The 115,343-nt window shown below is 73.5% G+C and carries 81 protein-coding genes, 3 tRNA genes and 2 pseudogenes (2 of these 86 cut by a window edge); 48 read left to right on the top strand and 38 right to left on the bottom strand.

The genetic code is table 11. From position 1 onward, the window contains the following. The 6 genes from ACZ6IM_RS27710 to ACZ6IM_RS27685 form a co-directional block, all read left to right on the top strand. Nucleotides 1-21,014, top strand: the 3' portion of a protein-coding gene (locus ACZ6IM_RS27710) for an SDR family NAD(P)-dependent oxidoreductase (protein ID WP_469559975.1). It extends 49 nt beyond the left edge of the window; the window shows 21,014 of its 21,063 coding nt (coding positions 50-21,063); its start codon lies off the left edge, out of view; its stop codon occupies nt 21,012-21,014. Then, nucleotides 21,011-22,246, top strand: coding sequence for a hydroxymethylglutaryl-CoA synthase family protein (locus ACZ6IM_RS27705; RefSeq protein WP_052841989.1), 1,236 nt, complete (start codon nt 21,011-21,013; stop codon nt 22,244-22,246). Before ACZ6IM_RS27710 ends, ACZ6IM_RS27705 begins: the two co-directional genes overlap by 4 nt. Nucleotides 22,247-22,265: 19 nt before the next feature. Then, on the top strand, nt 22,266-22,541 hold the full coding sequence (locus ACZ6IM_RS27700) for a phosphopantetheine-binding protein (RefSeq protein ID WP_469559972.1): 276 nt from the start codon (nt 22,266-22,268) through the stop codon (nt 22,539-22,541). Next, nucleotides 22,538-23,839, top strand: coding sequence for a beta-ketoacyl synthase N-terminal-like domain-containing protein (locus ACZ6IM_RS27695; RefSeq protein WP_469559970.1), 1,302 nt, complete (start codon nt 22,538-22,540; stop codon nt 23,837-23,839). The genes ACZ6IM_RS27700 and ACZ6IM_RS27695 overlap by 4 nt, the downstream gene beginning before the upstream one ends. Nucleotides 23,840-23,957: 118 nt before the next feature. Then, on the top strand, nt 23,958-25,199 hold the full coding sequence (locus ACZ6IM_RS27690; protein WP_469559967.1) for a cytochrome P450: 1,242 nt from the start codon (nt 23,958-23,960) through the stop codon (nt 25,197-25,199). Nucleotides 25,200-25,268: 69 nt separating this feature from the next. After that, nucleotides 25,269-26,570: a MalY/PatB family protein gene (locus tag ACZ6IM_RS27685; protein WP_052841986.1), complete on the top strand. Its 1,302-nt coding sequence runs from the start codon at nt 25,269-25,271 to the stop codon at nt 26,568-26,570. On the opposite strand, the gene ACZ6IM_RS27680 is transcribed toward ACZ6IM_RS27685, so the two are convergent. Further along, nucleotides 26,534-27,223 (bottom strand): Crp/Fnr family transcriptional regulator, encoded by a 690-nt coding sequence (locus ACZ6IM_RS27680; protein ID WP_469559964.1) that lies wholly within the window; start codon nt 27,221-27,223, stop codon nt 26,534-26,536. The two genes, ACZ6IM_RS27685 and ACZ6IM_RS27680, sit on opposite strands and share 37 nt — an antisense overlap. Nucleotides 27,224-27,458: 235 nt before the next feature. Here ACZ6IM_RS27680 and ACZ6IM_RS27675 point away from each other — a divergent pair. The 20 genes and pseudogenes from ACZ6IM_RS27675 to mnhG all read left to right on the top strand — a co-directional run. Then, nucleotides 27,459-28,601, top strand: a pseudogene (locus ACZ6IM_RS27675) (ISAzo13 family transposase); the annotation flags it as partial. A 631-nt stretch (nt 28,602-29,232) separates the two neighbouring features. Beyond that, the gene (locus ACZ6IM_RS27670; protein WP_469559961.1) at nt 29,233-31,035 is read left to right on the top strand and encodes a sensor histidine kinase; all 1,803 of its coding nucleotides are present in this window, start codon (nt 29,233-29,235) and stop codon (nt 31,033-31,035) included. 95 nt (nt 31,036-31,130) lie between these two features. After that, a complete protein-coding gene (locus tag ACZ6IM_RS27665; protein ID WP_030189437.1) occupies nt 31,131-31,565 on the top strand; it encodes a roadblock/LC7 domain-containing protein in 435 nt (144 codons plus the stop codon). 2 nt (nt 31,566-31,567) lie between these two features. Further along, entirely contained in the window at nt 31,568-31,942 is a 375-nt protein-coding gene (locus tag ACZ6IM_RS27660) for a DUF742 domain-containing protein (protein WP_469559958.1), read from the top strand. Continuing rightward, nucleotides 31,920-32,549: a GTP-binding protein gene (locus tag ACZ6IM_RS27655; protein WP_052841982.1), complete on the top strand. Its 630-nt coding sequence runs from the start codon at nt 31,920-31,922 to the stop codon at nt 32,547-32,549. Before ACZ6IM_RS27660 ends, ACZ6IM_RS27655 begins: the two co-directional genes overlap by 23 nt. Next, nucleotides 32,546-33,121 (top strand): GAF domain-containing protein, encoded by a 576-nt coding sequence (locus ACZ6IM_RS27650; RefSeq protein ID WP_052841981.1) that lies wholly within the window; start codon nt 32,546-32,548, stop codon nt 33,119-33,121. The genes ACZ6IM_RS27655 and ACZ6IM_RS27650 overlap by 4 nt, the downstream gene beginning before the upstream one ends. A 188-nt stretch (nt 33,122-33,309) precedes the next feature. After that, nucleotides 33,310-34,338, top strand: a complete 1,029-nt coding sequence (gene tdh, locus ACZ6IM_RS27645) for an L-threonine 3-dehydrogenase (protein WP_052841980.1) — start codon at nt 33,310-33,312, stop codon at nt 34,336-34,338. Nucleotides 34,339-34,366: 28 nt separating this feature from the next. Further along, nucleotides 34,367-35,560, top strand: a complete 1,194-nt coding sequence (locus ACZ6IM_RS27640; RefSeq protein WP_052841979.1) for a glycine C-acetyltransferase — start codon at nt 34,367-34,369, stop codon at nt 35,558-35,560. A 30-nt stretch (nt 35,561-35,590) separates the two neighbouring features. Further along, entirely contained in the window at nt 35,591-36,493 is a 903-nt protein-coding gene (locus ACZ6IM_RS27635) for a LysR family transcriptional regulator (protein ID WP_052841978.1), read from the top strand. A gap of 46 nt (nt 36,494-36,539) precedes the next feature. Further along, nucleotides 36,540-37,118: a helix-turn-helix domain-containing protein gene (locus ACZ6IM_RS27630; protein WP_052841977.1), complete on the top strand. Its 579-nt coding sequence runs from the start codon at nt 36,540-36,542 to the stop codon at nt 37,116-37,118. Further along, entirely contained in the window at nt 37,115-37,660 is a 546-nt protein-coding gene (locus ACZ6IM_RS27625; RefSeq protein ID WP_469559951.1) for a GNAT family N-acetyltransferase, read from the top strand. Before ACZ6IM_RS27630 ends, ACZ6IM_RS27625 begins: the two co-directional genes overlap by 4 nt. 30 nt (nt 37,661-37,690) lie before the next feature. Further along, a complete protein-coding gene (locus ACZ6IM_RS27620; protein WP_469559948.1) occupies nt 37,691-38,050 on the top strand; it encodes an MmcQ/YjbR family DNA-binding protein in 360 nt (119 codons plus the stop codon). Between the two features lie 130 nt (nt 38,051-38,180). Further along, the gene (locus ACZ6IM_RS27615) at nt 38,181-39,494 is read left to right on the top strand and encodes an MFS transporter (RefSeq protein WP_052841975.1); all 1,314 of its coding nucleotides are present in this window, start codon (nt 38,181-38,183) and stop codon (nt 39,492-39,494) included. Nucleotides 39,495-39,599: 105 nt separating this feature from the next. Continuing rightward, nucleotides 39,600-39,673 (top strand) — tRNA-Pro (locus tag ACZ6IM_RS27610). A gap of 116 nt (nt 39,674-39,789) precedes the next feature. Then, on the top strand, nt 39,790-42,693 hold the full coding sequence (locus tag ACZ6IM_RS27605) for a Na+/H+ antiporter subunit A (RefSeq protein ID WP_052841974.1): 2,904 nt from the start codon (nt 39,790-39,792) through the stop codon (nt 42,691-42,693). Beyond that, complete coding sequence (locus ACZ6IM_RS27600) at nt 42,690-43,454, top strand: Na(+)/H(+) antiporter subunit C (protein ID WP_052841973.1); 765 nt, start codon at nt 42,690-42,692, stop codon at nt 43,452-43,454. Before ACZ6IM_RS27605 ends, ACZ6IM_RS27600 begins: the two co-directional genes overlap by 4 nt. Beyond that, the gene (locus ACZ6IM_RS27595; protein ID WP_469559942.1) at nt 43,451-45,088 is read left to right on the top strand and encodes a Na+/H+ antiporter subunit D; all 1,638 of its coding nucleotides are present in this window, start codon (nt 43,451-43,453) and stop codon (nt 45,086-45,088) included. Before ACZ6IM_RS27600 ends, ACZ6IM_RS27595 begins: the two co-directional genes overlap by 4 nt. After that, a complete protein-coding gene (locus ACZ6IM_RS27590) occupies nt 45,085-45,684 on the top strand; it encodes a Na+/H+ antiporter subunit E (protein ID WP_052841971.1) in 600 nt (199 codons plus the stop codon). The genes ACZ6IM_RS27595 and ACZ6IM_RS27590 overlap by 4 nt, the downstream gene beginning before the upstream one ends. After that, entirely contained in the window at nt 45,681-45,998 is a 318-nt protein-coding gene (locus ACZ6IM_RS27585) for an MrpF/PhaF family protein (protein ID WP_052841970.1), read from the top strand. Before ACZ6IM_RS27590 ends, ACZ6IM_RS27585 begins: the two co-directional genes overlap by 4 nt. Then, the gene (gene mnhG / locus ACZ6IM_RS27580) at nt 45,995-46,360 is read left to right on the top strand and encodes a monovalent cation/H(+) antiporter subunit G (RefSeq protein ID WP_052841969.1); all 366 of its coding nucleotides are present in this window, start codon (nt 45,995-45,997) and stop codon (nt 46,358-46,360) included. Before ACZ6IM_RS27585 ends, mnhG begins: the two co-directional genes overlap by 4 nt. 19 nt (nt 46,361-46,379) lie before the next feature. Here the strand turns inward: mnhG and ACZ6IM_RS27575 are convergent, their stop codons facing one another. The 8 genes from ACZ6IM_RS27575 to ACZ6IM_RS27540 all read right to left on the bottom strand — a co-directional run bounded on the left by ACZ6IM_RS27575 (nt 46,380) and on the right by ACZ6IM_RS27540 (nt 52,802). Further along, complete coding sequence (locus tag ACZ6IM_RS27575) at nt 46,380-46,907, bottom strand: NUDIX hydrolase family protein (protein WP_030189470.1); 528 nt, start codon at nt 46,905-46,907, stop codon at nt 46,380-46,382. Nucleotides 46,908-46,987: 80 nt separating this feature from the next. Beyond that, nucleotides 46,988-48,136: an amidohydrolase family protein gene (locus ACZ6IM_RS27570; RefSeq protein WP_469559937.1), complete on the bottom strand. Its 1,149-nt coding sequence runs from the start codon at nt 48,134-48,136 to the stop codon at nt 46,988-46,990. A 1-nt stretch (nt 48,137) separates the two neighbouring features. Beyond that, a complete protein-coding gene (locus tag ACZ6IM_RS27565) occupies nt 48,138-49,538 on the bottom strand; it encodes a type I glutamate--ammonia ligase (protein ID WP_469559934.1) in 1,401 nt (466 codons plus the stop codon). A gap of 112 nt (nt 49,539-49,650) precedes the next feature. After that, nucleotides 49,651-50,520, bottom strand: a complete 870-nt coding sequence (locus ACZ6IM_RS27560) for a hypothetical protein (RefSeq protein WP_469559931.1) — start codon at nt 50,518-50,520, stop codon at nt 49,651-49,653. A gap of 148 nt (nt 50,521-50,668) precedes the next feature. Next, on the bottom strand, nt 50,669-51,328 hold the full coding sequence (locus tag ACZ6IM_RS27555; RefSeq protein WP_469559928.1) for an HhH-GDP family DNA glycosylase: 660 nt from the start codon (nt 51,326-51,328) through the stop codon (nt 50,669-50,671). After that, nucleotides 51,325-51,657: a DUF3140 domain-containing protein gene (locus tag ACZ6IM_RS27550; RefSeq protein WP_052841964.1), complete on the bottom strand. Its 333-nt coding sequence runs from the start codon at nt 51,655-51,657 to the stop codon at nt 51,325-51,327. The genes ACZ6IM_RS27555 and ACZ6IM_RS27550 overlap by 4 nt, the downstream gene beginning before the upstream one ends. Further along, nucleotides 51,603-51,923: a WhiB family transcriptional regulator gene (locus ACZ6IM_RS27545; protein ID WP_469559925.1), complete on the bottom strand. Its 321-nt coding sequence runs from the start codon at nt 51,921-51,923 to the stop codon at nt 51,603-51,605. The genes ACZ6IM_RS27550 and ACZ6IM_RS27545 overlap by 55 nt, the downstream gene beginning before the upstream one ends. 69 nt (nt 51,924-51,992) lie before the next feature. Beyond that, nucleotides 51,993-52,802, bottom strand: coding sequence for an alpha/beta hydrolase (locus ACZ6IM_RS27540; RefSeq protein ID WP_469559922.1), 810 nt, complete (start codon nt 52,800-52,802; stop codon nt 51,993-51,995). Between the two features lie 175 nt (nt 52,803-52,977). Here ACZ6IM_RS27540 and ACZ6IM_RS27535 point away from each other — a divergent pair, with 175 nt between their 5' ends. The 3 genes from ACZ6IM_RS27535 (at nt 52,978) to ACZ6IM_RS27525 (ending at nt 56,631) form a co-directional block, all read left to right on the top strand. Beyond that, the gene (locus ACZ6IM_RS27535) at nt 52,978-54,165 is read left to right on the top strand and encodes a thiolase family protein (RefSeq protein WP_052841962.1); all 1,188 of its coding nucleotides are present in this window, start codon (nt 52,978-52,980) and stop codon (nt 54,163-54,165) included. Between the two features lie 69 nt (nt 54,166-54,234). After that, entirely contained in the window at nt 54,235-55,794 is a 1,560-nt protein-coding gene (locus ACZ6IM_RS27530) for a long-chain-fatty-acid--CoA ligase (protein ID WP_469559919.1), read from the top strand. Between the two features lie 63 nt (nt 55,795-55,857). Beyond that, nucleotides 55,858-56,631 carry a sulfite exporter TauE/SafE family protein gene (locus ACZ6IM_RS27525; protein ID WP_052841960.1) on the top strand — a complete coding sequence of 258 codons (774 nt, stop codon included), beginning with the start codon at nt 55,858-55,860 and terminating at the stop codon, nt 56,629-56,631. On the opposite strand, the gene ACZ6IM_RS27520 is transcribed toward ACZ6IM_RS27525, so the two are convergent. The 3 genes from ACZ6IM_RS27520 to ACZ6IM_RS27510 form a co-directional block, all read right to left on the bottom strand. Further along, nucleotides 56,558-58,678 (bottom strand): MDR family MFS transporter, encoded by a 2,121-nt coding sequence (locus tag ACZ6IM_RS27520; RefSeq protein WP_469559916.1) that lies wholly within the window; start codon nt 58,676-58,678, stop codon nt 56,558-56,560. The genes ACZ6IM_RS27525 and ACZ6IM_RS27520 overlap by 74 nt on opposite strands. An 87-nt stretch (nt 58,679-58,765) precedes the next feature. Then, complete coding sequence (gene cobF / locus ACZ6IM_RS27515; RefSeq protein ID WP_469559913.1) at nt 58,766-59,539, bottom strand: precorrin-6A synthase (deacetylating); 774 nt, start codon at nt 59,537-59,539, stop codon at nt 58,766-58,768. Nucleotides 59,540-59,596: 57 nt separating this feature from the next. Further along, nucleotides 59,597-60,136 carry a DUF309 domain-containing protein gene (locus ACZ6IM_RS27510; protein ID WP_469559910.1) on the bottom strand — a complete coding sequence of 180 codons (540 nt, stop codon included), beginning with the start codon at nt 60,134-60,136 and terminating at the stop codon, nt 59,597-59,599. A gap of 100 nt (nt 60,137-60,236) precedes the next feature. On the opposite strand from ACZ6IM_RS27510, the gene ACZ6IM_RS27505 reads away from it, so the two are divergent. Further along, a tRNA-Pro gene (locus tag ACZ6IM_RS27505) sits at nt 60,237-60,310 on the top strand. Between the two features lie 753 nt (nt 60,311-61,063). Then, nucleotides 61,064-61,285 (top strand): annotated as a pseudogene (locus ACZ6IM_RS27500) (aldo/keto reductase); the annotation flags it as partial. 6 nt (nt 61,286-61,291) lie between these two features. Here ACZ6IM_RS27500 and ACZ6IM_RS27495 read toward each other — a convergent pair. Genes ACZ6IM_RS27495 through iolC form a run of 5 tightly spaced genes read right to left on the bottom strand, consistent with a single transcriptional unit; the run spans nt 61,292 to nt 66,792 of the window. Then, nucleotides 61,292-62,077, bottom strand: coding sequence for a GntR family transcriptional regulator (locus ACZ6IM_RS27495; RefSeq protein ID WP_052841955.1), 786 nt, complete (start codon nt 62,075-62,077; stop codon nt 61,292-61,294). 49 nt (nt 62,078-62,126) lie between these two features. Next, nucleotides 62,127-64,001 carry a 3D-(3,5/4)-trihydroxycyclohexane-1,2-dione acylhydrolase (decyclizing) gene (iolD, locus tag ACZ6IM_RS27490; protein WP_469559907.1) on the bottom strand — a complete coding sequence of 625 codons (1,875 nt, stop codon included), beginning with the start codon at nt 63,999-64,001 and terminating at the stop codon, nt 62,127-62,129. Continuing rightward, nucleotides 63,998-64,894 carry a 5-deoxy-glucuronate isomerase gene (iolB, locus tag ACZ6IM_RS27485; protein WP_052841953.1) on the bottom strand — a complete coding sequence of 299 codons (897 nt, stop codon included), beginning with the start codon at nt 64,892-64,894 and terminating at the stop codon, nt 63,998-64,000. The genes iolD and iolB overlap by 4 nt, the downstream gene beginning before the upstream one ends. Before the next feature lie 25 nt (nt 64,895-64,919). After that, the gene (locus ACZ6IM_RS27480) at nt 64,920-65,816 is read right to left on the bottom strand and encodes a Cgl0159 family (beta/alpha)8-fold protein (protein ID WP_052841952.1); all 897 of its coding nucleotides are present in this window, start codon (nt 65,814-65,816) and stop codon (nt 64,920-64,922) included. 13 nt (nt 65,817-65,829) lie between these two features. Beyond that, nucleotides 65,830-66,792 carry a 5-dehydro-2-deoxygluconokinase gene (iolC, locus tag ACZ6IM_RS27475; protein ID WP_469559903.1) on the bottom strand — a complete coding sequence of 321 codons (963 nt, stop codon included), beginning with the start codon at nt 66,790-66,792 and terminating at the stop codon, nt 65,830-65,832. 252 nt (nt 66,793-67,044) lie between these two features. Here iolC and ACZ6IM_RS27470 point away from each other — a divergent pair, with 252 nt between their 5' ends. The 5 genes from ACZ6IM_RS27470 (at nt 67,045) to ACZ6IM_RS27450 (ending at nt 71,573) form a co-directional block, all read left to right on the top strand. Then, entirely contained in the window at nt 67,045-68,067 is a 1,023-nt protein-coding gene (locus ACZ6IM_RS27470; RefSeq protein WP_052841950.1) for a sugar ABC transporter substrate-binding protein, read from the top strand. After that, a complete protein-coding gene (locus tag ACZ6IM_RS27465) occupies nt 68,067-69,143 on the top strand; it encodes an ABC transporter permease (protein WP_052841949.1) in 1,077 nt (358 codons plus the stop codon). Before ACZ6IM_RS27470 ends, ACZ6IM_RS27465 begins: the two co-directional genes overlap by 1 nt. A gap of 6 nt (nt 69,144-69,149) precedes the next feature. After that, on the top strand, nt 69,150-70,139 hold the full coding sequence (locus tag ACZ6IM_RS27460; RefSeq protein ID WP_052841948.1) for an ATP-binding cassette domain-containing protein: 990 nt from the start codon (nt 69,150-69,152) through the stop codon (nt 70,137-70,139). Between the two features lie 2 nt (nt 70,140-70,141). After that, nucleotides 70,142-71,044 carry a sugar phosphate isomerase/epimerase family protein gene (locus ACZ6IM_RS27455; RefSeq protein ID WP_052841947.1) on the top strand — a complete coding sequence of 301 codons (903 nt, stop codon included), beginning with the start codon at nt 70,142-70,144 and terminating at the stop codon, nt 71,042-71,044. Nucleotides 71,045-71,159: 115 nt separating this feature from the next. Continuing rightward, on the top strand, nt 71,160-71,573 hold the full coding sequence (locus ACZ6IM_RS27450) for a VOC family protein (protein WP_052841946.1): 414 nt from the start codon (nt 71,160-71,162) through the stop codon (nt 71,571-71,573). A 33-nt stretch (nt 71,574-71,606) separates the two neighbouring features. Here the strand turns inward: ACZ6IM_RS27450 and ACZ6IM_RS27445 are convergent, their stop codons facing one another. Together ACZ6IM_RS27445 and ACZ6IM_RS27440 are read right to left on the bottom strand one after the other, a co-directional pair. Next, entirely contained in the window at nt 71,607-72,611 is a 1,005-nt protein-coding gene (locus ACZ6IM_RS27445; protein WP_052841945.1) for a Gfo/Idh/MocA family protein, read from the bottom strand. A 71-nt stretch (nt 72,612-72,682) separates the two neighbouring features. Then, the gene (locus ACZ6IM_RS27440) at nt 72,683-73,846 is read right to left on the bottom strand and encodes a phytanoyl-CoA dioxygenase family protein (RefSeq protein ID WP_052841944.1); all 1,164 of its coding nucleotides are present in this window, start codon (nt 73,844-73,846) and stop codon (nt 72,683-72,685) included. Nucleotides 73,847-73,976: 130 nt separating this feature from the next. Between ACZ6IM_RS27440 and ACZ6IM_RS27435 the strand changes: the two genes are divergently transcribed. Further along, nucleotides 73,977-75,023: a LacI family DNA-binding transcriptional regulator gene (locus ACZ6IM_RS27435; protein ID WP_052841943.1), complete on the top strand. Its 1,047-nt coding sequence runs from the start codon at nt 73,977-73,979 to the stop codon at nt 75,021-75,023. 19 nt (nt 75,024-75,042) lie between these two features. Here ACZ6IM_RS27435 and ACZ6IM_RS27430 read toward each other — a convergent pair whose 3' ends face one another. The 3 genes from ACZ6IM_RS27430 to ACZ6IM_RS27420 form a co-directional block, all read right to left on the bottom strand. Then, on the bottom strand, nt 75,043-76,206 hold the full coding sequence (locus tag ACZ6IM_RS27430) for a Gfo/Idh/MocA family protein (RefSeq protein ID WP_052841942.1): 1,164 nt from the start codon (nt 76,204-76,206) through the stop codon (nt 75,043-75,045). A gap of 102 nt (nt 76,207-76,308) precedes the next feature. Further along, on the bottom strand, nt 76,309-76,662 hold the full coding sequence (locus tag ACZ6IM_RS27425) for a cupin domain-containing protein (RefSeq protein WP_052841941.1): 354 nt from the start codon (nt 76,660-76,662) through the stop codon (nt 76,309-76,311). A 236-nt stretch (nt 76,663-76,898) separates the two neighbouring features. Further along, nucleotides 76,899-77,885: a bile acid:sodium symporter family protein gene (locus ACZ6IM_RS27420; RefSeq protein ID WP_052841940.1), complete on the bottom strand. Its 987-nt coding sequence runs from the start codon at nt 77,883-77,885 to the stop codon at nt 76,899-76,901. Nucleotides 77,886-78,077: 192 nt separating this feature from the next. On the opposite strand from ACZ6IM_RS27420, the gene ACZ6IM_RS27415 reads away from it, so the two are divergent. Together ACZ6IM_RS27415 and ACZ6IM_RS27410 are read left to right on the top strand one after the other, a co-directional pair. Beyond that, nucleotides 78,078-78,151 (top strand) — tRNA-Pro (locus ACZ6IM_RS27415). A 200-nt stretch (nt 78,152-78,351) separates the two neighbouring features. After that, nucleotides 78,352-79,026: a glutathione S-transferase C-terminal domain-containing protein gene (locus ACZ6IM_RS27410; protein WP_052841939.1), complete on the top strand. Its 675-nt coding sequence runs from the start codon at nt 78,352-78,354 to the stop codon at nt 79,024-79,026. 157 nt (nt 79,027-79,183) lie between these two features. Here ACZ6IM_RS27410 and absR1 read toward each other — a convergent pair whose 3' ends face one another. Further along, nucleotides 79,184-80,263 carry a beta-glucuronidase AbsR1 gene (absR1, locus tag ACZ6IM_RS27405; protein ID WP_052842018.1) on the bottom strand — a complete coding sequence of 360 codons (1,080 nt, stop codon included), beginning with the start codon at nt 80,261-80,263 and terminating at the stop codon, nt 79,184-79,186. A 78-nt stretch (nt 80,264-80,341) separates the two neighbouring features. On the opposite strand from absR1, the gene ACZ6IM_RS27400 reads away from it, so the two are divergent. Then, nucleotides 80,342-82,153, top strand: coding sequence for a LuxR family transcriptional regulator AbsR2 (locus tag ACZ6IM_RS27400; protein ID WP_052841938.1), 1,812 nt, complete (start codon nt 80,342-80,344; stop codon nt 82,151-82,153). An 18-nt stretch (nt 82,154-82,171) separates the two neighbouring features. Here ACZ6IM_RS27400 and ACZ6IM_RS27395 read toward each other — a convergent pair whose 3' ends face one another. Next, on the bottom strand, nt 82,172-85,150 hold the full coding sequence (locus ACZ6IM_RS27395; protein ID WP_469560039.1) for a CHAT domain-containing protein: 2,979 nt from the start codon (nt 85,148-85,150) through the stop codon (nt 82,172-82,174). A gap of 205 nt (nt 85,151-85,355) precedes the next feature. Here ACZ6IM_RS27395 and ACZ6IM_RS27390 point away from each other — a divergent pair, with 205 nt between their 5' ends. The 3 genes from ACZ6IM_RS27390 (at nt 85,356) to ACZ6IM_RS27380 (ending at nt 87,924) form a co-directional block, all read left to right on the top strand. After that, the gene (locus ACZ6IM_RS27390) at nt 85,356-86,789 is read left to right on the top strand and encodes a S8/S53 family peptidase (protein WP_469559891.1); all 1,434 of its coding nucleotides are present in this window, start codon (nt 85,356-85,358) and stop codon (nt 86,787-86,789) included. Between the two features lie 71 nt (nt 86,790-86,860). Continuing rightward, nucleotides 86,861-87,436, top strand: a complete 576-nt coding sequence (locus tag ACZ6IM_RS27385) for a sigma-70 family RNA polymerase sigma factor (protein ID WP_052841935.1) — start codon at nt 86,861-86,863, stop codon at nt 87,434-87,436. Next, nucleotides 87,433-87,924, top strand: coding sequence for a hypothetical protein (locus ACZ6IM_RS27380; RefSeq protein ID WP_469559888.1), 492 nt, complete (start codon nt 87,433-87,435; stop codon nt 87,922-87,924). Before ACZ6IM_RS27385 ends, ACZ6IM_RS27380 begins: the two co-directional genes overlap by 4 nt. A 25-nt stretch (nt 87,925-87,949) precedes the next feature. Here the strand turns inward: ACZ6IM_RS27380 and ACZ6IM_RS27375 are convergent, their stop codons facing one another. Continuing rightward, nucleotides 87,950-89,173 carry a cytochrome P450 gene (locus ACZ6IM_RS27375; RefSeq protein ID WP_469559884.1) on the bottom strand — a complete coding sequence of 408 codons (1,224 nt, stop codon included), beginning with the start codon at nt 89,171-89,173 and terminating at the stop codon, nt 87,950-87,952. A gap of 83 nt (nt 89,174-89,256) precedes the next feature. Next, the gene (locus ACZ6IM_RS27370) at nt 89,257-90,054 is read right to left on the bottom strand and encodes an N-formylglutamate amidohydrolase (RefSeq protein WP_469559881.1); all 798 of its coding nucleotides are present in this window, start codon (nt 90,052-90,054) and stop codon (nt 89,257-89,259) included. 81 nt (nt 90,055-90,135) lie between these two features. On the opposite strand from ACZ6IM_RS27370, the gene ACZ6IM_RS27365 reads away from it, so the two are divergent. Then, nucleotides 90,136-90,477: a DUF5713 family protein gene (locus ACZ6IM_RS27365; RefSeq protein WP_052841931.1), complete on the top strand. Its 342-nt coding sequence runs from the start codon at nt 90,136-90,138 to the stop codon at nt 90,475-90,477. 69 nt (nt 90,478-90,546) lie between these two features. Here ACZ6IM_RS27365 and ACZ6IM_RS27360 read toward each other — a convergent pair whose 3' ends face one another. From ACZ6IM_RS27360 to ACZ6IM_RS27345, 4 genes are all read right to left on the bottom strand, one after another. After that, nucleotides 90,547-92,766 (bottom strand): NADP-dependent isocitrate dehydrogenase, encoded by a 2,220-nt coding sequence (locus ACZ6IM_RS27360; protein ID WP_052841930.1) that lies wholly within the window; start codon nt 92,764-92,766, stop codon nt 90,547-90,549. A gap of 102 nt (nt 92,767-92,868) precedes the next feature. Continuing rightward, nucleotides 92,869-93,948, bottom strand: a complete 1,080-nt coding sequence (locus tag ACZ6IM_RS27355; RefSeq protein WP_469559878.1) for a mechanosensitive ion channel family protein — start codon at nt 93,946-93,948, stop codon at nt 92,869-92,871. Nucleotides 93,949-94,085: 137 nt separating this feature from the next. Then, nucleotides 94,086-95,597, bottom strand: coding sequence for an amino acid permease (locus ACZ6IM_RS27350; protein WP_052841928.1), 1,512 nt, complete (start codon nt 95,595-95,597; stop codon nt 94,086-94,088). Nucleotides 95,598-95,627: 30 nt separating this feature from the next. Further along, the gene (locus ACZ6IM_RS27345; RefSeq protein ID WP_052841927.1) at nt 95,628-96,638 is read right to left on the bottom strand and encodes a hypothetical protein; all 1,011 of its coding nucleotides are present in this window, start codon (nt 96,636-96,638) and stop codon (nt 95,628-95,630) included. Between the two features lie 273 nt (nt 96,639-96,911). Between ACZ6IM_RS27345 and ACZ6IM_RS27340 the strand changes: the two genes are divergently transcribed. From ACZ6IM_RS27340 to ACZ6IM_RS27330, 3 genes are all read left to right on the top strand, one after another. Beyond that, a complete protein-coding gene (locus ACZ6IM_RS27340) occupies nt 96,912-98,351 on the top strand; it encodes an FGGY family carbohydrate kinase (protein ID WP_469560036.1) in 1,440 nt (479 codons plus the stop codon). A 445-nt stretch (nt 98,352-98,796) separates the two neighbouring features. Beyond that, the gene (locus tag ACZ6IM_RS27335; RefSeq protein ID WP_052841926.1) at nt 98,797-100,200 is read left to right on the top strand and encodes an NAD(P)/FAD-dependent oxidoreductase; all 1,404 of its coding nucleotides are present in this window, start codon (nt 98,797-98,799) and stop codon (nt 100,198-100,200) included. Then, nucleotides 100,197-101,534 carry an NAD(P)/FAD-dependent oxidoreductase gene (locus ACZ6IM_RS27330; RefSeq protein WP_469559873.1) on the top strand — a complete coding sequence of 446 codons (1,338 nt, stop codon included), beginning with the start codon at nt 100,197-100,199 and terminating at the stop codon, nt 101,532-101,534. The genes ACZ6IM_RS27335 and ACZ6IM_RS27330 overlap by 4 nt, the downstream gene beginning before the upstream one ends. Nucleotides 101,535-101,559: 25 nt before the next feature. On the opposite strand, the gene ACZ6IM_RS27325 is transcribed toward ACZ6IM_RS27330, so the two are convergent. Further along, nucleotides 101,560-102,459: a lysylphosphatidylglycerol synthase transmembrane domain-containing protein gene (locus tag ACZ6IM_RS27325; protein ID WP_469560033.1), complete on the bottom strand. Its 900-nt coding sequence runs from the start codon at nt 102,457-102,459 to the stop codon at nt 101,560-101,562. 195 nt (nt 102,460-102,654) lie between these two features. Between ACZ6IM_RS27325 and ACZ6IM_RS27320 the strand changes: the two genes are divergently transcribed. Beyond that, nucleotides 102,655-104,529: an ABC transporter ATP-binding protein gene (locus tag ACZ6IM_RS27320; protein WP_052841924.1), complete on the top strand. Its 1,875-nt coding sequence runs from the start codon at nt 102,655-102,657 to the stop codon at nt 104,527-104,529. 17 nt (nt 104,530-104,546) lie between these two features. Here ACZ6IM_RS27320 and ACZ6IM_RS27315 read toward each other — a convergent pair whose 3' ends face one another. From ACZ6IM_RS27315 to ACZ6IM_RS27285, 7 genes are all read right to left on the bottom strand, one after another. Continuing rightward, nucleotides 104,547-106,328: an ATP-binding SpoIIE family protein phosphatase gene (locus ACZ6IM_RS27315; RefSeq protein WP_052841923.1), complete on the bottom strand. Its 1,782-nt coding sequence runs from the start codon at nt 106,326-106,328 to the stop codon at nt 104,547-104,549. Nucleotides 106,329-106,443: 115 nt separating this feature from the next. Beyond that, complete coding sequence (locus ACZ6IM_RS27310; RefSeq protein ID WP_052841922.1) at nt 106,444-108,048, bottom strand: glycoside hydrolase family 13 protein; 1,605 nt, start codon at nt 108,046-108,048, stop codon at nt 106,444-106,446. Between the two features lie 162 nt (nt 108,049-108,210). Next, nucleotides 108,211-109,086, bottom strand: a complete 876-nt coding sequence (locus ACZ6IM_RS27305; RefSeq protein WP_469559869.1) for a carbohydrate ABC transporter permease — start codon at nt 109,084-109,086, stop codon at nt 108,211-108,213. An 18-nt stretch (nt 109,087-109,104) separates the two neighbouring features. Further along, a complete protein-coding gene (locus ACZ6IM_RS27300; protein WP_052841920.1) occupies nt 109,105-110,064 on the bottom strand; it encodes a carbohydrate ABC transporter permease in 960 nt (319 codons plus the stop codon). 67 nt (nt 110,065-110,131) lie between these two features. Continuing rightward, complete coding sequence (locus ACZ6IM_RS27295; RefSeq protein WP_469559865.1) at nt 110,132-111,547, bottom strand: extracellular solute-binding protein; 1,416 nt, start codon at nt 111,545-111,547, stop codon at nt 110,132-110,134. A 151-nt stretch (nt 111,548-111,698) separates the two neighbouring features. Next, nucleotides 111,699-112,712, bottom strand: coding sequence for a LacI family DNA-binding transcriptional regulator (locus ACZ6IM_RS27290; protein WP_469559862.1), 1,014 nt, complete (start codon nt 112,710-112,712; stop codon nt 111,699-111,701). 106 nt (nt 112,713-112,818) lie between these two features. Then, on the bottom strand, nt 112,819-115,343 hold the 3' portion of the coding sequence (locus ACZ6IM_RS27285) for a discoidin domain-containing protein (RefSeq protein ID WP_469559860.1). Its footprint extends 1,768 nt past the window's final position; 2,525 of the gene's 4,293 nt are visible here — the last part of the coding sequence; its start codon lies off the right edge, out of view; it ends in the stop codon at nt 112,819-112,821.

The following is a 115,343-nucleotide window of genomic DNA, read 5'->3' as shown; positions in this document are numbered from 1 at the left end:
TCATGCAGAACCACCGCATCCACCAGGTGTCGGTGATGCCGGGCGCGACCTTCCTCGACATCGTGTACCGGATCCTGCGCGCCCAGGACCTGGACACCGAGCGGGCGACACTGCGGGACGTGCTCTTCGCCGAGCCCATGGCCACCGCCGTGGGACGCGACCTCGCCGTACGCGTCACGATCGGCGCCCCGGACGCCACCGGCGCCCGCCCCGTGAAGGCGGCCGGCGCGGCCGTGGCACCCGGCACGGACCCGGCGACGGCGGAGTCCGACGGCATGACCTGGCGCCCGCACTTCTCGGCCCGCCTGGAGTTCACCGACGAACCCCCGCCCCCGCCGATCGACCCGCGCGCCCTGCTCACCCGCGCCCGGCACAGCCGGGACATGGCCGAGCTGTACCGGCAGGCACGGGCCGAGGACATCGAGCACGGGCCGCCCATGAAGGGCTTCGGTGAACTCCACCTCCTCGACACGGGCGGTCTGCTGGCCCGCCTCGAACTGGACCCCGCCTCCCGGGACCAGGAGAACGCCTTCCATCTCCACCCGGCGAAGCTCGACGCCGCCACCCTGGTCACCTTCGGCCACCGCCCGCCGCCCGGCCCCGACCCCTTCATCCCGGTCCACATCGCGAGGTTCCGCGCCCCGCGCGCGGTGACCGGACCCTGCTGGGTCCACGTGCCGACGGCCGAGACCGTCGCCCCGTCCGGCGACGTGATGCACAACGACTGCCTGGTCTACGACGAACAGGGCCGCTTCGTCGCCGAGTTCACCAAGCTGAGCTGCAAGCGGGTGCGGCACGCCGGACTCATCACCCGCCTGCTGGACATCCCGTCGGCACCGCTGGAGCAGCGGCCCAGGCCCGCCGCCACCGCGGCCGGCGGCGATCCGGAGCAGCGGCTCGCCGCGCACCTGCGCGCCCTGATCGGCGGCCTGCTGGGCCGGGCCCCGGACGCCGTGGACCCCCACCGGGGCTTCTACGAACTCGGCCTGGACTCGGTGACGCTGCTCACCCTGAGCACCGAACTGGAGAAGGCCGTCGACGGGCGCCTCTACCCGACGTTGCTCTTCGAGCACCCGGACGTCGCCTCCGTCGCCCGGCACCTGGCCCAGCGGCACACCGTCACGCTGCCGGCCGAGGACCGGGCCGCCGCGGCACCCGGCGCGGCGGCGGACACCGCCCCCGTGCAGCCGCCGGGTCCGCCCGCGACACCCCCGGCGTCCGCTCCGCGCCTCGGCCTCCACCGGCCCGGCTGGGTCCCGAAGACCGCCACCCCCGCCCCGCAGCCCTCCGGCGACCTGCTCGTCGTGACCGCCGACCCCGCGTTGCCCTCCGCCTTGCGCGACCGCGCCGCCTCCGGCCGGCGCATGGTGCACGTGCTGCCCGCCACCGCCTACGAGCGCACCGGGACCGACACCTGGCGCCTGCCCACCGGCAGCCGCGCCGACTTCGGCCGGCTGCTGGACGAACTGGCCGCCGAGGGCGCCGTCCCCTCCGTCCTGGCCGTCTGCCCCGCACCCGCGCCAGGCCCCGCCGCCGACACCACCGACGCCTACGACGTCGTCTGGGCGCTCGCCGGCGCGCTCGCCGCCCGCCCCGCCGACACCCCCCGCGAACTCCGCTTCCTGTACAGCGCCGACCACGAGGACGCGGCCCCGCAGCATGGCGCGATCGGTGCCCTGGCCCGGGGCATCACCGCGGAGAACCCGGCCCTGCGCTGCCGCAGCACCTGTGTCGTCGGCGCGCCGGATGCGGGGGAACTCGCGGACGTCCTGCTGACGGAGGCGGCCGACGACGGCGAGGACAGCGAGAGCATGCACCGGCACGGCGAGCGCCACGTGCGCCGCCTCACCCCGCACACGCTCGACGGACCGGACGCGCCCGCCCTGCCCCGGGGAGCCGTCTGCCTGGTCACCGGCGGAGCGGGCGGGGTCGGCTCGCTCCTGGCCGAACACCTGGCCGGCACGCACGGTGCCCGTCTGGTGCTGTGCGCGACCCGGCCGCCCGACGCCACGATCACCGCCCTGCTCGACCGCTGCGCCGCACGGGGCGGCGAGGCGCACTACCTGCGGGCGGACGTCTCCCGCCCCGAGGACGCCGAGGCCGTCGCCGCCCGGTGCCGCGAGCTGTACGGCCGTATCGACGCGGTCCTGCACTGCGCCGGCCGCACCGACGACGCCCTGCACTTCCGCCGGGACCCGGCCGAGACGCACGCCGTGCTCGCCCCGAAACTGGCCGGCACCCTCCACCTCGACCGGGCCACCGCCGACAGCGACCCGGCCCTGTTCGTCCTGTTCTCCTCGCTGTCCGCGGTCGTGCCCAACACCGGCCAGTGCGCCTACGGCTACGCCAACGCCTTCCTCGACGCCTTCGCCGGCCACCGGGCGGCCGACCCCGCGCGTACCGGACGCACCCTGTCCCTCGCCTGGCCCTACTGGGCCGAGGGCGGCATGCGCGCCGACGCCGCCGCACTCGCGCGCTCCGCCGAGTCCGGGATGCTGCCGCTGCCCACCGGGGCCGCGCTCGGCCTGCTGGACCGCTGCCTGGCCGGGCCGGACACCCCGGCCCGGCTGGTCGCCGTACACACCGACGGGAACGCGGCCGGACCGCTCACGACCGGGCTGTTCGCCCCCGCGCCGGACCGGGCGGACACGGTGCCGTCGGCCCCCGTGGCCGCGCACGCGCCCGCGAACGCCTCGGCCCGCGGGCGCGGCGCCCGCCCGGTACCCGCGCCCGTGGCGATCATCGGAGTCGCCGGGCGCTATCCCCAGGCCGCCGACCTGGACGCCTTCTGGGCCAACCTGGCGGCCGGCCGGGACTGCGTCACCGAAGTACCGCCCGACCGCTGGGACCACGACGCCCTCTTCGACCCCGAGCCCGGCCGGCCCGGACGCACCTACGGCCGTTGGGGCGGCTTCCTGGCCGGTATGGACCGCTTCGACCCGCTGTTCTTCGGCATCTCCCGGCGCGAGGCCGAGCGCATGGACCCGCAGGAACGGCTGTTCCTGACCATCGCCTGGCAGACACTGGAGGACGCGGGCCACCCGCCGGAATCCCTCACCGCCGAGCAGGTCGGCGTCTTCGCCGGCGTCATGTGGAACCACTTCCAGTTCGTGCCGGACCCCGACGACGAGGCCGCCCCGGTGGCCCTGCACTCCTCCGTCGCCAACCGCGTCTCCTACACCTTCGACTTCCGGGGCCCCAGCATCGCCGTCGACACCGCCTGCTCCTCGTCGCTGACGGCGCTGCAACTCGCGGTGGAGAGCCTGCGCCGCGGCGAGAGCACCTGCGCCCTCGCCGGGGGTGTCAACCTCATGCCGCATCCGCAGAAGTACCTGCAACTCGCCCGCGGACGCTGGCTGTCCCGGGACGGCAGGTGCCGCGCCTTCGGCGAGGGCGGTACCGGCTACGTACCCGGGGAAGGGGTCGGAGCGGTCCTGCTCAAGCCGCTGGACCGGGCGCTGGCCGACGGCGACCACGTCCACGGCGTCATCCGCTCGGCCCGCGTCAACCACAGCGGCCGCACCAGCGGGTTCACCGTGCCCAGTCCGACCGCGCAGGCCGCGCTCGTCGCCGACGCGGTCCGTGAGTCCGGCGCCGACGTGCGCGACCTCGGCTACGTCGAGGCCCACGGCACCGGCACCTCGCTCGGCGACCCCATCGAACTGGACGGCCTGCGCACCGCCCTGGCCACCTTCTCGGCCGGGCCAAAGCACGTGGCCATCGGGTCGGTGAAGACCAACATCGGCCATCTGGAGAGCGCGGCCGGCATCGCCGGACTCACCAAGGTGCTGCTCCAGTTCCGGCACGGCCGCCTGGCGCCCTCGCTGCACGCCGACACGCTCAACCCGCACCTCGACTTCGGTGACGGCCGGCTGGCGGTGCAGCGCGCCGCCGCGCCCTGGCCGCGCCCGTCCGGCGGCCGGAGGCTCGCCGGAATCAGCGCCTTCGGCGCCGGCGGCTCCAACGCCCACGTCGTACTGGAGGAGCCCCCGCCGGTCCCGGCCCGGCCCGCGCCACGAGGCCCCCGGCTGTTCGTGCTGTCCGCCAAGGACGAGGAGGCCCTCAGGGAGCGGGCGGCCGCCCTGCTCACCCTCCTCACGCCGGACGCGGAAGGGCACCGGGACGCCGTCGCCGGGGAGCCGGCTCCGATCCGGTCCCTGGTCGCCCGGCGCCTCGCGGTGCCCGAGGCGTCCCTGGGCGGTGGCGAGACCTTCGAGGACCTCGGCCTCGACCCCGCGGGCCGACTGGCCCTGGCCCACGACCTGGCCGCGCACACGGAGACCGAACAGGGCGTCCCGGCGGAGGAGTTCGCGGCGGCGGTGCACCCCGGCACCACCCTGGACGAGGCCGCCGAGACCTGGGCCGGACTGACCCTGGCGGCCCGCACGGGCGAGCACGGCCTGCCGAGGCTCGACGACCTCGCCCACACGCTCCGGGTGGGCCGCACCGCGATGCCGGTCCGGTTCGCGGTCGTCGCCGACGGGCTGCCGGAGCTGCGCGCGGCCCTGGAGGGTCTGGTCAAGGGCGCCGAACCGGGACCCCGCACCTACCGGGGGACCGCGTCGGCCGATGCCCGTACACCCGCGCGCGCGTCGGCGACCACCGCCGGCACCCTGGAGGACCGGGCCCGCCGCTGGGTCGCGGGCGAGACCGACGACGCCTACGACGCCGACGGGCCCGAGGCGGGTGCGCCTTGCCGCCGGGTGCCCCTGCCCGGCTACCCGTTCCGGGAGGAGAGCTGCTGGCCGGGCGGATGGACAGGGCGGCCGGCCACGGACCGGGAGGTGACGCCCGCGCGGGGCCCCGTCACGGCGCCCGTCCCGGCCCCGGCGGAGCGCACCCCGGACGGCTCCCCGGCCACCGTCCCGGACCCCTCCCCGGCCACCGTCACCGACGACTCCCCGGCCCTTACCGCTTCCTCTCGCGACGACGGTGCCGAACTCGTCGTCCTGGACGGAGGGATCGGCCTGATCAGGATGAACTCGCCCATGTTCACCGAGCGGTTGCTCGGCGACCTGCGCGCCGCCTTCGAGGCGGTCGCCGTGCGCCCGGACGTCAAAGCGGTCGTCATCACGGGCTCCGACGGCGTGTTCAGCATGGGCGGCACCGCCGAGGCCCTGGAGACACTCGCCGACGGCGAGGGACGCTTCACCGACCAGGCCTTCGTGTACGAGGGGTTGCTGCGCTGCGACCGCCCCGTGGTCGCCGCGATCGACGGGCACGCCTCCGGCGGCGGCCTGGCCTTCGGGCTGTACGCCGACGTGGTGCTGTTGGCCGAAGAGAGCGTCTACAGCGCCAACTTCGTCGCGTACGGCTTCACCCCCGGCATGGGGGCCACCTACGTCCTGGAACGCCGGTTCGGCTCGGCCCTCGCGGACGAGATGATGCTCACGGGCAGGCCCCTGACCGGCGCCGAACTGCACCGCCACGGTGCCATGGTGACGGTCCTGCCGCGCGGTGAGGTGCTGTCGGCGGCCCTGGACCGTGCCCGCGCGCTCGCCGCGCGGCCGGAGGGAGCCGTACGCCGTCTCAAGCGGGAACTGGCCGGCCGGGTGCTGGCCCGGCTGGACGAGGTGGTCGGACGCGAGGTCCGGATGCACGAGGAGGTGCTCGGCACCGGCGCCCGCGACCGCGTCAGGGACCACTTCGCCCGCGTGGAGGCCTTCGGCGGGCCGGGGAACACCACGGCGAGGACTCCCGGCCCCGCGCTCCGGCCCGAGCCCTCCGTGGCCCCGGCGGAGGAGGCCGCACCGGAGCCCGCACCGGAGACCGCCGCCGGGCCCTCCGACGCCGAGGTGCGTGCGGACGTCGTCGCGTCCCTGGTGCAGGTCCTCTACCTGCGGCCGGAGGAGATCGACGACGAGCGTACCTTCGCCGAGATGGGGCTGGACTCGATCGGCGCCGTCGAGGTCGTCCGCCACCTCAACGAACGGCACGGCGCCGGTCTGGAGGCCGTCGCGGTCTACGACCACCCGACCGTGCCGGCCATGACCGCGGCTCTCCTGAGCGCCCGCCACCGGACGGCGGCCCTCCACCGCGCGGCCGTCGAACACCGCGCGGCCGTCGAACCGGCGGCGCGGGCCGAGGACGACAGCCGCGGCACCGGCGCCGGCACCGACGCCGGAGGCACCGCCCCCGGCCCCGCCCCCGCGCCGGAACCCACCCCGCCGGCCACCCCGGCGCCCCGGCCGGTGCCCCCGGCCCCCGGCACCGCCGTACCGGCCACGTCCACCACCCCCGCCGGCACGGTGACCCTGCGCCCGGTGCCCCGCCGTTCCCCGGCCGGGGCCAAGGCCGTACCCGGCGAGGAGGAGCGGAGCCCCGACCCCGAACCCGAACCGGCCGCTCCACCGGACGGACCGGACGTCGCCGCCGCCGACATCGCGGTGATCGGCATGTCCGGCCGTTTCCCCGGCGCCGACGACCTCGGCACCTTCTGGAAGAACCTGGAGGCCGGGCGCAGCGAGATCGCCGAAGTGCCCCCGGAACGCTGGTGCGTGGACCGCTGGTACGACCCGGACCGGTCCGTCACCGACCGCACCGACAGCAAGTGGGCGGCGCTGGTGGACGGAGCGGACGAGTTCGACCCCGCGTTCTTCCGGCTCTCGCCGCTGGAGGCGGAGGCCATGGACCCGCAGCAGCGCCTCTTCCTCCAGGAGGCATGGAGGGCGCTGGAGGACGCCGGGCACGGCGCCGGCGGGACCGACCGGCCGACCGAACGCGGCACCCGGGACTGCGGGGTGTTCGTCGGCTGCGGCGCGGGGGACTACGCGGACCTCCTCGCGGCGGCCGGACAGGCCGACACCGGGCACGCCTTCCTCGGCTCCTCGCCGTCCGTGCTCGCTTCCCGCATCTCCTACTTCCTCGACCTGACCGGCCCCACCCTCGCCGTCGACACCGCGTGCTCCTCCTCCCTCACCGCCGTCCACCTGGCATGCGAGAGCCTGCGTCGCGGCGAGTGCCGTACCGCCCTCGCGGGCGGCGTCGCCCTGATGTTCACCCCGCGTCTGCACATCCGCTGCAGCAACGCCGGAATGCTGTCCCCCTCCGGCACCAGCGCACCCTTCGACGCGCGGGCCGACGGCATCGTGCTCGGCGAGGGCGTCGGCGTGGTCGTACTGAAGCCGCTGGCACGGGCGATGGCCGACGGCGACCACATCCACGGCGTCATCAAGGCCACCGGCGTGAACGGCGACGGCCGGACCAACGGCATGACCGCGCCCAGCGCCGCCGCCCAGACCGAACTCCTGCGCCGCGTCCACCGCGCGGCCGGTGTCACCGCCGCGGACATCGGATACGTCGAGGCCCACGGCACCGGCACCCCGCTCGGCGACCCGATCGAGGTGAAGGCACTTCAGGACGCGTTCCGCACCGACGGCTCCGACGGCACCGACGGCACCGACGGCACCGACCGTGCCGCTCCCGCCGGGCCGACCGTGCTCGGCTCGGTGAAGGCCAACATCGGGCACACCACCATGGCCGCCGGCATCGCTGGCCTGCTGAAGGTGCTGCTGGCGCTGCGGCACCGGCGGATCCCCCCGACCCCGCACTTCAGCGAGGCGAACCCGGAGATCGACCTGTCCCGGGGCCCCTTCCGCGTGCTCACCGGCGCCGCCGACTGGCACCCCGGCCCCCGCGGCACCCGGACCGCCACGCTCAGCAGCTTCGGCTTCAGCGGCACCAACGTGCACGCCGTCATCGCCGAGGCGCCGCCCCGGCCGCCCGCGCCCGCCGAGGCCACCGAGACCCGCCGGGACCGGCTGATCCCGGTCTCGGCACGCGACCGGAACGCCCTGGACCGGGCCCTCACCGGGCTCGCCGACGCCCTGGAGAGCGAGGACGCGCCCGCCCTCGCCGACATCGCACTCACCCTCGCCACCGGCCGCACCCACTTCCCGCTGCGTGCCGCGCTGGTCGTCCGGGACCGGGCCGAACTCGTCCGCGCGCTCCGCGCCGCCGCCGCGGGTGGCGAGATGCCGTACGTGTACGCGCCGCTGACCGCCGAGCCCGGTCTGCGCACCCTCGCCGAGACGTACGCGCACGGCGGGTCCGTCGACTGGGCGGCCCTGCACCCCCGCGGCGCCGCGCGCCGGGTGCCGCTGCCCACCTACCCCTTCGCCCGCGACCGGCACTGGCTGCCCGGCGCCCGGCCGGACACCGGCGCACCCCGCCGCTGCCAGGACGCCCCCGGCACGCTGACCCAGGCCCTCGACCCGCGCGACCGAGTCGTGGCCGACCACCGGCTCGCCGGGCGGCCCGTGCTGCCCGGGGTCGCCGGCCTCTCGCTCGCCGTACGCGCCGCCGCCCGGCACGGGATCACCGGGGCCGTCCGCGTCTCCCGGGTGCAGTGGCTGCGCCCGGTGGTGGCGGGCGCCGCACCTGACGTCCGGGTCACGACGAAGGAGGACCCGGCGGGCGGAGTGGCCTTCGAGCTGACGGCCGCCGACGGCGAACGGGTGCCGTGCGTCCGGGGCCGCGTGGAGCCGCTCACCGGCGAGGACGCCCCGGAGCGCCCGCTTTCCGTCGAGGCGGTGCGCGGACGCTGCCCCTCCTGGCACCCGGGCGAAGACCTCTACGCCGCCTTCGCCGCCGGAGGCCTCGCGTACGGGCCCGCCTACCAGGCGCTGGAGGGCGTCTGGGCGGGTACCGACGAGGCGCTCGGCGTGCTGCGGGCCCCGGACACGCCCGTGGGGGAGGAGGCGTCCTGGCCGCTCGACCCGGCCGTCCTGGACGCGGCCCTCCAGACCCTGAGCGTGCTCGTCCGCGACACCGGCGGCGGACCTCTCGTTCCCTTCGCGCTGCGGGCCCTGGAGGTGCGGGCCCCGCTGCCCGCACACGGCCACGCGCACGCGGTACGGGACGGCGCCACGTTCACGGTACGGGTGACCGATTCCGGGGGCCGGGTCTGCGCGTCCTTCCTGGGAGCGGCGCTGCGACCGCTGCCGGCGGCGGAGGACGAGCGGGAACCGGTGGCCGGACGACCCGAGACCCTGGTCCTCGTGCCGCGGCTCAGGGAGGCCGGCCCGCCGGACCGGGCGACACCGCCCGACGCGGGGACGGCCTGGGTGTTCCACACGCCCGCCGCCCGGCCACTCGCCGCAGCCCTCGCGGACGCGGGGCGTGCGGCGACCACCGTCGCCCTCCCGGCCGCCGACGGCACCGCGTCCTTCGCCGTGCCCGACGGCGTGCCGGACACGGTCTACTGGCTCGCCCTGCACGACCCCGCCGAGCCGGTGCCCGTACAGGGGCCCGACCCGGCGACCCTCGGCCTGTTCCGGCTGCTGAAGACGCTGCTCGGGCGCGGAGCCGGCAGCCGGCGGCTCACCGTGAAGGTGGCACTGTCCGGTGCCGTCGCCGACGATGAGCGCGGACCCGTCCAGCCGCACAGCGCCGGTCTGATCGGGCTGACGCGGTCGGCCGCCGCCGAGTACCCCAAGTGGCGCGCGGGCTGCGTCGACCTCCCCCCGGAGCGGTCCGCACCGGAGGAGTCGGCGGGCCTCCTGCTGGCCGAACCCTGCACGGAACCCCTCGTCGTCCTGCGGGGCACCCGTCGGCTGGTGCGCGCTCTGGCCCCGCTGCCGGTCCCGCACCCCGCCGGGCCGGGGAGCGCGCTCCGCGACGACGGCGCGTACGTCGTGATCGGCGGTACGGGCGGCATCGGCACCGCGCTCGCCCGCCACCTGGCCCGGAACCACCGTGCGCGGCTGGTGCTGGTCGGCCGTCGTCCGCAGGACGACTCCGTGCGGGCGCTGCTCGCCGAACTCGACGCGCTGGGCGGGCACGCCGCGTACGTGCGCGGCGACGTGGCCGATCCGGCCGACGCCCGGCGGATCGTCGCCGAGGCGCGGCAGCGGACGGGCCGGGTCGACGGTGTCTTCCACAGTGCGCTGGTGCTGCGCGACCGCACGCTGGCCGCCATGGACGAGGACACCTTCCTGGAGGTGCTGGCGCCGAAGACGAGCGGCCTGACGGCGCTGGCCGCCGCGCTCGACGACGAGCCGCCCGGCTTCCTGGTCTGCTTCTCCTCGGCCATCTCATTCACCGAGGCACCGGGACAGGCCAACTACGCCGCGGCCAGCACCTTCGAGGACGCCTTCGCCGGGTACCTGCGCGAGCGCTCCTTCCCCGCCTCGGTGATCAACTGGGGTTTCTGGGGAAGCGTCGGCGTGGTCGCGCAGCAGCGCCGCGTCGAGCGGTTCGCCGAACTGGGCATCGGCTCACTGGAGCCCGCCGAGGGCATCGACGCGCTCACCCGCGCCCTCGGGGCGGGTCCCGCCCAGGCGGTCGTCGTGAAGGCCGCCCCGCGGGGACTCGCCCTCCTCGGCGCCGAACCCGACGCCACCACGGACGCCCTGGCGCGGGCCCGCGCAGGGTTCGCCGAACTGGAGCGGGTCGCGGCGAGCCTGCTGCGCGCCCGGCTGCCCGGAGCGGACGGCGATCCCGACACCGTCCTGGCGCGGTGGAGCGGCCGGCACCCGGAGGGCGGAGCCGGTGAGCGGCTGCTCCGGGCCGTGGTGGACCTGCTGCGGCGCTCCGGACCCGGAGGTCCCTCCCCGCAGGAGGTGATCGCCCGTCATCCCGCCATGCGCCCGCACGTCACCCTGCTGCGGCGCTGCGTCGAAGCCCTGCCCGAGGTGCTCGACGGCTCCCGGCCGCCCACGGACGTGCTCTTCCCGGACGGGTCCGTGGACCTGGTCGAATCCGTCTACCGGGGCCAGCCGTTGTCCGACCACCACCACCGGCTCATGGCGGCCGAGACCCTGGCCGCCCTGAGATGCCACCGGCCGGGCGACGCCATGCGCCCGTTGCGGATCCTGGAGATCGGCGCGGGCACCGGCGCCGGGACGGCGTTCGTCCTCGACGCCCTCGACGAGGTCCTGCGCGACACGGGCGGCGCCCCGTCCGTGTCGTACACCTACACGGACGTCTCCTCCGCCTTCCTCGCGCACGGCGAGCGGGAGTTCGGACCCGGCAGGCCCCACCTGTCCTTCCGGCTCCTCGACATCGAACGCCCGCCCGCCACGCAGGACTTCACCCCGCACGGCTACGACCTGGTCCTCGCCACCAACGTGCTGCACGCCACGGCCGACATCGAGCGGACCCTGGCCCATGTGCGCGAACTGGTGGCCCCCGGCGGCACCCTGCTGGTCAACGAGGTCACACGGGCCTCCGACTTCCTCACCCTCACCTTCGGACTGACGCCCGGCTGGTGGGCGTTCCGGGACGCCGGGCGCCGGCTCCCGCACACGCCTCTGCTGGGGCCGGACCAGTGGCACCGGGCGCTGACGGCGAGCGGATTCGGGCCGGTCAGGACCCTGGGCGTGCCGGACACCCCCGTCGAGCGCCTGGACCAGTGTGTGTTCGTGGCCCGGACGGCTCCCGAGTCCGTCGCCCGCGAGGCCGCACCCGACGGTGCCCGGGTCCGCGCGTATGTGCGTGACGTCTTCGCCGAGGTGCTGAAGTTCGACCCCGGCGCGCTGGCCGACGAGGTCACCTTCGACAACTACGGGGTCGACTCGCTGGTCAGCCTGCGCATCGTCAGCCGCTTCGAGGAGGATTTCGGGGAACTCCCCGCGACGCTGCTCTTCGAGAGGCTGACGATCGCGCAGCTGGCCGGCTACTTCGCCGAGGAACACCCCGCAGGCGTCGCCGAGTTGCTCGCTCGCTCAAGTGCGCACCCGCGGACGCCGGCGGTCGCCGGGACGCCGGCCCCGGAGCCGCGCCCCATGCCGGCCCCGGCCGCGTCCGGGGACATCGCCGTGATCGGGGTCAGCGGGCGCTACCCGGGTGCACCCGACCTGGACACGTTCTGGCGCAACATCGCCTCCGGCACGTCTTCGTTCAGCGAGGTGCCCGGCGAACGCTGGGACTGGCGGCCGACGTTCGACGCCCGGCGCGGCACGCCCCAGCGCAGCTACAGCCGATGGGGCGCCTTCCTGGACGGCATCGACCGGTTCGACCCCGCGTTCTTCGGCATCCTGGGCCGTGACGCGGCGCACATCGATCCGCAGGAACGGCTGTTCCTGGAGACCGCCTGGAACCTGCTGGAGGAGAACGGTCACCTCGGTCCGGACACCCACGACCCGGACACCGGTGTCTTCGTCGGGGTCATGTACGGCACCTACGGACAGCTCGCGGCCACCGGCTGGCCCGAAGGCCGCCTGTCCGGCGCGCACTCGGCACACTGGTCGGTCGCCAACCGGGTGTCGTACTTCTTCGACTTCCAGGGCCCCAGCCTCTCCGTCGACAGTGCCTGCTCGTCCTCGCTCACCGCCGTCCACCTGGCCTGCGAGAGCCTGCGGCGCGGCGAGTGCAGTACCGCGGTGGCGGGCGGGGTGAGCCTCGTCCTGCACCCCGCCCACCATGTGTCGCTGAGCGCCCTCAACATGCTGTCCGCCGACGGCAGGTGCAAGGTCTTCGACGCCGACGCCGACGGGTTCGTGCCCGGCGAGGGCGTCGGCGCCGTCCTGCTCAAACCGCTCGACCGCGCCGTCGCCGACGGCGACCGGATCTGGGCGGTGATCAAGGGCGGCGCCATGAACGCCGGCGGCAGGACCGGCGGCTACACCGTCCCCAACCCCAACGCACAGGCCGCCCTCGTCCGCCGTGTCCTGGAACGCACCGGCGTGCCGCCCGAAACCGTGTCGTACGTCGAGTGCCACGGCACCGGCACCTCCCTCGGCGACCCGATCGAGATCGCGGCACTCGGCAAGGCGTTCGGCCAGGCCCCCCGCCCGACCCCCTGCGCGGTCGGCTCGGTCAAGTCCAACATCGGACACCTCGAGGGCGCGGCGGGCATCGCCGGACTGACCAAGCTGCTGCTCCAGCTGCGCCACCGCCGCCTTGCGCCCTGCGTCAACCTCGACACCCCCAACCCCAGGATCGATTTCGCCACCGCGGGCCTGGAACCGGTCACGACGCTCACCGACTGGCCCGCGTCGCCCGACGGTTCTCCCCGCCGGGCCGGCGTCAGTTCCTTCGGCGCGGGCGGAGCCAACACCCATCTGATCCTGGAGGAGTACCGCCAGCCGGACACGACCGCTGCCGAGTCCACCGGACCGCAGCTCTTCCTGCTGTCGGCGCGCTCCGCCGAACGCCTCCGGGTCCACGCCCGCGCCGTGGCCGACCACCTCGCGGGTCCGGACGGCACCGGGACCGCCCTCGCCGCGCTCGCCCGGACCAGCCAGACCGGCCGGCGTCACTTCCCGGAACGGCTGGCGGTCGTCTGCGCCGACACCGACCGGCTCGCCCTCCTGCTGCGCTCCTTCGCCGACACCGGCCGTGCCGAGATCCCCGGCCTCGTCGTCGGCAGGGCCGCCCCCGGCCGGGGCGACAGGCGCCACGGGCCCGACTCCGCCCTGCTGCGCGACGCCCGTGGCACCGATCCGGCGCCTGCCCTCGCGCGGCTCGCCGGACGCTGGGTCAGCGGTGACGACGTCGACTGGACCGTGCTGTGGGAGGGGAGCGCGGTACGGCGGGTGCCGTATCCCACGTACCCCTTCGAGCGGACCAGGCACTGGCTCGACACGGGCGTGGCGGACCCGACCATGGGAGGCACCACCACGCGGGAGCCGGTTCAGGAAGCGGCCGGGACGCCGCGACCCCCGTCCCGGGAAGACGCGTCCGGCGCCCTGCACCGCCTCGTTCCCGCCCTGGAGCCGTGCCCTCCGGCCGCGTCCGTGCCGGTCGATCCGCCCCGTCGGGTCCTGCTGCTCGGGCCGGACTCCTCCGTGCGCCGTGCCCTGGCCGAGGAGTTCGCCCGCAGGGGCGCCCACTGCCTCGCGGTGAGCGCGGGCGTGCCGGGAGCGGACGACGCCGTGCCGGCCACCCCCGACGCCCTGCGCCGGTTCGTGCACGACCTGGCCGAACGCGACCTGCTGCCCGACACGCTCGTCCTGGCCTGCCCGCCGGAGGCCGGACCACCCGGTCCCGGCACCGTCGCCGACGACCTCGACCGCGGACCCCACCTGCTCCTGTGGACGGCGGCGGCCCTGCTCGCCCGCGACCGCCGGGTGCGGCTGCGTACGGCCGTCGCACACGGGCCGGCCGCGCGGCAACCGCAGTTCTCCGCGACCGGCGCCCTGCTCAAGTCGCTCGCGCTGGAGCACAGCGGCTGCACCGCGGTGGTCCTCGGCTTCGAGACGTACGCGGACGCGGCGGCCGACACCGCCACGGCCGCCCGGTTCGCCGAAGCCGTCGCCGACGAGCTGGAGCACCGCGGCGACGGTGTCACCGAAGTCGTCCACGACCGCGACGGGCGGCGGCACCTGCGCCGCCTCACCGAGCGGCCCGTGCCGCCCGGGACCACGGACGCGCCGCTGCCGGTCCGGGCCGGCGGCGCCTACCTCGTCACCGGCGGCGCGGGCGCCCTCGGCCGGATCCTCGGCGGGCTCCTCGCCGACACCGCCCCCGTCAACCTCGTGCTCGCCGGACGCTCGCCGCTCGACGACGACATCGAGCGGCGCACGGCCGAGCTGTGGCGCGGCGGCAGCACCGTCTGGTACCGGCGGACCGACCTCTCCAGCGCGACGGACGTCGCCGGCCTGATCGCCGACATCCGCAGCCGCTACGGCACGCTGGACGGCATCGTGCACGCGGCCGGAGTGCACCGCGACGCCCGCGCCGTGGTCAAGACCGCCGCCGAGTCGGCCGAGGTGCTCGGTCCCAAGGTGGCCGGCACGGTGCTGCTGGACCACGCCACCCGCGACGAGGACCTCGACTTCTACGTCCTGTGCGCCTCCCTGGTGGGGGAGACCGGCAACCTGGGACAGACCGACTACGCCTACGCCAACGCCTTCCAGCTGGACTTCGCCGAGGGCAGGGAGCGGCTGCGTACACGCGGCGAGCGCTCGGGGCGGACCGTGGCGATCGGGTGGCCGCTGTGGGAGGACGGCGGCATGGACGTCGACGACGCCACCCGCAGGCTCTTCGCCCAGCTCTGGTCGATGGCACCGCTGCGCACCGGCACCGGCCTCGCCGCCTTCCGCGCCGCCCTGACCGGCACCGGGACGCGATGGCTGCCCGTGGAGCGCATGCCCGTGGAGCGGACGCGGGTGGAGCGGACGCCCGTGGAGCGGCCCCCGTCCCCGGCCACGCACACGACCACCGCGGTGGAGTCCTCCGCCGGGTACGAGAGGGAGGTACGTACGAACACCACGAACGGCGCCCGGCACCCGGGCACCGATGCCCCGAACGAGGCGGTGAGGCGCCGACTGCGCGCCTTCACGGCGGAGTTCCTGCTGGTCGACCCTGACGAGGTCGACACCGCCGCCGAACTGATGGACCTCGGCTTCGACTCGATCTCGCTGAGCGAGCTGATCGTCCGCGTCAACGACCACTACGGCCTGGAACTGCTGCCGACCGTACTGTTCGAACACCCCACGCTGGACGACGTGGCCGCCCACCTCAGCCGCGAGCATCCGGCGGAGGTGAGCGCCGTGGAACCGGCACCGGCCCCGGCGGCGGCCCCGGCGGCGCCCGCGGCACCCCGGCCGGCGGCGGTGGTCCGGGACCCGGAGCCCGCCGCCCCGGCGCGGTCCTCGGCGTCGGCTCCCGCGAGCCGTCGCCGGGACGTGGCCGTGATCGGTATGGCGGGGCGGCTTCCGGGTTCGCCGGACCTGGACGCCTTCTGGCGCCATCTGAGCGCCGGGGACGACCTGGTCGGGCCCGTGCCCGCGGACCGCGCCGACCTGCTGGCGGACGCCACCACGGCGGGCCTGCGCGGCGGGTTCCTCGAGAACGTGGCCGACTTCGACGCCGCGTTCTTCCGGATCTCCCCGGCCGAGGCCCGGCTGATGGACCCCCAGCACCGGCTGTTCCTGGAGACGGTCTGGCGCACCTTCGAGGACGCCGGACACCGGCCGGAGGACCGCGCGGGCACCTCGACCGGCGTCTTCGTGGGCATGGCCACCTCGGACTACGGCGAGCTGATCGCCCGGTCCGGCGTGGACCCCGAAGCCCACATGGCCACCGGAGTCGCCCGCTCCCTGGTCGCCAACCGCGTGTCCCACCTGCTCGACCTGCGCGGACCCAGCGAGACCGTCGACACCGCCTGCTCCAGCTCCCTGGTCGCCCTGCACCGCGCGGTCGGTGCCGTGGCCGGCGGCGAGTGCGACGAGGCGATCGCGGGCGGCGTCAGCCTGGCGCTGAGCCCGGGGCTGTTCCGGGTGTTCGACCGGTCCGGCATGCTGAGTCCCGCCGGACGCTGCCGCACCTTCGACAAGGACGCCGACGGATACGTCCGCGGCGAAGGGGTCGGCGCCGTGCTGCTGAAGCCGCTGGAGCGGGCCGAGGCCGACGGCGACCGTGTCCTCGCCGTCGTCCGGGGCAGCGCCGTCAACCACTGCGGGCGGTCGCCCTCGCTGACCGCCCCCAACCCGCGTGCCCAGGCCGACGTCGTGGTCCGCGCACACCGTGCCGCCGGAGTCTCCCCGGCCACCGTCACCTACATCGAGACCCACGGCACCGGCACCCGGCTCGGCGACCCGATCGAGGCCGAGGGCCTCAAGGACGCCTTCACCCGCCTGTACGGCGACTCCGGCGAACCCGTGCCCGCCGAGCCGCACATCACGCTCGGCTCGGTGAAGACCAACATCGGCCACCTGGAGGCGGCGGCCGGGATCGCCGGGCTGCTCAAGGTGCTGCTCGCCCTGCGGCACGGCACCCTCCCCGCCCATCTGCACCTGCGGGAGGCGAACCCCTACCTCCGACTGGACGGCACGCCGTTCCGCATCGGCACCACGACCACCCCGTGGGAAGGTGCCAAGGACGAGCACGGCCGCCCCTGCCGGCGGGCGGGGATCAGCTCGTTCGGCTTCGGCGGCACCAACGCCCACGTCGTCCTGGAGGCCTGGACGCCCCCCGACGACGCACCCCGGCCCGCCGCACGCCCCCGCGCGTTGCCGAGGGCCGAGTTCCAGCCGCGCCGCCACTGGTTCAGCGCCCCGACCGCACCCCGGCCGGCGAGGACGGAGTCCCTCATGCCGCACCCCGAAGACGCAGCCACGACCACACATCCGCAGCACGCCGCGGAGCCCGCACCCGCCACACGCCCCCGGGTACGGCTCCAGCCCCTCGGCGCGACCGCACCGACCGCACCCGCCCCCGCCCCCGAGGAGGCCGCCCCCGCGGAAGTCGCCGCGGAAGAAGCCGCTCCCCTCCGGCCCACGCCACAGACCCGCGTCGAGCACCCGGCAGAAGCGGACACCACGCCCCCCGCGGCACCCCCGACGGGTGACCCACGGCCCGGCGTGACGGAGATCCGCGCCACCGTACGCGACCTGGTCGCCGACGTCCTCGGCCTGTCCGCCGCCGACCTCGCCCACGACACGCCCTTCGCCGACCTCGGCCTGGACTCCATCTTCCGCATGGACGTGGCCCGTGCCCTCAACGACAGGCACGGCCTCGACCTCCAGGGCGCCGACCTGTACGAGCACGACACCATCGCCGCACTCGCGGACCACGTGCTGACGGCCATCGGCACCGGCACGGCCCGACCGGCAATACGCGAGATCCCGCCGCCCGCACCGGACGGCCGTGACGACGCCCGCGACGCCCTGCGCCAGGTGCTGGAACGGGCCCTCGGCCGACCCATCGATCCGACGGTCACCTTCGAGGAGAACGGCTTCACCTCCTTCGACATGCTCCGCGGTGTCAGCGCCCTGGAGAGCGGCCTCGGCGCCCTGCCCAAGGCCCTGCTCTTCGAGCGGCCCACCCTCGACCGCCTCACCGACTCCCTGTGCGAGACACACGGCGAGCAGGCCGTCGCCCGGGTCCGGCCACCGGGCCGGCAGGAGACTCCGGCACCCGCTCCCGGCCCAGCCACCGGGGCCAGGACGCTCACCCGTACCGAGGCTGCCGCCGACCCCGAACTCGGCCCAGCCGTGGCGGAGTTGGAGCGGCAGTACGGCAAGGAGAGCGGGCTCGGCGGCCGTGACATCGCCCCGCACCTCTTCGTCGGCGCCGAACGCCGCGGCCTGTTCGCCCTGTCCAAGCGGGACCGGACCCTGCTCGTGTGGAACTACACCGGACCCGAGGACCACTTCGCCGAGCTGGCCGCCGAGTACTTCGACCACGCCCGCCGCACCGGCCTGCGCCCCAACCTGCTGTCCCTGGTCCCCCTGGCGGAGGTGGGCGGGGATCCCGTCACCGCGACCCCCTTCGGGGCGCTCCAGCGCATCGAGGACCTCGGTTCCTTCAAGCTGTCCGGCGGCCGGATGAGCCGGCTGCGGTACATGGTGAAGCGGTTCGAGAAGGCCGGGGCCTGCCGTACGGTCGAGTACCGCAGCGGCGACGACCCGGCCGTGGACGCGGAGCTGGCCGCACTCGTGGACGGCTGGGCGGCGACCAAGCAGATGGTCAACCCCTATGTGCGCCGGGTGCGCGAGGAACTGGCCGGCGGCAGGCTCGACGAGCGTCACCGGCTGTTCCTGACGTATCTGGACGACGCCCTGGTGAACGCCGTCGTCGTCACCCGGATCCCGTCCGAGAACGGCTACCTCCTCGACGTCGAGTTCTACCCCGGCGACATGCCGCTCGGCGGGCTGGAGTTCGCTCTCGTGCGGATCCTGGAGCGACTGCGCGAGGAGGGCTGTGAGGTCTTCAGCTTCGGCGCCAGTTTCGGCGGCGAGCCCGGCACCTCGCCCAACGCCTCCGAGGCCGCCGTACGCGCCCTGGCGGAGCTCCGCGACGCCGGCATCTTCGGCGGCGGCAACTACCAGTTCAAGAACAAGTTCCGTCCCGAGAACCGGACCCTGTACCTGGTGCAGCCCGAGGGCGACGGGGCCAGCGAGGTCAGCGACGTCATCCTGATGATCGCGGACCCGGCGGCACCCGTGGCCGCCGCCCCCGCACCGCGGGAACCCGGTCCCGACCGGGCGCCCCGCGAGGCCCGGCTGTCCGCGCACGGCCACAATCCCGTCCGGCTGCCGCACCTGGCCGTCGAACTGGACCTGATCACCGACTCCTGGGCGGACCGTGCCGATCCCTGGCAGCGCGACAGGACACGGGCGCTGGGCGAACTGGCCGACGCCGCCGGGGTCACCGGGGAGGAGCCGCCGGCCGTGCCCTGGCTGCCGTTCGCCCACCGGTTCTTCGCGGCGTCCGGCCGTGCGGCCGAGGAGCGGGTCTGCAGGGCCTGGCCGGGGCCGCGCGGTCGGGTCCTGCACGCCTCGGCCTTCCCGACCTGGCTCGGCGCACTGGCGGAACACGGCTTCGACCCGTCCATCGCGCTGCCCGTCGTGGGCGAGGGCCCCTTCGCGGCGGACCTCCGGCTCACGGCACTGGAGGACGCGCTGGACCGGTACGCCGGGCACGTGTCCTTCGTCCTCGTGGAGATGGCCACCAACGCCCACGGAGGCGCCCCGCTCTCCCTGGAGAACCTGCGCGGCGTCGCGGAGCGGACGCGGGCCCACGGCGTGCCGTTGGTGGTGGACGCCACCCGGCTGCTGGACAACGCGCTGCTGGTCTCCGGTGCCGGCCCGGACCGGCCGGCCCGGGACCCGTGGGAGGTGGTCCGCGAGATGCTGGGCCTCGCCCAGACGGTGACGTTCAGTCTCTCGAAGGACTTCGGGGTCGACGGCGGCGGACTGATCGCCACCGGCGACGAACGCCTGGCCGAGCGGATCACCGAGCGGATGCTGGAACGAGGCCGGGAACCGGGCCTGTCCGCGCGCCGGCTGCTGTCCGCCGCCCTGCTGGACCAGGACTCCACGACGCGGCTGGTGACCGAGCGGGTGGCGAACGTGGCCGCGTTCCGCCAACGCCTGGAGCTGGGCGGGGTGCCCCTGGTACCCGGCCCCTCCGCGCACTGCGTGCTGCTCGACGTCGACAAGGCCGCCGCCGGCAGCACGCTGCGTCACCCCGTCGCCTCCCACCTGGCCGCGATCTACGCGGCCACCGGCGTACGCGGCGGCCCCCATCTCGGCCCCGGCGCCCGCCTCGCCGACGGCTCCGCACCCCCGGAACGGCACCTGATCCGGCTCGCCGTACCGCTGGGCATGGACCGCGCGACCCTGGAACGGGCCGCCGACCGGATCGCCGCGCTCGTCGCCTCCCCGGCACCGCTGCCGGACCTCACGGAGGTCACCGGCACCCCCGGGCCCGCCGCGCTGCGCTGCTACCACCCCACCGACGCCCTGCCCACCGACATCCGCGAGGCCCTGGAGGAAGGCCCCGCGTCCGCCACCACCGCGTCCGCCAACCACGACGTGCTCAGGGAGCGGGTCCCCGGGGTGCGCCGGCACCTGCTGCCGATGGCCGACGGCACGGTGGAGGTGTTCGACTGCGGCAGCGGCCCGGCCGTACTCATGCTGCCGCCGTTCAACATCGGCGGCGGTGTCTTCGCCGACCAGGTGGCCGGCCTGTCGGACCGCCACCGGACACTCGTCGTCCACCACCCCGGCGTGGGCGCCACCACCACGGCGGACGACATCTCGCTGCCCGGCATCGCCGACCTGTACGCCGAGGTCCTGGACCGGCTCGGCGTGCGGGGCCCGGTGCACGTGGTGGGCACCTCCTTCGGCGGTCTCCTCGCGCAGAGCTTCGTCCTCGCCCATCCCGGCCGCGCCGCGTCGCTGGCGCTGGTGTGCAGCTCGTACCGCTACGCCAACCGCGTGGGCGAGGTGAACCGCCTGGCGGACCTTGTCGCCGAGGACCTGGACCGGATCGTCGCCGCCGGGGCCGAGGACGTGGCACGGCACCGCGCCGAGTACACCGAGCGGCTGCTGCGCTGCGAGAGCATGGCCCCGCACATCGGACTGCGCTACCTGGACGTCTTCGCCCAGCAGCCCGACCTCCTGGGGCGGCTCGGCGACATCGCCCTACCCACCCTCGTCGTGGCCGGCGGTGTCGACGCCGTCGTACCGCGCAAGACCTCGCACCTCATGCACGGCGCCATCCCCGACGCCCGCTACCACGAACTGCCGCTGGCCGGGCACTTCCCGACCGTCACCGACCCGGACGGGGTGACCGCCGCCCTGGCCGCATTCCTGTCCGAACTGGGGGAGGAGCGATGACCGGGTACGGCATCGAGGCCCTGGACGTGTACGCGGGCAGCGCGGCCGTCAGCGCCCGCGCGGTGTTCGACGGACGGGGCCTCGACCCGCGCCGCTTCGACAACGTCGCCTCCGACCGGCGGTCGGTGGCGCTGCCCTTCGAGGACCCCGTCACCCACGCCGTCAACGCCGCACGTCCCCTGCTGGAACGGATGCCGCCGGCCGACCGCGACCGGATCGAACTCCTCGTCACCACCAGCGAGTCCGGCATCGACTACAGCAAGTCCATCGCCTCCTACGTCCACGAACACCTCGGCCTGCCGTCCACCTGCCGCATGCTGGAGATGAAGCAGGCCTGCTACGCGGCCACCGGCGCACTGCAACTAGCCGTCGGCTACCTGGCCGCCGGAGTCTCGCCCGGCGCGAAGGTGCTCATCGTCGCCACCGACATGTCCCTCGCCGACGAGCGCGCCCAGTACGCCGAGCCGGTCACCGGCACCGGAGCCGTGGCGCTGCTCGTCGGCGGCCGGCCCCGCGTTCTCACCGCCGATCCGGGCGCGTTCGGCGTGCACGCCTTCGAGACCCTGGACTCCGCCCGGCCGGGCCCCGACCTCGACATCGCGGACGCCGACCGGTCGCTCATGGCCTACCTGGAATGCTTCTCGCGCAGCTTCGCCGACTACCGCTCCCGCGTGGAGGGCGCCGACTTCGCGACCACCTTCGACCTGCTCGCCCTGCACACCCCGTTCTCCGGCATGGTCCGGGCCGCACACCGCAGGCTGCTGCGCGAGCTGTACCGCAGCCCCGCCGCCGCCGTGGCGGAGGACTTCGAACGCCGGGTCGCGCCCTCCCTGGTCCACCCCGGCCAGACCGGCAACCTCTTCTCCGGCTCGCTCTACCTGGCACTGGCCAGCGCCCTCGACCACACCGGGCTCGACGGCCCCGCCCGCATCGGGCTGTTCTCCTACGGTTCCGGCTGCTCCTCGGAGTTCTTCAGCGGCGTCGTCGGCCCCGAGTCGGCCGCCGCCGTCGCCGAGGCACGCATCGGACCCCGGCTCCGGGCCCGAGCCGACCTCGACTTCGCCGAGTACACCGCGCTGCTCGCGGAGAACACCGACTGTCTGCGACCCGTCCCGCACCGCGACATCGACCCCGGCCGCTACGACGCCCTGCTGCGCCGGGCCGTGGACCGCCCCAAGCTCCTCGCCCTGACCGGTGTGCGCGACCACCACCGCCAGTACGCGTGGATCTGACGAACCGGAGGTAACCGAAGTGAACGGATCGGACGCAAGCGTCCCCGGCACCGACAGCGCCGAGGAACGAGTCCTGACGGTGCTGCGCCGCACCACCCTGGACATCGTGCCGGAGGTCGAACCGGCCTCGTTCACGCCCGACCGGACCCTGTCCGAACTGGGCTGCAACAGCATCGACCGGGCCGAGATCGTCACCCTGGCCATGGAGGAACTGGACATCGCGGTGCCCGTGCACGAGTTCCACCAGGGGATGGACATCGGCACCCTGGCCGCGCTCATGCTCAAGCAGCTGTGAGCGGACCCGCCGCGGGCGGGAGCGCGGTGGTGGTGACCGGGCTCGGTGTGCTCGGCGCCGTCGCCGCCGGCCCCGAGGACCTGACCGTCGCACTGCGCTCGGGACGGTGCGCCCTCAGCACACCGTTCCCACCCGCCGACGCGGACCGGCCGGGCGTGTCCTGGCCCGCGTTCACCGCCGACCTGGCGGCGGACGACGTACCCGACCGAGCCCTGGAGACGCTGCCCGGCCTGCCCGACGCCCTGCGCGGCGCGGCCCGGCGGACCGTGCTGCGGGCGCCGGTCCCGGTACGGGCGGGCGTCGTCGCCGCGCTCCAGGCATGGCTGGAGGCCGGGCTCGACCGTACGGCGCCGCCGCCCGAGCGCATCGGCGTCACGGTGGCCGGCAACAACCTGACGGAGCGGGTCACCGAGGACGGCCGGGCCCGTGCCGAGCGCAACCCCGCCCACCTGCCCGCCCGTTACGCCCTGCAGCACCAGGACACCGATCACGTCGCCACGCTCAGCCGCGTCCTGGGCCTGCGGGGCGAGGGCTGCACGGTCGGCGGCGCCTCGGCGAGCGGCAACCTCGCCCTCGTCCACGGCGCCCGGATGCTCACCGCCGGGGCCGCCGACGTGTGCCTCGTCGTGGGCGCCATGACCCGGCTGTCGCAGCTGCAGACCCGCGGCTTCCTCACGCTCGGCGCGATGGCCCCGGCGGACGGCGCGCCCCCGCACCCCCCGGCGCCGTTCGACACCGGCCACCGGGGCTTCCACCCCGGGCAGGCGGCGGCCTGCGTGGTCCTGGAGACCGCCGCCTGTGCCCGGCTCCGCGGCGCGCCCGCCCTGGCCCGGATCGCGGGCGGCGCCGTCGTCCTGGACGGCAACCACCTGGCCGACCCGTCCGTGGACGGAGAGGCACGGGCCATGTCCGGGGCACTCGCACGGGCGGGCGTGGGCGCGGCGGACATCGGCTGGGTCAGCGCCCACGGCACCGGGTCGCCACTGGGCGACCGGACCGAGGCCGACGCCCTGCGCAAGGTCTTCGGAGCGGGCGACGAGGGTCCCTGGATCAACGCGACCAAGACACTCTCCGGGCACTGCCTCAGCGCCGCCGGCGTGGTCGAGGCCGTGGCCGCCGTACTGCAACTGCGGGCCGGGTTCGTGCACCCCGACCCCGGTCTTCGCGAGCCCGTCGACGCCGGTCTGCGCTTCGTGCGCGACGAGCCGCGGCGCGCTTCCGGCGGCTTCGTGCTCTCGAACGGATTCGGCTTCGGCGGCATCAACACCGCCGTCGTGCTGGCCCATCCGGACGCCTGAGCCGAGCCGTCGACAGCGCCGATGCTCAGAAGTGAACAGAACCGGGGCAGCGCCGGAACGTAGGGTCGCAACCCGTGCCGGGAGCGGGCCGATGGTGGCAGCGAGGGAAGGGTTTCCTATGACGGACACGACCGACAACACCGGAGCGCTGCGGGACGCCGATGCCGAACCGCCCGCCTTCCCGCAGGAGAAGGCACCGGGCTGCCCCTTCGACCCGCCGCCCGGATACCGCCGGTTCCAGGCCGAGGACCCGTTCGCCCGGGTCACCCTGCCCAGCGGCCAGCGGGCGCGCGTGGTCACCCGGCACCGGGACGTACGGGCCGTGCTGGACGACCCCCGCTTCAGCGCCGACAGCGCCCACCCGGACTTCCCGCGGATGTTCCCCCGGCCCGTGCCCCAGGTCCTCAAGGGCACCTTCCCCCGGCTCGACGGCGCCGAGCACCTGCGCTACCGCCGGATGCTCGCCAGGGACTTCACCGGCCGCAGGGCGGAGGAACTGCGGTCCCGGATCGAGCAGATCGTGGACCACCGCCTGGACCTGATGGAGGAGCGGGGCGGCCCGCTCGACCTCATGGAGGAACTCGCCTACCCCGTGCCGTCCACCGTCGTGTGCGAGCTGCTCGGGGTGCCGGCCGAGGACAGCCCGCTGTTCGAGTCCCGCACCCGGGTCCTCATCAACGGCCGCAGCACACCCGAGGAGACGCTGCGGGCCAAGGACGACATCCTCCACCATCTCGAGGGGGTGGTGGCGGCCAAGGAGAAGCAGCCCGGCGACGACCTGATCAGCCGGCTTCTGGTCGAACAGGTCACCCCCGGACTGCTGGACCGCGCCGAGGTCGCCGTCATCGCCTGGCTGCTGCTCGCCGCCGGCCACCACACCACCGCGACCATGATCGGCACCGGCACCATGCTGCTGCTGGAGAACCCGGACCAACTGGCCGCCCTGCGCGCCGACCCGGCGCTGCTGCCGGGCGCGGTGGACGAACTGCTGCGGCACCAGACGGCCATGCAGATCGGCATGAACCGGATCGCCACCGAGGACGTCACCATCGGGGAGCAGACCGTGCGCGCGGGGGAGGGCGTCGTGTGCCAGCTGGCGACGGCCAACCGGGACGCCGACGTCTTCCCCGACCCCGACCGCTTCGACGTGACCCGCACCGCCCGCGGCCAGCTGGCCTTCGGCCACGGCCCCCACCAGTGCCCCGGACAGTCCCTGGCCCGCATCGAGCTTCAGGTCACCGTGGGCCGGCTGTTCGACCGGCTGCCCGGACTGCGGCTCGCCGTCCCCGCGGCCGACGTGCCGTTCTGGCACCACCTGTTCGGCATCCACGGCGTCAAGGAACTGCCGGTCACCTGGTGACATGCGGCGTCGCCCCGCGGCCCGGGGCGGCCCCGCCACGGCCCCGCCCGAGCGACGGAGGAGGAGTCGTTGTCGGAGGTACAGCAGGAGCTGGTCCACCTGTTCGACGGGTTGCGCGCGGTCTCGCTGTCCACCCGGCGCAGCGAGAAGTGGCGGCGCTACCCGCCCGACATACTCCCGGCGTTCATCGCCGAGATGGACTTCCCCGTCGCCGAGCCGGTGCTCGAGGCCATCAGGGCGCACCTCACCGTGGGCGGTGACCTCGGCTACGCGTACGCCTACACCACCGAGGCGCCCGTGCAGCGGGCGTTCGCCGCCTGGGCACGGGCGAGTTACGGCTGGCGGGTGGAGCCGCGGAGGGTGGTGCTGTTCCCGGACACCATGCGGGTGATGGAGGTGGCGCTGGAGCAGTTCACCGAGCCGGGCGACGCCGTCGTGGTCGACGTGCCCGCCTATCCGCCCTACTTCGAGGCCATCGCCGCGGCCGGCCGCCAGGTCGTGCCCCGGCCGATGCGGCTGCGCGGGGGTCGCTGGCGGCTCGATCTGGAGGGGCTGGCCAGGGCCTTCCGGGCCGGGGCCGCCGCGTATTTCCTGTGCAACCCGCACAACCCCACCGGGCGGGTCCTGACCGGTGACGAACTGCGCGAAGTACTCGCGCTGGCGGCGGAGTTCGGGGTCGCGGTGATCTCCGACGAGGTGCACGCGCCGCTCACGCACCCGGGGCACCGGCACGTGCCGCTCGGTTCGCTGCCCGAGGCGAGGCGGGTGGCGACGGTGACGGCGGCCTCGGCGAGCAAGGGCTGGAACCTGTCAGGTCTGAAGTGTGCGATGGCGGTGGCCGGCCGGTCCCGGGACCACGACCGGCTCATGGAGATGCGGCCGAGGGAACGGGACGGCGTGGGCATACTCGGGGTGAGCGCGAGCGAGGCCGCCTTCACCCTGGGCGGCCCCTGGCTGCGTACCGTCCGCCACTACCTGCACGGCAGCCGGAGGATGCTCGTCGAACTGTTCGAGTCCTTCGGTCCGGACCTGGTGCTGGTCCCGCCCGAGGCGAGCTATCTGGCGTGGCTCGACGGCCGGCGGCTGGCCGACCGGCTGGGCAGTGACGATCTGGCGGAGTTCTTCCTCGGCCGCGGCAAGGTTGCCGTCAGCGACGGCCGGGAGTACGGGAGCGAGGGCTTCATCCGGCTCAATTTCGGCACCTCCCAGCGCTTGCTGGAGGAAATGGTCCGCCGGATGGAGAAGGCTGTGCGGGAGGAGTCCCCGGAATCGGGCGGTGCCGCCGGGGCACCGCCGCCGAATGTTCCTGGATATCCCGCTCCGGTGTGCAGTTCTTACAGACCGGCGGACAAGGAGGAGTTCTCCAGATAGTCCGTCAGCTCGGCTATGTGGATACAAAGATGTGCTTCCTCGGTGCGGTGAACCACGCCGGCCACCGAGAATCTCTTGAGGAAGTAGCCGACGCGGGAACGTGTTGTCCCTACCATTTCTGCCAGCTCTTCCTGCGTTATTCGATCGCGTATCTGAGCGGTCTGGTCCTTGCGTCTTCCGACCTTTTCCCCGAGTTTTACCAGCAGTGCCGCCAGTCTGTGCTCACTGTCCATCGTCACCAGATTGGCGATCACCTGCTGCTGCTCCAGCAACCGGTTCGCCATGTGGCCGATCAGCGCCTCGCGCAGCGGCGGATCGCAGTCGTTCAGGATCTGCGCGACGTGGACCTGCACCAACGTCGTGACCTGCATGGCCTGTGCGGTCTCGGTGTGCTTGGCGGCCAGTACGCTCGACTCTCCGAACACGTCGGCGGGACCGTGTATGGACAGCAGGCACTGCTTTCCGTCGCGGGTGTGCGTCAGTGTCTTCACCTGACCGCTCTCGACCAGATAGATGTGCGCGTCGGGCTGACCGAGATTGTACACGTGTTCTCTCCGGCCGACACGAAATCTTGTCCCCCTGATGGTCCCTCTTCTAGCTGCTTCCTGAAGTGCGGTGGCCAGACTGCGCTCTGTGTTACAGAAGGGTTCCATTCCACTCCCGGTGACCTTATTTGATCGCCAAAGCCGCTGGTGAAGAATGTTGTGCAGATCGAATTCCTGCGCCGAATCTAAGGCATCGGTCCAAGGTAACGGTAGTGCTACGGTCCAGGTTGGCTGCAAATGGCCGCAACACGGTGGGGCGGATTGTTCTACGACACTCCGCCGGCACACCGCCGAAAAATAACTCCGGGTTCTCGCGGGGCCGCCGGAGCCGTAGGGTGTTGTCGTGGCAGAGGGGATCGAGGCGGTACTGGCGGAGAAGTACGCCTGCTTGTTGCCGCATCTGGACGAGCGGCAGCGGCGGCTGGCACTGGGAGCGGACGCGAGGGCTCTGGGGCGCGGAGGCGTCCGGCTGGTGGCCCGGGCCGCCGGGGTCTCGCGGGAGACGGTCTCGCGCGGCGTGGCGGAACTCGCCGGCGATCCGGGACCGCCGGGCCGGGTGCGGCGTGCGGGCGGCGGGCGCAAGCGGCTGCGGGACAAGCACCCCGGCCTGGTGCCGGCCCTGCTGGCACTGGTGGAACCCGGGCCGCGCGGGGATCCGGAGTCGCCGCTGCTGTGGACGACGAAGTCGACCCGGAAGCTGGCCCAGGCGCTGACCGCCCAGGGGCTCCGGGTCGGTTCGGACACGGTGGCGGCGCTGTTGAAGGAGGAAGGATTCTCCTTGCGGGGTGCCGGCGGCACGACCGAGGGGGCCCGCCACCCGGACAGGGACGCCCAGTTCCGCTACGTCAACAGCCGGGTCCGGGAGTTCGCCGACGCCGGACAACCGGTGATCAGTGTGGACGCCAGGAAGGCGCCGGCGCCGGGCGACCGCGCGGGCGCCGGGACCGACCCGTACGAGAGCCACGAACCGCCCGAGAGCCCCGGCCGGACGCCGGTCGGCTGTGACGGTGACACCGCGGCGTTCGCGGTGGCCACCCTGCGACGCTGGTGGGACGGCGAGGGCCGGCGCCGCTACCCGGATGCCGCGCGTCTGCTGATCACCGCGGACGTCGGAGGCTCGGACGGCTGCAGGGTGAGGGCGTGGCAGAAGGGACTCGCGGACTTCGCCCGCTCCACCGGCCTGACCGTGACGGCCTGCCACATCCCGCCGGGAACCTCGAAATGGAACCGCAGCGAGCACCGGCTCCTGTCACGCATCAACACGAACTGGCGGGGGTGGCCGCTGACCAGTCACGAAGTCGTCGTCAACAGGATCGGTGAGGTCGCCACCGGCACGGGCCCGGCCGTCCCGGCCGTCCACGCCGAGTCCGGTCCGGCACAGGTCCCCGTCCGCGTCCACGTTCCGGACGAGGCCGTCGCCGCTGTGCCGCTGACCCCCCACGACTGGCACGGCACCTGGAACTACACCCTCGACCCGGGACGGCCGGCCAGGACGTGCCTGAAGCCCTGAAGCCCTGAAGCCCTGAAGTTATTTTTCGGCGGCTGCCCGGGGCCACGGCGGTCGGACGCAACCCGTCCGACGACGGCAGAGGTTTCGGTCCCCGCCCCGCGCGGTGGGTGGTCCAGCAGGTCATCGGGGGCCTCCAGCCGCCCCCGCTCCTCGTTCGCGCCCCGGCCACCGGCCTCGCCCGCAGCCGCTCCGGGGGAGCGCTCCTGCCGGGCGAGGGGCGGCGCATCCGCGATCGGACCGTGCGCGGACCGCCGGCGGGACGCTGTCGAACCCCTGTGAACGGAGGGAGTCAAGAGTGATTTTCAGCCGAGAATCCGCCTTCTGTTCGAGCTTCTCTTCGAGTCCGCTCCACCGGATGTCTCCGGCTCGCGGTCGCCGTCACGCGCGGTGACTGAATTTGATGGAGTCCGACCGTTTCTCCGTCGTTCGGGAACGGGTGTGTTTCAGGCTTATCGGTCTGTCGTACGAGGCCTCATACCAGAGCGGGACATTGCCCGGGGGACTTTGGCAACTGCCCACCGCACATGAGGAGCAGCCGACTACTGTCAGTGTCCGTCGGGCGACGTAGGGCCGACGGACCAGTACACGGACCAGTACGAGGACACCGATGTCTCACCTCCGCGCCCCGGCCGCGCGAGCAGACCGCCGCGAGGGCGGGCGGCACGGCCGGCCGGCCCCACGGACCACCGCCGCGCTGCCCGAGACCCACATACGGTCCCAACTCCTGAGGCTCGCCGTCCTGCCGCCGGTCGCGGTGGCCCTCAGCGCCTGCGCGGTCGTCCTGTTCACCGTCCGGTCCACCGGCGCCCGGCCCGGCCCCGTCCTGTGGGCCGTCCTGGCCGGAGCGGTCTCGGTGACCGTCGTGGCCGTCGTCGTCGCCGCCTTCGCCGCCGACCGCGCCGCGCGGTCCGTGCACGACCGCGTCGGCGCCCTGCGGCGCAGCACCGCGCGCCACGAGGGCGACCTGCGAGCCGTGGTCGATGCGTTGCGCCGCGGTGAGACCCCGCCCCAGCGCAAGCCGCGCGGCGGACCGCCGGACGACGCGGACGACTTCGAACTGCTCGCCGCCGACCTCTCCCGCGCCCACGACGGCGCCGTCACAGCCGTCGTCCGGGCCGCCCAGCTCTCCAGCCAGGCGGGCAGCGAGCAGAAGCTGGAGGTCTTCGTCAACCTCGCCCGGCGCCTGCAGTCCCTGGTGCACCGGGAGATCTCCATCCTGGACGAGCTGGAGAACGAGATCGAGGACCCCGACCTCCTCAAGGGCCTCTTCCACGTCGACCACCTCGCCACCCGCATCCGCCGCCACGCCGAGAACCTCGCCGTGCTCGGCGGTGCCGTCTCCCGCCGCCAGTGGAGCAACCCGGTCGACATGACCGAGGTGCTGCGCTCGGCCATCGCCGAGGTCGAGCAGTACTCCCGGGTCCGGCTGGTTCCGCCGATCGACGGCACGCTGCGCGGCCACGCCGTCGCCGACGTCATCCACCTGCTGGCCGAACTCGTCGAGAACGCCACGCTGTTCTCCGCCCCGCAGACCCAGGTGCTGATGCGCGCCAACCTCGTCACCTCGGGGCTGGCCGTCGAGGTCGAGGACCGCGGACTGGGCATGCCGGTCGACGAGCAGAGCCGGATGAACGCCCTGCTCGCCGACCCCGACCAGGTCAACGTCGCCCGCCTGCTGGCGGACGGGCGCATCGGGCTGTTCGTCGTCTCCCAGCTCGCCAAGCGGCACGGGATCACCGTGCGGCTGCAGACCAACATCTACGGCGGCGTCCAGGCCGTACTGGTCGTGCCGCAGGCCCTCTTGGGCGCCGGGCCGGGGATGCTCCCCGGAGGCGCGGCCCACCCGGCGGAGGCCGCCGCGGGCGAGCCGGTGCCCGTGCCGCCGCCCCGGCACCAGCCGCGGGCCGTGGCCCCCGCGATGCCGCCGGCGGCGCCGGACGCACCCGCTCCCGCCCCGCCCGCTCCGGCCCCGGCTGTTCCCGCACCCGCCCCGGCCCCGGCGGGGACCGGTCCCGTCCAGGTGCGCAGGGCCGACGGGGAACCCGTGCCGCTGCCCGTGCGCGGCACGCACCGCAACCGTCCCACCCCGGCCGCCGCCGTGCCCGGTGTGCGGTCCGAGGACCGGGGTGTCCTCGCCGAGCACGCGGCCATCCCGCCCGTCCCGCGGCACAGCGCGGTGCGCGGGACCATGGGGAAACCCCAACTTCCGCGCCGCCGCGCCCAGGAGCACCTCGTGCCCCAGCTGCGCGGTGGCCCCGCGCCCCGCCAGGAGCCCGAGGAGTACACCGGCCACGACCCGGGCCTGATGGCCGCCTTCCAGCGCGGTGTCGGCCTCGCGGAGGCCCGGCAGCGCACCGAACCGGCGCCCCTGGCACCGGCCCACGGCGACCCGGGCATGACGGCCGAATGACCACCCGCACCACCACCTCCACGACCACCCCCACCACCCCCGTCCTCATGACCAGCGCTCCCGCAGACCTTCGTACCCCAAGGAGTCGATCCACCATGGCGAGCGATGCGCCGACCGGCCAAGTGTCCGACCTCGACTGGCTGATGAGCGGCCTCGTCCAGCGCGTGCCGCACACCAGCAGCGCGGTGCTCCTGTCCGCCGACGGACTCGTGAAGTCCGTCCACGGACTCGACGCCGACAGCGCCGACCACATGGCGGCCCTGGCCTCCGGCCTGTACTCCCTCGGCCGCAGCGCCGGCGTCCGCTTCGGCGACGGCGGGGACGTGCGGCAGGTCGTCGTCGAACTCGACTCGACGCTCCTCTTCGTCACCACCGCGGGCTCCGGCACCTGCCTGGCCGTGCTGGCCGGCCGCGAGGCCGACGCGGCCGTGCTCGGCTACGAGATGGCGATGCTCGTCAAGAGCGTCCGCCCCTACCTGGTCACCGCGCCCCGGCAGCACGCCGTCGAACCCCCGGCGATGAGGCCTTGACGGTGGCCGCGGCCGGCGACGGGCCCTGGCTCGACGAAGCGGCCGGACGGCTGGTGCGCCCCTTCACCGTCAGCAACGGCCGTACCCGGCCCACCGTCGCGCTCGACCTGATGTCCCAGGTCATGGCCACCGGGGCGACCCCCCTCGGCTACCTCGGACCCGAGCACGCGCAGGCACTCGACCTGTGCCGGGCGCCCCTCCCGGTCGCCGAGCTCGCCGCACATCTGCGGCTGCCGGTGGCGGTCACCAAGGTGCTGCTCTCGGACCTCGTCGACTGCGGCGCGCTGACCACCAAACCCCCCGCCGCGTTCCACCACCACCCCACGGACCGGGCCCTTCTGGAGGCAGTGCTCGATGGACTACGACGACAGCTCTGACTACGCGCACGGCGAAGGCGCCGACCCGTTCCCCACCGCCCTGAAGATCCTCGTGGCGGGCGGGTTCGGCGTCGGCAAGACGACCTTCGTCGGCGCGGTCAGCGAGATCGCGCCGCTGAGCACGGAGGAACTGCTCACCACGGTCAGCGCCGCGACCGACAATCTCGACGGAATCGAGAACAAGCTCGAAACGACCGTGGCCATGGACTTCGGCCGCATCACCCTCGATGCCGAACACGTCCTGTACCTGTTCGGAACGCCCGGCCAGGAACGCTTCTGGTTCATGTGGGACGAGCTGTGCGAAGGCGCGCTCGGCGCGGTGATCATCGCCGACACCCGCCGCCTGGAGGAGTCCTTCGCCGCCGTCGACTTCTTCGAGGAACGCGGACTCGGCTTCGTCGTCGCGATCAACGAGTTCGACGGCTCCTACCGCTACGACCCCGAGGAGGTGCGCGCGGCCATGGACCTGCACCCCGAGATCCCGATCGTGCGCTGCGACGCCCGGATCTCCAGCTCCGGCGTCCAGACACTGCTCACCCTCGTACGCCACCTCATCGCCCACACCCCGGCCCCGGCGTCGGGGTCCGGCGCCGGAGTCCGCCCATGAGCTACGACCCGCCGCGCCCGGCCGGACGTCTGCTGCTCACCCCCGAGGACCGGGAGGCCCCCGCCCGGGTACGACGGCTGCGCCTGCTGGGTCTGGCGGAACGCTCCGATCCGGCCCTCGACGCCTTCGCCGCCCACCTCGCCGGCCTCGCCGAGGCGCCGTACGCGATGGTCAACTTCCTGGTGGAGGGCGGGCAGTTCTTCGCCGGGCTGCGGGTGCCCGAGGTCCCGCCGGTGACGCGGGGCGACGGGACCAGCCCCGAGTTCGGCCGGGTCCAGCCCAGGGACCACGGCTTCTGTCCTCACGTGGTGGTCCGGCGCAAGGCGCTGGTCCTGGAGGACGTGCGCGACTATCCGCGCTTCGCCGGCAATCCCGTCGTCGACGCCTTCGGCATCCGCTCCTACCTCGGCGCCCCGCTCATCGACAGCACGGGGACGGTCCTGGGCACCGTCGCCGCCGCCGACGTGCGGCCCCGGAGCTGGGGTACCGCGGGGCTGGTCACGATCAAGTCGGCGGCGGCCGACCTCGTACGGCGCATCGAGCGCAGCGCGGAGGACGGGCTTCCGCTGTGAATCGCAGGGCGATCGGCTGCCCGGGGCGTGCGGCGTGAAGGAAAGCTGCGGCCGGGCTTAAGAAAGGCTCGATGGACCCGGGGCGGTGTCGTACGGCAGATTGCTGTGCGATTCCCCTCCCCTCCCCGGACGCGGGCCGCTTCGGCGTGCCCACCGCCGGGACCTCACCCCCGTCAGGAGCCGTTCAGTTGAAGGCGCTGGTCAAGGAGAAGGCGGAGCCCGGGCTCTGGCTCGCGGACGTACCCGAGCCCGCCGTGGGACCCGGTGACGTCCTCATCAAGGTGCTGCGCACCGGCATCTGCGGCACCGACCTGCACATCCGGGCCTGGGACGGCTGGGCGCAGCAGGCCATCCGCACCCCGCTCGTCGTGGGGCACGAGTTCGTCGGCGAGGTCGTCGGCACCGGGCGCGACGTCACCGACATCAAGACCGGCGACCGCGTCAGCGGCGAGGGCCATCTGGTCTGCGGCAAGTGCCGCAACTGCCTGGCCGGACGGCGCCACCTGTGCCGCGCCACGGTCGGTCTCGGCGTCGGCCGGGACGGGGCGTTCGCCGAGTACGTCGCCCTGCCCGCCGCCAACGTCTGGGTGCACCGCGTCCCCGTCGACCTCGACGTCGCCGCGATCTTCGACCCGTTCGGCAACGCCGTGCACACCGCGCTGTCCTTCCCGCTGGTCGGCGAGGACGTCCTCATCACCGGCGCCGGACCGATCGGCCTGATGGCCGCCGCCGTGGCCCGGCACGCGGGCGCCCGCAACGTCGTGATCACGGACGTGAGCGAGGAGCGGCTGGACCTCGCCCGCAAGGTCGGCGTCAGCCTCGCCCTGAACGTCTCGGACGCGTCCATCGCCGACGGACAGCGCGAGCTGGGCCTGCGCGAGGGCTTCGACATCGGCCTGGAGATGTCCGGCCGCCCCGAGGCGATGCGCGACATGATCGCCAACATGACGCACGGCGGCCGGATCGCGATGCTCGGCCTGCCGGCCGAGGAGTTCCCGGTCGACTGGGCCCGCATCGTCACCTCCATGATCACCGTCAAGGGCATCTACGGCCGCGAGATGTTCGAGACCTGGTACGCCATGTCCGTGCTGCTCGAAGGCGGCCTCGACCTCGCCCCGGTGATCACCGGCCGGTACTCCCACCGCGACTTCGAGGCCGCGTTCGCCGACGCGGCGAGCGGCAGGGGCGGCAAGGTCATCCTCGACTGGACCGCGTAAGTCATCTGCTTTCCTAGGAGCTTCTGAGATGTTCGACTCCGTGCGCGACGACCTGCGCGCCACCCTCGACGAGATCCGGGCCGCCGGCCTGCACAAGCCCGAACGCGTCATCGGCACCCCGCAGTCCGCGACTGTCAACGTCACCGCGGGCGGCCGCCCCGGCGAGGTCCTCAACTTCTGCGCCAACAACTACCTCGGCCTCGCCGACCACCCCGACGTGGTCGCCGCCGCCCACGAGGCACTGGACCGCTGGGGCTACGGCATGGCCTCCGTGCGCTTCATCTGCGGCACCCAGGAGGTGCACAAGGAACTGGAGGCCCGGCTCTCCGCGTTCCTCGGCCAGGAGGACACGATCCTCTACTCCTCCTGCTTCGACGCCAACGGCGGCGTCTTCGAGACCCTCCTCGGCCCCGAGGACGCGGTGATCTCCGACGCCCTCAACCACGCCTCGATCATCGACGGCATCCGGCTGTCCAAGGCGCGCCGCCTCCGCTACGCCAACCGCGACCTCGCCGACCTGGAGCGGCAGCTCAAGGACGCCTCCGACGCGCGGCGCCGCCTGATCGTCACCGACGGCGTCTTCTCCATGGACGGCTACGTCGCCCCGCTCGCCGAGATCTGCGACCTGGCCGACCGCTACGACGCCATGGTCATGGTCGACGACTCGCACGCCGTCGGCTTCGTCGGCCCCGGCGGGCGCGGCACACCGGAACTGCACGGCGTCATGGACCGGGTCGACATCATCACCGGCACCCTCGGCAAGGCGCTGGGCGGCGCCTCCGGCGGCTACGTCGCCGCCCGCGCGGAGATCGTCGCCCTGCTGCGCCAGCGGTCGAGGCCGTACCTCTTCTCCAACACCCTCGCCCCGGTGATCGCCGCCGCCTCCCTCAAGGTGCTCGACCTGCTGGAGTCGGCCGACGACCTGCGCGTACGGCTCGCCGAGAACACCGCACTGTTCCGCCGCCGGATGACCGCGGAGGGCTTCGACATCCTCCCCGGCGACCACCCCATCGCGCCCGTCATGATCGGCGACGCGACGCGGGCGGGCCGCATGGCGGAGCTGCTCCTGGAGCGCGGCGTCTACGTGATCGGCTTCTCCTACCCGGTCGTCCCCCAGGACAAGGCCCGCATCCGCGTCCAGCTGTCCGCCGCCCACTCCACCGACGACGTGAACCGCGCGGTGGACGCCTTCGCCTCCGCGCGGGAGCAGCTCGCCGCCTGAAACCCCGGCTGACCTGAGAGAATCGATCCCATGATCGAGGCGCGGCGGCTGCACATCCTGCGAGCGGTGGCGGACCACCGCACCGTGACGGCGGCCGCCGCCGCGCTGTACCTCACCCCGTCCGCGGTCTCCCAGCAGCTCGCGGCCCTGGAGCAGGAGACCGGGCACCGCCTGGTCGAGCGCGGAGCCAAGGGCGTACGGCTGACCCCGGCCGGCGAGATCCTGCTCAGCCACACCAACGCCGTCCTGGCCCAGCTGGAGCGGGCCGAGGCCGAGCTGGCGGCGTACGGCTCGGGCGAGGCGGGCACGGTCACGGTCGCCTCCTTCGCGACCGGCATCGCCCTCGTCGTCGCGCCCGCCCTGGCCCGCCTCGCCGCATCGGCGCCCGGCATCCGCATCCGCGTCCAGGACGCCGAGGGCGACGCCAGCCTGCCGATGGTCCTGGACCGGCAGGTCGACGTGGCCGTCGCCGTCGAGTACCGCGGGGCGCCCTCCGCCGACGACCCGCGCCTGACCCACGTCCCGCTGTACGCCGAGCCCTTCGACGCGGTCGTCCCGGTCGCCCACCGCCTCGCCGACGCCGAGGAGGTGCCGCTCGCCGAACTGGCCAAGGACACCTGGATCGGGCCCTACCCGGGCAACCCCTGCCACGACGTGGTCGTGCTGGCCTGCGAGAGCGCCGGGTTCCAGCCCCGCCTCGAACACTCCTCGGACGACTTCCGCGCCGTGGTCTCCCTCGCCGCGGCCGACGCCGGTGTGGCGCTCGTCCCGCGCTCGGCGCTGCACGGCACCGATCTCACCGGCGTGGTCGTCCGCCCGGTCGACGGGGTCGCGCCCACCCGCCGCGTCTTCGCGGCCGTCCGCCGGGGAGCCGAGGAGCACCCGCTGATCCGCCCGGTGCTCGACGCACTCGGCGAGGCGGCCCGGGCGTGAGGCCTCCGTAACACGTGCGTCTCATATCGGGGATAGCCTCCCGAATATGAGAGACGACGACCGCGAAACGGACCCGGTGGACGCCCGGCTCGCCGCCCGGCTGGCCGAAATGCGGGCCGAACACGGCTGGTCGCTGGGGGAGCTGGCGGAGCGCAGCGGGGTGAGCCGGTCCACGCTGTCCCGGGCCGAGCGGGCCGAGACCAGCCCCACCGCCGCCGTGCTCAACCGCCTGTGCGCGGTCTACGGACGGACCATGTCCCGGCTGCTCGGCGAGGTCGAGGAGGCACCCGCGCTGCTGGTGCGGGCCGCCGAGCAGCCCGTGTGGGAGGACCGCCCGGCCGGGTTCGTACGCCGCTCGGTCTCCCCGCCGCACGCCGGACTGCGCGGCGAACTCGTCGAGGGACGGCTCACCCCGGGCGCCGACATCGCCTACGACCGTCCTCCCGTACCCGGCCTGGAACAGCACGTCTGGGTCCTGGAAGGGGCCCTGGAGATCACGGCGCAGGACGTGGAGCACCACCTCGCCGCCGGGGACTGCCTGCGGATGCGTGTGTGGGGGCCGACGCGGTTCCGGTGCGCCGGGGACGAGGGCGCGCGCTATGCGCTGGCGGTGGTGCTGCCGTGATCGTGGACCGGGTCGACGAGCGCGGGGTGACCGCGCTGCTGGACGGCTTGGCCGGGCTGCTGGCCGACACCGTCGCGGGCGGCGCCTCCGTCGGTTTCCTCGCCCCGCTGGGCCATGCGGAGGCCGCGCACTGGTGGCGGGGGCGGGCCGCCGCCGTGGCCGCCGGGCACCTCGTCGTCTGGGTGGCGCGGGAGGGGGAGCGGGTGACCGGAACGGTGAGCCTCGCCCTGCCGGACAAGCCCAACAGCCGCCACCGCGCGGAGTTGGTCAAGCTGATGGTGTCCCGCGAGGCCCGCGGCCGGGGGCTGGGCCGCCGGCTGCTGACCACCGCCGAGGAGGCCGCCGCGGCGGCCGGCATCACCCTCCTCCACCTGGACACCGAGACCGGCAGCCCCGCCGAGCGCCTCTACCGCTCCGCCGGGTGGACCCGGGCCGGCACGATCCCCGACTACGCGGCCGACCCGCGCGGGGAACTGCGGCCGACGACGCTCTACTTCAAGCAGGTCGGGGAGCGGGTGGGCGCACCCGCCACCGCCGGGTGACTGTCGGTGGCGGCGGCTACCGTGCCTGCCATGCCGGACGCAGAAGACGTACGCCGTATCGCCCTGTCCCTGCCGGACACGACGGAGAAGACCGCCTGGAGCATGCCCACCTTCCGGGTCGCGGGAAAGATGTTCGCGACGCTGCCCGACGAGGAGACCTCCCTCGCGGTGCGCTGTCCGAAGGAGGAGCGCGACGAACTGGTGCTGGCCGAGCCGGAGAAGTTCTGGATCGCCGCGCACGAGGCCCAGTTCGCCTGGGTGCGGGCCCGGCTCGCCGCCCTGGAGGGCGAGGACGAGCTGCGCGACATCCTCGCCGACTCCTGGCGCCAGGCGGCCCCGCCCCGACTGCTGGAGGCCCATCCCCGGCTGGGGCTGCCCGCCGGGGGCTGAAAACCCCTCGGGCGTTGTCAGTGCCCCGTGGCATGATCCGAAGACGTGCGCGACAGCCGGGACCGGAGGGGGGGTTCCGGCTGTCGGACGCTCGGTGCGACGGGAGGGCAAGGGGAGGGGAGAGCACGCGATGGCCGGTACGTCGTCGCGGCCGACGGCGGCGCGAGTCGTCTGGTCACGGGACTTCGCGTTGTTCTTCGCCGCCCGGGCCGTGGCCCGGCTCGGCGACACCATGCTGCCCGTCGCGCTCGCCGCCGGACTGCTCCAGCACGGGTACGGGGCGGGCGCGGTCGGCCTCGCCATGGCCGCGACGGCCGCCGCCTTCGCCGGTCTGGTCGTCTTCGGCGGAGTCCTCGCCGACCGCTTCAGCACCCGCAAGCTGATGATCGGCGCCGACCTGGTCCGGCTCGGCACCCAGGCCCTGGCCGCCGCGCTCTTCTTCTCCGGGCACGTCGTGCTCTGGCAGATCTGCGCGATCGGCTTCGCCAACGGCGTGGCGGGCGCCGTCTTCCAGCCCGGCGTCGCCAGCACCGTGCCCCGGCTCGCCTCCGACGTCCAGGGCGCCAATGGCGCGATACGCGTCGCCGAGTCCGCCGCCCAGCTCGCCGGCCCCGCCGTGGCGGGCCTGCTCGTCGGCTTCGCCTCGCCCGGCGGGGTCTTCGCCGCCCACGCCACCACCTACGCGGTCAGCGCCGTGTGCCTGCTCCTGCTCCGGCTGCCCCCGCTCGCGCCGGGGAGCCGAGCGGTGTCCGGCCGGGGGAGCAAGGCCTTCCGAGCCGACCTGGCCGAGGGGTGGCGGGAGTTCCGTGCGCGTCGGTGGCTGTGGAGCGTCATAGCCGTCTGGTGCGTCTACATGATCGCGGTCTGGGGTCCGACCGTTCCGCTGGTCGCCACCGAGGTGGTGCGGGAACACGGCCCGCGCGCCTACGGTCTGGTCAACTCCGCCCTGGGCGCGGGGACCGTCGTGGGCGGCCTGCTCGCCCTGCGGCTGCGGCCGCTGCGCATGCTCCGGGCCGGGGCGATCGCCCTCGTCGGCTTCGCCGCCTTCCCCGCGAGCGTCGGTGCCGGGCTCGGCGTACCCGCCATGGCGGCCGGAGCCGCCGTCGCCGGGGCCGGCATGTCCTTCTGGGGCGTGATGTGGGCGACCAGCGTGCAGACCCAGGTCCCGCCGGACGTCCTCAACCGCATCCACGCCTACGACGTGGCGGGCTCGCTGGCGATGATGCCGGTCGGCCAGGCCCTCGCGGGACCGGCCGCGTCGGCCCTCGGCGCCGACCACGTGCTGCTCGTCGCCGGAGCGACCAGCTTCGCCGTGTGCGCGGCCCTGCTGCTGATACCGGCGGTGCGCGGGCTGGTACGGGTGGAAGCGGCCGCGGCGGGGTCGAGCGGCGCCCCGGCCCCGGCCGACGCAGGGGCCGAGCCGTCCCGCACACGGAAGCGCTGACGCCCCCGGACCCCGCGCCGGAAAAGCGATGCGCGACCACCGGCCCGAGTGCGGTATGGTTTTCCTGCGCGTTCGACCGGGGGAAAGCCCAGGTCAGACGGGTAACGGGACGTGGCGCAGCTTGGTAGCGCACTTGACTGGGGGTCAAGGGGTCGCAGGTTCAAATCCTGTCGTCCCGACCGGAGACGGTCGTTGATCGAGGGGCGGTTTCGGAGAGATCCGAAACCGCCCCTCGATTGTTCTGCCTGCGGCGTGCCTGGCCGCTCGGGCGAGATGCCCGATATATCACTGTCGGGTGTCCGCGCTCATCCTCTGCCACTTCGCGCTCGCGCTGTTCGCCGCGCCGTTGGTGAGACGGTGCGGAACCCGTGCCTTCCTCGTACTGGCCCTGCCGCCCGCCGCGGCGACCGCCTGGGCCGCCACCCGGTGGAGCACGACGGCCGCGGGCGGCGCGGACACCGTCGTGTGGCGCTGGCTGCCGTCGTACCACGTGGACTGGGCGCTGCGGCTGGACGCCCTGGCCGAACTCATGGTGCTGCTCGCCGCGGGCGTGGGCACCCTCGTCCTGGTCTACTGCGCCTCCTACTTCGACGACCGCTCGCGACAGCTCGGCAGGTTCGCCGGGAACCTCCTCGCCTTCGCCGGGGCGATGCTCGGTCTGGTCCTCGCCGACGACCTGATCCTGCTCTACATCTTCTGGGAACTGACGACCGTCTTCTCCTACCTGCTGATCGGCCAGACCAGCGACCACAAGCGGAACCGGCGCAGTGCCCTGCAGGCCCTGACGGTCACCGCGCTCGGCGGACTGACGATGCTCGTCGGCTTCCTGCTCCTGGGGCACGAGGCGGGCACGTACCGCATCTCGGCGATCCTGGCCGACCCGCCGTCCCCGTCGGCGGCGCTGTCCACGGCGGTCGTGCTGATCCTCGTCGGCGCCCTGTCCAAGTCCGCGATCTGGCCGTTCAGCCTCTGGCTGCCCAACGCCATGGCCGCCCCCACCCCCGTCAGCGCCTACCTGCACGCCGCCGCGATGGTCAAGGCGGGCGTCTACCTCGTCGCCCGACTCGCCCCCGCCTTCGCCGACGTCACGCCCTGGCGCCCGCTCCTGCTCGTCCTCGGCTCGGTGACGATGCTGCTGGGCGGCTGGCGGGCGCTGCGGCTGTACGACCTGAAACTCGTCCTCGCCTACGGAACCGTCAGTCAACTCGGCTTCCTCGCCGTCCTCACCGGCGCGGGCCGCTACGACACCGGCCTCGCCGCCACCGCCATGATCCTCGGGCACGCCCTGTTCAAGGCACCGCTCTTCCTGGTCACCGGCATCGTCGACCACGCCACCGGCACCCGCGACCTGCGCAAGCTCTCCGGTCTCGGACGCCGGCTGCCCGCCGTGTGCGCCGTCGCCGTGATCGCCGGGGCCTCCATGGCCGCGGTGCCGCCCCTGCTCGGCTTCACCGCCAAGGAGGCCGCCTTCCAGGCGCTCCTGGACGGCGGCACCGGCGACCGCTGGGCGCTCGCCGCGGCCGTCGTCGGCTCCGCCCTGACCACCGCCTACACCCTGCGCTACCTGTGGGGTGCCTTCGCCCGCAAGCCCGGCCTCCCCGACACCGACGCGCACCGGGTCCCGGCGGCCTTCCTGGCGCCGCCCGCCGTGCTCGCCCTGGCCTGTGTCGTCCTCGGCCCCGGAGTGCCCTGGCTCCAGGACCTCCTCGGCACCTACGCCGGGCAGTTCCCGGCGCCCGCGCACCCGTACCACCTGGCGCTGTGGCACGGAGCGGGCACCGCGCTCGCCCTGTCAGGCGCGGCCTGGGCGGGCGGGGTCCTGCTGTTCCTCGCCGCGGGACCCGTCCAGCGGGCCGGCCAGGCCGTCGCCTGGCGCTCCGCGGACCTCGTCTTCGGACGGCTGCTGCTCGCCCTGGAGCGCACCGCCCTGCAGTGCACCGGACTGGTGCAGCGGGGCTCGCTGTCGGTGTACCTGGTGACGACCATGAGCGTGGTCCTCGCCGGGCAGATCGCCGTGCTCGTCGCGGACGAACCCTGGGCCGCGGTGCCCGCCCCACGCCTGTGGGACCACCCCGCCCAGGCCGCCGTCGCCCTGCTGACCTGCGCGGCGGCCCTGCTGTGCCTGGGTGTGCGGCGCCGGATGAAGGCGGTCGTGTTCGCCGGCCTGACCGGATACGGCACCGCGCTGCTCTTCGTCGCGCAGGGCGCGCCCGACCTCGCGCTCACCCAGTTCTGCGTGGAGACCGTCTCGATGATCGTCTTCGTGCTGGTGCTGCGCCGGATGCCGGTGCGCTTCGAGGAGAACTTCAGCCGGTGGCGGCGGCTGGTGAGGATGCCGGTGGCCCTCGCGGGCGGCGCCGCCGTCGCCGTCGTCGTCTGGATCATGGCGGGGCACCGCCGGGCCGACAGCGCGGGAGCGGCGATGGTCGAGGAGACCGCGCACCACGGGCTGAAGGACGTCGTCGCGACGATCCTGGTCGACCTGCGGGCCTGGGACACCATGGGCGAGTCCGCGGTGCTCGCCGCCGCCGCGATCGGCGTCACCAGCCTCATCTACCTGCACCGCCGCGCCGACGGCGCCGAGCAGCCCGTACTGCCGCTGCCCGGGGACCACCCGCACGCCGGACTGCGCACCGCCTGGCGGGCGAGCCGGTACGAGTCGGCGGGGCTGCCCAGCGGCGACGAGGGCGCACCCGAGCGGACCTGGCTCGCCGCCAGCGCCACCCTCGCCCCCGAGCGCCGCAGCCTCGTCCTCGAAGTGGTCGCCCGCCTCATCTTCCACCCCGTCCTCGTCCTCTCCGTCTACCTGCTGCTGTGCGCGGAGAACCTGCCGGGCGGCGGCTTCGTCGCGGGACTGACCGCGGGCGTCGCCTTCATCGCCCGCTACCTGGCCGGCGGCCGCCACGAACTCGCCGACGCCGTGCCCTTCAAACCGGGCGTGTTCACCGGCCTCGGTCTGTTCCTGTCCACCGGGGTCGGGCTCGGCGGCCTCGGCGAGGGCACCGTGCTGCACGGCTGGACCTGGCACGGCCACCTGCCGGTGTGGGGCGACGCCCACCTGTCCACCGCCGTCCTCTTCGACTGCGGGGTCTACCTGCTGGTGCTCGGCGTGGTCCTGGACATCGTGCGGGCCCTCGGCGCCCGGATCGACCGCCAGATCGAGCGGGCCGCCCCGCGCCCGGAGGCGGGCCGGGCATGACCGTGAGCCTGTCCCTGCTGGTGGCGGCCGCCGTCCTCAACGCCGTCGGCGCCAGCCTGCTGCTGACCCGCTCCCTGACCCGGATCCTGCTCGGCGCCGTCGTCCTCGGCAACGGCGTCAACCTGCTGGTCCTCGCCGCCACCGGCAGCGCGGGCGACGCACCGCTGCTCTACCCGCACATCATCCGCAACCGCGTCACCGACCCGCTGCCCCAGGCCATCGCTCTGACCGCGATCGTCATCACCCTCGCCACCACCGCCTTCCTGCTCGCCATGGCCTACCGCAGCCACCAGGTCACCGGCTCCGACGAGATCAGCGACGACACCGAGGACCGGCTGGTCGCCCTGCGCGCCGAGTTCCTCGACCGGCGCGGCGAACTCCGCGACCGCTACCGCGAGGCCCGCGCCGAGGACGGCGGCGCCGACGCCGAACAGCGCGCGCGCTACCGCGCCGCCCGCAGACGGCTGCGCCGGCGGGTCCGCGAGGAACGCGCCTACCAGGCCCGCGCCAACGACGTGTCCGGGAATCTCTGGAACGACATCCTCGGTGCCGACCCCGAGGACTACCGGGAAGGCCGCGAGCTGGGCTCCACCGACGCGGCCGGCCGCCCCGGGCCCGCCCCGGCGCGCGTCGCCGGGCCCTCCAACGACCCCGAGGAGACCGGCCGCGAGCCCGACTCGCTCCCCGGCGAGGACTCCTGCCACCCGCCGCCCGACCAGCCCGACGACCCCGGGGGCGCCGGCACGGAAGGAACCAGGTGAACGCGCTCGTCCCGCTCCCCGTCCTGCTGCCCCTGTGCGTCACCGGCCTGAAGCTGGCCATCGGGCCCCGGCTGCACCGGTTCCAGCGCTTCATCAGCATCGCCGTGCTCGGCGCGGTCCTGGTGCTCTCCATCCTCCTCATGGTCGCCGCCGACCGCCACGGCCCGCTCACCGTGCACCTCGGCGACTTCGCACCGCCGGTCGGCATCACCCTGGTCGCCGACCGGCTGGCGGGTCTGATGCTCACCGTCTCCAGCGCCGTCACCCTGCTCGTCCTGGTGTACTCGCTGGGCCAGGGCATGGCCGACCGCGACGACCAGGCGCCGGTCGGGGTCTTCCACCCCGCCTACCTCATCCTCGTGGCGGGCGTCTCGTGCACCTTCCTCGCCGGCGACCTCGTCAACCTCTACGTCGGCTTCGAGATCATGCTCGTCGCGAGCTTCGTCCTGCTCACCATCGGCGGCACCGCGACCCGGGTCCGGGCCGGATCGACGTACGTGATCATCTCGCTGTTCTCCTCGGTGCTCTTCCTGATCGCCATCGCCATGACCTACGCGGTCGCGGGCACCGTTAACCTCGCCCAGCTCGCCGAGCGGCTGCAGGAGGTGCCGCTCGGGGTGCGCACCCTGCTGGAGGCGATGCTGCTGACGGTCTTCGCGATCAAGGCGGCGGTGTTCCCGCTCGCGGCCTGGCTGCCCGACTCCTACCCCACCGCCCCCGCACCCGTCACCGCGGTCTTCGCCGGACTGCTGACCAAGGTCGGCGTGTACTCGATGCTGCGCACCCAGACCCTGCTCTTCCCCGGCCACCGCCTCGGCGACCTGCTGATGCTCGCCGCGCTCGCCTCCATGGCCGTCGGCATCCTCGGCGCGGTCGCCCAGACCGACCTGAAGCGGGTGCTGTCCTTCACCCTCATCAGCCACATCGGCTTCATGGTCTTCGGCATCGCCCTCGCGGGGCGCGGTTCGATCGCCGGGGCGATCGTGTACGTGGCCCACCACATCACCGTGCAGACCACCCTGTTCCTCGTCGCCGGGCTCATCGAGCGGCGCGACGGCACCACGGAACTCACCCGCCTGGGCGGCCTGGCGAAGACGGCGCCGCTGCTCGCCGTGCTGTTCTTCGTGCCCGCCATGAACCTCGCGGGCATCCCGCCGCTGTCCGGCTTCATCGGCAAGCTCGGCCTGATGCGGGCGGGCGTCGCCGACGGCGGCGGCTGGGCCTGGGCACTCGTCGCCGGGTCCGCCGCCACCAGCCTGCTCACTCTCTACGTCATGGCCAAGGTCTGGAACCTCGCCTTCTGGCGCGACGCACCACCGGGGGCCGAGGAGGAGGGCGTCGTGCTGGAGTCGGCCGAGGACGACGAGACGGGCGACGACGAGGAGGAAAGGCCCACCGGGTCGGGGAGCGGACTGCCGGTGCCCGCGGGCGCCGTGGTCACCGCCGGCTTCCTCGGGCAGTCCATCACCACCACCAAACGGCTGCCCTGGCCGATGCCGGCGGCCACCGGCGCCGCCGTCGCCCTCGGCCTGTCGTACACCGTGCTGGGCGGCCCCCTCACCACCTTCACCCAGGCCGCCGCCACCGAACTCCTCGCCCGTACCCCCTACATCGAGGCGGTGCTCGGCCGGTGAGCGACCTCTTCCGCGACCGTTCCCCCTACAGCTGGTCCTTCCGTGTCGGGCGCGGCCGGCGCGTGCTCGACCTGCCGCTCGTCGGCTGGCTCACCGTCATCTGGATCCTGCTGTGGGGCACCCCCTCCTGGGCCAACCTCGTCAACGGCGTCCTCGTGGCGGTCTGCCTGTGCCTGGCCTTCCCGCTGCCCGCCGTGGACATCGGCCTCAGGCTGCGCCCCCTGGGAATCCTGCGCCTGGCGGCCTACCTGCTGTACGACATGTTCTCCTCCAGCGTCGAGGTCACCCGGCAGATCCTCGCCAAGGGCCCCTACCACGCGGCGGTCGTGGCCGTCCCACTGCGGGTGCGCAGCGACCTCATGCTGACGGCCACCGCCGTCGCCGTCTCCAACGTCCCCGGTGGCTCCGTGATCGAGGTGCGCCGCTCGACGGCCACCCTGTTCCTGCACGTCCTCGACGCGGGCGAACCCGGCGAGACCGAGGGCGCCCAGCGGCAGGTATGGCGCATGGAGGAACTCGTCGCCCGCGCCTTCGGCACAGCCGAGGACATCGCCGACGCCGCCCGTCCCGTACCGGAAGGTGAGCCCCCGTCGTGACCACTCTGCACGCCGTCGAAGACGCCCTGCTCGTCGCCTCGCTCGCGATGATCCTCGTCGCCGGCGCACTGCTGCTGTACCGGATCTGGTACGGCCCCTCGATGCTGGACCGCGCCGTCGCGCTGGACGTGGCCGCGGCGCTCATCATCGCCGGCATCGGAGTCAAGGCCGCCCACGACCGCGACTCCTTCTACTTCCCCGTGATGCTGGTGCTCGCCTTCCTCGGATTCACCGGCTCGGTGGGCATCGCCCGCTTCATCGCCCCACGCGACCGGCCCTCCGTGCGGGCGGACGGCAGGCAGGACCACCGGTGAACGCCTGGGCCGAGGCCGCCGACCTGGCCGGGACCGTCCTGCTGTTCCTCGGCTGCCTGCAGTGCCTGCTCGGTGTGATCGGGATGCTCCGCTTCCCCGACGTGCTCTCCCGCAGCCACGCCGCCACCAAACCGCAGACCCTCGGGATGCTCCTCGCCCTCGCCGGGGTGGCGCTGAGGCTGCGCCACGGCACCGACGTGGGCACCCTCGCGCTCATCGTCTTCTTCCAGTTCCTCACCGGCCCGGTCGCCTCCCACCTGGTGGCCCGGTCCGCCTACCGCACCGGGCAGACGGGCTCCCGGGGCCTGCTCAGGGACGACCTGGACCCGCAGCTCAGCCACGAGGAACGGCGGGAGGAGTAGCCCCGGGCCGGGGGCGGGCTCAGTCCACGCAGCCCACGTGCGCCAGTGCCTGCTTCAGCAGCACCCCGTGCCCGCCCGGCATCTCGCTGCGCACCGCCTCGGACAGGGCCTCGCGCGGATCGAACCAGACCAGGTCGAGGGCGTCCTGGCGCGGCCGGCAGTCACCGGTCACCGGTACGACGTAGGCGAGCGAGACCGCGTGCTGCCGGGGGTCGTGGTACGGCGTGACACCGTGCGTCGGGAAGTACTCGGCCACCGTGAACGGCTGGAGCGAGGCCGGCACCCGGGGCAGCGCCACCGGGCCGAGGTCCTTCTCCAGGTGGCGCAGCAGGGCGTCCCGGACCCGCTCGTGGTGCAGCACCCGGCCGGAGACCAGCGTCCGGCTGACCGTCCCGTCCGGTCCGATGCGCAGGAGCAGACCGACGCTGGTGACTTCGCCGCTGTCGTCCACCCGCACGGGCACGGCCTCGACGTACAGGATCGGCATGCGGGCGCGCGCCATTTCGAGTTCGTCGCTCGTCAGCCAGCCCGGCGTGGTTTCGGTCATGTCAGACATCGCTTGATCATACTTTCAGCCGTTCGTGCTTCCTGGGCGGCGCTCCGGGACTGTGACCCGTCCCACGCCGCTCAGCCGTCGTCCGCCGGACCACCGGGCAGCCGGTAGACCCGCCGGGCATTGTCCCGCCCCACCCAGCGGACCAGGCGCAGCGCGTCCGGGAGGGACAGCTCGTCGGCGTCCAGCCGCTCCTGCAGCAGCCCGGCCAGCCCCTGCCGGAAGACCAGCGCCCCCAAGTGGTGGAACTCGGCCAGGCCATAGGCGTCGGAGCTGTGGAGCAGCTTGCGGAACGGGGTGATCTCCAGTGCCTCCGCGAGGACCGCGCCCGCCCGCGCGGGGCCGACGTGGTGCAGGGTCAGTCCCACGTCGAGGTAGACCCGCTCGAAGACCGCGGACAGATAGGCCGCCTGGCGCTGGTAGGGCCAGCAGTGCAGCAGCAGGACCGGGATCGTGCCGGCGGTCAGGTGCAGCCAGTCGGTCAGCAGGGTGGGGTCCACCCGGTGCAGGCGGATGTCGCCGTCGCCGAACCCGGTGTGCAGTTGCAGCGGCCGCCCGAGGTCCACGGCGGTCCACAGCAGGTGTCTCGTCAGCACCGGATCGTCGAGCCGGCCGCCGCCGCGCGCGAGCCAGCGCCGGGCCGCCTCGGTGACCTCGGCGGGCGAGGGACGGGACGGGTCCAGGTCGAACCCGGTGCGGTAGGCCGCCACCGACTTGACGCCGACCACGCCGGGCTGTCGTACCGCCTCCCACGCGGCGGTGCGGAACGCCCGCGCGTACGCGTCCGGTTCGACACCGGCCGCCGCCACCGCCTCCGCGACGCCCTCCAGCCGGACCACCTCGTACGCCCTCGCGCCCGCCGCCCCGGCCAGCTCGGCCGGGGCGGTCACGCGGTGCGGGGCGTACCCCGTGTCCACACAGAACACGCCGGTGCGCGCGGCCCGCAGGAACCGCCGGTTGACCTCGGCGGCGCCCAGTTCCGCCCGGCGGGCCAGGTACACGTCGGCGGGGGAGTGGCGCGGCAGACCCAGCAGGGGCGCGCAGTGGCGGCGCACGGCGAGGCCGGCGGGGCTGTCGAAGGGGGAGACGCCGGGCCACGCCTCGCCCTCGGTGAGCAGGGACTCGAAGCCCGCGCGGTCCAGGTCCCCGGTGACGGCGCCGTGGCAGTGGTGGTCCACCAGCTCCAGCGCGGCGAGCCGCTCGTGCACGGGCCCGGCGGCCATCTCAGTACTTCCACCGGTAGGCCGCCGCCACACCGTCGTCGTCCAGCCCTTCGACCGCCCCCGCCTCGCCCAGCCGTACGGCGATCACCGCGTCGGCCAGCACCGGACCCAGTGCCTCGCGCAGTACGCCGTCGGCACGGAAGGCCTCCACCGACTCCATGAGCGTGACCGGCAGCCGCCGCACACCCCGGGCCGCCGCCTCGGTGGCGCCGAGCCGGGCCGGGTCGCCGGTGGTCTCCTCGGGCAGCGGCGCCGACGAGGAGAGCCCGTCCAGGCCGGCGGCGATCACCGAGGCGAGGGCGAGGTACGGGTTGGCGGCCAGGTCGACCGGCTTGACCTCCAGGTTCGCCGCGCGGTCGCGGACCCCGGTGGTGCCGGTGACGATGCGCAGCGCGGCCTCACGGGTCTCCCGGCCCCAGGCCGTGAACACCCCGGCCCACTGCGAGGGGCGCAGCCGCAGCCGGCTGGCCGGGCTCGGCGCGGTCATCGCGGTGAGCGCCGGGAGGTGGCCGAGGACTCCGGCCACGAAGGACTCGGCCGCGGCGGTCATGCCGTACCGGCCCGCGCCGCCCGCGTGCAGGTTCTCGCCGCCGCGCCAGGCGGAGAGGTGGAGGTGCCCGCCGTTGCCGACGCCCTGTCCGAGGACCGTCGGGGCGAAGGAGACCCGCAGCCCGTGCCGCCGGCACACCGCCCGGATCGTCTGCCGCACCAGGACGCTGCGGTCGGCCGCCGCCACCGGGTCGAGCGCGCCCACCGAGACCTCGAACTGCCCCGCCGCGTACTCGGGATGGAACTGCTCCACCTCCACGCCCTGCGCCGCGAGCGCCGCCAGCAGATCGGCGGCGCAGTCGCTCAACTCCACCTGGCGGGCGGCACCGTACGCCGGTCCTGACACCGCCGGGACGAACGCGTCGCCGTCCGCGTCGCCCCGGCCCACGGCCCACTCGATCTCGACGGCGGCCCTGAAGGTGATGCCGTGCCGCTCGGCGGCCCCGGCCACGGTGCGGCGCAGGACGGTGCGGCCGCACGCCGGGTGCGGTGCGCCCTCCTGCGTGATCCGGTCGACCGGCGCCCACGCCCAGCCGGGCTGCGCCGCCAGCACGGTCAGCCGGTCGAGGTCGGGGTAGAGGCGCAGGTCGCCGTCGGGGGAGCCGAGGACGTCCGTGGTGACGATCGAGTCGTCGGCCAGGAAGGTGTCGAACACCGGCGACATGCCGACGCCCCAGGCCGCGGCCGCGGCGAGCCTTGCGGTGGGCACGGTCTTCACCCGGGCGATCCCGGCGGTGTCGACGTACGCCAGCACCACGCCGTGCACGCCCCGTCCGGTCAGCTCGCCGGTCAGCGCGGTGGCCCGCTCGACCTCGCCGGGGCGCCCGCCGGGCACGGGATCGCTGTCGCTCACGTCTCGGCTCCTTCGCGCGTGCGCCCGTCCGTCGCGCACCATTGTGCCGCCCGGTGATCACCCTGTCCGGGTTTCATCGGATCTGCGCACGACGTGGTGGAGCCCGGCGCGGTCAGTCCAGGTCGGCGGGCTGGGGCGAGGGGGTGCCGCCGTCCAGGACCGTCCGCAGGCGCTCGGTGCCCTGGCGCACCGCCTGTTCGACGGAGTCGGTCCGGCCGCCGTCGAGTCCGCCACCCGTGACGGTGACGGCGGAGGTGTCGACGCGGACCGTGGCGATGTCCAGGGTGAGCGTGGCCGGACCGTCGCCGGCGTCGCCCTGCACGGTCACCCGCAGCCCCGTGCGGGCGTCGCCCACGTCGGGCACCGAGGCCTCGGTCACCTGGACCGTGCGCTCGGTGCCCCCGGAGCCGGTGGCGGTGAACTCGTCGCAGGTGTCCGGCAGGGTCCGCAGCCACTTCATCCGGGCGTCCAGACCGGCTCGGTCGTACCCGGCGACCTGTTCGAGCAGCCGGGAGTCGCCCTGCTCGAAGCCGGTGAGGGCGGACGGCCCGGAGGGGTCGCCCAGCAGGTCGTCGCCGTAGAGGGCGTCCAGCAGTGCCTGGCAGTCCGTCGCCTCGGACTTCGCGGTGAGGAAGTCGGCCACGTCGACCTTGCCGACGAGCAGCCGGTCGCGCCACTTGTCCGCGTCCTGGACCTGGTTCCAGTCGCCCTCCAGGTCGGCCTCGGTGAGCAGGGCGGCCTTGGCACCGGCCTCGGTGAGGGTCGTGGGGGAGGCACTGGGGGAGCCGGTGGGGGAGGTCGTGGGCGAGCCGCTCGGGGTCTGCTTCGCCGCGTTCTCCGGGGCGACCCCGGCCTGTTCGGCGGCGGTGTCCGAGGAGCTCTGCGACCGGCCGCCGTCCGAGCAGGCCGCGGTGGTCAGCAGCGCGCCCGCCGCCAGGGCGGAGGCCAGGAGACGGACGGGGTGGGACGGACGACGGCTCATCGCGGGATGCCTCCTGGGACGGGAAACGGTGTCCTCAGCGCATCACCGGGGCCGGGGGCGCACCAGCGCACGGGCCTGTTCGGGTGACCGGCGCGGCCCGGCGGAGCCGCGGGTCCGCGACGGGCACGGACCGCGGGACCCGGCGCGCTCAGCCGACGCGGTCGAGGGTGTCCTCGGCCACGTCCTTGTCCACCGCCGCACGCACCAGCGCGGCCGCGAGGACGGCGGGTTCCGTCTCCTTCCCGGCGAGGGACAGCAGCCGGTCCCGGTCCCCGGGCAGGCCGAGCCGCTCCGCGCCCTGGAGGGCCTTGCGGTCCAGGCGGGGCCCCGCCTGCGGCCAGACCAGCTGGACCTCCCGCAGGAAGATGTCCGCGCCGGTCGGTCCCACACCGGGGAACTCCTGGAGCAGCCGCCGCACCTGCGAGACGTCGCCGTCCGCCTCGTCGCGGAGCCGGCGCAGGTCGCCGCCCCACCGCTCGATCAGCAGTTCGGCGGCCTCGCCGAGCTGGGTGGCGGTGCGCTCGTCGTAGCGCCGGTAGCCGCCCCGGCCGAGCGCGTCCACCCGCTCCTGCCAGGTGGCGTCGGTCATGCGGCGCGGGTCGCGCAGTCCCGCCTCGCTCAGGGCGCGGGCGGCGGCGACCGCGATGGAGGCGCTGATGCGGGCGCTGAGCAGGTGCGCGAGGACCAGCAGCCGGTAGAGCGGCTGCGGGGTGTCCTTCAGCCGGATGCCCGCCTCCTCGGCGTACGTCCGCCCGTGCGCGTCGACGAGTTCGCGCACGGTCCGGCGTTGGCCGCGGTCCGCCGTCACGGCTTCAGCGGGTCGTGACCGACCGTCATGAGCCGGTGCCGCAGCCGGGTGTCGTCGGATACGGGCTCGTTCTCCAGGTCGGTCTGCGAGGTCACGGTGTCCACGACCTTGCGCATCGCCCGCAGGTCGTCCTCGGTCAGGTCGGTACGCCGCTTCTGCAGGATCGCGAGGACGTGCTGTCCCAGCGGCGGTCCGGCGTCGTCCGGCAGCGGCTCGGTCAGCTCGCCGGAGTCGCGCACCCGGAGCCAGTCCGCGAGTTCCGCGGAGGTCATGTTCACCACGCGGTGGAAGTCCTCCCACAGCGCGTCGAGTTCGAGGGCGTCGGCCATGAGGTGTCCCTCATTTCGTCGTGCGTACGTGCGTGTTGCGCGGTCAGCCGGAGCAGGGCCGCGCGCTCCGCCTCGTCGGTGCCGCCCCACACGCCCGACGTCTGCCCCGACTCCAGGGCGAAGGCCAGGCACTCGGGGGTCACCGGGCATCTGGCGCAGACGCGTTTGGCGGCCGCCGTGTCCCGCAGGGCGGGTCCGGCGGTGCCCACCGGGAAGAACAGATCGGGGTCCTCATCCACGCAGGCGGCGCGGCGCAACCACTCCATGCGGGCGCGGGTGCCCATGGGGCGCGGGGGCAAACGCCCGGGGGCCCCGCACGGACCCGGCTCGCGGCCTCAGCGTGCGAGCACGCCGTCCAGGAATCGGGTGAGGTCGGCGAACACCTCCGCCCGGTTGGTCTCGTTGAAGACCTCGTGCCGGGCGCCCGGGTAGATCCGCTCGGTCAGGCCGCCGCCGTTCAGCGACTCGACGCCGACGCGGCTGCCGGGCAACGGCACCAGCCGGTCGTCGTCGCCGTGCACCCACAGCAGCGGCAGCCGGCCGACGTCGCCGCCCTCGGCCACGGTCTCCAGCGTCCGCACGAACGCCTGGAGCGTCGGCCGCTTCATCGGCCCGTGCCACACCAGCGGGTCCGCCGCGTACGCCGCTCCCACCGCCGGGTCGCGGGAGAGCGAGGCCGGGCTGATCGGGGTGTCGGGGATCTCCTCCAGGGCGAGCAGCCGGCGCGGCAGCTCCCAGTCGCCGATGACCGGCCCCGACAGCACCAGCGCCGTCAGCTCGCCGGGGTGGCGCTGGGCGTAGCGGGAGGCGATGAGGCCGCCCATGGAGTGGCCGATCATGACGACCGGCAGGCCGGGGTTGGCGGCACGGGCGAGGCCGGCCACGGCGTGCACGTCGGTGACCACGTCCTCGAAGTCCTCGACGACCACCCGCTCGCCGTCCGAGCGCCCGTGCCCGGTGTGGTCCGGCGCGTAGACCGCCGCGCCGTGGCCGGTGAGGACGCCGGCCACCTCCGCGTAGCGCCCGGTGTGCTCGCCGTAGCCGTGGACCAGCAGCGCGACATGGCGGGGACGCCCGGCGGGCCACTCGCGGACGCGGATCCGCCCGCGCGTTCCGGTCAGCGTGTGCTCGCGGGCCTCGGCCATGTCTCCTCCGGCTGCGTCGGCGACGGTCCTCCGGAGGATCTTCCCAGGACCCGGTCCGGCGGTCTATAGTCCAAAACTAGCAGTGCTAATTAAGGGTAGTGCTCATCAAGGTTCGCGGTGGTCGACGCGGCGGCGCGCCGTCCGGCGACCGCGCGACGACGGTCAGGAGTCCCTCGTGCGTCCCGTCCACTTCGCGGCCGCCCGCCGCACCCCGATCGGCAAGCTGCGCGGCGCGCTGTCCACCGTGCGGCCCGACGACCTCGCCGCCGCCGTGATCCGGGGCCTGGTCGCCGACGTACCCGCGCTGGACCCCGCCCGGGTCGACGACGTGTACTGGGGCGCCGCCAACCAGGCGGGCGAGGACAACCGCAACGTCGCCCGCATGGCCGCCCTGCTCGCGGGCCTGCCCGAGACCGTGCCCGGTGCCACCGTGAACCGGTTGTGCGCCTCCGGCCTCGAAGCCGTCACCACCGCCGCGCGCACCATCGCCGCGGGCGAGGCCGACGTCGTGCTGGCGGGCGGCTCCGAGTCCATGAGCCGCGCCCCCTTCGTGCTGCCGCGCCCCGAAGAGGCGCTGCCGCACCGCATCGAGACCGCCGACACCCGGCTCGGCTGGCGCCTGGTCAACCCGGCGATGAAGGACCTGCACGGCCTGCTCGCCATGGGGGAGACGGCCGAGGAGGTCGCCGAGCGGTACGGCGTCCCGCGCGAGCGCCAGGACGAGTTCGCCCTGCGCAGCCACCGCCTCGCCGCCGAGGCCCGGAAATGCGGCCACTTCGACGACGAGATCCTTCCCGTCGAGCGCCCCGACGGCGTGGTCGTCGACTCCGACGAGTGCGTCCGCGAGGACACCTCCCTGGAGAAGCTCGGCCGCCTGAGGCCGGTCTTCCGCCCCGGCGGCACGGTCACCGCGGGCAACGCCTCCCCGATGAACGACGGCGCCGCCGGCCTCCTGCTGGTCAGCGAGGAGGCCCTGAACGACCTCGGCCTGGAGTCGCTCGGCCGCTATGTCGCGGGCGGCTCGGCCGGTGTCCACCCCGACGTCATGGGCATCGGCCCGGTCCCCGCCACCCGCAAGGTCCTCGCCCGGGCCGGCTGGAGCGTCGACGACATCGCCGATGCCGAGTTCAACGAGGCGTTCGCCGCCCAGGCCCTCGCCTGCGTCGACCAGCTCGGCATCGACCCGGACCTGGTCAACCCCACCGGCGGCGCCATCGCGCTGGGCCACCCGCTCGGCTGCTCCGGCGCCCGCATCCTCACCACCCTGCTCCACCGCATGCGCCGCACCGGGGCCGGCCGCGGGCTGGCCACGATGTGCGTGGGCGTGGGGCAGGGCAGCGCGGTCCTCGTCGAACGCCACTAGGCCCCGCCCCCCCAGCCGCACAAGCCACCCCCTCTGCAGAGCCGCAGCAAGGAAACGGAGCATCACCCCATGGCAACCCTCTCCGTCGCCGCAGTCCTCGCCGAGAACGCCCGGCGCCGTCCCGACAAGGAGGCGCTCGTCGAGGGCGACCTGCGGCTGACCTTCGCCGAGGTCTGGCGGCGGGCCCGCGCCCAGGCCGGTGCCCTCGCCGGCCTGGACGTCCGGCCCGGGGACCGGGTGGCGCTGATGGCACCGAACACGGCCGACTTCCCCATCGCGTACTACGCCGTCGCCGCGGCCGGAGCCGTCGTGGTGCCGGTGCACCTGCTGCTGTCCCCGGCCGAGGTCGAGCACGTCCTGCGCGACAGCGGCGCCACCCTGCTGCTGTGCCATCCGGCGCAGGCGGAGACCGGAGCGGCCGCCGCGCGGGAGACCGGCGTACGGATGGTCACGCTGGGCGAGGAGTTCGGCGGGCTCGCCGAGCAGGCCGAGCCCCTGCCCGCGTACGTCACCCGCGACGCCGACGACCCGGCGGTCGTCTTCTACACCAGCGGCACGACCGGCGTCCCCAAGGGCGCCGTGCTCAGCCACTTCAACCTGGTGATGAACGCGACGGTCAACGCCTTCGACGCCAACGACATCCGGCCCGACGACGTGGCGCTCGGCGCGCTGCCCCTCTTCCACGCCTTCGGCCAGACCGTCTCCCTGAACTCCACCTGGCGGGCGGGCGCCACCCTCGTCCTGCTGCCCCGCTTCGACGCGGCGCGCGCCATCGAGCTGATGGTGAAGGAGGGCGTCAACACCTTCCACGGGGTGCCGACCATGTTCGTCGCGCTCGCCGCAGCGGCGGCCGGCGCCGAGGCCCTGCCCAAACTGCGGGTGTGCGTCTCCGGCGGAGCCTCGCTGCCGGTGGCGGTGCTCGAGCGGTTCGAGGCGGCCTTCGGGGCGACGATCTACGAGGGGTACGGGCTGTCGGAGACCTCCCCGGCGGCAGCCGTGAACCAGCCGGTGTTCGGCGCCAGGCCCGGCACCATCGGCCACCCCCTGTGGGGCGTCGACGTGGAGATCGCCCGCGCCGAGGTCGAGGGCGCGGTGGAACTGCTGCCCACCGGCGAGCTGGGCGAGGTCGTCGTCCGCGGCCACAACGTCTTCTCCGGCTACCTCGGCCGCCCCGAGGCCACGGCCCAGGCCCTTGTCGACGGCTGGTTCCGCACCGGTGACCTGGGCACCAAGGACGAGGACGGGTTCCTGAGGATCGTCGACCGGAAGAAGGACGTCATCATCCGGGGCGGCTACAACGTCTATCCGCGGGAGGTCGAGGAGGTGCTGATGCGCCACCCCGGTATCGCCCAGGTCGCCGTCATCGGGCTCCCGGACGAGCTGCACGGCGAGGAGGTCTGCGCCGTGGTCGTGCGCGCCCCCAGCACGACGCCCGACGCCACGCCAGACGCGGCCGGGGTCACCGAGTGGTCCAAGCAGCACCTCGGGCGGCACAAGTACCCGCGCCGGGTGGAGTTCGCGGACGAGCTGCCGCTGGGGCCGAGCATGAAGGTGCTCAAGCGGGAGCTGCGGGCGCGCTACGCCGAGCACTCAGCATCAGGAGCCCCCCAGGCATCCGTCGGCCGCTAAGGACCGATGGGCGAGACGGTGCTTACGGCGCCGGTGGGGGTGCGCATAGCATCGGTCCCCGCAATGGACACCATGACGCTCTGGCACCTCACCGGCTGGGAATTCGCCGCCCTCGCCTTCGCGGCCCTGCTCGTCGGCTTCTCCAAGACCGCGGTGAGCGGGGCCAACACGGTCAGCCTCGCGATCTTCGCGGCGGTCCTGCCCGCCCGCGCCTCCACCGGCATCCTGCTGCCGGTCCTGATCGCCGGTGACGTCCTGGCCGTCCTCACCTACCGGCGCCACGCGCACTGGCCCACCCTGTGGCGGCTGTTCCCGGCGGTCGGGGTGGGCGTGGTCGTCGGCACCGTGTTCCTGGTGTGGGCCGACGACGCCGTCGTGCGCACGTCGATCGGCGTGATCCTGCTGTTCATGGCCGGGGTGACGGTGTGGCGCCGGCGGCAGGCCGAGGCCACCGAGCAGCCGGACGAGGTCACCTCGCGCGCCGGCCGGGTGAAGGCCCGCTCGTACGGCGTCCTGGGCGGCTTCACCACGATGGTCGCCAACGCGGGCGGCCCGGTGATGTCGATGTACCTGCTCTCCGCGGGCTTCAGGAAACTCGGCTTCCTGGGTACGTCGGCGTTCTTCTTCCTGATCGTCAACGTCTCCAAGCTGCCCTTCAGCGCGGGGCTCGGCCTGATCGACGGCCGCTCGCTGCTGCTCGACGCGGCGCTGGTGGTCTTCGTGGTGCCCGGCGCGTTCCTCGGCAAGTGGGCCGTGAAGCGGATCAACCAACGCCTGTTCGAGCGTCTGGTGATCGCGGCGACGGTTGTGGGGGGTCTGCAGCTCCTGCTTGCCTGACCCGCTGCGGGAGACCGTTGCTGAGGTCCTCCACCAGCAGGCGCTTGGCGATGGCGTCGACGGCGGCGCGCAGGTCCGTGTCCGTGGGCCGGCCGATGTCCCGCTCCACCCGGTCCTCCAGCCAGGCCGCCCACGCCCGGCCGATCACCAGGGCCTCGCGGGCGCCCGCGTCGGTGTGGGAGAGCAGGGAGCCGTGGCGGGTCAGGAACCCCTCCTCCACCATCCGGTCGAACACCGGCAGCAGCACCTCCGGGGGAAGCCGGCGGCGGGCCGCGATCAGGCCGAGGCTGGCGTGCCCGACGAGCCGTGTGAACAGGTCCACCTGCATCACGGCCCAGGCACCGGCGACGTCCAGGCGGGTGTCGCTGCCCGCGATGATCCGGCGCGCGGTGTCCAGCTCCGTACCGCCGATGATCTTCCCGACGGAAGCCTCCAGCGTCCGCCTGCTGCTGGCGTCGTGCGGTGAGGCGAAGCCCTCGCCCATGTCCGTGGAACCCGCGCGGGCGCTGTCGCGCAGCTGGACCTGCTTGAGGAACAGCGCGACCAGGAAGCCGAGGACGGCGACGGGCACCGTCCACAGGAACACCGTCTGGATGGTGTCCGCGTACGCGTCGACGATCGGCGCCGACGCCCGGGGCGGCAACCGGTGCACGCCCTCCGGACTGGTCGACGCCCTGGCGATCACCGACGGGTCGGCGGCGCCGGTGCCGGCCGCCGCCGTGACGCCGTCGCGCAGGTTGGGACCGAGCGCGTTGGCGTAGATCGTGCCGAACACGGCGGTGCCGAAGGAACTGCCCAGCGTGCGGAAGAAGGTGACACCGGAGGTCGCGGTGCCGAGGTCGGCGTACTCGACGGTGTTCTGCACGGCGATGGTCAGCACCTGCATGGACAGGCCGATCCCGGTGCCGAGGACGAACATGTACAGCGACTCGAGCCCGGCGCCCGTGGAGGCACCCATCAGCGACATCAGGTACAGGCCTGCGCCCATCACCAGCGTGCCCGCGATGGGGAACAGCCGGTACCGCCCCGTCTTGCTGACCACGTTGCCGCTGAACACCGAGGCGATCAGCAGCCCCGCCACCATCGGCAGCGTCCGCACCCCGGAGACGGTCGCCGAATCCCCGTCCACGTACTGCAGATACGTCGGCAGGTACGTCAGCGCGCCCAGCATGGCGAAGCCGACGATGAAGCTGAGGATCGAGCAGACCGTGAACACCGGGTTGGAGAACAGCCGCATCGGCAGCATCGGTTCGGCCGCCCGGGTCTCCACCCAGCAGAACAGACCGAGCGCGACGAGCCCGCCCGCGAACAGGCCGATGATCACGGCCGAGCCCCACGCGTACTCGTTGCCGCCCCAGCTCGTCGCCAGGATCAGCGCGCTGGCGCCGACCGCGACCAGCGCGATGCCCAGGTAGTCGACGACCGGACGGGCGGCCGACTTCACCACCGGGATGGTGCGGGCGGCGGCGATCACGACGACGACCGCGATGGGCACGTTGACGTAGAAGGCCCAGCGCCAGGTCAGGTGGTCGGTGAACAGCCCGCCCAGCAGCGGTCCGATGACCGTCGCGACCCCGAACACCGCGCCGATCGCGCCCTGGTACTTGCCCCGCTCCCGCAGCGGGATGACGTCCGCGATCAGCGCCATCGACGTCACCATCAGGCCACCCGCGCCGACGCCCTGCACCGCCCGCCAGATGATCAGCAGCGGCATGTCGGTCGCGAGCCCGCACAGGAAGGAGCCGGTGATGAACACGACCGCGGACACCTGGAAGACGACCTTGCGGCCGAACAGGTCGCCGAACTTGCCGACCAGGACCGTCGCCACGGTCTCCGCGAGCAGGTACGAGGTCACCACCCACGACATGTGTGCGGCGCCGCCCAGGTCCGAGACGATCGTGGGCAGCGCGGTGCCGACGATCGTCTGGTCCAGGGCCGCGAGGAGCATGCCGAGCATGATCGTGACGAAGACGACGTTGCGGCGTCGCCGGTCCAGCACGGGCGGCTGGGTGGCGGCGGTCCGCGGCGATTCCTCGGCGACTGTCACACGGTCACGATCACACCGGTGCACCGGCCACGCATGCGGGAGCGGTCCGCCCGGGTGTGCCCCGGAGCCCGTTCTGGCCCCGCCCGGTCAGCGGTCGCCGGGGTTGCGCCGCAGCAGGTACGTGTCCATGATCCAGCCCTTGCGCTCCCGTGCCTCGGCGCGCAGCCGCTCGATGCGGGGCGCGGCCTCGGCGATCGGACCGGAGGCGAGGATCTCGTCCGGGGTGCCCAGGTAGGCGCCCCAGTAGATGTCGATGTCCTGGTCCGCGTACCGCCGGAAGGTCTGGTGGGCGTCCAGCATCACGACCACGTCGTCCGTGTCCTCGGGGAAGCCCTCGGCGAGCCGCCGCCCCGTGGTGATCTGCACCGGGCGCGCCACCCGGTTCAGCCCGGTCCGGTGCCGGGCGACCAGCGAGGAGACGCTGCTGATGCCGGGGACCACGTCGTACGCGAACGACACCGAGCCGCGCTCCAGGATCTCCTGCAGGATGCCCAGCGTGCTGTCGTAGAGCGCGGGGTCGCCCCACACCAGGAACGCGCCGCTCTCGTCCTCGCCCAGCTCCTCGGCGATCAGCCGCTCGTAGATGCCCGCGCGGGCACTGCGCCAGTCCCCGACGGCCGGCGAGTACGCCGCCCCGCCCGCCTTCCGGTCCCGCTCGGGGTCGCGCGCCTCGACGACCCGGTACGTCCCCTCCGGTATGTGCGTCTCCAGCATGTCCCGGCGCAGTCGCACCAGGTCGGCCTTGGCCTCGCCCTTGTCCAGGACGAAGAACACGTCCGTGCTCCGCAGCGCCTTGACCGCCTGGAGCGTCAGCTGGTCGGGGTCGCCCGCGCCGATACCGATCACATGAATTGTCCGCACGCCACGAGTCTGCCGTACGCCACCGACAACGCCCCGGCCGGGCTGCCCCGGCGGGACTCAGCCCCGCAGCCGGGGCGCCCGCGCCGCCGCGTCCACGGACCCGCCGCCCTCCACCTCACCGGCCAGCTCCCGGGCCCACCCGGCGACCGCGCCGAGGTCCATCCCGTACGGCCGCTCCCGCCCGGCCCCCGACGCCGCCCACGCCGTGACGGCCCCCGCCCCGCGCCGCAGCAGCCTGGCCCCGCCGGTGACGTTGCCGCGCGCGGAGTGCGTGAGGCCGACGGCCAGCTGGGCCAGGCCCCGCCACAGCTCCCGCTCCTCCTCGGGCCCCGACTTCCAGGCGTCCTCGAAGACCTCGTGCGCGTGGAAGGGCTTCCCGTCGTCCAGCAGCCGCTGCGCCTCGGCGACCGTCTCCTCCGGCGCCCGTACGACGCCCTCGGGCTGGCGGGCCACGCCGTCCGCGCCGTAGGGCAGCGGGCGTCCGAGCCCGTCGCGCGGCCGGGCGTTGCGCGCCCGCCCCTCCTCGTCGCGGTCCCGCCCCCGTGCCGGGCGGTCGGAGGCGGTGCTGTCCACGGGGGTGTCGGCAGGGCTGTCCATGGGTCCGATTGTCCCTCTCCCGTGCCCGCTTAGGCGCGGCCCGGTCCGTGGGGTAAAGTGCTGTCCGCGTGATCGCGCGGTTCACCGCGCGTGACGGCACCGGGACGTGGCGCAGCTTGGTAGCGCACTTGACTGGGGGTCAAGGGGTCGCAGGTTCAAATCCTGTCGTCCCGACGGTGAAGAAGCAGATGAGAGGGGTCCTTCGGGGCCCCTCTTGATCGTTTCCAGAGGTGCCGTCTCACACATTCTCACGGATGCTGTTGATCAAGGTCGGCCGAGCAGTTCGGCCAGCTTCTCCGGACCCGCCCTGAGCGACTGCGGGTTGGGATGCACGCAGGTCCGCCTCGTGAACCCGAGACCGCCTTTTCCGGCCTCAGGTCGAGGCGTGACGAAGGGCGGGGCCGCGGGAGGCGCCAGTTCTTCAGAGTGGCCATGGCTTGCTCGCCGAGGCAGTGGATTCCGGCCCGGATGCGGTATTGCCGACGTTGCGGCCTTGGGACGCCGACCGCGGACGGGCGCCCGGGTGGTGCCGCCGGCGCCTCGATACGCCTTGTCCGTCCAGCACTTCACCTCCGCGTCGCGGGGGTGTAGTCACCGGCAGCACGCATGTCGTGGCGAGCGCCCGGAACGGTGGGTGAGGCCGCCAGCAGCCGTCCTGCCGCATCGGCGACGGCCTGCCACGCCGGGCTCGTCGGACATGGCGGCGCCGACACGGCTGAGAGCTACCACGGAGCTGCGCACCGACCGGTGAGCGGACGGTGCGGGCCCGGTCTACCGGTTCGCGGCTTCCCGAGAGGCGATCCGGTTCGTGCGACCGACCGCGCGGCCCACCGTATTGCGCACCGCGAGGCCCGGCCGGGCGCGGGGCACCATGAGCCTCGCTGAACACAGCTGAGCACACCGGAAGGAGTCCGAGCCGGCCACTGCGACCACCCGGGCACCCCGGCCCGGCTCGCCGTGCTCCGCGAGGTCGCCCGGGAGACCGGGGCCACGGTCAACCAGGTCGTTCTCGCCTGGCAGATCGGCGCGGAACTGCCGATCGTGCCGCTGGCCGGGGCCTCGTCGGTGGCCCAGCTGGAGGAGAACCTGGCCGCCGTGGAACTGGAACTGACGGCGGACCAGCGGGCCCGTCCGGACGCGGTCCACTGAGCCCGGTCAGTTCCTGACCAGCAGCTGGAAGTCGAACGCGTACCGGGACGCGCGGTAGACGTGCGTCCCGTACTCGACCGGCCGCCCGGTGTCGTCGTACGCGATCCGCCGCATGGTGAGCAGCGCGGCGCCCTCCTGCTCGCCGAGCAGCTCGGCCTCCTCGCGGGAGGCGTTGCGGGCGCCGACGGTCTGGCGGGCGCTGTGCAGGGTGACGCCGCGGGAGCGCATCATCCGGTACAGACCCGTCGACTCCAGCCGGGCGTCGTCGAGTTCCAGCAGTCCCGCCGGAAGGTGGTTGCACAGCATCGCCACCGGCTGCCCGTGGGTGAGGCGCAGCCGCTGAAGGACGGCGACCTCGGTGCCCTCCGCGACACCGAGGGCCGCCGCGACCTCGGCGGTGGCCGGGACGCCCTCGTTGCGCACCACCCGGGTGCCCGGGCCCTGCCCGGCCGCCTCCAGGTCGTCGTAGAGGCTGCTCAGTTCCAGCGGGCGCCTGACCTGGCTGTGCACCACCTGGGTGCCGACCCCGCGCCGCCGCACCAGGAGCCCCTTGTCGACCAGCGACTGGATCGCCTGCCGGACGGTCGGCCGGGACAGGCCGAGGCGCACGGAGAGGTCGACCTCGTTGCCCAGCAGGTTCCCCGGCGCGAGGACGCCGCGCGCGATCGCCGCCTCCAACTGCTGGGCCAGCTGGTAGTAGAGCGGCACCGGACTGCTCCGGTCCAGGGCGAAGTCCAGGATGCCGGTCGCGGACGCGGTCACGGCGCGTGCGGGGTCGCCGGTCTTCGCCATGGACGTACCTCCCTTGCGTAGGGGACGGGCTGTCGGGGAACCGGGAGCGTCAGAGGTGGCGGCGACGGTCGGCGACCGCGCGGTCGTAGGCCGCCCGCGCGTCCGTGGCGGCCTCGCGGGCCGACACCTCGGCCACCGGCACGTCCCACCAGGCCTCCGCCGGCAGAGCGTCCCCCGCGGGCGCCGTCTCGACGTACACGCACGTCGGGCGGGTCGCCGCACGGGCCGTGGCGAGCGCCTCGCGCAGCTCCCGCACTGTCTTGGCGCGCAGCACGTCCATGCCGAGGCTGGCCGCGTTGGCGGCGAGGTCGACAGGGAGCGGGGCGCCGGTGAAGGAGCCGTCGGCGACGCGGTGGCGGTAGTCGGTGCCGAAGCGCTCGGCGCCCACCGACTCGGACAGGCCGCCGATGGAGGCGTAGCCGTGGTTCTGGACCAGGACCAGCTTCACCGGAAGGTTCTCCTGGACGGCCGTGACGATCTCCGTGGGGTTCATCAGGTAGGTGCCGTCGCCGACCAGGGCCCACACGGGGGTGCCGGGCGCGGCCTGCTGGACACCGAGCGCGGCCGGGATCTCGTAGCCCATGCAGGAGTAGCCGTACTCCAGGTGGTACTGGCGCGGGGACCGGGCCCGCCACAGCTTGTGCAGGTCGCCGGGGAGCGAACCGGCCGCGTTGATCACCACGTCCTCGTCGCCGACGACCGCGTCCAGGGCACCCAGCACCTGCGTCTGGGTCGGCACCGCGCTGTCGTCGTCGGCGCGGAAGGCCGCCTCGACCGTCTCGTCCCAACGGGCCTTGCCCGCGCGGTACTCCGTCTCGTACGCGGCGTCCACCCGGTGCCCGGCCAGCGCCTCCGTCAGTGCCGCGAGCCCCGACCGGGCGTCGCACACCAGGGTGGCGGCGGCGAGCTTGTGGGCGTCGAAGGCGGTGATGTTGAGGTTCAGGAAGCGGACGCCGGGGTGCTGGAAGAGGGTGCCGGAGGCGGTGGTGAAGTCCGAGTAGCGGGTGCCGACGCCGATCACCAGGTCGGCGGTGCGGGCGAGGGCGTCGCTCACCGCGGTGCCGGTGTGGCCGATGCCGCCGAGGTCCGCCGGGTGGTCGTGGCGCAGCGCGCCCTTGCCGGCCTGGGTGGAGGCGACCGGGATGCCGGTGGCGTCCACCAGTGCCTTCAGGGCCTGTTCGGCCTCGCTGTGGTGGACGCCGCCGCCCGCGACGATCAGCGGGCGCGCGGCGGTGCGGACCGCCGGGACCGCCTCGGCCAGCTCCGCCGGGTCGGGCGCCGGGCGGCGTACCCGCCAGACGCGGTCGGCGAAGAACTCCTCCGGCCAGTCGTACGCCTCGGCCTGCACGTCCTGCGGCAGCGCGAGGGTGACCGCGCCGGTCTCCGCCGGGTCACTGAGCACGCGCATCGCCTGGAGGGCGGAGGCGAGGAGCGCCTCGGGGCGGGTGATCCGGTCGAAGTAGCGGGAGACGGGCCGCAGGGCGTCGTTGACCGACACGTCGGCCTCGACCGGGTGCTCCAGCTGCTGGAGCAGGGGGTCGGCGGCGTGCGAGGCGAAGTAGTCGCCGGGGAGGAGCAGGACCGGCAGGCGGTTGATGGTGGCGAGGGCCGCGCCGGTGACCAGGTTGGTGGCGCCGGGGCCGATGGAGGTCGTCACCGCCTGCGCGGACAGGCGGTTGAGCTGCCGGGCGTGGCCCACGGCGGCGTGCACCATGGCCTGTTCGTTGCGGCCCTGGTGGTACGGCATCGCCTCGCGGTACTCGACGAGCGCCTGGCCGAGGCCGGCCACGTTGCCGTGGCCGAAGATGCCCCAGGTGCCGGCGATCAGGCGGTGCCGCACGCCGTCGCGTTCGGTGTACTGCGCGGCCAGGAAGCGCACCAGGGCCTGGGCGGTGGTCAGTCGGCGGGTGGGCGCGGCGCTCATGCGGACCTCTCCGGTGCGGTGTAGAGGGGGAGTCGGGGGTCGACCGGCTGCTCGGGCCAGGTGTCCCGGACCCAGGCGTGGTCGGGGTGGTCGCAGATCAGCCAGGCGCGCTCGGGCTCCGGCCCGGCCATGACGTTGAGGTAGTACATGTGGTGGCCCGGGACCGCCATCGACGGCCCGTGCCAGCCGTCGGGGATCAGCACGACGTCCCCGTCGCGCACTTCGGCGAGCACGTCCGTGCCCCGTCCCCGCCCGGAGGGGGAGACGCGCTGGTAGCCGAGGCCCCGGGTGCCGTCGTGGGGCGCGAACTCGAAGTAGTAGATCTCCTCCAGCACCGACTCCTCGCCGGGCCGGTGCTCGTCGTGCTTGTGGGGCGGGAAGGAGGACCAGTTCCCGCCCGGCGTGAGCACCTCGACCGCGATCAGCTTGTCGCACTCCAGCACCCCGGCCGCACCGAAGTTGTTGACCTGCCGCGAGCAGTTCCCGGTGCCCCGCAGCTCCACCGGCACCGAGGACGCCGGGCCGTAGCGGGCGGGCAGGCGGCGGGTGCAGCGGGCGCCGGTCAGGGCGAACCGGCCGCCGCCGTGCGAGGTCAGCGTCGTGCGGGCGTCGCGCGGGATGTACGCGAAGTCGGTCACACCGCTGAACACGCTGTCGCGACCGTCGAGTTCGAAGGTCTCCTGGCCGAAGTCGTCGGCGGTCGCGACCGTGCAGCCGCCGCTCAGCGGCAGCACGATCCACTCGCTCTCGCCGCTGTCGAAGGTGTGACCGCCGCCGGGCGGCAGGTGCACCACGCGCAGGCTGGAGTAACCCCAGCCCGCGCTCTCGGGGGTCACGTCCACGGCGTACGGGCCGTCCGCCGCGGCCTTGCCCGCGGGAAGGTGATAGGTCATCCCCTGCTCCTCCGCCTCTTCTCGCTCACAGCAGTCCGACGGCCGTGTCCACCGCCTGCTCCACACTGCCCCCGGCCGGGTAGAGCAGCGAGCGGCCGACGACCATGCCCTGCACGGTGGGCAGCCTGAGGGCCTTGCGCCAGCGTTCGTAGGCCGCGGTCTGGTCCGCGGGGGAGCCTCCTATGTCGCCGCCGAGCAGCACCGCGGGCAGCGTGGAGGTCTCCAGCACCTCCGCCATGTCGTCCGGGTCCTGGGTGACGGGCAGTTTCAGCCAGGTGTAGGCGGAGGTGCCGCCGAGACCGGAGGCGATGGCGATGGAGCGGGTGACGGCCTCGGCCGACAGGTCGTTGCGGACCCGGCCGTCGACCCGGCGGGAGATGAACGGCTCGACGAACAAGGGCAGTTCGCGTGCCGCCATGGCGTCGACCGCCCGGGCGCTCGCCTCCAGCGTGGCCAGCGAGCCGGGGTCGTCGTAGTCGATGCGCAGCAGCAGCTTGCCCGCGTCGAAGCGCAGCCGGGCGATGTCCTCGGCGCGGTGGCCGGTGAAGCGGTCGTCCATCTCGAAGGCGGAGCCCGCGAGGCCGCCGCGGTTCATCGAGCCCATGACGACCTTGTCCTCCAGCACCCCGAGCAGGAGCAGGTCCTCCAGCACGTCGGCGGTGGCCAGCACCCCGTCGACGCCGGGCCGGGACAGCGCGGTGCACAGGCGTTCCAGCAGGTCGGCCCGGTTGGCCATGGCGAGCCCGCGGTCGCCGACGCCGAGCGAGCCGCGCGCCGGGTGGTCGGCGGCCACGATCATCAGGCGGCCGGAGTCGCCGATCAGCGGGCGGCGTACCCGGCGGGCCGCGGCCTCGGCGATCGCCTCCGGGTGCCGGGCGCGGACCGCGGTGAGGTCCGGGATGCTGGAGATGCTGAGGGACAAGGCGTTGCTCCGTTCAGGGAGTGGCTCGCGCGAGGAGGTCGTCGACCTCCGCCTCGGTGGGCATCGCGGAGGAACAGGCGAGACGGGAGGCGACGAGGGCGCCGGCCGCGTTGGCGTACCGCATGATCCGCTCCAGCTCCCAGCCGGAGAGCAGACCGTGGCACAGGGAGCCGCCGAACGCGTCACCCGCGCCGAGTCCGTTGACCACCTCGACCGGGACCGGCGGCACCTCGGCCGACCGGCCGTCGCGGTGCACGGCGAGGACGCCCTTCGGGCCCTGCTTGACCACCGCCAGCTCCACACCGGCCGCCAGCAGTGCCTCGGCGCAGGCGCGGGGTTCGCGCACGCCCGTGGCGATCTCGCACTCGTCCAGGTTGCCGACCGCGACGGTCGCGTGCGCGAGCGCCTCGGCGTAGTACGGGCGTGCCTGGTCCGGGTCGGTCCAGAACATGGGGCGCCAGTCCAGGTCGAACACCGTGGTGCCGGACTTCGCGCGGTGGGCGAGGGCGGCCAGGGTCGCCGTACGGCTCGGTTCCTCGCTCAGGCCGGTGCCGGTCATCCAGAAGATCGAGGCCGCGCGGATCGCGTCCAGGTCCAGCTCCTCCGGATGGATCACCAGGTCGGGAGCCTTGGGCCGGCGGTAGAAGTACAGCGGGAAGTCGTCCGGCGGGAAGATCTCGCAGAACGTCACCGGTGTCGGGTAGGCCACGACCGGGGTGACCCAGCGGTCGTCGACGCCGAACTCCCTCAGCGCGCCGTGCAGATAGGCGCCGAAGGGGTCGTCGCCGGTGCGGGTGATGACGGCGGTGGCACGGCCGAGCCGGGCGGCGGCGACCGCCACATTGGAGGCCGAGCCGCCGAGAAACTTGCCGAACGTCTCAACCTCCGCCAGGGGAACGCCCGTCTGCAAAGGATAGAGATCGACCCCGATGCGGCCCATCGTGATCAGATCGAAACGCGGGACTGACTCGGCCATGTGCGACGCTCCTTTGGCTGGGCGGGGGCCTGCCGCCTCCCAGGTGTATGACTCCTGAACGACGCTGTCAAGACTTTGTACTGACATTCGGACCTGTGAGTGAAATGATGTCTTGACAAAGTATTGACAGTGGGCGTCTCAAGGACTTGTATCCGGTCCCAGCGCAGCAACAGCCATTCTTCTCGGGTCTGGCACTCGGGTCTGGCACACGGCTCTCCCGTCGCACAGTCGCACAGTGAGGTGCAGGAAAAGATGGACCGCTCTTCGCACGCCCGCTCCCGCAGATTCGCCCCTGCCGTGGCCCTCGCCGCCGCCGCGGCCCTGACCCTCGCCGGCTGTTCCAGCAGCTCGGGCGGGAAGAAGGCCGACGAGGAGAGCGACTCGGGCGCCTCCGCGGGCAAGGCGAACACCCCCCGCATGACGGTCGCCCTGGTCACCCATCAGGCGCCCGGCGACACCTTCTGGGACATCGTCCGCAAGGGCGCCCAGGCCGCCGCCGACAAGGACAACGTCAAGCTCGTCTACTCCGCCGACCCGAACGCCGGCAACCAGGCCAACCTGGTGCAGAACGCGATCGACCAGAAGGTCGACGGCATCGCCGTCACCCTCGCCAAGCCGGACGCCATGCGGAGCGTCCTCGCCAAGGCGGAGAAGGCCGGCATACCCGTGGTCGGGCTCAACTCCGGTCTGGCGGACTGGAAGAAGCTCGGCCTGATGGAGTTCTTCGGCCAGGACGAGACCGTGGCCGGCGAGGCGCTCGGCAAGCGGCTGAACGAGGACGGGGCCAAGAAGGCCGTCTGCGTCATCCACGAGCAGGGCAACGTCGGCCTGACCCAGCGCTGCGACGGCGTGAAGAAGACCTTCGAGGGGTCCATCGAGAACCTCTACGTCAACGGCACCGACATGCCCTCGGTGAAGTCGACCATCACCGCCAAGCTCAAGCAGGACGGCGCCATCGACCACCTCGTCACGCTCGGCGCCCCCTTCGCCATGACGGCCGTGCAGTCCGTGGACGAGTCCGGCGGCAAGGCCAAGGTCGCCACCTTCGACCTCAACAAGGAACTGACCGGCGCCATCGAGAAGGGCGACATCGCGTTCGCCGTCGACCAGCAGCCCTACCTCCAGGGCTACCTGGCGGTCGACGGACTGTGGCTCTACAAGAACAACGGCAACTACAGCGGCGGCGGTGAGCAGCCGGTGCTGACCGGCCCGGCCTTCGTCGACAAGACCAACGTCAAGGCCGTCGCCGAGTTCGCCTCGAAGGGCACCCGGTGATGAGCATGGCCCAACAGGCTGAGCCGGCGGTGACCACACCGCCGGCCCCCGGCCCCCAGCAGACCGACGGGCGCACCCGCGAGCGCCCCGTGGCGCTGCGGCTGCTCGCCCGGCCCGAGGTCGGGGTCTTCCTCGGCGCCGTCGCCGTGTTCGTCTTCTTCCTGATCGCCGCGCCCACCCTCCGCGACGGCGGCTCCATGGCGACGGTCCTGTACCAGTCGTCCACCATCGGCATCATGGCGCTGCCCGTCGCCCTGCTGATGATCGGCGGCGAGTTCGACCTGTCCGCCGGTGTCGCCGTGGTCACCTCGGCGCTCACCGCCGGCATGCTCAGCTACCAGCTGACCATGAACGTCTGGATGGGCGTGATCGTCGCCCTCGTGGCCTCGCTGGCCGTCGGCGCCTTCAACGGCTGGGTGCTGATGAAGACCGGCCTGCCGAGCTTCCTGGTGACGCTGGCCACCTTCCTGGTCCTCCAGGGCGTCAACCTCGCCGTCACCAAGCTCGTCACCGGCAACGTCGCCACCGACGACATCAGTGACATGGACGGCTTCGACCAGGCCAAGGCCCTGTTCGCCTCGTCCTTCGACGTCGGCGGCGTCGAGGTGAAGATCACGGTCGTCTGGTGGCTGGTCTTCGCGGCCCTGGCCACCTGGGTGCTGCTGCGCACCAAGTACGGCAACTGGATCTTCGCCGTCGGAGGCAACCAGGACTCCGCCCGCGCGGTCGGCGTGCCGGTCACCTTCACGAAGATCACGCTGTTCATGCTGGTCGGCTTCGGTGCCTGGTTCGTCGGCATGCACCAGCTGTTCTCCTTCAACACCGTGCAGTCGGGCGAAGGCGTCGGCCAGGAGCTGATCTACATCGCCGCGGCCGTCATCGGCGGCTGTCTGCTCACCGGCGGCTACGGTTCCGCCATCGGCCCCGTCTTCGGCGCCTTCATGTTCGGCATGGTGAACCAGGGCATCGTCTTCGCGGGCTGGAACCCCGACTGGTTCAAGGCCTTCCTCGGCGTGATGCTCCTCGGCGCCGTCCTCATCAACCTGTACGTCCGCCGCGCCGCGACCCGGAGGTGATCGGAAATGACCAGCAAGACCCCAGCAGCCCCCGGCACCCACGGCGCCGTCCTCCCCGACCCCGCACCCGAGCAGGACCGCCCGCTCGTCGAACTGCGCCGCGCCGGCAAGTCCTACGGCAACATCCGCGCCCTGCACGGAGTCGACCTCACCGTCCACCCCGGCAGGGTGACCTGCGTGCTCGGTGACAACGGTGCCGGCAAGTCCACCCTCATCAAGATCATCTCCGGGCTGCACCAGCACACCGAGGGCGAGTTCCTCGTCGACGGCGAGGCCGTGCGCTTCGCCACCCCGCGCGACGCCCTCGCCCGCGGCATCGCCACGGTCTACCAGGACCTCGCGACCGTCCCGCTGATGCCGGTGTGGCGCAACTTCTTCCTCGGCTCCGAGATGACCAAGGGCCCCTGGCCCGTGCGCCGCCTCGACATCGCCCGCATGAAGCGGACCGCCGACGAGGAACTGCGCAACATGGGCATCGTCCTGGACGACCTCGAACAGCCCATCGGCACCCTCTCCGGCGGCCAGCGCCAGTGCGTCGCCATCGCCCGTGCCGTCTACTTCGGCGCCCGCGTCCTCATCCTCGACGAGCCCACCGCCGCGCTCGGCGTCAAGCAGTCCGGCGTGGTGCTCAAGTACATCGCCGCCGCCCGCGAACGCGGACTCGGCGTCATCTTCATCACCCACAACCCCCACCACGCCTACATGGTCGGCGACCACTTCAGCGTGCTGCGCCTGGGCACCCTCGAACTGAGCGCCGCCCGCGCCGACATCACCCTCGAAGCGCTCACCAACCACATGGCAGGCGGCGCCGAACTCGCCGCCCTCAAGCACGAACTGGCGCAGGTCGGCGGGGTCGACGTGGCGGCGCTGCCCGACCACGCGGACGATGCGGAGAAGGCCGCCGCGCCCGATACTGCCGACAGGACCGACGGCGCCGCATCCGGCGCCGCCGCATCCGACAGCACCGCATCCGGTACCGCCGAAGGGAAGGCCTGAGCATGCCCTCTGCCCTCGACCGCATCCGCGTCGGTTCGGCCCCCGACTCCTGGGGCGTCTGGTTCCCCGACGACCCCCGGCAGGTGCCGTGGGAACGGTTCCTGGACGAGGTCACCGAGGCCGGCTACGAGTGGATCGAGCTGGGCCCCTACGGCTACCTCCCCACCGACCCGGCCCGGCTCACCGACGAGGTGACCCGGCGCGGCCTCAAGGTCTCGGCGGGCACCATCTTCTGCGGCCTGCACCGCGGCCCCTCCGAGTGGGACGCCACCTGGGAACAGGTCAGCCGCGTCGCCGCCCTGACCCGGGCCATGGACGCGAAGCACCTCGTCGTCATCCCGTCCTTCTGGCGCGACGACAAGACCGCCGAGATCCTGGAGCCCCCGGAGCTGACCGGCGAGCAGTGGACCCACCTCACCCGGGGCATGGAGCGCCTGGGCCGCGAGGTGCGGGAGACCTACGGCCTGGACATCGTCGTCCACCCGCACGCCGACACCCACATCGACACCGAGGAGCACGTCGAGCGCTTCCTGGACGCCACCGACTCCGACCTGGTGAACCTCTGCCTGGACACCGGCCACTACGCCTACTGCGGCGGCGACAGCGTCAAGCTGATCGAGACCTACGGCGAGCGCATCGGCTACCTCCACCTCAAGCAGGTCGACCCGGAGATCCTCGCCGGCGTGCGGGAGGGCGGGGTGCCGTTCGGACCGGCCGTCCAGCGCGGCGTGATGTGCGAGCCGCCGGGGGGCGTGCCGGAGCTGGGCCCGGTGCTCACGGCGGCCCAGGAACTCGGCGTGGACCTGTTCGCCATCGTCGAGCAGGACATGTACCCCTGCGAGCCGGACAAGCCGCTGCCCATCGCGGTGCGCACCCGGAAGTTCCTGCGCTCCTGCGGGGCCTGAGACCGGCCGCGCCGGCGGGGGAGCGTCCCGCCGGTGCGCCGCTCGGCGGGCCGTCATGGGTGGTGCGCGCTAGCGTGCGCAGCACTGACCCCTCGTCCCGTTCCGGGAGGCACCCATGTCCTCGCGTCTCAACCCGTACCTCAGCTTCGACGGCGATGCCCGAGAGGCGATGGAGTTCTACGAGCAGGTGTTCGGCGGCAGCCTGGCGCTGAACACCTTCGGCTCGGCGGGCATGCCGGACCCCGCGTACACCGACAAGATCATGCACGCCATGCTGGAGACGCCGAGCGGCTTCACCCTGATGGGCGCCGACACGCCGCCCGGGATGGAGTACACGCCGGGGAACACCTTCGCGGTGAGTCTCAGTGGCGACGACGCGCGCGAGCTGCGCGGCTACTGGGAGAAGCTGTCCGCCGGCGGTTCCGTCGCCGTCCCCCTGGAGAAGCAGATGTGGGGCGACGTCTTCGGCATGTGCACGGACCGGTTCGGCGTCCAATGGATGGTGAACATCAGCGAGCCGGCGGGATGACCCCGCCGGCTCCGCCGGACCTCTGCGTCCCGCTCAGCCCCGCCGCACCTGAGCGATCGTCACCGGCCGGTGCTCGTGCAGCGAGAGGGTGCACGCCTCGGCGATCCAGCCCGCCTCCAGCGCGTCCTCGACCGTGCAGGGCGAGGGGCGGGTACCGGCGACGACCTCGGTGAACGCGGTCAGCTCGGCGCGGTAGGCGGCGGCGAAGCGGTCCATGAAGAAGTCGTGCGGAGTACCGGCCGGGAAGGTCGTGCCCGGCTCGACCGAACGCAGCGGCAGCCTGTCCTCCAGTCCGACGGCGATCGAGTCGTCGAAGCCGTGGATCTCCATGCGGACGTCGTGACCGCGGCCGTTGTGGCGGCTGTTGGAGACCAGGGCGACGGTGCCGTCGTCCAGGGTGAGGACCGCGCCGGTGGTGTCCGCGTCGCCCGCCTCCCGGATGAAGCCGGCGCCGCGGTTGCCGCCGACGGCGTACACCTCGCTCACCTCGCGCCCGGTCACCCAGCGGATGATGTCGAAGTCGTGCACCGAGCAGTCCCGGAAGATGCCCCCGGAGGCGGCGACGTACGCAGCGGGCGGCGGCGCCGGGTCCAGCGTGGTCGACCGGACGGTGTGCAGCGTGCCCAGCTCGCCGCTGCGCACGGCGGCCCGCGCGGCGGCGAACCCGGCGTCGAAGCGGCGGTTGTAGCCGATCTGGACCGGCACGTCGCGGCCCGCGAGCGCCTTGAGCACCTCGACGCCCTCCGTCATGGTGCGGGCGACGGGCTTCTCGCAGAAGACGGGCACACCGGCCTCGACGGCGGCGAGGATCAGGTCAGGGTGGGCGTCGGTCGCCGCCGCGACCACCACACCGTCCACACCGGCGGCCAGCAGGGCCTCGGGCGAGTCCGCGACCTCGGCGCCGAACCGCTCGGCGGCGGCCTTCGCGGCGTCCGCGAACGGGTCGGCCACGACGAGCGAGCCGACGGCGTCGAGTCCGGCGAGGGTCTCGGCGTGGAAGGCGCCGATGCGGCCGAGGCCGAGGATTCCGATACGCATGTGCTTGGCTGCTCCTTGCTCGGGGTGGTGTGGGGTGTCCGTGCCGGGGCCCGTGCCCCGTACGCCCCCGCTCACCGGCTCTCTCGTCGTACCCGGCCCGCCCGCAGCCGCTCGCGGAGCGCGTTCGGCGTCCACTCCTCGCGCAGCGCCCGCCGTACGAGGTCCGCCTGGGAGGGCGGTGCCAGGCCGTCGACCGGCGGGTCGCGGTCGAGGTTGGTGGGGAAGGGGTACCCCTCCGCGCTCGCGGCGACCACGTGCTCCAGCCACCGCTCGCCCACGCCCTCGGCCTTCCGTTTCAGCAGCACCGGGTAGACGGCGTCCACCACCGCCTCCCGGTCCACGGTCTCCATGGCCCGGCCGAACGCGGAGGAGATCTGGAGCAGGTTGGCCATGCGGCGCAGGCCCGCGGAGCGGTTGGCGCCCGCCGCGTGGAACAGCGCGGGGTTGAAGAAGACCGCGTCGCCCTTGGCCAGCGGCAACTGCACGTGGCGTGCCTCGAAGAAGGCCCGGAACTCCGGCAGCCGCCAGGCCAGGTAGCCCGGCTCGTACTTCTGGGAGTGCGGCAGGTACATCGTGGGCCCGGACTCCACGGGCATGTCGCAGTGTGCGACGGCGCCCTGGAGCGTGAGCACCGGGGAGAGGCGGTGCACGTGCGCCGGGTACGTGGCCGCGGCCTCGCCCGAGAGGAAGCCCAGGTGGTAGTCGCGGTGCGCGGTCTGCGCGGCACCGCCCGGGTTGACCACGTTGATCTGGGAGGTGACCTGGTAGCCGGGGCCGAGCCAGGCGCGGGCGACCAGGGCCAGGGCGTCGTTGGCGTAGTACGCGGCGAACGCCTCCGGGTCGCGCAGGGCCGCCTTCTCCAGGGCGTTCCACACCCGGTCGTTGGCGCCGGGCGCGGCGAAGTGGTCACCGGCGGCGGCGCCCGAGGCGCGCTGCTCGGCGATCAGCGCGTCGAACACGGCCGTGGCCCGGTCGACCACCGCCGGGTCCGGGAAGGCGCGCTCGAGGACGACGATGCCGGGGCCGTCGGCGAGGGCGTGGACGAGTTCGGCCGCCGTCTCCGGGTCGTCGCGCAGGTCCCCGGCGTCGTACACGGGGACGTTGCGCTCCACGGCGGAGGCCCGCGGGTACGCGGCCGGGTCGGTCGGCTGCTCGACGAGCGCGCGGAAGGCGTCGAGGTCGCAGTCGCGTTCGGAGAGTGGGGCGCGGTGGGCGGGGACGGGCGCTGCGGGCATCGTCGTCCTTTCGCTGACAGGGGCGACGCGGTGCTGTCATTCTTGTCCTGACAAACGCGTCGAACAACCAGCAGGCGGCCATCAAAAACCCCTCAGAGTGCGCCGCACGGACGAAGCGGAGGAGCCGGCCATGGGGCACCCCTTCCCGATCCGGGAGATCGCACGGCAGGCGGGCCTGAGCGAGGCCACCGTCGACCGGGTGCTCAACGGCCGCGGCGGCGTGCGCGAGAGCACCGCGTTCGAGGTGCGCCGGGCCATCGCCGACCTGGACCGCCAGCGCACCCAGGTGCGGCTGGTCGGCCGCACGTTCATGTGCGACATCGTGATGCAGGCGCCGGAGCGCTTCTCCACCGCCGTGCGGGCCGCGCTGGAGGCCGAACTGCCCGCCCTGCACCCCGCCGTGGTGCGCTGCCGCTTCCACTTCCGCGAGACCGGCCCGGCCGGGGAACTGACCGGCACCCTGGACCGGATCGCCCGGCGCGGCTCCCAGGGGGTGATCCTCAAGGCCCCGGACGTCCCCGAGGTGACCGCCGCCGTCGGCCGGCTGACCGCCGCGGGCGTCCCCGTCGTCACCCTGGCGACGGACCTGCCGGTCAGCTCCCGTGTGGCCTACGTCGGCATCGACGACCGGGCGGCCGGCGCGACCGCCGCCTACCTCATGGGCCAGTGGCTCGGCGACCGCCCCGGCCACATCCTCACCAGCCTCAGCAGCGGCTTCTTCCGCAACGAGGAGGAACGCGAGATGGGCTTCCGCGGCGTCATGCGGGCCCGGCACCCCGGGCGGGCCCTCGTCGAGATCGCCGAGGGGCAGGGCCTGGACGCCACCCAGTACGACCTGGTGCGGGCCGCGCTCGAACGCGATCCGGAGATCCGGGCGGTCTACTCGATGGGCGGCGGCAACATCGCCACCCTGCGCGCCTTCGCGGACCTCGGCCGCCGCTGCGAGGTGTTCGTCGCCCACGACCTCGACCAGGACAACACCCGGCTGCTGCGTGAGCGGCGCCTGTCCGTGGTCCTCCACCACGACCTGCGCCAGGACCTGCGCGAGGCCTGCCGCCACGTGATGCGGGCCCACGGCGCCCTGCCGTCCGCGGGTCCCTCGCGGCCGTCGGCGATCCAGGTCGTGACACCGCACAACATGCCTTGCGACACGCCCTTCGACGCCGCGACCGTGTGACGCCCGGCGGCCTTCCGGCTCAGTCGGACGCCTCGGGTCCGACCCAGGTGCCGCGCTCCGCCGACCGCGTCATCGCGTCCAGCACGGCCGCGCTGTGCACGGCGTCCGTCAGAGTCGCGCCGTACGGGGTGCCCTCCGCGATCGAGCGCAGGAAGCGGTGGGCCTCCACCACCTTCAGGTCGTCGTAACCCATGGCGTTCGCGGCCCCCGGCTGGAAGGCGGCGAACTCGCCGTGCCCGGGGCCGACGTACACGGTGCTCACGGGCTGGTCCTGGTACTCCGTGCCGCGGCTGACGCGCAGTTCGTTCATGCGGCGGAAGTCCCAGGACACCGCGCCCGTGGTGCCGTGCACCTCGAAGCCGTAGTTGTTCTGCTCGCCGACGGACACCCGGCAGGCCTCCAGGACACCGCGGGCGCCGGAGGCGAAGCGCAGCAGGCAGCTGACGTAGTCCTCGTTCTCGACCGGGCCCAACTCGCCGCCCGTGGCACGCGCGTGACCGGCGGTGGCGGCGGCGGGGCGGGCCCGCTCCGGCAGGAAGACCGCCGTGTCGGCGGTCAGCGACGCGATGTCGCCGAGCAGGAACCGGGCCAGGTCCGCGCCGTGCGAGGCCAGGTCGCCGAGCACCCCGCTGCCGCCGCGCTCCCGCTCGTAGCGCCAGGTCAGCGCGCCTTCCGGGTGGGCGGCGTAGTCGCTGAAGAGCCGGATGCGGGCATGGGTGACGCTCCCGATGTCACCGGCGGCGATCAGGTCGCGGGCGGCCTCCACGGCGGGGGCGTTGCGGTAGTTGAAGCCGACCGTGCCCTGCACACCGGCCTCGGCCACCGCGTCCGCCACCGCCCGCGCGTCGTCTGCGGACAGGCCGACCGGCTTCTCCACCCAGATGTGCTTGCCCGCCCCGGCCATCGCGACGGCGATCTCGCGGTGCAGGAAGTTGGGGGCGGTGATGCTGACCGCGCGCACCCGCGGGTCCGCCGCCACCTCGCGCCAGTCGCGGGTCGTGGAGGCGAACCCGAACTGCGCGGCGGCCTCCTCGGCCCGCCCCGGCACCTCCTCCGCTACCGTCACCAGCTCCGGGCGCAGCGCGAGGTGCGGATAGTGGTGCCGGACCCGGGCGTACGCCTGGGTGTGCACCCGGCCCATCCAGCCGAAACCGACGACGGCGACACCGAGTGCCTCGACCATGAGAGCCCCTCTTCGGACCTGTCCGTGATCTGTCCAGCGTGATCTGTCCAGGCCACCCTGGGCGGGCGTCGGCATCATGTCAACCTTTTGACAGGACAAACCTCATGGCCGGCCCAGGTCGATCGCATAGGCCTTGCGCAGCGTCTCGTGCACCGTCCACGTCGTACGGTCGCCCTCGCGCAGTACCGCCAGGTCGCCCGGCCCGACCGTGAGCGTCGGGCCGCTCGCGACCTCGATCGTGGCCGAGCCGCTGAGCACGACGAACACCTCGTCCGCCTCGGTGTCGGTGACCACCTCCGGCGTGATCTGCCAGACGCCGCGCACCCGGCGGCCGTCCGGCGACTCCCAGACCACCTTGCCGGTCACCTCGGGTGTGCCGGACACGATCTGGCCGGGGTCGAGCGGCTCGGGTTCGAGCTCGGCGTGGGGGACGTGGACAACGAAGCTGTGGGTCATGCCGCGACGTCAACCAGTGCCTGCCGGGCGCCAGGGGAGACAGGGTGTGGGGGATCGGGCCGGGCAGGCGGACACTTCGTCGCGGTCCGCGCGGGGGTGAGCAGCGCGAACGGAACTCCTGGACGGAGGCCGAGCGCGCCAAGGGACCGGACTGGGGCCCGAGGGCCACCGCGTCCCGCTCCCTCCACGGCACCCCGCCGGTCGCCTGACAGGTCCCGACAGCTCTCGCGCTCGGCTCACCGACCCCGTCGCGACAGCCACGCCGCCACCACCGCGCCGGACACGTTGTGCCAGACGGAGAAGACCGCGGCCGGCAGCGCCGCCAGGGGGCTGAAGTGGGCGGTGGCCAGCGAGGCGGCGAGACCGGAGTTCTGCATGCCGACCTCGAAGGCCATGGCACGGCTGCCGGGCTCACCCAGTCTGCCGAGGCGCCCCGCGCCGTAGCCGAGGGCCAGACCGAGCCCGTTGTGCAGGACGACGGCGACGAAGACCAGCCCCGCGGCCGACTTGATGGCGTCGGCGCTGCCCGCCACGACGACCGCCACGATCACGGAGATCGTCAGCGCGGACAGCCAGGGCAGCGCCGGCAGCGCCCGCTGCACGTACCGTCCCGCGAGCAGCCGTACGACGACGCCCGCGAGGACCGGCAGCAGCACCGTCTTGAGGATGTCGGTGACCATGGACCCGGCGTCCACCGGGAGGTACTCTCCGGCCAGCAGCAGGGTCAGCGGCGGGGTGACCAGCGGGGCGACCAGCGTGGAGACGGTCGCGACGGAGACGGACAGGGCGACGTCGCCGCGAGCCAGGTAGGTCACCACGTTGGAGGCCGTACCGCTGGGCGCACAGCCCACCAGGATCACGCCGGCGGCGAGCTGCGGCGGCAGGTCGAGCAGGTGGGCGATGGCCCAGCCGAGCCCCGGCATGATGACGTAGTGCGCGCCGAGCCCGAGCGCCACCGCCCAGGGGCGCTTCACGACGCCGCGGAAGTCCTCCGGGGTCATGGTGATGCCCATGCAGAACATCACGACACCCAGCAGGTACGGCACCGCCTCGCTCCACCCGGTGAAACTCCCGGGGAGCAGCAGGCCGAGGGCGCCGGCCAGGAGGACGAGGACCGGGAAGACGGTCACGGCACGCCGCGCGGAGCGGTCGCCGGTGACGTCGTCACCGAGGTGTTCGTCGCGTTCGTCGTGTTCGTTGTTCGCGGTTCTTTCGGTTCGCACCGTGCGAGGTAACGCCTGGTGGGCGGCGTGACGCAACGGCGTCTCGCGATGTGATCATCCCATCCGACCTGTGAGCGGACCGGGCCCGGCCCACTCGGCCGCCCGCGTGGGAGGGTTGGCTGGCGACTCCGTCCCACCGCGCGGATGGGGTAGGCTTGACCAGCGCGATCGCGGAAGACGCGGATCGCGCACCGGGACGTGGCGCAGCTTGGTAGCGCACTTGACTGGGGGTCAAGGGGTCGCAGGTTCAAATCCTGTCGTCCCGACGGTTGCGAAGGGTCTTCGCGGGCGGAAGCTCGCGGGGGCCCTTTTCGTCGTGGCGCCTCGTCCTCGTGCCTGATCGTGGTGCCTCGTCCCGGCCCGGGCCGTTTCTTGGTGGGCGGACACCCCCTTGACGCGTCCTCGGCGCCGGTCGACACTTCCCCAGTAATCCTAGTGATTAGGTAGGGAAACATCCGGGAGAACCATGACCGTCACACCGCTCGTCCCTGCCCCCGCCTTCCGCGGTCGGATCGGCCGCGACCCGAGGAGCGGCCACTACGCCGTGCCGCGCCGCTACCGCCTCCACCTGTCGCCCGGCCACGACGACTGTCTGGGCATCGCCGTCGTGCACCGCCTCCTCGGCCTGGCCGAGATCTGTCCGGTGACCCTCCTGGCCCGGCGCCCCGACTGTCCCGACGGCGGATACGCCGACCTGCGCCCGCTGTACGAGGCGAGCGCCCACCACTACCGGGGTCCTGCCGTCGCGCCGGTGCTCAGCGACGGCTGGTCCGGCCGGATCGTGAGCACGCACGCGCGCGACATCATGCGCGACCTCGCCCGGTCCTTCACCCCTCCCGCCGGCCCGGTGCTGTATCCCCGCGGCGCGGAAGCGGAGATCGCCGCCGTCGAGGAGCTGTGCGCCCGGGCCGCCGACCCCGCGGCGCTGCCCGGCGTACTCGACCTCCTGGAGCGGCGCCTGACCGCGCACTCCCACGTCGTCGGCGACCGGTTGACCGCCGCCGACATCGAGGTCTGGGCGGCCCTCGTCCGACGCGACACCCCGCGGCGTGCGGACGACCACCCCGCGCTGTGGTCCCACGTCCGGGGCCTGACCGCCCACCCGGCCTTCGGCCGTGCCCTCGCGGGCCGTCCCGCCTGACACGACGGGACCCGTGGAAGTCGCCGTGTCCGCCGCCCCCCAGCGGCGGACACGGCATGTGCCGCGACGCGTCGCCCTCCCCCGAAGGCGGCGCGTCGCGGCCGGCCCCCGGCGCCGGTCCGTGGCCACGGCGCCCGGGTGCTCGTGAGCCGCGCGGTCACCAGTACATGACCGCCGTCTCGCCGGCACCCCACGAGGAGTACAGGCGCACCCGGACGACATAGCGGCGGCCCTTGACGAAACGGGCCCTGATCGTGGCGTTGCGGGGACTTCCCCCGTCGTCCTGTCCGGCGAAGTAGCGGGGCACGCCGTCCCGCTCCTCGAACACGACGACGACGGCGTCGCTGTCGCCGAAGGTGCCCACGGTGTACTCGCGGGTCTCCGGCGGGTCCACACGGAAGTCGGCCTGCTCGCCGGGCCCGAGACCCAACGGCACCGAGCGGAACGGCACCAGCGGACCGGGCCGGCCGGTGGGCGGGTACCAGCGCAGGGCGAACTCCTTGTCGGCGGCGGAGAGTGTACCGGGCGGGTGCAGGCCCGAGCGGTAGTGCTCGGGTTCCAGGATCAGCCCCGACGGGAAGGGATACTCCATGATCGACTGCGGGTCCCAGACCGGGCCGTTGGCCTCGTCGCCGTCCAGCTTGCGCAGGATGTTGTGGAAGGTCCGCTCCCGGCTCCAGTGGTTGGGCGGGCCCGCCAGCTCGGCGTAGACGGCCTCGTCGTCCCAGAGGATGCCCGCGTACGGGTTCTGGTGCTCGTGCAGCATGCCGAGCGCGTGCCCGATCTGGTGCAGGGCGGTCGCCCGCTCACCCGGCGCGGTCAGGTCCCAGCCGAAGTTCATCGTACGGTCGTTGAGCCCGACCCGCAGCGCGTCCTTGCCCACCGCCGACCAGGACCCGTCGCCGGGCTGGAAGCCGATGCGCAGCTCCGCCTCCGACCGGTCGCGGACCTCTTCGAGGTCGAGCCCGATGCCGAGGTCCAGCCACTGCCGGAAGCAGTCGCGCACCACGTCCCGCTGCTCCTCGGTCCCCACCCACGACCCCCGCCGGGGCCGCCCGGTGCCCGGCATCGGGACCACCGAGGTGTCGGTGTCGCCACCGAGGAAGCAGTAGTGCAGCACCGTTCCGTTGACCCACATCCGCTGCCCGCCGACGAGCGCGGCGGCACGCTCGGCGGCCAGCCCCGGTGCGAGCACGGGGGCCGGCTGCTGCGCGAGCGAGCAGTAGCGTGCGGTCATGGTCATCAGGGTGCCGTCCGGACCGGTCCCGGCGCCTGAGTCGGGGGGTACTCAAGTCACCCTGTATCAGGGGTGAGTATGCCGGCTCATGTTGCCGTGACGACTTCTCTGCGGGACGCGAAGAGGCTGGAGACCCCCTGGCCGTTCACCGGCCGGGCGGACGAACTGGAGCTGGTGCGCGGGTCCGTGGCGGCCGGCCGGGGCGGGCTCGTGGTGACGGGCCCGGCGGGCGCGGGCAAGACCAGGCTCGTGACCGAGGCCGTGCGCGGCACCGACACGGTCCGCGCCGCCGGGACGCCCGAGACCGGGGACATCCCCTTCGCCGCCTTCGCCCACCTGCTGCCCGAGCGGGTCACCCTGCACCGCGCGGTCCAACTCCTGTCCGGTGTACGGCTGCTGCTGGTCGACGACGCACACCTGCTCGACGATGCCTCCGCCGCCCTCGTGCACCAGCTCGCCGTGCACGGCCGCACCCGCCTCCTGGTCGTCGCCACCGACGGCGCCCCCGTACCGGGCGCGGTGTCCCGGCTGTGGTCCGGTGAGCTGCTGCCGCGCCTCGCCCTGGAACCGCTGCCCCGCGAGGAGACCGCCGAACTGCTCACGGCCGGCACGGACACCGCCCTGGAGCCGCTCACCGTCGACCGGCTGTACCGCTTGGGCCGGGGGGACCTGCGGCTGCTGCGCGAACTGCTGACCGCCGTGCGCGGGGGCGGCCGGCTCGTGCCGGTGCCGGACACGGACCAGTGGGCGTGGCGGGGACCGGTGCCGCTCACCCCGGCGGTCCGCGAGCGCGCCGCCCACGTCCTCGACCGCACCCGCACCGAGGAGCGGGAGACGCTCGAACGCCTCGCCTTCGCCGAGCCCCTGCCCCTGGACCTGGACGCCCTCGACATACGGACCCTGGAGCCGCTGGAGGCCGAGGGACTGGTCACCGTAGACGACCACGGCGCCACCCGTCTCGCACACCCCCTGCACGGACCGGTGCTGCGCGCCGCCGCCGGCCGGCTGCGGGCCCGGCGCCTGGCCGGCACCCCGGACCGGACCGGCCCCGCCCTGGAGGCGGAACGGGCCGCGCTCGCCCGGCGCGTCGAGCAGGCCGACGTACGGGCGACCGAGGCCCCCGTGGGGGAGTGGCTGGTCGCCGAGGGAGCACCGCTGCCGACCCGGTACGCGGCCCTGCGGGCCAGGTACGCACGGCTGCGCGGACGGCTGCGCGAAGCCGCGGCCTGGGCCCGCGAGGGCCTGCGGACCCAGCACGACGATCCGGACTGCCGCACCGAACTCGCCCTGGCCGCCGCACAGTCGGGGGACGCGGCGCCGGGCGTCGCGGCGGCGGCCGCCACGTGGGCCGCCGCCGCGCGCGGTGACCTGGACGAAGCGGTCCGGACGGCCGGCCGGGGCGACCCGTACGACGCCGTCCGGCTCGGCGCACCCGAGCGGGCGGCGGGCCGGCTGACCGGCGTCTTCGCCGCGCACGCCGACGCCCTCGCGCGCGCGGACGGACCGGCACTCGACCGGGTCGCCGAGGAGCTGGAACGGCGCGGGTTCCTGCTGTTCGCCGCCGAGGCCAGCGCCCAGGCGGTAGGCGCCCACCGCGACCCGCGGGCCGCGCGCACCGCCCGGACCCGTGCCGCCGCCCTCGCCCGGCGCTGCCAGGGCGCCCGCACCCCGGCGCTGTCCGGCCTGGTGCTCGGCGAACTCACCGCCCGGCAGCGCCAGATCGTCACGCTCGCCGCCGCGGGCCTGAGCAACCGGCAGATCGCGGAGCGGCTGACCCTGTCCGTCCGCACCGTCGGCAACCACCTCTACGGCGCCTACACCCGCCTCGGCGCGGCCGACCGCGGCGCCCTGCCCTGGCTCGTGGAACTGCCCGAGCCCCAACCCGCCTGATCCGGCGGCCCCGGCGTCTCAGGCCGCACCGAACGCCGAGAAGGCCCACCCCGTCGCCTGGTGCACCGCGTCGCCCGGCAAGGAGGCCCGCGCGTCACGCAGGGCCTCCGCCAGGGACAGGCCCGCCTCCAGCCCCTTGTGCAGCGCGAGCATCAGCGGCACCACCGCGGCGTCGTTGACCGGCGCGGTGCACGCCACCACCCCGGCCGTGCCCAGCGGCAGCAGCGCGGTGACCAGGCCCAGCAGCTCGTCGGCGCCGACCGACGCGAAGCGCGCGGTGTCGCAGCAGGGCAGGATGATCCGGTACGGGCTGCGGTCGAGCCGCTCGAAGTCGTGCACGATGAGCGGCCCGTCCGCCATCCGCAGCGAGGAGAACAAGGGGCTGTCCGCACGGAAGGTCCCGTGCGCCGCGATGTGTGCCAGGGCGGCCCCGTCCAGCTCCCGCAGGACCCGTGGCACCCGCGCGTCGTCGCCCTCCAGCACGACGGTGGTTCCACGCGCGGCGGCACCACCCCCGGGCACGTCCGCGATGCGGTGGCCGCCATCGCCGGACCGCCCCGCACCGTCGCGTTCTCGGCGACCGGACCGACCGCCGTCGTCGTCGGGCCGGGGAACCCGAGTCGTGGCGACACCCGCCACGGCCGACACCCCACGCTCCCGCCCGCCGCGCGGCGCTCCATCGAGCGTTGCGGTCCGTTCCCCGTGCACCCGCCCGCCGGGCGCCGGCACCGCCCACGCTCCGGCCGGGTCTTCCTGCTCGCCGCGGCCCGGTCCGTCGTGCGGCGGTACGTCACGGGTCCGCGCCGGCTGGTCCCGCCCGCCCTGGGACGGCACCTCGCGCGTGCTCGGCGGTGCCCCGGGCGGCGTGCCCGTGCCGGTCCCTGCCGGTGTCCGTCGCCCGGTGTACCGGTCGGACAGTTCGGGAACCTCGGCGCCGCCGCTCGCCAGGCCGGGGCCGCGGACCAGGACCTGGCGGCCGCCGGGCGGGGGAGCGGTGTCCCGCGCGCGCAGCCAGCTGCTCGCCGACGGCGACACGCTCAGCACCCGTTCCCGCAGGGCGGGCAGCAGGGCCCACGGCACCCGGTGCAGCCGGCCCGGCGGGACCACGACGACCGGGCCGGACCCGAGGTGGGCCGCGGCGGGACCGAGCAGCAGGTGCTGAAGCCGGGCGCCGGCCGCCTCCACCAGGGGCAGCCGCGCCTCGGCTCCAGGATGGGCCAGCCGCCGCAGCCCGGCCTGTACGTGCTCGGCCTCCACCTCCGCCTCGGCGAGCAGCCCGGCCTCGAACCGCCGTACCCGCCCCTGCCCGCACAGCAGCACGTGCACGCGCCCGTCGAGCACCGCCAGCTCCACCAGCCGCACTTCGTCGCCCAGCCGCCGCAGCAGCCGCGCCACGTCGAACCGGTCGCCGTCGCCGGGCGCCTCGCCCCGCATGTGCAGGGTGCGGGAGCGGATCTCCCGCTCCAGACGCCGCTGCTCGCGTTCCAGCGCGGGAGCCGGCCGGCCGCCGTCCGTGCGGGCCTCCTCCGCGCGGGCGGCGAGTTCCCGGAACGCCGTCATGGCGGTGAGCAGCACCGGATCGGCCGGCGGCCGCGTCGGCGGCGCCGACAGCACCGTCGCCCGCCAGCGCTCGCTCCATCCCAGCAGCCGTCGCGGCCCGCCCGAGACCAGCGACGCCCGCTGGGCCAGCGCCGCCAGCTCCGCGCCCTGCGCGGTGGCCCGGGCCCGCAGCTCCGAGGCGCCCAGCGTCATACGGTGGTCGTCCAGGACGTCCAGGCCGCGCCGGCAGGCTTCCAGGACGCCCCGCGCCGACCCCGCCGCCCGCGCCCGCAGCGCCTGCGCCGCCCAGCCCGTCATCCGCGCCAGCGGCGGCCCGCCGTGCCGGCTGCGCGCGGCCACCGCCAGATGGCGTTCCGCGTCCGCCATCCAGCCGAGGCCCAGCGCGATCCGGCCCGCCAGCAACGAGGCCTCCGGCGCCGCCGGGGCCCCGAAGGCCGCCAGCCGCTCCGCCACCGCCGCCGCGTCCGCGACCAGCCGGCCCGACCTGCGTCCCGTGGCGACCCGCGCCTCGATCAGCACCAGCCGGGCGTGCGTCTCGTACCAGGTGCGCCGCTGCCCGGCGAACAGCCGCACCGCGACGGCCGCGCGCGCGAGCGCGGTCTGCGGCTCGTCCGCCAGCCGGGCCGCCCGCGCGGCCACCAGCAGCAACTCCGCCTTGCGGGTGGACTGCCCGCCGATCCCGTCCAGCGCCGCGATCGCCGTGTCCGCCTCCGCCAGCGCCTCGGTGGCCAGCCCCGCCGCCATCAGCACCTCGCAGCGCCGGATGGTGAGCATGAACGTCGGTGTGCCCAGCTTCGCGTACCGCTCCTCCGCCTCGTCGAGCAGCCGCAGCGCCGCCGGCACGTCACCCGACCGGAACGCCGCCAGGCCCCTGCTCTCCACCGCGTCGGCCTTGTCGTGCTCCTGGCCCGTGGTGTCCCACAGCGCCTCCGCCGCGGTGAAGTCGGCGTCCGCCCGCTCCACCGAGCCCAGCGCCAGATGCACGGTCGCCCGCAGCGTCAGCGCCCGCGCAGTCCAGATCACGTCCTCCGCCTGCCGCAGCACCGGGATCGCCCGCCGTACGTCCTCCAGCGCCTCGCCGTGCCGGCCGAGGACCCACCACACGTAGGCCCGCCGGTACAGCACCCGCGCGCGTGTGTGCCCCGTCCCGCGCGCCACGCCGCGCTCGAAGGCCTCCAGCCCCGCCCGGGTACGGCCGGCGTGCACCAGCGCCACCCCGAGCGTGGCCAGGACGTCCGCCTCCCGCTCCGCCGACTCCGCGCGCGCGGCGAGGTCACGGGCGCGCCGCAGATGGGCCAGGGCCTGCCGGGTGTCGCCGAAGTCCCGCTGCCAGATGCCGATCACCTGATGGGCGACCGAGGCGTGCAGCGGCGAGGGGTCGGCGCCGAGCAACTCCTCCGCCCGCGCCAGCGCTTCGCCCGGGGCGGCGAACACCATCGGCAGCAGGTCGAGAACCGGGTCGTTGCGCGCTGTCACTCCACGGATGGTAGTGCTCCGGAACCACGCCACACAGGTCCGAGTCTGTATCAATCGGCGGCCCGGGGACTCTGATTGACGACCGCCGTCACCACTGTGGTCACGTCCGCAGTCACCACCCCGCCCCGACCGTCGTCACCGCCACCGCCTCAGTGGAGGGCATGCCATGGCACCACAGCGATTCCGTGAGCAGTTCGACCAGATCCAGCGCTCGATGCCGGGCGTCCCGCTGGCGATGGGACCCGACGACTCCGCCGAGTTCTTCTACGAGAAGGGCGTCGTCCTCGCCCGCGACGGCGAGGAGGCACGCCTCGTCGAGGACACCGTGCGCGACCACTTCACCACCATGGCCGGACTGACGCCGGACCACGTGCGCCGGGCGAGCCCCGAGACCAACCGCACCGGTATCACCCGCATCCAGGTCGCCGACCCGGGCGAGGGCGCCGGCGGCGGCGACCCCACCGTCGCCCACGCCCTGCGCTCCCTCAGGACGGTGGAGGGCCGTGCGGGCCGCCGGCTGATCAGCCGCAACCACGTCGTCTCCATCGCCGTCAACGCCTGCCCCGGCGACGAGCCCGTGCCCGTCCCGCTGAGCGAGCCGCCGAACCCGGCCGCCGACACGACGCCGTACGACGCCGCGAGCGCCGTCGGCGTCCTCGTCATCGACACCGGTCTCATGCACGACTACCGGTCCTACCCGCTGCTGGCCCACACCGAGGGCGACGCCCAGATCAGGGAGTGCGACGACGACGGGGTGCTGTGCCAGTACGTCGGGCACGGCACGTTCATCGCCGGTCTGGTCGCCGCCGTCGCCCCCAACACCGAGGTGACCGTCCGCAACACCCTCAACGACGCGGGCGCGATCCTGGAGTCCGAGCTGGGCGAGAAGCTCTTCGAGGCCGTCGACCGCGGCGGCTGGCCCGAGGTCCTCAGCCTCTCCGCCGGCACCTCCAACGGCCGCACCGACGGCCTGCTCGGCGTGCACGCCTTCATGGAGGAACTCCGCGACCAGCGCACCCTGCTGGTCGCCGCCGCGGGCAACAACGCGAGCGCCACGCCGTTCTGGCCCGCCGCCTACGCCACCCTGCCCGGCTGGGAGGACTCGGTGCTGTCGATCGGGGCGCTGCGCTCCGACGGCGAGTTCGGCGCCTGCTTCAGCAACCACGGCGGCTGGGTGCGGGCCTACGCCCCCGGCGAGCGCCTCACCAGCTCCCTCACCGGCTTCGGGACACCCGTGCCGTACGTCTACCAGCACTCCACCTACGACGCCTGCCGGTTCGGCTTCACCTACCCCTGCACCTGCCAGTACCCCCGGCACAACGGGGTGCTGAGCGAGCCGGGCGAGGCGCCCGCCAAGCCGGACCAGGTGATGTTCGAGGGGCACGCGCAGTGGAGCGGCACCTCCTTCGCCACCCCCGTGGTCGCGGGGCTGGTCGCCTCCCACATGACGGCGCACAAGGAGACCGATCCGCGCGCGGCCGGCCGACAACTGCTCGCGGCCAACACCGAGTACGCGGAGGTGCGCGGGGCGCACGTGCCCGCCCTGCTGCCGCCCACCTGGCGCCCGGTCGCCTTCGACCCGTCGGCGGGCGGGTCGTGAACGGTCTGCTGGCGGTCGGAACCACCCGCTCCACGGCGTACGATGGCAGGTCGTACACGAGGGGTGGGACCGTGGACCGTGCAGATGTCGGGGCGCTCGTCCAGTCGGCGGCCGACGGGGACGCGGCGGCCTGGAAGGCACTGGTGGACGGGCTCGGCCCGCTCGTGTGGTCCGTGGCGAGGTCGCACGGGCTGTCCGACGCCGACGCGCACGAGGTGTACCAGACCGCCTGGTTCCGCTTCGCCCAGCACCTGGGGCGGATCCGGGAACCGGAGAAGTCCGGCTCCTGGCTGGCGAGCACGGCCCGGCACGAGTGCCTGAAACTGCTCAGGGCCTCCAGGCGGTGGACGCCGACCGACGATCCGCAGCTGCTCGACCGGCCGAGCGAGGACCGCACGCCGGAGGAGTCGGTGCTCGACTCCGAGGAGGCCGCCGCGCAGACCGAGCGCGTACGGCTGCTGTGGCAGGAGTTCGAGGAACTGGGCGAACGGTGCCGCCAGTTGCTGCGGGTGCTGATCTCCTCGCCACCGCCCAGTTATCAGGAGGTGTCCGCCGCGCTGGGTATCGCGGTGGGCAGCATCGGGCCGACGCGCCAGCGCTGTCTGCGCCGGCTGCGGGCCCGGCTGGAGGCACGGGGGACCAAATGAGCGATCTGAACGACGAACGCGGCGAACGCGACGAGTACGACGAGCGCGACGGAGAACTGTACGACGGCCTCCTGGAGGAGGAGCTGCGGCAGGCCGCCGCGATCCTGGACCCGGTCCCGGCCGAGCTGCGGCGGGTCGCCGTGGACGCCTTCGCCCTGCGCGACCTGGACGTCCGCGTCGCCGAGCTGACCTTCGACTCGCTGGTGGACGGCATCCCCGTCAGGGGGGAGTCGGACCCGCCGCGGATGCTCACCTTCCAGTCGGACGGGATGACCGTCGACGTCGAGGTGACCGCGCGGGGCCTGATCGGCCAGCTGCTGCCGCCGGGCCCGGCCGGGATCGAGGTGCTGAGCGGGCCGCGGGCGCACGCCCGGCTGACGGCCGACGACATGGGCAGGTTCACCGGCGAGGCCCCGCCCGCCGGCCCGTTCGCGCTGCGGCTGCGGACCGGCCGGGAGGTGGTCGTGACGGAGTGGCTGCGGACCTGACGCGCGCCGCGTACCGAGCGCGGGGCTACCAGGCGCAGGGCAGCGTGCGCGGCCCCCGGATCATGGTCTTGCGCCGCCAGGCCACCTGCTCGGCCGAAACCGCGAGGCGCAGCCCCGGCAGCCGGTCGAGGAGCGTGTCGACCAGCAGCTCGGTCTGCATCCGGGCGAGCACGGCACCCGTGCAGAAGTGGTGCCCGTTGCCGTACGTCAGGTGCGGGTTGGGGTCGCGGTCCAGGTCGATGCGGTCCGGGTCGGGGAAGACGTCCGGATCGCGGTTGGCGGCCAGGTACGAGACGTACACCGGGTCACCGGCGGCGATGCGCGTCCCGTGCACCTCGACGTCCTCCAGGGCGATACGGGCGAGGCCCACCGAGGTGCGGTGCGAGATCCAGCGCAGCAGCTCGTCCAGCGCCGGGCCGCGCGCCTCGGGCCGTTCGCGCATCCGGGCCATCAGCTCGGGACGGGTGAGCAGCAGGTACAGCATCTGGCCGACGTTGTGCGTGACGGCCTCGCCGCCGATCTGGAGCGGCCCCGCCAGCCCGACGGCCTCCGTCTCGCCGACCTCGCCGCGGCCCACGGCGGCGCCGAGCATCGAGTACACGTCGTCGCCGTCGCTGTCGGCCCGGGCGCGGACCGTCTCGGTGATCCAGCCGTACAGGCCCTGCTTCGCCCGCTCGGCGGCCTCGGCGCCACCGGAGGTCGAGATGATCTGCCGGGTCCAGGAGTGCACGCGTTCCCGGTCGGCGGCGGGCACGCCCATCACCTCGCTGACGACCGTTATCGGGAAGGGCTCCAGGACCCGCTCGACCAGGTCGGCCGGCGGCCCTTCGGCCAGGATCCCGTCCACCAGCCCGTCGAGGATCTCCTGCGCCCGGGGCCGCAGCCGATTCGTCGCGCCCACGGTGAAGGCGCCCGCGACCGCGCGCCGCAGCCGGTTGTGGTCGGGCTGGTCGGCGAAGGCGAGGGAGCCAGGGCGGGGCTTGAAGTGCGGGGCGAGCCGGGTGATCTGACGCCTCGTCACCTCGGCCCGCCCGAAGCGCGGATCGTTCGTGATCGCCTTCACGTCGTCGTACCGCGTCGCCAGCCAGGCCCAGCCCTCGCCGTGCGGGAGCCGGACGCGGGTCAGCGGCCCCTCGCGCATCAGCTCGGCGAGGACCGGGTCGAACTCCGGGCCGTCCAGGTCGAGGGCGGGCCAGTCCCGCACCGGGGGCGGCGACTGGCCGGTGAGCGTGGTGGTCTCCTGCGTCATCCCCCCACCCTCTCCGCGCCCCCGCCCGGCTGTCGCGCGGGAGTGCTCCAGCCGGTGGTCGGCGGGGGCGGAGGCCAGGGGGGTCAGGCGGTCACGGAGTCCACGAGCGCCGCGAGCGACTCGGCGAGCCGGGACGCCCCCGGCCCGGCCGGACCGCCCGGCTCCGTCATGTAGGTGTCCCGGCGGATCTCCACCATCAGCGCGCCGACCTCGGCCCGCGTCCCGTAGAAGTCCAGCGGCACGTACGCCCCGCCGAACGGGCTGTCCAGCCCGGTCTCCCCGCACGGGGCGAACGCCGCCCGGGCCGCGGCGAGCAGCCCGGGCGGCGTGTGGAAGGCGTCGGTGCCCAGGCACACGGGCGGGCGCGGGCCCTCGCCGTGCAGTTCGTAGGGGAGCGGCTCGGCCTGGTAGGAGTGCACGTCGACGATCACCGCCCGACCGGTGGCCGCGAGACGGTCGGCGACCGCCTCGGTCATGGCCCGCGCGTACGGCCGGAAGTACCGCTCGATCAGCGGCGCGGGGTCCGTGTCCCCGGGGCGCAGCACCTCGCGGTGCGACGTCCGCGTGTACACGGCGCCCATCCCGGCCGCGTTCATCTCCTCCCGCTCGTCCGGGAACCGCTCCGGGTCCACGACCAGCCGCGAGGCCCGGTTCACGAACCGCCAGGGAGTGAGACCGGCCAGCTCGGCGGCCCGAGCGGCGATCTCCGCGGTGTGCGCGTCGGTCATGTGGTCCAGCTCCCGCTCCAACTCGGCGTCGGACAGCACGATGCCGGGACGGACGTCGGCCGGCACCTCGCGGGAGGAGTGCGGCACGTGCAGCAGCACGGGGGAGTGGGGGGCACCCGGCAGCAGCTCGAAGGCGGGCGGGGCGTCGGTCACGGGGCGGCTCCGAGGGCGTTGTCAGTGGGGTGCGGCAGGATCGCGGGGACGGTACCGGGCAGCGAGGACAGGGGGGGCGTCGTGTCGATCACCAACCAAGAAGTGGCCGCACATCGGTTTCTGGAGGGGCTCTACGAGGACGACTACTTCCCGGAGCAGGTGGTGGACCGGGGCCGCGCGATCCTGCTCCGGCTGTGTGCACGCGTGGAGGCGGAGCGGCCGGGCGACCTGACGGCGCTCTACGCGCTGACCCACGCGGCCACCGAGGAGTTCAACGAGCTGGAGGCGGCCTTCGACGAGGCGGGCAGCGAGATCGAGACCACGGCCCGGGAGGAGATCGGCGAGGCCTTCTGGTTCGTGGCCCGGGCCTACGGCTTCCCGGACGCGGACCCGGAGGAGCTGATCGCACCACGGGAGTGGTGAAGCGGCGGCACCCCGCCTCCGACGGGACGGAGACGGGGTGCCGGGGGTCCCTGCGGGCCCCGGGGAGGATCAGGCGAGGGACGCCAGCGCCTCGTTCCAGGTGGCCGACGGGCGCATGACCTCGGCGGCCTTGGCCGGGTCGGGCTGGTAGTAGCCGCCGATGTCGGCCGGCTTGCCCTGGACGGCGTTCAGCTCCTCGACGATCTTCTGCTCGCTCGCGGTGAGCGTCTCGGCGAGCGGGGCGAAGGCCTTGGCCAGGTCCGCGTCGTCGGTCTGCTTCGCCAGCTCCTGCGCCCAGTACAGGGACAGGTAGAAGTGGCTGCCGCGGTTGTCGATGCCGCCGACGCGACGGGTCGGGGACTTGTCCTCGTTGAGGAAGGTCGCCGTGGCGCGGTCGAGGGTGTCGGCGAGGACCTTGGCACGGGTGTTCCCGGTGGCCTCGGCGTACTGCTCCAGGGACGGCACCAGGGCGAAGAACTCACCGAGGGAGTCCCAGCGCAGGTAGTCCTCCTTGACCAGCTGCTGCACGTGCTTCGGGGCCGAGCCGCCGGCACCGGTCTCGAAGAGGCCGCCGCCCGCCATCAGCGGGACGACCGACAGCATCTTGGCGCTGGTGCCGAGCTCCAGGATGGGGAAGAGGTCGGTCAGGTAGTCGCGCAGCACGTTGCCGGTCACCGAGATGGTGTTCTCGCCGCGGCGGATGCGCTCCACCGACAGCTTGGTCGCCTCAACCGGGTTCAGGATCCGGATGTCCAGGCCCTCGGTGTCGTGCTCCGCCAGGTAGGCCTTCACCTTGGCGATCAGGTTGGCGTCGTGGGCGCGGCCCTCGTCCAGCCAGAAGACGGCCGGGTCGCCGGTGGCGCGGGCCCGGGTGACGGCCAACTTCACCCAGTCGCGGATCGGGGCGTCCTTGGTCTGGCAGGCGCGGAAGATGTCACCGGCGGAGACCGTCTGCTCCAGCACCGCGTTGCCGGCGGCGTCGACCAGGCGGACCGTGCCGGTGGTGGGGATCTCGAAGGTCTTGTCGTGGCTGCCGTACTCCTCGGCCTTCTGCGCCATGAGGCCGACGTTCGGGACCGAACCCATGGTGGAGGGGTCGAAGGCGCCGTTGGCGCGGCAGTCCTCGATGACGGCCTGGTACACACCGGCGTAGGAGGAGTCCGGGATCACGGCGAGGGCGTCGTGCTCCTGGCCGTCCGCACCCCACATGTGGCCGGAGGTGCGGATCATGGCCGGCATGGAGGCGTCGATGATGACGTCCGAGGGCACGTGCAGGTTGGTGATGCCCTTGTCGGAGTCGACCATGGCCAGCTCCGGGCCCTCGGCCAGCTCGGCGTCGAAGGACGCCTTGATCTCGGCCCCCTCGGGCAGGGACTCCAGGCCCTTGTAGATGCCGCCCAGGCCGTCGTTCGGGGTGAGACCTGCCTTGGCGAGCGTCTCGCCGTACCGGGCGAAGGTCTTCGGGAAGAAGGCGCGGACCACGTGGCCGAAGATGATCGGGTCGGAGACCTTCATCATCGTGGCCTTCAGGTGCACCGAGTAGAGGATGCCCTCGGACTTGGCGCGGGCGACCTGCGCGGTGAGGAACTCGCGCAGGGCGGCGACGCGCAGCACGGAGGCGTCGACGACCTCGTCCTTCTTCACCGGCACCGACTCGCGCAGCACCGTGGTGGTGCCGTCGTCGCCGACCAGCTCGATCCGCAGGGTGCCGTCCTCGGCGATCACCGTGGACTTCTCGGTGGAACGGAAGTCGTTCTCGCCCATGGTCGCCACGTTGGTCTTGGACTCGCCGGACCAGGCGCCCATGCGGTGCGGGTGGGTCTTGGCGTAGTTCTTCACCGAGGCCGGGGCGCGGCGGTCGGAGTTGCCCTCGCGCAGGACCGGGTTGACCGCGGAGCCCTTGACCTTGTCGTAGCGGGCGCGGACGTCGCGCTCCTCGTCGGTCTTCGGGTCGTCCGGGTAGTCCGGCAGCGCGTAGCCCTGGCCCTGCAGCTCGGCGACGGCGGCCTTGAGCTGCGGGATGGACGCCGAGATGTTCGGCAGCTTGATGATGTTGGCGGCGGGCGTCTTGGCCAGCTCGCCCAGCTCCGCGAGGGCGTCCGGGATGCGCTGGTCCTCGGTGAGGTACTCCGGGAACAGGGCGATGATGCGGCCGGCCAGCGAGATGTCGCGGGTCTCGACCGCGACACCCGCCTGCGAGGCGTACGCCCGGACCACCGGCAGGAACGAATACGTCGCCAGGGCCGGGGCCTCGTCAGTGTGTGTATAGATGATGGTCGAGTCAGTCACCGGGTGCTCCGCTCCACGTCTGCAACATTGCTCGACATCAAGATATCTCGTGACCGACCCCGGCTCGACAGGGGTGGCACGGAGATTCCGGCCACGCCGCGCTCAGGGGAGCGGGACGGTCTCCTCGCCCGTCCGCTGCTGCGGGAGGACCACGGCCCCCTGCTGGAGCGCGACCGTCCGCGCGGGCGACGGGATCCGGATGCCCTCCGCGCGGTAGCGCCGGTGCAGCCGCTTGATGAACTCGTGCTTGATCCGGTACTGGTCGCTGAACTCGCCCACGCCCAGGATCACCGTGAAGCCGATCCGCGAGTCGCCGAAGGTGTGGAAGCGTATCGCCGGCTCGTGGTCCGGCACCGCGCCGCTGACCTCGGTCATCACCTCGGCGATCACCTCGGACGTCACCCGCTCCACGTGGTCCAGGTCACTGTCGTAGGAGACGCCGACCTGGACCAGCACGGTCAGCTGCTGCTCGGGCCGCATGAAGTTGGTCATGTTCGACTTGGCGAGCTGCCCGTTCGGGATCACCACCAGGTTGTTGGACAGCTCGCGCACGGTGGTCTGGCGCCAGTTGATGTCCTCGACATAGCCCTCCTCGCCGCTGCTGAGCTGGATGTAGTCGCCCGGCTGCACGGTCTTGGAGGCGAGGATGTGAATGCCCGCGAAGAGGTTGGCCAGCGTGTCCTGGAGGGCCAGCGCCACCGCGAGGCCGCCCACGCCCAGGGCGGTGAGCATCGGCGCGATCGAGACGCCCAGCGTCTGCAGCATCACCAGGAAGCCGATGGCCAGCACCAGGATGCGGGTGATGTTGACGAAGATCGTGGCCGAACCGGCGACCCCGGAGCGCGACGTCGTCACCGTCCGCACCAGACCGGCGATCACCCGTGCCGCCGTCAGCGTCGCCACGAAGATCAGCAGCACCGTCAGCACCTGGTTGACGCCGTGCTGCACCTCCCGCGTCAGCGGCAGCGCCGCCGCCGCACCCGCCACCCCGGCCGCGACCGCCGCCCACGGCACCACCGTGCGCAGTGCGGCCACGATCACGTCGTCGCCGCCCCAGCGGGTGCGCCCGGCATGGCCCGCCAGCCAGCGCAGCAGCATCCGCAGCAGGAACGCCCCCAGCAGACCCGCCCCCAGCGCGATGCCGGCGGGCAGCAGGTGGTCCATGGTCAGGTCCTCGGTCACCGGCCGTCTCCAAACCTACGGGATGTCGGGGATGCGCGATCCGGCCGGACCGCAAGGCAGTTCGACCGGCGCGAGGGTTCATCCTGCCGCATCCCGAGCGGTGGTCCGTACCGTGCCGCAGGGCGGAACGGGGCGTTTCAGACGATGCCTTCGGCGAGTTCCGCCTGCTCGCGGTCGTCGCCGTAGGCGGCGGCCGTCGGGGTGCCGTACGAACGGCGGGCGACGAACCACCACACCGTGGCCAATACGAGTACGACGACCAGGGCGACGGCGGCGTAGTTCATCGTGTCGACCGTCACCGGGGACGACTGGGGGAGGCAGAACAGCACGGTGACCAACGCCACCCACACCACCGCGACCCACCCCACCGGCCTGCTCCACCGGCCCAGGTTCCAGGGCCCCGGGGTGAACCGGTCGCCGGCCCGCAGCCGCAGCAGCACCGGGATGGCGTACGCCGGGGTGATGCCGATGACGTTGATGGCGGTCACCGCGCCGTACGCCGTCGCCGAGTACAGGGACGGCAGCGCCAGCAGACAGGCCACGGCCACCGACAGCCACACCGCGGCGACCGGGGTCTGGGTGCGGGCGGAGACCTTGCGCCACAGCGACGAACCGGGCAGGGCGCCGTCCCGGCTGAACGCGAACACCATCCGGCTGGCGGCGGCCACCTCGGCGTTGCCGCAGAACAACTGCGCCACGATCACCACCAGCAGCAGCGCGCTCGCGCCGTCCGTGCCCAGCCCGTCGAGGAGGATCTGGGCGGGCGGCACCCCGGTCGCGGTGTCGCGCGTCGCGTCGTAGTCCTGGATGGCGAAGGTCAGTCCGGCCAGCAGCACGAAGCCCGCCAGCCACGACACCCAGATGGCCCGCACGATGCCCCGCGCCGCCGACACCGAGGCGTTCGAGGTCTCCTCGGACAGATGGGCGGAGGCGTCGTATCCGGAGAAGGTGTACTGGGCCAGCAGCAGGCCGATCGCGGCCACGTACAGCGGGTTCTCCCAGCCGGTGTCGTTGACGAACTCGGTGAAGACGAAGGACGGCGACTGGTGGTGGTCGGGGACGATCACCAGCGCGCCGACGATCAGCGCGACACCGGCCAGGTGCCACCACACGCTGACGGAGTTGAGCACGCTGACCAGCCGCACGCCGAAGAGGTTCAGCACGGCGTGCAGCAGCAGGATCACCACGAAGATCAGCATCGTCTTCTCCGGCGTCGGCTCGAAGCCCCACTGGAGGTTCAGGAACGCGCCCGTGAACAGCGCCGCCCCGTAGTCGATCCCGGCGATCGCGCCGAGCAGCCCCAGCAGGTTCAGCCAGCCGGTGTACCAGCCCCAGCGGCGTCCCCCGAGCCGGTCGGCCATGTAGTACAGCGCGCCGGACGTCGGATACGCGCTGGTGACCTCGGCCAGCGCCAGCCCGACACACAGCACGAACAGGCCGACGCCCGCCCAGCCCCACAGCATCACGGCGGGGCCGCCGGTGCCCATTCCGAAGCCGTACAGGGTCATGCAGCCGGACAGGATCGAGATCACCGAGAAACTGATCGCGAAGTTGCCGAAGCCGCCCATGCGGCGGGCCAGCACCGGCCGGTAGCCGAGTTCGCGCAGGCGCTGTTCCTCGCTGACGGACGGTTCAGAGGGGCGGGGCATGGCAAACCTCCGGGACGGATGAGTGGGGGGTCAGGGGCGTCGCCGGCCGTGGCCACGGGCTCGGGCGGCCGAACGGCTGCGCGTGCGGGCCTGGAGGAACACCTCCACCGCCCGCCCGGCCGAACCGTCACCCGGGGTCCGGCAGGCCCAGGGCAGCGGCGTCCAGTAGGGGCCGAGCGCGTCGAACACCTGGTTCGCCTCCCGGAACCGGAGGGCGCCCCACAGTGCGTGGGCCAGGTGGTTCAGGTCCGGCAGGGACCGCTCGTCCCGCACGGAGAGCGCGAACCAGGAGTCGAACGCCTGCCGCGCCTCACGGGTGGCGTCCTCCGCCACCCAGTGCAGGTCCAGCGCCGCCTCCCGCGCGCCCGAGCGGCGGTAGCGCTCCACCCGCACGTACAGCGGCAGCACGTGCAGGGCCGAGCCGGGCGGCGCCGAACCCGCCGCCCAGTGCGCGAACCCGGCCGCCCGGGCGAGGCGTTCGGAGCCGCCGCGCGGATACAGGAACTGCAGCATGCGGTGGTGGGCCTCCCGGTTGTACGGGTCGCGCTTGCCGGCCTCGGCGAGCAGCCCCCAGGGCCCCGGCGGCAGCATCGGCTCCGGCGGCGCCATCCGGTGCTCCTCCCAGCGCTGCCCCTCGTCCAGCCGGGCCAGCGCCAGCAGACACACCCACGGCACCGGGTCGTGCGGCGCGGCCCGCGACGCCGCCTCGCAGGCGTGCCAGGCCTGCGGCCACAGCTCGCGGGTGCGGGGATGGTCCTCGCGGTGCGCCCGCAGCGCGCGCTCCACCGCCACCCGGGCGTGCATCACCGCGGCCGCCGCACTCTGCGGCTCCTCCGCGAGCCAGGCCCGCACCACGTCCGTACCGGCCGCCGAGGCGGCCAGCACCTGGGTGCGCCGCGTCCACTGCGACCAGGAGCCGGTCTGCTCCAGCAGGATGCGCATCGACATCCAGCGCCCGGCCCGGACTTCCTGCAGGGCCGAGCGCAGCGCGGTGTCGTGGCCGGCGGGGTCGTAGGCGGGCTGTGCTCCGTCTCTGGCCATCACACGCCCGCTGCGAGGAGCGGAACGGACCGTACGGCAGCATGGCGTGACAAACAGCCCTCCCCGGGGGCGGTGGTGCGGTGGTCGAGCGGTCGGCGCACACTATAGAGGCGGAGGTTCCGCATCTGTTCGCTTTCGCGGCACCGGCGCAAAACCCTGGCCATCAGGGCCGACTGACGGCCCGTCAGCCGCTCTTGACGCGGTGTGTCCGCGGGGGCAGGCTGGCGCGCGGTGATCGCCGAGGCCGTCGGCGGAGGAAGCGGGGAGGTGCACGTGCCGGGCTCGGTACTCGCCGTCGACCAGGGCACGTCCGGCACCAAGGCGCTGGTGATCTGCCCCGAGCGGGGCGTGATCGGCACCGGTTTCGCCGAGGTCCGGCCCCGGTACCTGCCCGGCGGTCTGGTGGAGGTCGACCCGGAGGAGCTGTACGGCTCGGTGGTCGACGCCGGGCGCCGGGCGCTCGCCGACGCGGACGAGCCGGTCACCGCGCTGGGACTGGCCAACCAGGGCGAGACGGTGCTCGCCTGGGACCCGGAAACCGGCCGCCCGCTCACCGACGCGCTGGTCTGGCAGGACCGCCGGGCCGCACCCCTGTGCGCCGAACTGGCCGACCACGCCGACGAGTTGCGTCACCTGACCGGCCTGCCCCTCGACCCGTACTTCGCGGCGCCGAAAATGGCCTGGATACGACGGCACCTCACCCGCGCGGGCCATGTCACCACCTCCGACACCTGGCTCGTGCACCGCCTCACCGGCGCCCACGTCACGGACGCCGCGACCGCCTCGCGCACCGGGCTCCTCGACCTCGACCGCGTCGAGTGGTCGCCACGCGCCGTGGAGCTGTACGGGCTGCGGGGCGAACGGCTTCCGGACATCGTGGACAACGCCGCCCCCATCGGTACGACCAGGGCCTTCGGCCCCGAACTCCCGCTCACCGGCCTCGCCGTCGACCAGCAGGCCGCACTGCTCGCCCAGCGCGTCACCGAGCCCGGCACCGCCAAGTGCACCTACGGCACCGGGGCGTTCCTCCTCGCCCACACCGGCGGCACACCGCGGCGGGGCGCCTCGGGGCTGTCCGCCTGCGTCGCCTGGCGGCTCGGCGGACGCACCGACCACTGCCTGGACGGCCAGGTGTACACGGCCGCCTCCGCCGTACGCTGGCTCACCGACCTCGGCGTCATCACCGGCGCGGCCGACCTCGACCCCGTGGGCGCCGCGGTGCCGGACGCCGGCGGCGTCACCTTCGTCCCGGCACTGGCCGGGCTCGCCGCTCCCTGGTGGCGCGGCGACCTGCGCGGCTCGCTCACCGGTCTCGGCCTGGACACCACCCCCGGGCACCTGGTGCGCGCCCTGTGCGAGGGCCTCGCCGCCCAGGTCGCGGAACTCGCCGACGCCGCGGCGGCCGACCTCGGCGGCCCGCTGACCGCACTGCGCGTCGACGGCGGCCTCACCCGCTCGACGCTCCTCATGCAGACGCAGGCCGATCTGCTGCAACGCCCGGTGGAGGTGTCCGCCCTGCCGGATGCCACCGCGCTCGGCGTCGGCGCCCTGGCCCGGCTCGGCGCGGACCCGTCCCGCACCCTCACCGAGGCGCTCCCCGACCTCGGGCCCACCACCGTGTACGAGCCCCGCGTCACCGCCGACGAGGCCACCGAGCGCCGCACCCACTTCCGCAGGGCGGTCGCCGCGCTGCTCGCCGGGAGCCCGGCATGACCGGCGGCCGGAGCCACGGCCACCGCCGCCCCGGCACGACCCGGACCACGCCCCCGTTCCCGGGTGCGGACACGCCGGCCGCCGCGTCCTCCCGCGAAAACGCTGAGCGGCCGCCCCGGCTCGCCCCGCGGCGACCCGCCGTGCCGTATCAGGCGCCGGTGCCGCCCCTGCCGACGACGCCCGGCGCCGCACGCTCCTCCGGGTGGGCTCAGCCGTGGTCCCGGTCCGTCGCAAAGCGGCATGCCGTGCCGTCCGAGACTCCTGTGCCGCGTGGCCCCGGAAACCGGCCGGGACGACGGGCCCGCGGGGCGACCCGAGGCGCCGGGACTTTCGTCGGGCGGGGTGCCACCGGGTGGCCGCGTGCCGGCCGGCCGGCGGGTCGGCCGCTCCCCGGCGCGGGGGCGCTGCGTGTCCCGGGCCGTGCGCCGCTCGAAGGGAGCCCGGCATGACCGTCACCGTGTCGGGGACGCTGCCCGGCGAGCCGTACGACGTGGCGGTCGTCGGGGCCGGGGTCGTCGGGTGCGCGATCGCCCGGCGGCTGGCGCAGCACCCGGGGGTGCGCGTCGCCCTGGTCGAGGCGCAGGACGACGTCGGGCAGGGCACCTCCAAGGCGAACACCGCCATCCTGCACACCGGGTTCGACGCCGTGCCCGGCTCGCTGGAGGCCCGGCTGGTGCGGGAGGGCGCCCGCGAACTCGCCGCGTACGCCGCGGAGTCGGGCATCCCCGTCGAGCGCGTCGGCGCCCTGCTCGTCGCCTGGGACGCGGAGCAGCTCGCGGCGCTGCCCCGCCTCGCCGAGAAGGCCCGCCGCAACGACTACCACGACACCCGCGTCCTCGCCCCCGCCGACCTCTACGCCCGCGAACCCCACCTCGGCCCCGGCGCGCTCGGCGCCCTGCACGTACCCGGCGAGAGCATCATCTGCCCGTGGACGACCACCCTCGCCTACGCCACCCAGGCGGTCCGCGCCGGAGTCGACCTGCACCTCGACTCGCCCGTCGTACACGCCGGTCACGCGGAGGGCGTCCACCGGCTCGGCACCCCGCGCGGCCCGCTGCACGCCCGACGGCTCGTCAACGCCGCCGGGCTGCACGCCGACACCCTCGACCGGAGCCTCGGCCACGACGACTTCACGGTCACCCCGCGCCGGGGCCAGCTCGTCGTCCACGACAAGTTCGCCCGCGCCCTGGTCCGCCACATCCTGCTGCCCGTCCCCACCGCCCTCGGCAAGGGCGTCCTGGTCGCCCCCACCGTCTACGGCAACGTCCTGCTCGGCCCCACCGCCGAGGACCTGGACGACAAGCGCGACACCGGCTCCACCGCCGAGGGACTGCGCCGCCTGCGCGAACAGGGCCGCCGCATCCTGCCCGCACTGCTGGAGGAGGAGGTCACCGCCGTCTACGCGGGCCTGCGCGCCGCGACCGAGCACGACGACTACCGCATCGCCGCCCACCCCCACCAGGGCTACGTCACCGTCGGCGGCATCCGCTCCACCGGCCTCACCGCCTCGCTCGCCATCGCCGAGCACGTCACGGGCCTCCTCGCGGACACCGGCCTCGACCTCGGCCCCCGGCGCCCGCTCGAACCGGTCCGCATGCCGAACCTCGGCGAGGCATATCCCCGCCCCCACCAGCGGCCCGACCTGGTCGCCGCCGACCCGGAGTACGGCACCCTGGTCTGCCACTGCGAACGCGTCTCCCGCGGTGAGATCCGTGACGCCCTCGCCGGACCGGTCCCGCCCCGCTCGCTGGAGGGACTGAGCCGCCGCACCCGGGCCCGGGCGGGCCGCTGCCAGGGCTTCTACTGCGGGGCGGTGGTCAGGGCGTTGTTCGAGGAGGCGCAGGGATGACAAGTCGACACGTCGACGTCCTGGTGGTGGGCGCCGGTCCCGCCGGACTCGCCGCCGCGTCCCTGCTCGCGACCCTCGGAGCCCGCGTCGAGGTCCTGGAGCGCGAGCAGTCACCCGGGGGAGTGCCGAGGCACTGCGCGCACCGGGGCTTCGGCAACCGGCCGCACACACTGACCGGCCCGGCCTACGCAGGTCTCCTCACCGACGCGGCCGTCCGCGCCGGTGCCGACCTGCGCACCGGCGTCACCGCCCTCGACTGGACGGGCCCGCGCGCCCTCGCCACCGTCGGACCACAGGGCACCGAAACACTCGCCGCCGACGCGGTCGTCCTGGCCACCGGCGCCCGCGAACGCCCCCGCGCCGCCCGCCTCGTCCCCGGCACCCGGCCCGCCGGCGTCTACACCACCGGCGAACTCCAGCAGGCGGTCCACCTGTACGGGCAGCACATCGGCGCCCGCGCGGTGATCGTCGGCGCCGAGGACGTCTCCCACGCCGCCGCCGGCACCGTACGGGCGGCCGGAGCCGAGGTCGTCGCGCTGGTCACGGAGCTGCCCCGGGCCCCCGCCGCACCCGCGCGGACCCTGCACGCGCGCCTGCGGCACCGCACCCCCGTCCTCACCGGCACCACGGTCACCGAACTCCTCGGCCGTGGACGCCTGTCGGGTGTGCGGGTACGCCACCGCGACGGCCGCACGACCACACTGGCCTGCGACACCGTCGTGTTCACCGGCGACTTCGTCCCCGACCACGAACTCGCCCGGCGCGGCGGGCTGACCCTGGACCCGGCGACCCGCGGTCCCGCCGTGGACGGCGCCCTGCGCACCTCGCGGCCCGGCGTCTTCGCGGTCGGCAGCGTGCTGCACGCCGTCGAGAGCGCGGCCACGGCGGCCCGCGAGGGCGCGCACGCCGCGACCGCCGTACACGACTGGCTCACCGACCGCACCGGTGCGCGACCGACGGGCCCGACGGACCCGACGGGCCAGACGGGCCAGACGGACCCGACGGGCCAGACGGACCCGACGGACCGCACGAGCCCCACGGACCCGTGCTGGCCCGTCGGCGTCCCCCTCGTCGCCGACCCGCCCCTGCTCCGCATCACCCCCAGCCGCGTCACCCCGTCCGACCGCCTCCCCTACCTCCTGCGCACGAGGGCCCCCCTGCCCCGCCCCGTCCTATACGTCACCCAGGACGGCCGCCTCCTGCACCGCGAGCGGGGCCGGCTCACCACGGCCGTACCGCACCGCCCGCTCACGCTCACGGCACACTGGACGCACCGGGTCGACCCCGACGGCGGCGCGGTCCACGTCACCGTCTCCCGGCCGCACCCGGGATGACCCGCTCGGTGACCCGGACGTCCCCTCAGATCACCCGCGCCCGCACCAGCGCCGCCAGCGTCAGCGCCCCCGGCAGCAGCGGCAGCCACACCGTCAGCAGCCGGAACGCCAGCACCACCGCCGTGGCCACGGCCGGCGGGCCGCCCGCCGCCACCAGCGCCACGACCAGCGCCGCCTCGACCGAGCCGATGCCGCCCGGCGTGGGCACCAGCGCCACCGCCACCGTCGCCGCGAGGTACGCCACCGCCAGGTGCCCGGCGGGCAGCGTCAGCCCCAGCGACCGGCCCACCAGGACCAGCACCGAGGCCTGCAACGCGGGGAACGCCAGCGCACCGCCCCACAGCGCCAGCGCGCGAGCCGGCCGGGTGTGCACCGAGCGGGCCTCGCCCAGCGCGGTCCGCAGGAAGGAGACCAGCGCCCCGCGCAGCCGCGGCAACAGCACCAGCACCCCCGCCGCCACGACCGGGACCGCGCCCGCCACGACCAGCAGCGGCACCACGGCCCCCTCGGGCAGCAGCGTGCCGAGCCGCAGCGCGCCGGGGAACGCGATCAGCAGGGCGCCCAGCAGGGCGAGACGGCCGACGCTCTCCGCCAGCAGGTACAGCGCGAGCGCGGCCGAGGAACGGGCGAGCGGCAGCCCGCACACCGTCATGAACCGCAGATTCACCGCGCTCGCGCCCAGACCCGTCGGCAGCAGGTGATTGGCCGCGCCGGCCGCGAACTGGGTGGCCAACAACCGCCGCCGGGGCAGCCGCTCCACCACGGCGCCCTGCCGAGTGCAGGAGGCGGCGACCCAGGTCAGGCAGGTCGCGCCGACCGCGGCCAGCAGCCAGGGCCAGCGGGCCGTGGCGAGATGGCCGAAACCCTCCGCGAGCACGGACCGGTGCCGGACGGCGACCACGCCCACCAGGAGCAGCGGAAGCACGCACAGGACCCGGCGGACCGGGACGCGGCGCAGGAGTGGCTTCTCGGGGACTCGAACCGCTGTCGTCACAGCACAAGACATTCCCCCAGACGCGCCAACTACGGGTGGCCGACGCGCGGACACGGGCTTACGGACCACCGGCCGTGCCGCCTTGACCTCAAGGTTGGTCGAGGTTCTACGGTCATCGGCATGAGTATGGAGACCACGGCGTGGACGCAGCTGTACAGCGCCATGCACGCCCAAGACGAGCGCCGCCCCTTCGCCCGCGCCACACTGCGCCGCATCGGCGCGTTCGCCCGCCCGCACCGCCGCCGCATCGTCCGGTTCCTGCTGCTCGGGGTGGCGACCGCACTGCTCGCCGTCGCCACCCCCGTCCTCGCCGGAAAGGTCGTCGACGCGATCGTGTCGGACGGCGACGAGGGCACGGTCGTGCGCCTCGCCCTGCTCATCGCGCTCATCGCCGTCGCCGAGGCGGTGCTCGGCATCCTCTCCCGCAGGCTCTCGGCGACGCTCGGGGAGGGACTCATCCTCGATCTGCGGACGGCCGTGTTCGATCATGTGCAGCGCATGCCGGTCGCGTTCTTCACACGCACCCGTACGGGAGCGCTCGTCTCCCGTCTCAACAACGACGTCATCGGCGCCCAACGCGCCTTCAGCAACACCCTGTCCGGCGTGGTCAGCAACGTGGTCACCCTGCTGCTCACCCTCGCCGTCATGCTGACCCTGTCCTGGCAGATCACCCTGCTCGCCCTGGTGCTGCTCCCGGTGTTCGTGCTCCCGGCGCGGCGGATGGGCCGCCGCATGGCCCGGATGCAGCGCGAGGCCGCCGCCCTGAACGCCGCCATGGGCACCCGTATGACCGAGCGCTTCTCCGCGCCCGGCGCCACCCTGATCAAGCTGTTCGGCCGCCCCGAGGAGGAGTCCGCCGAGTTCGCCGACCGGGCCCGCCGGGTCGCCGACATCGGCGTGCGCACCGCCACCGCCCAGGCCGCCTTCATCACCGCGCTCACCCTCGTCTCCGCGCTCGCCCTGGCCCTCGTCTACGGCCTCGGCGGCTTCTTCGCCCTGCGCGGCACCCTGGACCCGGGCGCCGTCGTGGCGCTGGCCCTGCTGCTGACCCGCCTGTACGCGCCGCTCACCGCGCTCGCCGGAGCCCGCGTGGAGGTCATGAGCGCCCTCGTCAGCTTCGAGCGGGTCTTCGAGGTGCTGGACCTGGCCCCGCTCATCGACGAGAAGCCCGACGCCCGCCCGGTCCCCGAAGGCCCGGTCGCCGTCGAGTTCGACGACGTCCGCTTCGGCTACCCGTCCGCCGACAAGGTCTCCCTCGCCTCCCTCGAAGAGGTCGCCACCCTGGACACCCGCGGCGGCGAAGAGGTCCTGCACGGCCTCTCCTTCCGAGCGGAACCGGGCCAGACCATCGCGCTGGTCGGCTCGTCCGGCGCCGGCAAGTCCACCATCGCCCAACTGCTGCCGCGCCTGTACGACACCGACGGCGGCACCGTCCGCGTCGGCGGCGTCGACGTCCGCGACCTGAGCGCGCGGTCGCTGCGCGACACCGTCGGCATGGTCACCCAGGACGGCCACCTCTTCCACGACACCGTCCGGGCCAACCTGCTGCTCGCCCGGCCGGGCGCCACCGAGGACGAGCTGTGGGCGGCGCTGCGCCGCGCCCGGCTGGCCGACCTCGTACGGTCCCTGCCGGACGGGCTCGACACCGTGGTCGGTGAGCGCGGCTACCGGCTCTCCGGCGGCGAACGCCAGCGCATGACCATCGCACGGCTGCTGCTGGCCCGCCAGCGCGTCGTCATCCTCGACGAGGCCACCGCCCACCTCGACAACACCTCCGAGGCGGCCGTCCAGGAAGCCCTCACCGAAGCCCTCCAGGGCAGGACAGCCGTGGTGATCGCGCACCGGCTGTCCACGGTCCGGACGGCCGACCGGATCCTGGTGGTCGAGGCCGGGCGCATCGTGGAGAGCGGCACCCACGAGGAACTCCTCGCGGCCGACGGCCGCTACGCCCAGCTGCACCGCACCCAGTTCGAGCGTCCGGCCCTGGACAAGGCCGCGTAGGGCAGGCGGCGCGGACGCTACCGCGGGCCGGACGTCCCGGCTCGCAGGGGCAGGTCCTGCTCGGCCCAGACGACCTTCCCGCCGGGCGTGCGGCACGAGCCCCAGCGCCGGCACATCATGTTGATCAGCTGGAGACCGCGCCCGCTCTCGTCGCTCACGTCCGCGTGCTGGATCTGCGGCAGGTCGGGACCGGAGTCGGAGACCTCCACGGACAGCCGCTCGTGCCGCAGCAACCGCAGCTCGCCGGGCGCGTTGCCGTACCGCAGGGCGTTGCCGACCAGCTCGCTGACCACCAGCTCCGTGGTGTCGACCAGCTCCTCGAGCCCCCACCGCTCCAACTGCTCCCGCACCGCCGCACGGGCCTGCCCGGCGGCCTTGCCGTCCGGCGGCAGCGCCCGCACGTACACGTCGCACTCCGGACCGAGCGGCCGGGCGAGGGCCGCCAGCACGATCGCGTCGTCCGACCGGTCGTCGCCGACCCGCTCCGCGACCGTCCGGCACGCGGCGGCGTCCTCGGGCAGGTCGTCGCCGAGCGCCTCGCGCAGCCGCTCCAGCTGGGTGCCCAGGTCGGCCGTGCGGGACCTGATCAGCCCGTCCGTGTACAGCGTCAGCCGGCTCCGCTCGCGCACCGGCCGCTCGACCGGGTCGTACGGGATCACCCCCGTGCCCAGCGGGGCCCCCGTGGGCACCTCCAGGAACGAGACGGTGCCGTCGGGCCCGGTCAGCAGCGGTGGCGGGTGCCCGGCGCTGGCGATGCGGAAGGTGTTGCCGCAGGGGTCGTAGACCGCGCACAGACAGGTGGCGACCTGGTCCTCCTCCAGATCACGGGCGGCCAGGTCGAGCCGGGCCAGCAACCGCTCGGGCGCGATGTCCAACGCCATCAGGGTCCGGGCCACCGTGCGCAGCCGCCCCATGGTCGCGGCGGCGGCCAGGCCGCGCCCCATCACGTCGCCCACCATCAGCGCGGTGCGGCCGCTGGGCAGCGCGACCACGTCGAACCAGTCGCCGCCCACGGCGGCCGGATCGGCGGCCGGGTCGTAGCACGAGGACACGTCCAGGCCCGGCGTGCTCGGACTGGACCGGGGGAGCAGTGCCCGCTGCAGGGTGATGACGTGGTCGCGCTCGCGCCCGTAGAGCCGGGCGTTGTCGATGTACACGGCGGCCTTGGACGCCAGCTCCATGGCCAGGGCGACGTCGGTACGGCTGAACGGCGCCCGGTGGCCGGCCCGCACGAAGTCGGCCAGCCCCAGCAGCACCCCGCGGGCGATCAGCGGCACCGCCAGGTAGGAGTGGACGCCCGCCCGGCGCATGATGTCCGACGACTCGCGCGAGGGTGCGATCACGGCGAAGTCCGCGCGTGTCATCCGGGACACCAGCACCGGCCGGCGGGTGGTGAGACACCGCTGCCCCAGCCGGTCGGCGGTGTGCACCGACAGCTCGCCCACGGGATCGGGCGCGAGGTTCAGGCCCTCGACCTCCGACACCGCCATGGCCCTCAGCCGCGGCGCCTCCCCGCCCGTGCCCCGGTCGCCCTCCTGGAACCGCAGCACCGAGTCCAGCAGGTCCACCGCGGCGCCGTCGGCCAGCTCCGGCACGGTGAAGTCGGCCAGCTCCTCCGCGGTCCGCCGCACGTCGAGCGTGGTGCCGATGCTCAGGTCCGCCGCGTTCAACCAGGCCAGCCGACGTCGCGCGCCGAGCGCCTCCGTCATCGACCGCAGCGCGCCCCGTGCCGCCCGCTGCCCGCTGACGAGGGGATTCGGGGGGCGGCGCAGCCCGCCCAGCCACGCTCGTTCCCGCACGCGTCGCCTCCTCCCACGGCCTCCTGTCCTGATTCTGCCCTGCTCCGGGACGACAGGCGACGGCGGACCCCCCCGCCGGCGTCCGCGCCGGCAGGGGACGCCGCCCGGGAACGGCTCAGTCGCGCAGCCACACCGCCGTGTCGCCCGGCAGCCGCCCGGCCTCGTCCAGGGGTCCGCTGGTGAGCAGGACGGCACCGTGCGCGGGCAGCTCGACCGGCGACGCGGACAGGTTGACGACGCACACCGGGCCGCCCGCGCGCCGGAACGCGAGGACGCCGTCCGGCGCGGGCAGCCACTCCAGGGCGCCGTCGCCGAATCCCGCGGTGGACCGCCGCAGGCCCAGCGCCTCGCGGTAGAGCGAGAGCATCGACCGCGGGTCCGCACCCTGGCGGTCCGCCGCGTACGCGGCCCAGCCCTCCGGCTGCGGCAGCCAGGGCTCGGTCTCCGAGCCGAACCCGCAGTACGGCGCGTCGGCAGCCCACGGAAGGGGCACGCGGCAGCCGTCCCGTCCCGGATCGACGCCTCCGGAGCGGAAGTGCATCGGGTCCTGGATCCGCTCGCGCGGGATGTCGGCCTCGGGCAGGCCGAGTTCCTCCCCTTGGTACAGGTAGACGGACCCGGGCAGGGCCAGCGTCAGCAGTGCGGCGGCCCGGGCGCGCCGGGTGCCCAGGGCCAGGTCGGTCGGGGTGCCGAAGGCCTTCTTCGCGAAGTCGAAACCGGTGTCCTCGCGGCCGTAACGGGTCACGGTGCGGGTCACGTCGTGGTTGCAGAGCACCCAGGTGGCCGGGGCGCCCACCGGGGCGTGCTCGGCCAGAGTGTCGTCGATGGTGCGGCGCAGCCGGTCCGCCTCCCAGGGGCAGGACAGGAAGTTGAAGTTGAAGGCGGTGTGCAGTTCGTCGGGCCGCAGGTAACGGGCGAAGCGCTCGGCGTCGGGCAGCCACACCTCACCGACGAAGACGCCCCCGTACTCGTCGGCGACCTTGCGCCAGGAGCGGTAGATGTCGTGCAGCTCGTCCTGGTCGATGTACGGGTGCGGGTCGACGCCCTCCTCGAAGTCCGCGAGCGCGGGGTCCTTCGCGAGCAGGGCGGCGGAGTCGATGCGTACGCCCGCCACCCCCCGCTCGAACCAGAACCGCAGTACGTCCTCGTGCTCGCGGCGCACCTCGGGGTGGGCCCAGTTGAGGTCGGGCTGCTCCGGGGTGAACAGGTGCAGGTACCACTCGCCGTCCGGGACCCGGGTCCAGGTGCGGCCGGAGAACTGGGAGGGCCAGTCGTTCGGCGGCAGCTCGCCGTGCGCACCGCGGCCGGGGCGGAAGTGGAACCGCTCCCGCTCCGCGCTGCCCGGGCCGGCCTCCAACGCGGCCCGGAACCAGGCGTGCTGGTCGGAGACGTGGTTGGGGACGATGTCGACGATGGTGCGGATGCCCAGCTCCCGCGCCTCGGCGATCAGCTTCTCGGCCTCGCCCAGGGTGCCGAAGGCGGGGTCGATGGTGCGGTAGTCGGCGACGTCGTAGCCGCCGTCGACGAGCGGTGAGACGTACCAGGGGGTGAACCAGACGGCGTCCACCCCGAGTTCGGCGAGGTAGGGCAGTCTCGCCCTCACGCCCGCGAGGTCACCGGTGCCGTCGCCGTCGCCGTCGGCGAAACTGCGGGGGTACACCTGGTAGATGACGGCGTCGCGCCACCAGTTGTCGGTGCGGTGCGAGTTGGGGGCTGCCACGTGACGGTCCTTTCGGGCAGGGTGGATCTTCGCCGCCGGCCCGGACAGAACGGGGCGTCGGACGGGCCGACGGCGAAGGTTGACGGGACGTGCCAGGAGGCCCGGGAGGCCCGGGACACGGGGGGAGGAAGGCGGGCGGCGAGCGCCTCGGCCCTGGAGACCTCAGCCCTTGAGCCCTCCGGCGGTGAGTCCGCTCATGATGTTGCGCTGGAAGATCAGGAAGATGATGAGCGTCGGCAGGGAGGCCATGGTGAGCGCGGCGATCAGCACGTTCACGGGCACCCCGTTGGACAGGGAGTAGATCCCGACGTTCAGGGTCTGCTTGGCCGGGTCGGGCAGGGTCAGCATGGGCCAGAGGAAGTCCTTCCAGACCCCCACGATCGCGAAGATGGAGACCACGCCGAGGATCGGCCGCGAGATCGGCAGCACGATCGACCACAGGGTGCGCATCGGCGAGGCACCGTCCATGGAGGCGGCGTCGAGCAGCTCCCGGGGGATCGAGTCGAAGAACCGCTTCAGCAGGAAGATGTTGAAGGCGTTCGTCACCGAGGGCAGCCAGATCGCCCACGGCGTGTTCAGCAGGTTGCGCTCGAAGATCGGCACGTCGAGCACCGTCAGGTACTGCGGCACGACCAGTACGGTCGCCGGGATCATCAGCGTCGCCAGCATCAGGCCGAGGATCGCCTTGCCGAAGACCGGCCGGAGCTTGGACAGCGAGTAGGCCGCCGCCACGTCGAACACCAGCTGGAAGGCGAGCGCGCCGAACGCGTAGAACAGGGTGTTCCCCAGCAGGCTCGCCAGGTCCATGACGTTCCAGGCATCGGAGTAGTTCTCCGGCCGGAAGGACTCGGGGACCAGCGTCGGCGGGGTCCGCACGACCTCCTGGGTGTCCTTGAAGCCGCTGGAGACCATCCAGTACATCGGGCCGAGGAAGACCACGGTGAAGAGGGCGACGACCAGGCCGAAGACCACCCAGTACAGCAACTTCCCGCGAGGCCGGGCGAGCTGGGCCGGTGAGATGAGTGTGCGTGTGGACATCTGTGGTTTCCCCCGGCTCTACTCGTCCTCGGCGCGGCTGAGCTTCACGTACGCCGCCGAGAAACCGGCCAGCAGTACGAGGAGCAGCAGGCCGAGGGCCGCCGCGGCACCGTAGTTGTTGAAGTTGAAGGCGTACTGGTAGATGAGGTAGACGACCGTGGTCGTCGAACCCTCGGGGCCGGCGCCGCCGGTGAGCAGGAAGGGCTCCACGAAGACCTGCATGGTGGCGATGACCTGCATCAGGAGCATCAGCGAGAGGATGAGCCGGGTCTGCGGGATCGTGACGTGCCAGATCTTGCGCAGCAGCCCGGCCCCGTCCAGCTCCGCCGCCTCGTACAGCTCACCGGGGATGCCCTGGAGCGCGGCCAGGTAGATCAGCGCCGCGCCGCCCATGTTCATCCAGGTCGACGCGATGACCACGGAGAGCATGGACAGGTCGGGATCCTGCAGCCACTGCTGCTCGGGCAGTCCGAAGAACCCGAACACCTCGTTGAGCATGCCGTAGCCGGGGTCGTACAGGTACTTGAACAGCAGCACTGAGGCGACCGGGGGAAGCATCACCGGCAGGTAGACGAGCAGCCGGAGGTACCCCTTTCCGTGTCTCAGTTCGTTGATGACGATCGCGACGACGAACGGCACGGCGAAGCCGAGCACCAGAGCCAGCACGGTGAACAGCAGGGTGTTGCGCCAGGCCTGCCAGAAGGCCGGGTCGTTGAAGACCGTCTCCAGGTTCTCCATGCCGACCCAGGAGACCTCGCCCTGGTCCGTCTTCTGGAAGGCGAGGAAGAACTCCCGGACCATCGGGTACCAGGAGAAGAACGCGAAGCAGAGAACCGCTCCGATCAGGAAGCCGTGCGCGGTGAGGTTGCGCTTCAGGCTCCTGCCGAACGACCCGCCGCGCTGGGGCGGGCCGTCCACCGGCGGCTGGGCGTGGCGGACTCTGGCCGCCTTGCTCGGGGTCAGGCTGGGGGCCGACATCGTCGCTCCTTGGGACTGATCTCATGGGCCCCGGGGGGCGGTGCGGCCCGCCCCCCGAGGGAGCCGGTCACTGCGTGGCCAGAACCTGGTTGACCTGCTGCTCCGCGCTGGAGAGCAGCTTGTCGATGTGGGCGTCCTTGTTGGTGAGGAGGCCGGACATCACGTTGTCCAGGACCTTGTAGACCTCCTGGGCCTTCGGCGGCTCGGCCAGGCCCGGGACCGGGTTGTCCATGAACGACTTGAAGTTCTCGACCGGCATGGTGGCGTGCTCGACCCGGGCCGCGTCGTCCTTCTTCTTCGACTCGTTCAGCCAGAAGTTGGGCTGCGGCAGGCCCACCGGCAGCTTGTCGGTCTTCTTGCGGGCCCAGTCGAACTGCCCCTTGCCGACGGTCAGGTTCTCGAAGTTCAGCCAGGCGACGGCCGCCTTGACCTTGTCGGCGGAGATCCCCTTCTTGATCATGTAGCTGTTGCCGCCGGCGAGGGTGTTCTTCTCGCCCGGTATCGGGCCCATGCCGAAGTTCTCGTAGTCGGCCCCGAGTTGCTGGACCATGTACGTGATGTCGTCCGGCGCGGCGAGGAACATGCCCAGCTTGTCCGTGGCGATCTGCTTCTGCAGGTCACCCCACTTGAGCAGTTGGGTCTTGCCCATGCTCTCGTCCTCCCAGCGCATGGCGTGGAGGTTCTCGGCGACCTCCTTGCCCACCTCGTTGTTGAACGCCGCCTTCTTGCCGCTCTCGTCCACGACCGCGGCGCCGCGGCTGTACATCTGGGCGGTGAAGTGCCAGCCGCCGGTGTTGCCCGCGCTGTACTCGCCGAAGCCGGCGATGCCCTCGCCCAGGCCGGCGATCTTCTTGGCGGCGGTACGGACCTCGTCCCAGGTGCGCGGCGGGGTGTCGGGGTCCAGTCCGGCCTGCTCGAAGAGCTTGCGATTGATCAGCAGGCCCATCGTGTAGTTGCTGGTGGGCAGGCCGTAGAGCTTGTTCTCGTGCTTGAGCGAGCCGAGCACGTTCGGGTCGATGTCCTTGAGCGCCGGGACGGTCTTGTCGTTGACGTAGGCCGTGATGTCCTCGGCGCCGTCGTTGTCCAGCACCTGGGGCAGGTCGGTGAAGTAGGTGTAGAAGACGTCGGGCTGGGACTTGGCCTTGAGCATCGCCGTGAAGCGCGGCGGCTCCAGGCACTGGCCCGGGGTGGAGCGGCCCTCGATGGTGACGTTGGGGTAGGTCTTGTTGAACTCCTTGACGTCCTCCTGCCACTCCTTCAGCTCGGCCGCCTTCGCCTTCGGCGGCATGCAGTCGATGGTGAGCGTCACCTTGGTCTTCGGGTCCAGTGGAGCGGCCGGGTCGGAGGACCCGCTGCCGCCTTCGGAACCGCCGCCGTCGTCGCTGCTGCTCGTGCCGCAGGCGGCAAGAGCGGTCAGGGTGAGAGCGGAGACGAGCGTGATGGCGCCGGCACGGCGAGTACGGCGGAACCGAGCACTTCTCATGGGTGGTCCCCTTCGGGCATGAACGTGGAAGGCGCCCCACCGCCGATGCGTTGTGGGGCGCCGCACACTCAACCACCGTGAACAAGTGAACGCAATATCTCGCGCTGATTTCGTAAATGTTTGACAGAACGTCGAAGGCGCTGGGATTCCGCTACCGGACGGAAACCTGTGCGGTGGAGCCGCGGACGACGAGTTCCGGTTCGAAGAGCAGTTCCCTGTGGGGGACTTCGGTGCCTTGGATCTGTGCGCACAGGAGGTCGACGGCGGCGCGGCCCATGGCCTCGATGGGTTGGCGGACGGTGGTGAGGGGTGGTTCGGTGCAGGTCATGAAGGCGGAGTCGTCGTAGCCGACGACGGAGACGTCGTGGGGTACGTGGTGTCCGTGGCGGCGGGCGGCGCGGATGGCGCCGAGGGCGAGGGGGTCGCTGGCGCAGATGATGCCGGTGACGCCGCGTTCCAGGAGGCGGGTGGCGGCCGCCTGGCCGCCTTCCAGGGAGAACATGGCCCGCTCGACGAACTCCTCGGCCAGTTCCGTGCCGGCGGACCGGGCCGCCTCATGGGCCGCGGCCAGCTTCCGGCGCGAGGGGACGTGGTCGGAGGGGCCCAGCACCAGGCCGATGCGCTCGTGACCGAGGGACGCCAGGTGCCGCCAGGACTGTCCCACGGCAACGGCGTCGTCGCAGGCGACGCAGGGGAAGCCGAGGTCGGGGATGGAGGCGTTGACGAGCACCACGGGGATGTTGCGCTCGGCGAGCAGCCGGTAGTGGTCGTGCGGTGCGTCCGCCTGCGCGAACAGCCCGCCGCCGGCGAAGACGACCCCGGAGACCTGCTGCTGGAGCAGCAGCTCGACGTAGTCGGCCTCCGAGACGCCGCCCTTGGTCTGGGTGCACAGCACCGGCGTCAGCCCCTGCTGGGCGAGGGCGCCGCCGATGACCTCCGCGAACGCGGGGAAGATGGGGTTCTGCAGCTCGGGCAGGACCAGGCCGACCAGACGGGCGCGCTCGCCCCGCAGCTGGGTGGGCCGCTCGTAGCCCAGGACGTCCAGGGCGCTGAGCACGGACTGCCGGGTCGTCTCCGAGACCCCCGGCTTGCCGTTGAGTACCCGGCTGACCGTGGCCTCGCTGACCCCAACCTTCTTCGCCACCTGAGCAAGTCGTCGTGTCACGAACGCAAGACTAGCGCAAACCTCGCAAGAGGCTTGCGCCAGTCAGTGACCCGTCCGACAGTACTGTCTGAGAAAAGCTACTGTCGGCCCCCGTTGCGGGCCGGTCCTACGGATTGCGGATGATCTTGAAGGTGGACGTGGTGTTACGGATGTCCACGGCGTTGTCGCTGAGCTTCAGCCCGTTGAAGGTGACCTCACCGACCGCCGGTCCCTGCCCTCCCTCGGGCATCTCGTTGGCCCACACCCCGAAACCGGACTTGGCGTCGAACGCGTCACCGCTCTTGTGCGCGCCGGTGACGGAGACGTCGGTGAAGACCGTGTCCTTGATCGGGAACTGCGGCTGTCCCTGCGCGTAGTTCGTCTGGAACATGATGCCGCTGTAGGTCGGGTCGACGATGTCGACGTTGTTGACCCGGATGCCCTGGAACACCTTGGACGCCGAGAACACCCAGATGCCCGGGAAGGTCTGCCCGTTCCAGAAGTGCCCGCCGGCCCGGACGATCGAGACGTTCTCGAAGGTCGTCGGATCGGTGCCGAAGCCGTTCATCGGGTAGCCGAAGTCCAGCGAGCTGATGGTGATGCCCGAGTAGACCAGGGTGTCCGCGATGTGGATGTTCCGGAAGGTGTTGTTGTAGCCGCCGTAGACGGCCAGTCCCGCGGCGCGCCAGGTCAGCGTCGTCGTGAGGTTCTCGTACAGGTTGTTCTTCATGTCCGCGCCGCCCGCGTCGATCGCCGAGAAGAGCGCGAAGCTGTCGTCACCGGTCGCCCGGGCGTCGTTGTTGGACACCAGGTTGTCGGTCGAGCCGTTGGTCATGTTGATGCCGTCGGCGAACATGTTGCGGATCCGGGAGTTCTTGATCGTCATCCGGTCGGTGTTGGCGCCCCAGTACAGGCACACCATGTGCTCGTTCCAGATGTTGTCGATCACGATGTCGGAGGTGTTGGAGAAGTCGAACACCTTGCCCGGCCCGTCGATGCGGCTCGTGTAGTTGCCGAAGTAGGCGAAGTTCGCGAACGTCGAGCCCTTCGCACTCGCCTCGGCACGGAAGCCGATGTCGGTGTTGTCCTGCGTCGTCGGCGCCTGGAACCTGGTGAACCAGGGGCCGGCGCCGATCACCTTCACCGCCTTGCCGTACACCTGGAACTTGCTCGACGTCTGGTAGTCGCCGGGCGGCAGGTACACGCCGACGAGTTTGCCGGAGGTGTCCATGCGGACCTTGTCGAGCGCGTTCTGCACGTCCTGGTGGGTGAACCCGGCCGGTACGGCGTACGCCGCCGGGTCGGGGTTGGGCACCGCGGCGACCTGCTCCAGGTTGACGAAGTCGATCGCGTAGTCGGAGGTGTTCGCCGCGTCCTTCTGCAACCGGACGGTGCTGCCCGCCGGGACGGTCTCGCCCAGCATGAGGTGCGCCTCGTCGTAGATGTGCCGCGGGGCGCCCGCACCGGGGGAGTTGCCCGGCGAGGCCTCGGCACCGTACAGCCAGGCGTACTTCGACGTCAGCGGCAGCGCCTTCTTCATGACGCCGTCGACGTACACGTTCAGCGTGGCGTCGATGCCGCCGCCGCCCGGCGCGTCCGGGATCGAGAAGCGGGTCACCAGGGTGTTGGTGTCCGCCTTCGTGGTGAACTCGACGTACTCGCCGGTCTTGTCGAGGTGGACGGCCTTGCGGCCGGACGCCTCGCCCGCGAGGTCACCGATGGTGCGGTTGGGGCCGACCACGGTGGCACCGCCGCCGACCGTACCGTCCTCCGCCTCGTACATGTCGTACGGCATGTTCGCGCCGCGCCCGACGAACAAAGGCTGCGTGGAGGTGTTGTTCTCCCGCTTCACCGGCAGTTCGTTCGCGTCGTCGGCGACCGTGACCTTCAGGGAGTACGAGCCGTTGGCCGCCTTCCAGGTGCCGAGGCTCACGGCCGGGGCCGTCGAACCGGCGGCGATGACACCGGAGTGCGCGCCGGTCAGCGTCTTGACGGTGCCGCCCTTGCCGTCGAGCAGGGCGAGGGTCACCGCGTGGCTGCCGCCCGCGGAGTCCTGGGTGCCCTGGTTCTTCAGCGCGACCTTGAAGGTCACGTCGTCACCGGCGGCCGGACCGGACGGCGAGGTGGTGACGGCGGCGGCGACCAGGTCGGAGCTCTGCACCGGCTTGACGACCAGCGGTTCGGGCCGCGTGTAGGTGTTGTTGGTCTCGTTCTGCTCGATGATCTCGTTCGCCTCGTCGGCGACCGCGCTCAGTTCGTACGATCCGGCCTCGCGGGCCCCGAGGGACGCGCTGACCGTGCTCTCCGTACCCGCCTTCAGGGCGGGGACGTCGGCGGTGGCGACCTTGGTGCCGCCCAGTCGGACGGCGACCTTGCCCGCCGGCGCGTCCGCGGCGCCGCCGTTGCGGACGGTGGCGGACACCGTGATCTCGTCCGACTCGACGGGGGAGCCGGGCGACGTGGCCAGCTTCGTCACCTCGAGGTCCGGGTTGGGCGCCGGGGTGCCGACGACCTGGAACTCGGCGAGCTGCCCGGCCGTCGCCCCGGTGTTGGAGGTGAACTTCAGCTGGACGTCCGCGGCTCGCCCGCCGACGGGGATCGTCACGCTGTTGCCGCCGCTCGCCGGGTCGAAGACGTAGTCCTTCGCGGCGA

The sequence above is a fragment of the Streptomyces sp. NPDC042336 genome (genome assembly GCF_055581985.1).
This window is presented reverse-complemented; position numbering and strand designations above follow the sequence as displayed.

Bases quoted from the DNA above. Each gene is read 5' to 3' on its own strand.
- ACZ6IM_RS27705 (WP_052841989.1), top strand. From the start codon at position 21,011: ATGACCGGGTACGGCATCGAGGCCCTGGACGTGTACGCGGGCAGCGCG.
- ACZ6IM_RS27690 (WP_469559967.1), top strand. From the start codon at position 23,958: ATGACGGACACGACCGACAACACCGGAGCGCTGCGGGACGCCGATGCC.
- ACZ6IM_RS27680 (WP_469559964.1), bottom strand. From the start codon at position 27,223: ATGGAACCCTTCTGTAACACAGAGCGCAGTCTGGCCACCGCACTTCAG.
- ACZ6IM_RS27670 (WP_469559961.1), top strand. From the start codon at position 29,233: ATGTCTCACCTCCGCGCCCCGGCCGCGCGAGCAGACCGCCGCGAGGGC.
- ACZ6IM_RS27665 (WP_030189437.1), top strand. From the start codon at position 31,131: ATGGCGAGCGATGCGCCGACCGGCCAAGTGTCCGACCTCGACTGGCTG.
- ACZ6IM_RS27655 (WP_052841982.1), top strand. From the start codon at position 31,920: ATGGACTACGACGACAGCTCTGACTACGCGCACGGCGAAGGCGCCGAC.
- ACZ6IM_RS27650 (WP_052841981.1), top strand. From the start codon at position 32,546: ATGAGCTACGACCCGCCGCGCCCGGCCGGACGTCTGCTGCTCACCCCC.
- ACZ6IM_RS27640 (WP_052841979.1), top strand. From the start codon at position 34,367: ATGTTCGACTCCGTGCGCGACGACCTGCGCGCCACCCTCGACGAGATC.
- ACZ6IM_RS27635 (WP_052841978.1), top strand. From the start codon at position 35,591: ATGATCGAGGCGCGGCGGCTGCACATCCTGCGAGCGGTGGCGGACCAC.
- ACZ6IM_RS27630 (WP_052841977.1), top strand. From the start codon at position 36,540: ATGAGAGACGACGACCGCGAAACGGACCCGGTGGACGCCCGGCTCGCC.
- ACZ6IM_RS27620 (WP_469559948.1), top strand. From the start codon at position 37,691: ATGCCGGACGCAGAAGACGTACGCCGTATCGCCCTGTCCCTGCCGGAC.
- ACZ6IM_RS27615 (WP_052841975.1), top strand. From the start codon at position 38,181: ATGGCCGGTACGTCGTCGCGGCCGACGGCGGCGCGAGTCGTCTGGTCA.
- ACZ6IM_RS27600 (WP_052841973.1), top strand. From the start codon at position 42,690: ATGACCGTGAGCCTGTCCCTGCTGGTGGCGGCCGCCGTCCTCAACGCC.
- ACZ6IM_RS27575 (WP_030189470.1), bottom strand. From the start codon at position 46,907: ATGACCGAAACCACGCCGGGCTGGCTGACGAGCGACGAACTCGAAATG.
- ACZ6IM_RS27570 (WP_469559937.1), bottom strand. From the start codon at position 48,136: ATGGCCGCCGGGCCCGTGCACGAGCGGCTCGCCGCGCTGGAGCTGGTG.
- ACZ6IM_RS27560 (WP_469559931.1), bottom strand. From the start codon at position 50,520: ATGAGCCGTCGTCCGTCCCACCCCGTCCGTCTCCTGGCCTCCGCCCTG.
- ACZ6IM_RS27550 (WP_052841964.1), bottom strand. From the start codon at position 51,657: ATGGCCGACGCCCTCGAACTCGACGCGCTGTGGGAGGACTTCCACCGC.
- ACZ6IM_RS27545 (WP_469559925.1), bottom strand. From the start codon at position 51,923: ATGGAGTGGTTGCGCCGCGCCGCCTGCGTGGATGAGGACCCCGATCTG.
- ACZ6IM_RS27540 (WP_469559922.1), bottom strand. From the start codon at position 52,802: ATGGCCGAGGCCCGCGAGCACACGCTGACCGGAACGCGCGGGCGGATC.
- ACZ6IM_RS27530 (WP_469559919.1), top strand. From the start codon at position 54,235: ATGGCAACCCTCTCCGTCGCCGCAGTCCTCGCCGAGAACGCCCGGCGC.
- ACZ6IM_RS27525 (WP_052841960.1), top strand. From the start codon at position 55,858: ATGGACACCATGACGCTCTGGCACCTCACCGGCTGGGAATTCGCCGCC.
- ACZ6IM_RS27510 (WP_469559910.1), bottom strand. From the start codon at position 60,136: ATGGACAGCCCTGCCGACACCCCCGTGGACAGCACCGCCTCCGACCGC.
- ACZ6IM_RS27495 (WP_052841955.1), bottom strand. From the start codon at position 62,077: ATGGCGAAGACCGGCGACCCCGCACGCGCCGTGACCGCGTCCGCGACC.
- iolD (WP_469559907.1), bottom strand. From the start codon at position 64,001: ATGAGCGCCGCGCCCACCCGCCGACTGACCACCGCCCAGGCCCTGGTG.
- iolB (WP_052841953.1), bottom strand. From the start codon at position 64,894: ATGACCTATCACCTTCCCGCGGGCAAGGCCGCGGCGGACGGCCCGTAC.
- iolC (WP_469559903.1), bottom strand. From the start codon at position 66,792: ATGGCCGAGTCAGTCCCGCGTTTCGATCTGATCACGATGGGCCGCATC.
- ACZ6IM_RS27470 (WP_052841950.1), top strand. From the start codon at position 67,045: ATGGACCGCTCTTCGCACGCCCGCTCCCGCAGATTCGCCCCTGCCGTG.
- ACZ6IM_RS27465 (WP_052841949.1), top strand. From the start codon at position 68,067: ATGAGCATGGCCCAACAGGCTGAGCCGGCGGTGACCACACCGCCGGCC.
- ACZ6IM_RS27460 (WP_052841948.1), top strand. From the start codon at position 69,150: ATGACCAGCAAGACCCCAGCAGCCCCCGGCACCCACGGCGCCGTCCTC.
- ACZ6IM_RS27455 (WP_052841947.1), top strand. From the start codon at position 70,142: ATGCCCTCTGCCCTCGACCGCATCCGCGTCGGTTCGGCCCCCGACTCC.
- ACZ6IM_RS27450 (WP_052841946.1), top strand. From the start codon at position 71,160: ATGTCCTCGCGTCTCAACCCGTACCTCAGCTTCGACGGCGATGCCCGA.
- ACZ6IM_RS27445 (WP_052841945.1), bottom strand. From the start codon at position 72,611: ATGCGTATCGGAATCCTCGGCCTCGGCCGCATCGGCGCCTTCCACGCC.
- ACZ6IM_RS27440 (WP_052841944.1), bottom strand. From the start codon at position 73,846: ATGCCCGCAGCGCCCGTCCCCGCCCACCGCGCCCCACTCTCCGAACGC.
- ACZ6IM_RS27435 (WP_052841943.1), top strand. From the start codon at position 73,977: ATGGGGCACCCCTTCCCGATCCGGGAGATCGCACGGCAGGCGGGCCTG.
- ACZ6IM_RS27430 (WP_052841942.1), bottom strand. From the start codon at position 76,206: ATGGTCGAGGCACTCGGTGTCGCCGTCGTCGGTTTCGGCTGGATGGGC.
- ACZ6IM_RS27425 (WP_052841941.1), bottom strand. From the start codon at position 76,662: ATGACCCACAGCTTCGTTGTCCACGTCCCCCACGCCGAGCTCGAACCC.
- ACZ6IM_RS27410 (WP_052841939.1), top strand. From the start codon at position 78,352: ATGACCGTCACACCGCTCGTCCCTGCCCCCGCCTTCCGCGGTCGGATC.
- absR1 (WP_052842018.1), bottom strand. From the start codon at position 80,263: ATGACCGCACGCTACTGCTCGCTCGCGCAGCAGCCGGCCCCCGTGCTC.
- ACZ6IM_RS27400 (WP_052841938.1), top strand. From the start codon at position 80,342: ATGCCGGCTCATGTTGCCGTGACGACTTCTCTGCGGGACGCGAAGAGG.
- ACZ6IM_RS27395 (WP_469560039.1), bottom strand. From the start codon at position 85,150: ATGGTGTTCGCCGCCCCGGGCGAAGCGCTGGCGCGGGCGGAGGAGTTG.
- ACZ6IM_RS27390 (WP_469559891.1), top strand. From the start codon at position 85,356: ATGGCACCACAGCGATTCCGTGAGCAGTTCGACCAGATCCAGCGCTCG.
- ACZ6IM_RS27380 (WP_469559888.1), top strand. From the start codon at position 87,433: ATGAGCGATCTGAACGACGAACGCGGCGAACGCGACGAGTACGACGAG.
- ACZ6IM_RS27375 (WP_469559884.1), bottom strand. From the start codon at position 89,173: ATGACGCAGGAGACCACCACGCTCACCGGCCAGTCGCCGCCCCCGGTG.
- ACZ6IM_RS27350 (WP_052841928.1), bottom strand. From the start codon at position 95,597: ATGCCCCGCCCCTCTGAACCGTCCGTCAGCGAGGAACAGCGCCTGCGC.
- ACZ6IM_RS27345 (WP_052841927.1), bottom strand. From the start codon at position 96,638: ATGGCCAGAGACGGAGCACAGCCCGCCTACGACCCCGCCGGCCACGAC.
- ACZ6IM_RS27335 (WP_052841926.1), top strand. From the start codon at position 98,797: ATGACCGTCACCGTGTCGGGGACGCTGCCCGGCGAGCCGTACGACGTG.
- ACZ6IM_RS27330 (WP_469559873.1), top strand. From the start codon at position 100,197: ATGACAAGTCGACACGTCGACGTCCTGGTGGTGGGCGCCGGTCCCGCC.
- ACZ6IM_RS27320 (WP_052841924.1), top strand. From the start codon at position 102,655: ATGGAGACCACGGCGTGGACGCAGCTGTACAGCGCCATGCACGCCCAA.
- ACZ6IM_RS27305 (WP_469559869.1), bottom strand. From the start codon at position 109,086: ATGTCCACACGCACACTCATCTCACCGGCCCAGCTCGCCCGGCCTCGC.
- ACZ6IM_RS27300 (WP_052841920.1), bottom strand. From the start codon at position 110,064: ATGTCGGCCCCCAGCCTGACCCCGAGCAAGGCGGCCAGAGTCCGCCAC.
- ACZ6IM_RS27295 (WP_469559865.1), bottom strand. From the start codon at position 111,547: ATGAGAAGTGCTCGGTTCCGCCGTACTCGCCGTGCCGGCGCCATCACG.